Genomic DNA, 114,618 nt, shown 5'->3' with positions numbered 1-114,618 from the left:
GCAGGCTCGCCGACTCGGCCCTGCCCACCCCGGCACCCCGCCAGCCGACGACACCGGCCCCCTCCCCGGGATGACCCCGGAGCGGCTTGCCCCGCCCCGGTCCGGCCCGGAAGGCCTCGCCCCGGTCCGGCCCTGAGCGGTCCGGGCCCGGCCTCGGCGCGCCGGCTCAGCCCTTCCCGTCGCCGTTCGAGGAAGAGCCGTCCCCGTTCCCGTTCCCGGCCCGGCCGCCACCGCCGCCGCCGCCACCGAACTTGTCGCGGAGCTTGCCCCCGAGGTCGCCCGCGCCGCCCGCTATGTCGCCGACCAGCTTCATCAGCGGGTCCTTGCTGGTCCGTACCGTGTCCGCGTAGTGCGAAGCGGACTCCCGGATGGAGTCGGACACCGAGGCGTCCTTGTCCTCGTCCCGCCGGGGGTAGTGGCCGTCCATCAGCCGCTGGTAGTCCCGGCTCTCCGCCCACTTCTTCAGCTCGGCCGCCCGGACCGTGGTGAACGGGTGGGAACGGGGCAGCACATTCATGATCTTCAGGACGGAGTCCCGCAGATCGCCGCCCGCCTCGTACTCCTCGGCCTGGCGGAGGAACGCGTCCACGTTCATCTGGTGCAGATGGTTACCACCGGCGATCTTCATCAGACCCCGCATGGACGCCTGGAGGTCCTGCCCCACCAGCAGCCCCGCCCGGTCGGCCGACAGCTCCGACTTGCGGAACCACTCCCGCAGCGCCGTCACGATCGCCATGATCGCCACATTGCCCAGCGGCACCCAGGCGATCTTCAGCGCCAGATTCGTCAGGAAGAGCAGGATCGTGCGGTAGACGCTGTGCCCCGAGAGGGCGTGACCCACCTCGTGGCCCACGACCGCCCGCATCTCCTCCTCGTCCAGCAGCTCGACCAGGCCCGTGGTGACCACGATGATCGGCTCGTCGAGGCCGATGCACATCGCGTTCGGCCGCGGGTCCTGGGTGACGTACATCGCCGGGACCTTCTCCAGGTCCAGGATGTAACAGGCGTCCCGCAGCATCGAGTGCAGATGCGCGAACTGCTCGTCGCCGACCCGTACGGAGTCGGAGAGGAAGAGCAGCCGCAGACTCCGCTCGGGCAGCAGTCCGCTCAGCGCCTTGAAGACGGTGTCGAAGCCGCTGAGCTTGCGCAGGGCGACCAGCGCCGAGCGGTCCGCGGGATGTTCGTACGCCCGGGACGAGATACCGGGGAAACGCTTGCGCTGCCTGCTCGGCACGTTCTCATGACTGCTTTCGGTCATTCCAGCCCCCTGTGTAGCCCATTGGTGCCATAGGTGCGATCGGACGGCTCGTCCCCCCGACAGGCCCCAGCGTAGGTGCTGCCCCCGAGGGGCACCGGAGCCTGTGGACAACTCCCGGGCCCGCCGTCCGCCCGTCCGGCGGCCGCCGTTCCCGCCGTCCCGGCACCGGCCTTCCCGGCGCCGTGACCACCTCAACGACCGAGTCGGCGTGAGCGTGCCCGACCCACCCGCATACGATGTGTGCCCGAAGTCCCTCCGCCCCGTCCCCGATCGAATGGGTCCGCAGAAGATGAGCATCGCCAGCACCTCCGCCAGCCTCGTCCCGCTCGCCGAGGGCGGTGGCCACGAAAGCCTCAGCCCGCTCCTCGTCGGCGCCGGAGCCCTGATCGCCCTGCTTCTGCTGCTCTGGATCACCACGAGCTTCAACCGCGACCGCTGAGCCGGTCCGTACGTCCCGTACGGACGTGCCAGTAGGCTCTGCACGCATGGGAGAGCAGGAACAGCAGGCGGGTACCGCGTCCGGTGAGCCGGGCGCCGGTCCCGTCAGACGACGACTCGGTGTGATGGGCGGGACGTTCGACCCCGTCCACCACGGACATCTGGTGGCGGCGAGCGAGGTGGCCGCCCTGTTCCATCTCGACGAGGTCGTCTTCGTGCCCACCGGGCAGCCGTGGCAGAAGACCCACAAGGTGGTCTCGCCGGCCGAGGACCGCTATCTGATGACCGTGATCGCCACGGCCTCCAACCCCCAGTTCTCGGTGAGCCGGATCGACATCGACCGCCCGGGGCCGACGTACACCATCGACACCCTGCGGGATCTCCGGTCGCTCAACGAGGACGCCGACCTCTTCTTCATCACCGGCGCGGACGCGCTCTCCCAGATCCTCGGCTGGCGGGACGCGACCGAACTCTTCTCCCTCGCCCACTTCATCGGCGTCACCCGGCCGGGTCACGACCTGACCGACGACGGTCTGCCCGAGGGCAAGGTCTCCCTGGTGGAGGTCCCGGCGCTGGCGATCTCCTCGACCGACTGCCGGTCGAGGGTCGCCAAGGGCGATCCCGTCTGGTATCTCGTACCCGACGGTGTCGTGCGGTACATCGACAAGCGCCAGTTGTACCGCGGTCACTGAACCCGGAGAGGGGGCACCGGTGAACGACCAGCAGCAGCCGTACGACCCGTACCAGCCGCGGATCATCGGTTACGACGCCTACGGACAGCCGGTCTACCAGCAGCCCCAGCATCCCCAGCCGCCCCACGAGGAGCCGTACGACGGCTCCTACGGGCCGGATGGCGGCCAGGAGTACCGCCATGAACACGGCGGCGGCACGTACGCACCCGGATACACCCCGGGCCACGGGCAGCCCGCCGAGTACGGAGGACTGCCGTACGACACCCCGGTGCCGTCCCGGCCGGACGGTACGGACGGCGGCGCGTACGGCTACTCCGGCTACGAGCCCGCCCCGTACGCCGGATACGACACCGGTACCGGGCAGCAGCCGGCCCAGGGGCAGACGTACGGCTACGACCCCGAGGGCCGCCCCTACGAGGACTACGGCTACGACCCCGGGCCCGGCACCGGGCCCCTCGCGGTCGACACCACCCAGCAGTGGGCCGTTCCCGCACAGCACCCCGCCCCCGGGGACGGGCCGGGCCCGACCGGACCCGAGACGGCGTCCCTGCCCGGTCAGCGCCGCCCCGAGGCGGCCGGACACCCCGACGCCCCCGATGACTTCGGCGACCCCGACCGGCGCGACTACCGCACCGAGCAGTTCGCGTTCATCGAGGAGCCGGACGAGGAGTCCGAAGACGTCATCGACTGGCTGAAGTTCACCGAGAGCCGGTCCGAGCGGCGCGAGGAGGCCAGACGCCGGGGCCGCAACCGGGTCGTCGCCCTCGCCGTCGTCCTGGCCCTGACCCTGATCGGCGGCGTCGGCTGGCTCTGGGCCGAGGGCGCGCTGCCGGGTATGTCGGACGGCGGGAAGAAGGAAAGCGTCTCCGCCGGGGCGCAGAAGCGCGAGGTGATCGTCGTCCATCTGCGCGACACCAAGAAGAAGGGCACCTCGACGGCGCTGCTGGTGGACAACGTCACCACCGGACGCGGTACCACCGTCCTGCTGCCCGACGCGCTCTCCGTCACCGACGAGCAGGGCGCCACGACGACGCTGGCCAAGTCCCTGGAGTCCGACGGAGCCATCGGGACCCGCGACGCCATCGGCACGGCACTCGGCGCCCGGATCGGCGGCACCTGGCGGCTCGACACCCCCTTCCTGGAGAACCTCGTCGAACTGGTCGGCGGTATCGACCTGACGACCGATACCGATGTCCCCGGCGAGTCGAAGAACGCCGCCCCGCTGGTGAAGAAGGGCGAGAACCAGACACTGAACGGCCGGGCCGCCGTCGCCTACGCCACCAGGCTCGGTCCCGGGGAGCCGGAGACCAAGCAGCTCCAGCGGTTCGGCCAGGTGATGCAGGGCGTACTGAAGAAGTTCCCCAGCGACGCCGAGTCCGCGATCGTCACCGTGGAGACCCTGGGCCAGCTCCTCGACCCGTCGTTCACCGAGAAAGACCTCGGCGCGTCCCTCGCCGAACTCGCCAACCACGCCAAGGGCGGCGACTACGCGACCCTCGTCCTTCCCGTCCGCCCCGACGGGCGGCTCACGGAGCAGGCCGCGGCCGGGATCGTCCGGGACGTCCTCGGCGGCTCCGTCACCGTGCCCGAGCAGGGCGCGGCGGTGCGGGTGGGGATGCGTGACGCGACCGGGAAGGCGAAGACGGCCGAGGCCGCGCGGATCGCCCTGGGCAACGCCGGTTACACGGTCGTCGACGGGGGCTCCGCGGAGACCGCCGGCACCTCAACCGTCACCTACGGTGACGACACGCGGAAGGCGGAGGCCACCGAGGTCGCCAAGACGCTGGGGCTCCCGGCGAGCGCGGTGAAGAAGGGCACGGCCCCGTCGAACGCGGAGATCGGCATCGTGCTCGGCGGCGACTACGAGACGGACTGACGACCGGCACCGTACGGTCACGGCCCGGCCGGACCGGCACCGTACGGTCTCGGGGCAGGCCCGGGCCGCCGGGAAAGGCCATCGGCATGCGGTCGCAGCCGGTCGCGTCGGGTCGCATCGGGTCGCATCGGGTCGCGGGGAGAGGGGCGGGCGAGCGGCCGGAGAACGGCCCGAGCCCCCTCCCGGCGCCCGCCCCCGGGAAACCCGGCCGGGTGTGTCGGCGGTCCGTGAGACCCTTGTCTGGTACACGACCGCCGACGAAAGCCAGCCAGTGACCGCTACGGACCGCTCCCTCGAGCTCGTCAACGCCGCCGCCCAGGCGGCCGCCGACCGGCTCGCGCACGACATCATCGCCTACGACGTCAGCGATGTGCTGTCGATCACCGACGCCTTCCTGATCGCGTCCGCCCCCAATGACCGCCAGGTCAAGTCGATCGTCGACGAGATCGAGGAGCGGCTGCTCAAGGAGCTGGGCGCCAAGCCCGTGCGCCGCGAGGGCGACCGCGACGCCCGCTGGATCCTGCTCGACTACGTCGACATCGTCGTCCACGTCCAGCACAGCGAGGAGCGCGTCTTCTACGCCCTGGAGCGGCTCTGGAAGGACTGCCCCGAGCTTTCCCTGCCCGAGGACGCCGTGAAGACCCGCGGCAAGGGCAAGGAGCACGCCGAGCTGACCGGCGGCGCGGACGCGGACGGTGAGCTGAACTGAACGAGGACGCCTACAAGCGCACCGGCCGCCGCCTCGTCCTGTGGCGGCACGGCCAGACCGCGTGGAATCTGGAGCGCCGCTTCCAGGGCACCACGGACATCGCCCTCACCGAGACGGGGATCTCCCAGGCCCGCCGCGCGGCCCGGCTGCTGGCGTCCCTCGAACCGGACGCGATCATCGCCTCCGACCTGAAGCGCGCCGCCGGGACCGCCCGCGAGCTGGCCGGGCTCACCGGGCTCGACGTCGCTTACGACGAGGGCCTGCGGGAGACCTGGGCCGGGGTCTGGCAGGGCCTGACCCACGAGGAGATCAAGGAGCGGTACGGCGAGCAGTACGCGGCCTGGAAGCGCGGCGAGTCCGTGCGCCGGGGCGGCGGCGAGCTGGAGACCGAGGTCGCCGACCGGGCCGCCCCCGTGGTGCTGCGCCATGCCGAGAAGCTGCCCGAGAACGGCACCCTGGTCGTCGTCAGTCACGGTGGCACCATCCGCACCACGATCGGTCGGCTGCTCGGGCTGGACTCGCACCACTGGGAGAGCCTCGGCGGCCTCTCCAACTGCTGCTGGTCGGTGCTCGGCGAGGGCGCCCGAGGCTGGCGGCTGCTGGAGCACAACGCGGGTACGCTCCCCGAGCCCGTGCTGGGCGACGACACCTGAGCCGTCCCGTCGGCCGGGGAGATCGGATTTCCCTTTCCGGCAGGTCGCAGGCTAAAGTTCTTCTTGTTCGCAGCGCCGAGCGCGAAGAACACCAGGGGCTATAGCTCAGTTGGTAGAGCGCCTGCATGGCATGCAGGAGGTCAGGAGTTCAATTCTCCTTAGCTCCACAGCCCCGAACCCCGTCCTCTTCCCGAGGGCGGGGTTCCGTCGTTCCCGGGCTGTTCCAGCCGGTACAGGACCTCCATCCGGCGGCCGCTCTCCTCGTCACCGGGGGAGTGGATCACCATCCGGCACTCCGGCAGTCCGTTGATCTCCATCGATACCGAGGTCATCCGCAGTTCGCCCACGGCCGGATGCCGGAAGACCTTCAGCCGGGTCCCGGGCGGCACCACGTTCCCGCTCCGCCACAATTCGGTGAAGTGCGGGCTGACCGCCGAGAGCCGATCGATCAGCGACTCCCACGCCGGTTCCCCGACATGCCGCCCGTACGCCCCGCGGAACTGGGCCACCAGCAGCGGAAGCTCGACCTCCGGATGGCGTACCGGGCACTCGTCCGCCTCCGCCGACGCGAAGAGCGTCCACAGCAGATTCCCCCGGCCCGGCCCCCGTACCAGCTCGGACCGGAAGAGCCGGTCGTACGAACGGTTGGCGGCCAGCAGGTCGTACCGCGCGTTGTAGACCACGGAGGGACGCGGATCGAGGGCGTCGAGCACCGACCGGATCTCGGGGCCCACCCCCTCGGCGTCCCCGTCCCCGGCCCGGGACACCGGCTCGTACGGCACCCGCGCCAGGTGGTAGAGATGCTCCCGCTCCGGGGCGTCCAGCCGAAGGGTCCGCGCCACCGCGTCCAGCACCTGCGGCGACGCGTTGATCGGCCGCCCCTGTTCGAGCCAGGTGTACCAGGTCACCCCCACTCCGGAGAGCTGGGCCACCTCCTCGCGGCGCAGCCCCGGGGTCCGTCGGCGCATGCCCGGCGGCATTCCGAAGTCGGCCGGGGTCACCCGGGCCCGGCGGCTCCGCAGAAAGGCCGCCAGCTCGGGTCTGCGGCGGCCCCCCGCTCCGGGTCCGCTGTCGGTCGTCATCGCCGTCACACCCCCATCGTCGGCGCCCGTGCCCGGCCCTGCCAGGTACTGCCGGTACCAGCATCGGCGGGCTCTCACCACCCGTATCGGCCGGGGGTCAGCCTCGGTCCATGCCAACGACCTCCCACCGGCCCCCGGACGCCGCCGACTCCCGTACTCCCGGTTCCAGTAAAACCCCCGGCACCGACAACCGGCCCCGCGTCGTGCTGGCGCTGGTGCTCGCCGCCCAGTTCATGGCGCTGCTCGACACCTCCGCCGTCCATGTGGCGGCCCCCACGATCCGGACCGAACTCGGATCGTCGGGAGCCGAGTTGCAGCTGGTCGTGGCCGGATACACGATCGCCTACGCGACCCTGTTGATCACCGGCGCCCGGCTGGGCGCCCGGCTGGGGCACCGCCGGGTCTGGCTCGGCGGCCTCGCCCTCTTCACGGTCGCGTCGCTGGCCTGCGGACTCGCCGACGGCACCGGTTGGCTGATCGCCTTCCGGCTGCTCCAGGGAGTGGGCGCGGGCCTGCTGATCCCCCAGGTGCTCAGCCTGATCCAGCTGCACTTCACCGGTGAGGCCCGGGTCAGGGCCGTCGGCGCGTACTCGGCGGTGCTCGCCGTCGGCATCGTCGCGGGCCTGGTGGTCGGCGGCGTCCTCGCCGGAACCGACGTCCCCGGCGCCGGATGGCGCCCGGTGTTCCTGGTCAATGTGCCGATCGGCGCCGCCCTGCTGGTCCTCGGCGCCCGGCTGCTGCCCCGCGACCGTCCCGCCGGGGCCGCCCGCGGCCTCGATCTGCCCGGTCTCGCCCTGCTCACGGCCGCCGTCGGACTGCTCGCCGTACCCCTGGTCCTCGGCCGGGAGCAGGGCTGGCCGCTGTGGACGCTGCTGTGCGCGGCCGGGGCGCTGGTGTCGCTGGCGGCGTTCCTGGCGTACGAGTCCCGGCTCGCCCGGCGCGGCGGCGCCCCGCTGATCGCGCCCCGGCTGCTCCGGACGCCGGGCACGGGGACGGCCGTCACCCGGATCGTGCTGGCCATGGTGGTCAACGCGGGCTGCTTCTTCGCCTTCACCCTGCACATCCAGGAGAGCCTCGGATACGGCCCGTTGCGCGCCGGGCTGACGTCCCTGCCGACCGGGCTGGCGTACGGCGCCGTCGCGCTCGGCTGGCGGCGGCTGGCGGTACGGCTCCGCCCGGCCCTGATCACGGGCGGGTTCCTGGTCACCGCCGGGGCGCTGATCGCCGCCGGTGCCCTGCTGCGGAACGGCGACGGGGCCGGGCTCCCGCTGTACGCGGCGCTGGCCGCCCTCGGCGCCGGACTCGCGGCGGCCCACGGCCCCACCCTGGCGGGGGCGCTGGCCGGGGTACGGCCCGAGGACGCGGCCGACGCCGGCGGTGTCCTGGTGACGGTCACCCAGCTCGGTCAGGTCGCCGGGGTGGCGGTCTTCGGGGCGCTCTTCCTGGACCGGCTGGCGGCGGCGGGCTCCGGTGAGGCGTGGTGGTCGGTCGCCGTCGCCCTGGCCGCCGTGTCCGTTCTCGGCGCTCTCGCAGGTCTCCTGCGTGAACGCCGCTGACCCGGGCCGATGTGTCGTGGCAGAATCGGACGGCCGGAGGGGACACCGGCCAGTACGGGTAAGGAGAGCGCGATGTCCGCCAGCACGAGCCAGGACGGCGACGCCCTGCTCGTGGCCGGGGACGCCCGCGCGACCCTCAGTTGCCCGTCCTGCGGATCGGCGCATGTCGCCCAGGTCCTCGGCGACAATGGTGGAGTCTCTTACGTGTGCACGTCCTGCGGCCACAGCTGGACTGACTGATGGGGGCGCACAGGCGTAAATGCGACTGGTGCGGCAGCGGAACGCCCATCGTCCGCGACATGGACCCGATCAATCCCGAGTACCAGTACTGGTGCGAGGAGTGTGCGAGAGCGCTGATCATAAAGGGCGATCCCATCGAGACCTACCGGGAACTGGAAGGCGAGCCGATCTACGGCCGCCTGCTGGACGAGCACTGCACGCTGAAGCGCTTCTACTCCTTCGCGACGGCCTGACGGCCGCTTCGGCACGGCCGTCCGGAACCGGCCGTGACCAGGTGGCGGGGGGCCGGCCCGGCCCGGTTCCCCCGGCTCCGCCCCGCCTCCGTCCGGCTCCCGGCCGGGGCCGGGAACGGATTTGGTGAAGCGGGCGGGAGGGCGTTAATGTTGTCGACGTCGCCGGGACACGGAGGAAACACCGAACCGGGCGACATCGCACAAGGGGCTATAGCTCAGTTGGTAGAGCGCCTGCATGGCATGCAGGAGGTCAGGAGTTCAATTCTCCTTAGCTCCACAGTCGGGAAAATCCCGCCGGACCAGGTCCGGCGGGATTTCTCGTTTATGCGCGTACGCGTGACCTATGGTGCCGCCCGTTCCGTGCGGGACATCTCTTGTGCCGGTCTTCCCGTACGACACTCGGCGGGGCCTTCCCCGCGGTGGGCGTCCGGGCTCCGCGCCGCCCGTCCGCGGAGGTACGCCCACGCGCGGCGGCGATGCCCCCTGCGGTACCCTGACGCCATGCGTGCCGTACGCCTTCTGCTTAGCGGGCCGCGCTGATCAGTCCCGGCGGACGAGAGTCCGGTCGGAATCGGCGCGGCTGCCCCTCCTGTGCGAGGGGTCCTTTTGTTTACGGGCCCCGCGCCCCGGGCCGGGCGCCCCTACCGAACGCCGGGCAGAGACGATCGATGGAGCTTTGAAGACCATGAGCGAGACCAATCCCGCAGTTCCTGGCGCTTCCGCCGCCCCCGGAGACATCGGCGCGCCGTTCCGGTACACCGCCGGCCTGGCGGCGGAGATCGAGGCGCGCTGGCAGGACGCCTGGGAGGCCGACGGCACGTACGAGGCGCCCAATCCGGTGGGCGAGCTGGCCGGGGACCCCGCCGTGGTGGCCCGGCCCAAGAAGTTCGTCATGGACATGTTCCCGTACCCGTCCGGTTCGGGTCTGCACGTGGGCCACCCGCTCGGCTATATCGCGACCGATGTCTACGCCCGCCATCTGCGGATGACCGGCCACAACGTGCTGCACACCCTGGGTTTCGACGCCTTCGGGCTCCCCGCCGAGCAGCACGCCGTCGCCACCGGCACCCACCCCCGGGTGTCCACCGAGGCGGCCATGGACAACATGAAGCGCCAGCTGCGCAGGCTCGGCCTGGGGCACGACAAGCGCCGTACGATCGCCACGATCGACCCCGCGTACTACCGCTGGACGCAGTGGATCTTCCTGCAGATCTTCAACTCCTGGTACGACGACGCGGCCGGCCGGGCCCGCCCGATCGCCGAGCTGGTCGCCGAGTTCGAGGCCGGCCGCGAGGTCCCCGGCACCACCCGCGCCTGGGCCGGGCTGACCGCCGCCGAACGCGCCGAGGTCCTGGGCGGATTCCGGCTGGCCTACGCCTCCGAGTCCCCGGTCAACTGGTGCCCCGGCCTGGGCACCGTCCTGGCCAACGAAGAGGTCACCACCGACGGCCGCTCCGAGCGCGGCAACTTCCCCGTCTTCAAGGCGAAGCTGCGCCAGTGGAACATGCGGATCACCGCCTACGCCGACCGGCTGCTGGACGATCTGGACGGGCTGGACTGGCCCGAGGCCATCAAGCTCCAGCAGCGGAACTGGATCGGCCGCTCCGAGGGCGCCCGGGTCGACTTCGCCGTCGAGGGCCACCAGGGGGAGCCGGTCACCGTCTTCACCACCCGCCCCGACACCCTGTTCGGCGCCACCTATATGGTGCTGGCGCCCGAGCACGGCCTGATCGACTCGATCCTGCCCGCCGAATGGCCCCAGGGGGTCAAGGAGGCGTGGACCGGCGGCGCCACGACGCCCGCCGAGGCCGTCGCCGCCTACCGCAAGCAGGCCCAGACCAAGAGCGACGTCGAGCGGCAGACCGAGCACAAGGACAAGACGGGCGTCTTCACCGGCGCGTACGCGGTGAACCCGGTCACGGGCACCCGGATCCCGGTCTTCGTCGCCGACTACGTCCTGATGGGCTACGGCACCGGCGCGATCATGGCCGTACCCGGCCAGGACGAACGCGACTGGGAGTTCGCCGAGGCGTTCGAGCTGCCGATCATCCGCACCGTACGGCCCCCGGACGGCTGGGAGGGCGAGGCGTACACCGGCGCCGGACCGGCGATCAACTCAGCCAACGACCGGCTGTCGCTGGACGGGCTGGACGTCGCCGAGGCCAAGTCGCGGATGATCGCCTGGCTGATCGAGCAGGGCGCGGGCGAGGGCACCATCAACTACCGGCTGCGCGACTGGCTCTTCAGCCGCCAGCGGTACTGGGGCGAGCCCTTCCCGATCGTCTACGACGAGGACGGCGTCGCCCACCCGCTGCCCGAGTCGATGCTGCCGCTGGAGCTGCCGGAGGTCGACGACTACTCGCCGCGCACCTTCGACCCGGACGACGCGGACACCGAACCCGAGACGCCCCTCTCCCGCAACGAGGAGTGGGTGAACGTCACCCTGGACCTGGGCGACGGGCCCCGCCGCTACCGGCGCGAGACCAACACCATGCCCAACTGGGCCGGTTCCTGCTGGTACGAGCTGCGCTATCTGGACCCGCACAACGAGGAGCGGCTGGTCGACCCGGCCGTCGAGCAGTACTGGATGGGCCCGCGAGACGGGATGCCGCACGGCGGCGTCGACCTGTACGTGGGCGGCCAGGAGCACGCCGTACTGCATCTGCTGTACGCGCGGTTCTGGTCCAAGGTCCTCTTCGACCTGGGCCATGTCTCCTCCGTCGAGCCGTTCCACCGGCTCTTCAACCAGGGCATGATCCAGGCGTACGTCTACCGGGACGCCCGGGGCTTCCCGGTGCCCGCGGCCGAGGTCGAGGAGCGCGACGGCGGCTTCTGGTACGACGGCGAGCCCGTCAAGCGCGAGCTGGGCAAGATGGGCAAGTCCCTGAAGAACGCCATCACGCCGGACGAGATCTGCGACGAGTACGGTGCCGACACGCTGCGTCTGTACGAGATGGCGATGGGCCCCCTGGACGTCTCCCGGCCCTGGGACACCCGTGCCGTCATCGGCCAGTACCGGCTGCTGCAGCGGATCTGGCGCAATGTCGTCGACGAGGCGACCGGGGCGACCACGGTCGTCGACGGCGAGGCGGACGAGGCCACTCTGCGGGCCCTGCACAAGGCCGTCGACGGTGTCACCCAGGACATGGCGGGGCTGCGATTCAACACCGCCATCGCCAAGGTCACCGAGCTGAACAACCATCTGACCAAGGCGGGCGGGCCGCTGCCGCGCTCCGTCGCCGAATCGCTGGTCCTGCTGGTCGCCCCGCTGGCGCCGCATATCGCTGAGGAGCTGTGGCACCGGCTGGGACACGAGGACTCGGTGACGCGCCGGGCGTTCCCGGTCGCCGACCCCGCGTATGTCGTGGACGAGACCGTGACCTGCGTCGTCCAGATCAAGGGCAAGGTCAAGGCGCGGCTGGAGGTGCCGCCGTCGATCGCGGACACCGAGCTGGAGGCGCTGGCCCTGGCCGACCCGGGCGTCGTGGCGGCGCTGGGCGGGGCGGGCATCCGCAAGGTGATCGTCCGGGCGCCGAAGCTGGTGAACATCGTCCCGGCGTGACGGTACGACCCGGGCCGGGCGCCGAGGCGCCCGCCGGATCGGACGACCGCTGAACCGGGGCTCCTGTCAACAGGAGCCCCGGTTCGCCGGAGAGCCCCGGCCGGAGGAGCACGGCCCGAAGGGGCGCCGGGGCTCGGGGACTTCTCCTTCGGGCAGGCCGGGGGGATCCGCCGGAACCCTGGGGCCGCCTGCTCCGTTTACCGTGGAGACAAGGCGTTTTACCTGCCGTGGACGCGTAACACGTACGGTGGAGACGACGACATCTCCCAGGCCGAGGCGAAGGGCTGCCCATGGAAGCCGCGATTCTGATTCTGGCGCTGCTTTTCGTCGCCTTTGTCGCTTTGGGCGCTTATGTAGGGGTCAAGGCGGTCAAGGCGGCGAAGCGGGGCGTCGAGCGTACGGTCACCCAGGCGCGCCGTACCGTCGAGGACACCACCTTGCGGGCCAAGAGCATGGGGCAGGTCGGGGTCGCCGGGGAGCTGGCCCAGCTCCGGCTGGACCTGCGGACCTCAATGCGGGCCACGGAGGACGCGCTGCGTGCCGGGGTCGCCGAGGACGCCTCGTTGCAGGAGTCCCTCGCCCTCTTCGAGCGGCTGAGCGCCCACGGCCGCGAACTGGACGACGAACTCCGGCGGCTGGAGCGGGAGCCGGACCGCGCGACGGTCTCGGCGAAGCTGCCGGAGCTGAAGGAGCGGGTCGAGAAGGTCGTCCACTCCGCCGAGTCGCTGCGCTGGGCCGCCCGTGACCGGGCCCAGAAGTTCGCGGACGACGACCTGGACACGCTCAGCGCGCAGATCGACATGGAGGCGGGGGCGCTGCGGCACTGGTCGCAGAGCGCCGACTCCGGGGCCTCCGACGCCCCCGGCGGGTTCACCGACACCGCTCCATCCGCTCCCAAGAACCCCTACGACGAGCGGCGCGAGCCCGCGGAGACCAAGGCGGCGGCGGAGAGCGCCGCGCCCCCGGCGTCTTCGGAGTCGTCGTCGTCCCCGGCCGAGGAGTCGGGGCCCCGGGCGATCACGGCCCGCGATCCGCGGCAGGAGCAGTACCCCTGGCAGAAGGCCGCCCGGCCGGAGACCTCGAACTGACGGGAGAAGGCCCGGGCGGGCCGCCTTCCGGTCCGGGGACGGGTCCTCCCGCAGGGGCGGTCCGCTCCTCGGCGGGGGCGGGCTCCCCGCTCGCGGCGCCGGGCGGTAACCTCCCCGTCATGTCCCGTCATGTCGCGATCATCACCGATTCCACGGCCTATCTGCCGCAGACGGCGGTGGAGCACCACGGCATCGTGACGGTTCCGCTGACGGTGGTCGTGGACGGGCAGGCGCTGGAGGAGGGGACGGAGATCTCCGCCAGATCGCTGGCGCAGGCCCTCCAGAAGCGGCGCCCGGTCACCACGTCCCGGCCCGGCCCGGAGACCTTCGCCGCCACCTACCGTGCCGCCGCCGACGCCGGGGCTTCGGGAATCGTCTCGCTCCATCTCTCGGCCGAGCTGTCCGGTACGTATGACGCGGCGGTACTGGCCGCCAAGGACGCACCCGTACCGGTGCGGGTGGTGGACACCGGTGTCATCGCCATGGCGCTCGGCTTCTGCGCGCTGGCCGCGGCCGAGACCGCCGAGGCCGGGGGCTCACTGGACGAGACCGTCGCCGCGGTGGAGAAGCGGGCCGCCGGTACCGCCGCGTACTTCTATGTCGACACCCTCGACTATCTGCGGCGCGGCGGCCGGATCGGGACCGCCCGGGCCCTGCTGGGTTCGGCACTGGCGGTGAAGCCGCTGCTCAAGCTCGACGGCGGCCGGATCGAGATGCTGGAGAAGGTGCGTACGGCGTCCAAGGCGATCGCCCGGCTCGAAGAGCTGGCCGTCGAATGCGCCGGGGCCGGACCGGTCGATGTCGCGGTCCACCATCTCGCCGCCCCGGAGCGGGCCGCGGCCCTGGCCGAGCGGTTGCGTGAACGGGTGCCGGGGCTGAGGGAGTTGCATGTGAGCGAAGTGGGCGCGGTGATCGGAGCGCATACCGGCCCGGGGCTGCTGGGAGCCGTGGTCTCGCCGCGTTGATCCGGGGCGGTGTCCGGCGTACTCGGCGGCCGGCTCTTCGATCCGGGATCGCGGCGCCGTGCGGTGGCCGTGTGCACACGGAGCGATGCCTCGCGGATCGTTACCTCACGGACCGTTACCTCGTTCGGGTGACGAGGTTATCCACAACAATCGGGTTTTCCCCGGGAATTGACCGGGCCGAGCGGAGTCCGCCGGGTGTGCTTACCGTCGGGCCATGGCATCTCGATCACACACGGCGACCAGCGGGCCGGGCCGAGCCCCGGCGTCCGACGGCAGGGTCAGGTCCCGGCTCCGACAGCGGTCCACGACGGAAATCGGGCCGCGCGGTGGCGCCCACCGGGGCGCGGGACCCGGGCCGGGCCGGGGCGATCCGGTCCGGCGGGCCGCCCGGCGCGGGGCGGTACGGAACGCTTCGGCATGGAGCACGGCGGCGCGGGACGGCGCGGCCCCGGTCGCGGGAGCGGCGGAACCGGCGGCCGGGACGATGCCCGCCGAACCGCCGGCCGTTGAGCCGGACGGCGCGAGCGCCGTAGACGGTACGTACTCCGGTTCCCGGGGCGCGGTCTCGTTCGCGGGGGCGCGTGAGCGGGAGGGCGGGGCAGGGGCGGCCGGCGGGGAGGCCGGGCCCGACGGCGGTGGCCGGGATCCCGCGGGGCCGGGGGCCGGGCGGGAAGCAGGTTCCGGGGCGCCGGTCGCCCCGCTGCGGCGGGCCGGGCTCGCCGTGCTGGAACGGCTGCCGCTCTGGGTGCGGCTTCGATGCGGGCTCGAACCGCGCACCCTGGCGGCGCTCGCCGTCGTCCTGGTCGCCGCGGTGGTTCTCGCGGGTGTGCATTTCTGGTCGGGCCGTCCACAGACCGTCCGGCCGCCCGAACCGGTCCGGGGGGACGTGCCGTTACGGGAGGATCCCGGACGGGCGGCCTCGCCGCCGACGCCGGTACCGCCCGGGCCCGGGCCGGTGGCCGGGGCGCCGGGGGAGACTGCGCCCGACGGCCGGGTCGTCGTCGACGTGGGCGGGAAGGTCCGGCGTCCCGGTGTCCTCCGGCTGCCCGCGGGCTCCCGGGTCGCCGACGCCCTCGCCGCGGCGGGCGGCCCGAAGGAGGGCACCGATCTGACCGGACTGAACCGGGCCCGGGTCCTGGTGGACGGGGAGCAGGTACTGGTCGGGGTGGCGCTGCCGGTGAACCAGGCGACGGCGACCGGTATCGGCGCCGCCGCGCCCCCGGTCCGTACCGGCCCGATCAGTCTCAACACGGCCACGGCCGAGGAGCTGGACACCCTCCCCGGGGTCGGCCCCGTGCTGGCCCGGCACATCGTGGAGTACCGGGGCCGGGGCGGCGGCTTCCGTTCCGTCGACGAGCTGCGCGAGGTCGACGGGATCGGCGAGCGCCGGTTCGCCGACCTCCGCCCTCTGGTGCGGCCATGACGCGCCACGCCGTCCACACCACCTCGGGGCACCGCCTGGGAGCCGCCGACCCGTACCAGGAGGGACCGGCTGATCTGCGTCTGGTGCCCCAGGCCCTGGCCGCGTGGGCCGCCGCGGCGATCGCCGTCGGAGCCCCGGGCCGGTGGACGGCGCTCGCGGTGGCCCTCTGCCTCCTCGGCGCCCTGCTCCTCTCGGCCCGGACAGCCCTCCGGAGACTCCGCCGCCCCGCCGAAGGTTCCACCCGGCCGCCCGGTCCCGGTGCCACGGGCGGCGCCGCCCGGCCGCCGGAGAACCAGGCGCGCCCGGCGGCCGGGGCCCGGTCCTCCGGCCTCCGGCGGAGCGGGCTCAACGCGACCGCCTGCGCGGGGGTACTCCTCTGCGCGGCGGCCGGGGCGGCCGCCGCCGCTCTGCACACCGCCGACCTGCGCCGCGGGCCACTGCCCGCGCTGGCCGACCGGTCCGCTTCCGTGACCCTGGAGGCCACCGTGGCCTCGGACCCGAGGACCGCCGTCCCCCGGGGGCGCGGGGACGGGAGCGGGGGAGGGCCGGTCGTGATCGGCGCGGAGGCCACCGGGGTGATCGCCCCCGGCGGGCGGAGCACCAGGACCAGGACACCCGTACTACTGGTGGTACGACCGGGGGATACGCCCGCCGATCAGGCCCGCTGGCAGCGGCTGCTGCCCTCGACCCGGCTCCGGGTGACCGGGCGGCTGGCGCCGCCCGTCAACCGGGACGACCCGTTCGCGGCGGTCCTGCGGACCGGGGACGGCCCGCCGGAGATCATCGGCGGGCCGAGCCTCGCCCAGCGGACCGCGGGGCGGCTGCGGGCCGGGCTGCGCGAGGCCACCGACGGTCTGCCCGCCGACGCCAGGGCCCTGGTCCCCGGGATCACCGTGGGCGACACCTCACGGCTCACCCCCGAACTGCGGGACGCCTTCGACGCCACCGACCTGTCACACGTCCTGGCCGTCTCCGGGAGCAACCTCACCATTGTGCTCGTCCTGCTGATCGGGCCGCCCGGCCGGGCGGGACGGGCCGAACGGGGCGGTCTGGCACCCCGGCTGGGGCTGTCGCTCCGGGGCACGGCACTCGCCGGAGGCGCCCTCACCCTCGCCTTCGTCGTGGTCTGCCGCCCCGAGCCGAGCGTGCTGCGGGCCGCGGCCTGCGGGGCCGTCGCCCTGCTCGCCATCGGCACCGGCCGCCGCAGGTCGCTGGTGCCCGCCCTGGCCGCCGCCGTACTGCTGCTGGTGCTCTACGACCCCCTCCTGGCCCGGAACTACGGCTTTCTGCTCTCCGTCCTGGCGACGGGCGCGCTGCTGACCATCGCCCCGGGCTGGAGTGCGGCGCTGCGCGGTCGCGGTGTGCCGCCCCGGATCGCCGAGGCGCTCGCGGTGGCGCTCGCCGCCCAGGCCGTGGCGGCGCCCGTGGTCGCCGTGTTCGCGGCGAAGGTCAGCCTGGTGGCCGTCCCCTGCAATCTGGCCGCCGAGCTGGCGACCGCGCCCGTGACGCTGCTCGGATTCGCCGCGCTCGCGGTGGCGACGGTCTCGGCACCGCTCGCCGTCGTGCCCGCGACCGTCGCCGGATGGTTCGCCTGGTGGATCGCGGCCGTCGCCCGGACGGGAGCCGCCCTGCCCGGGGCCGGATCGGACTGGCCCGGCGGCTGGTGGGGAGGGCTGCTGCTGGCCGCGGTGACCGTCGTCGTGGTCTTCCTCGTCCGCCGGTCGGCCCGGCATCCGCTGGCCGCCGCCGTCTGCGTGGTGGCGCTGCTGTGCGCGGTGGTCAGGCCCGCCCCGCTGACCCGGGTCCTGTCGGGCTGGCCACCGCCCGGCTGGACCGCGGTGATGTGCGATGTGGGCCAGGGGGACGCGCTGGTCCTGGCGGCCGGGGAACGGACGGCGGTCGTCGTGGACACCGGCCCCGACCCGGAACCGGTCGACCGCTGTCTCCGTGAACTGGGGGTCACCGCCGTTCCGTTGATCGTGCTGACGCACTTTCACGCGGACCATGTCCGGGGCCTGCCCGGGGTCCTCGACGGCAGGCGGGTCGGTGCCGTGCAGACCACGACGCTCGACGAGCCGCGGGCCCAGGCCGAGTTCGTCCGCCGTACGGCGACCGCGTCGGGCCTCCCCGTCCTGCGGGCGGGCGCGGGAGAGCGGCGCAGGGCCGGGCGGCTGACCTGGGAGGTGCTGTGGCCGGACAGCGGCCCCCGGGCGGGTCCCGCGCCCGTAGAGGCGAACGACGCCAGTGTGACGCTCCTCGTCCGGGTCGACGACGGCCCCACCCTGCTGCTCCTCGGCGATCTGGAGCCATCGGCCCAGCGGGCCCTGCTGCGGGCCCGCCCCGGACTGGGGCCCGTGGACGTCGTCAAGGTCGCCCATCACGGTTCCGCGCACCAGGACCCGGGCCTGCTGGGAGCGGTACGTCCCGCGTTCGCCCTGATCTCCGCGGGCCGCGACAACACCTACGGGCATCCGGCGCCCCGTACGGTCGCGGCGTTGCGGTCCCTGGGCGCCACCGTTCTGCGTACCGACGAAGACGGTCCCGTCGCCCTCTCGGGGGCCGGATCCACCCTCCGTGCCACGATCCGCCCCCACCGCCGCCCGCCCCCTGGATCCGGCCGTCGCCGAAGGCGCGGGAGGCGGAACCGCGCGCCCGGCCGTCCATGGTTCGCACCCGGACGACGACGGAACGGGCCTCCGCGGGCGCCGCGCCGGGACGCCCGCCCCGGGGGACCGGCTCGGGCCGTGGACCGAGAGGCTCGTAGGGCTCCCGGACCACCCGGGTCGGTACTTGGGACCAAGCCGCGGCCGTGGCCCTGCCGGACGGCGGGACGGAGCGACAGACTGGACCCATGGATGCCTATCTCCGCCGTATCGGCGCCCCCGGGCGGCCCGAGCACCCGAACGCCGAGGCCCTGCGGGACCTCCAGCTACGCCATCTGCGGAGCGTGCCGTTCGAGAATCTCTCCATCCATCTCCGCGAGGAGATCGTGCTGGCGGAGAAGCATCTGCTGGACAAGATCGTCTCCGCGGGCCGGGGCGGCTTCTGCTACGAACTCAACGGAGCCTTCGCCGTTCTCCTGCGCGGGCTCGGTTTCCGGGTCGGGCATCTCCAGGCCCGGGTCTACGGCGACGACGGGCGGCTCGGGATCCCGTACGACCATATGGCCCTGCTCGTGGAGACCGAGGACGGCGCGGGGCGGTGGCTGGCGGACGTCGGCTTCGGGGACCACGCACATCACCCCCTCGCCTTCGACCTGCGGGAGGACCAGCCCGATCCGGCGGGTACGTTCCGGATCGTCCCGGCCCGCGAGCACAGGCGCGGTCACGGCCAGGACGGTGATCTGGTGGTGCTGCGCGACGGCAGGCCGCGGTACCTGCTGGAGCCCCGGCCGCGTGAGCCGGCCGACTTCCGGGCCGGCGCCTGGTGGCACAGCACCTCACCCGAGTCCCACTTCACCCGGTCGCTCATCTGCTCCCGGCTCGGCGAAGACGGCCGGATCACCCTCAGCGGGCGCAGGCTGGCCACGACCCGGGGCGGTGAGCGGTACGAGGAGACCCTTCCCGACGACGAGGCGGTGCTCCGGGCCTACCGGGACCACTTCGGTATCCGGCTGGACCGGCTGCCGCCCGATCCGCGGGAGGAGGGCGACGGCCCCGGCCGGACGGCGGGGCCCTCCGCCGGAGGGTGAGGCCCGGGTGCCCCGGCGAGTGCTCCCGCCGATGCCCCGTCCGGCACCCCGGCCGACGATCCGGTCAGCGCGGGGTCTCCAGCCAGCCCTCGTACTCGGCGGCGAAGTCGTCCAGGGCGCCCGGGTCGAGCCGGCCCGCCGGGTCCTCGACCACGACCAGCCACTGGGCGTCCTCCGCGTCGTCCTCGCCCGCCAACGCGTCCCGTACCAGCTGTGGTTCGTCGGTCACCCCGAAGCGGTCGGCGAGTTCCCGGGCGACCTCCTCGGCGGCGTCGCGGTCCGGCAGCACCAGTACATGTCGTCCATCGCTCACCCGGTCATTCTCCGGCACGGGAGCGCCGGTCCCGACGGCGGTGTCGGTGGGCCGTGGGATGCTGGACCACGATGGCCACCAGGAAGAACACGACAGACGACCCGCTCGCCCCGATCACCCTCGCCGTGGGGCAGGAGGACCTCCTGCTCGACCGCGCCGTGGCGGGGGTGGTGCGGGCGGCCCGGGCGGCCGACGCCGAGACGGACGTCCGTGACCTCACCGCCGACCAGCTCCAGCCCGGCACGCTGGCCGAGCTGACGAGCCCCTCGCTCTTCTCCGAGCGGAAGGTGGTGATCGTCCGGAACGCCCAGGACCTGTCCGCCGACACGGTCAAGGACGTCAAGGCGTATCTGACGGCCCCGGCCGAGGAGATCACCCTGGTCCTGGTCCACCCCGGCGGTGCCAAGGGCAAGGCGCTGCTGGACGCGGCCCGCAAGGCGGGCGCGCGGGAGGTCGCCTGCCCGAAGACCACCAAGCCCGCGGAGCGGCTGACGTTCGTCCGCTCGGAGTTCCGGGCGCTCGGCAGATCGGCGACGCCCGAGGCGTGCCAGGCGCTGGTGGACTCCATCGGCAGTGATCTGCGGGAGCTGGCGAGCGCCGTCTCCCAGCTGACCGCCGATGTCGAGGGCACCATCGACGAGGCCGTGGTCGGGCGCTACTACACGGGCCGGGCCGAGGCGTCCAGCTTCACCGTCGCCGACCGCGCGGTCGAGGGCCGGGCCGCGGAGGCGCTGGAGGCGCTGCGCTGGTCGCTCTCCACCGGGGTCGCCCCGGTGCTGATCACCAGCGCGCTGGCCCAGGGCGTCCGGGCGATCGGCAAGCTGTCGTCGGCCCGCGGCGGTCGTCCCGCCGATCTCGCCCGTGAGCTGGGCATGCCGCCGTGGAAGATCGACCGGGTCCGCCAGCAGATGCGCGGCTGGACCCCCGACGCGGTGGCGATCGCGCTGTGTGCCGTCGCGGAGGCGGACGCGGGGGTGAAGGGCGGCGGGGACGATCCGGAGTACGCCCTGGAGAAGGCCGTCGTCACCATCGCCCGCGAGGCCCGGTCGGGCCGCGGCGGCCCCCACTGATCCCGGCCTCCACCGGCACCGCCGCGAGCTGATCACCATGCGGGGCGCCGGGCCGCCGCCCCATGGCCCCGAACCGTCCGGCTCCCGAAACCTCCGGCACCGTGGACCGGCCCCGGGCTCCCGGGGCCGTCGCCCCGTGCCCGGACCTCGGGCCCCGGCCTCGGGCAACCCCGTCGCCGCGAACCTCTGCCCCGGATGAATCCCCCACCCTCGGACCCCTCGGACCCCTCGGACCCTCCGGTTCGCCCGGGAGCTCCGGAGACAGCCGGCCGTCGTCCCGAAGCCCGGCCGTGGTCCCAAGCCCGGGCCGAGCCCGCCCCGGAACCCTTCAGACCTTTCGCCGGGCATGCCGAAGGCCCCGGCCGGGAGGGCCGGGGCCTTCGGGAGGTTCTGCCGGTGGACGCACACCCGCGTGGCGAACGCAGGACCAAGTGCGCGTCCGGAGCTGCCGGGAAGGAGCGGATGAGAGAGGGCCCGCTCATTACTCCCGGCGGTCACCTCGCCCGGTTCCCCGCCTCGTCGCCGTGGTGGGGGTCACCGGATCGCGGTACCGGGTGGATCAGCCCTGGAGGGCGTTGGCCTTGGACGCGAGCGCCGACTTCTTGTTGGCGGCGGCGTTCTTGTGGATAACGCCCTTCGAGACGGCCTTGTCGAGCTTGCGGGACGCCTCGCGGGTCGCCTCGGCGGCCTTCTCGGCGTCACCGGCGGCGACGGCCTCGCGGGCCTTGCGGATCGCGGTCTTCAGCGACGACTTGACGGCCTTGTTGCGCAGGCGCGCCTTCTCGTTCGTCTTGTTCCGCTTGATCTGGGACTTGATGTTCGCCACGAAAGAGCCTTCTCAGGTTCGATTGATCTGTGATGGGTGCGTTCCCCCCGCCTGATCCTCACCGGGAGACACCCGGGGGAGAGCGAGAGACACACAGCCAGCCACGGTACCAGCCGGGCTCCGGACGGCCCAAACCGGTCGCAGTCCCGTACCCGTGGGACGATAGAGGCTACGTATCGATCCGCCATCGCCTTCAGACGCGACGCCCGGCGTCCTGGGCGTCCCAAGAATCAGGACCCTGCGTGCCCGCGACTCCTCCCAATGTGCCAGAGCCGAGCCGTACCGACCCGGCGCTGATCCGCAACTTCTGCATCATCGCCCACATCGACCACGGCAAGTCGACCCTTGCCGACCGGATGCTCCAGCTCACCGGGGTGGTCGATCAGCGCCAGATGCGCGCCCAGTACCTCGACCGGATGGACATCGAGCGCGAGCGCGGCATCACGATCAAGTCTCAGGCGGTCCGGCTGCCCTGGGCCCCGACCGACGGGCCCGGCCAGGGCCGGGCCCATATCCTGAACATGATCGACACGCCGGGTCACGTGGACTTCACCTACGAGGTCTCCCGCTCCCTCGCGGCCTGCGAGGGCACGGTTCTGCTGGTCGACGCGGCCCAGGGGATCGAGGCGCAGACCCTCGCCAACCTCTATCTGGCGATGGAGAACGATCTCACCATCGTGCCCGTCCTCAACAAGATCGACCTTCCGGCGGCCCAGCCCGAGAAGTTCGCCGAGGAGCTGGCGAACCTCGTCGGCTGCGACCCCGACGACGTTCTGAAGGTCTCCGCCAAGACCGGTCTCGGTGTCGAGGCGCTGCTGGACCGCGTGGTCCGCGAGGTGCCCGCCCCGGTCGGCGTCGCCGACGCCCCCGCCCGCGCGATGATCTTCGACTCGGTCTACGACTCGTACCGGGGCGTCGTGACCTACGTCCGGGTCGTCGACGGCAAGCTCGGCAAGCGCGAGCGGATCCGGATGATGTCCACCGGCGCCACCCACGAACTGCTGGAGATCGGCACCAACTCGCCGGAGATGCTCTCGGCCGACGGCCTGGGCGTCGGCGAGGTGGGCTATCTGATCACCGGTGTGAAGGACGTCCGCCAGTCCAAGGTCGGCGACACCATCACCCAGCAGATCAAGGGCGCCACCGAGGCCCTCGGCGGGTACAAGGACCCCAAGCCGATGGTGTTCTCCGGCCTCTATCCGCTGGACGGCTCCGACTACCCGGAGCTGCGGGAGTCCCTCGACAAGCTCCAGCTCAACGACGCCGCCCTGGTGTACGAGCCGGAGACCTCCGCCGCCCTCGGCTTCGGCTTCCGGGTGGGCTTCCTCGGACTGCTCCACCTCGACGTCATCCGTGAGCGGCTGGAGCGCGAGTTCGGCCTCGATCTGATCGCCACCGCCCCGAACGTGGTCTACCGCGTCCTCATGGAGGACGGCACCGAGCACACGGTGACCAACCCGAGCGAATTCCCCGAAGGCAAGATCGACGAGGTCTACGAGCCGGTCGTGCGCGCCACGATCCTGGCGCCGACCGAGTTCATCGGCTCGATCATGGAGCTGTGCCAGACCCGGCGCGGCACGCTGCTCGGTATGGACTATCTCTCCGAGGACCGGGTGGAGATCCGCTACACCCTGCCCCTCGCGGAGATCGTCTTCGACTTCTTCGACCAGCTGAAGTCCAAGACGCGCGGTTACGCGTCCCTGGACTACGAGCCCACCGGCGAGCAGTCGGCCCAGCTGGTCAAGGTGGACATCCTCCTCCACGGCGACAAGGTGGACGCCTTCTCCGCGGTCACCCACCGCGACCAGGCGTACGCCTACGGGGTCCGGCTCGTCGCCAAGCTGAAGGAACTCATCCCCCGGCAGGCGTTCGAGGTCCCGGTCCAGGCCGCCATCGGCTCCCGGGTCATCGCCCGGGAGACCATTCGCGCCATCCGCAAGGACGTCCTCGCCAAGTGCTACGGCGGTGACATCTCCCGTAAGCGGAAGCTGCTGGAGAAGCAGAAGGAAGGCAAGAAGCGGATGAAGATGGTCGGCAGTGTGGAGGTGCCGCAGGAAGCCTTCATCGCCGTCCTCTCCAGCGACGACAGCGGTGGCGGCAAGAGCAAGAAGTAGCCGCGGGCTCGCCCGCGCGGGGCGCCCGGCCGGTGATCCGGCCGGGCGCCGTCCGTGCCCGTACCCCTACGCGGCGAAGCGGGGGACGGAAGCCCCTTACATACCGGCGGTACGCGATCTACGCTGATCGCGCCCGGCCGGGGGTCACCCGGCAGATGAGAAGTGCCTGCTCAGCGGCGTCAGTGCGGCCGCCGTGGGCCCGGAGGACGTCTTGAGCGACACACAGACCACGATCGACAACCGCCCGGCTTCGGTGGCGATGCTCTTCACCGAGCGGGTGGCCGCGACGCCGGACGGCGAGGCGTTCCGCTATCCGGTGCTCACCCCGGCCGGGGCGGACGACGTGCCGTCGCGGACCGCCCCCGGCACACCGGGCCCCGCAGCGGACGCGGGTGAGGGCGCGGAAGCGGAGGGCTCGGCGGACGGGTCGGCGGATGGTCTGCCGGAAGGATCGCCGGGGTCGCCGGAAGGCCCGTCGAACGGTCTGCCCGACGACCTCGCGCCCGGCTGGAATTCGCTCACCTGGGCCGAGACCGCCGAGCGGGTCTACGCCGTCGCCGCCGGACTGATCGACCTCGGAATCGACCCCGAGGACCGGGTCGCCCTGATGGCCACGACCCGGATCGAGTGGATCCTGGCCGATCTGGGCGTGATGTGCGCGGGCGGCGCCACGACCACGATCTACCCCACGACCAATGCCGAGGAGTCGGCGTTCATCCTCACCGACTCCGGCAGCCGGATCCTGATAGCCGAGGACGCCGAACAGCTCGCCAAGGCCGTGGAGCGCCGGGCCGAGCTGCCCGAGCTGCGCCATGTCGTGGTGATCGACCCCGCCGGTGCCGAGACCGGGACCGACGGATTCGTCGTCACCCTGGCCGAGCTGGAGACCCGGGGCCGGGCCCTGCTGGCCGAGCGTCCCACGGCCGTCGAGGAGCGGATCGCCGCGATCACCGCCGGTCAGCTGGCGACCCTGATCTACACCTCCGGGACCACCGGCCGCCCCAAGGGCGTCCGGCTGCCGCACGACAACTGGTCGTACATGGCGAAGGCGATCGCCGGGACCGGCCAGATCAACAAGGACGACATCCAGTACCTGTGGCTGCCGCTGGCCCATGTCTTCGGCAAGGCGCTGATCTCCGGGCAGATCGAGGTCGGCCATGTCACCGCCGTCGACGGCCGCCACGACAAGATCGTGGAGAATCTCCCGATCATCCGGCCGACCTATATGGCGGCCGTGCCCCGGATCTTCGAGAAGGTCTACAACGGGGTGGCCGCCAAGGCCCGCGCGGGCGGCGCCGCCAAGTACAAGGTCTTCCGCTGGGCCGCCGAGGTCGCCCGCGACCACGCCCGGATCACCCAGGACAACTTCCGCCGCACCGGTTCGGCCACCGCGCCCTTCGGGCTCCGCTCCCAGCACCGGCTGGCCGACAAGCTGGTCTACGCCAAGCTGCGGGAGGCGTTCGGCGGACGGCTGAGGGTCGCCGTCTCCGGCTCGGCCGCGCTCTCCCCGGAGATCGGCTACTTCTTCGCGGGCGCGGGCATCCACATCCTGGAGGGGTACGGCCTCACCGAGTCCAGCGCCGTCAACTTCGTCAACCGGTACGGCTCCTACCGCACCGGTACCGTCGGCAAGCCGCTGCCCGGCCTGGAGGTACGGATCGCCGACGACGGCGAGATCCTGCTGCGCGGCCCCGCCGTCATGGAGGGCTACCACGGTCAGCCCGAGCAGACCGCCGAGGTGCTGGAGGAGGACGGCTGGCTTCGCACCGGTGACCTGGGCGAACTCTCCGCCGACGGCTATCTCACCATCACCGACCGCAAGAAGGACCTGATCAAGACCTCCGGCGGCAAGTACATCGCGCCGACCGAGGTGGAGATCCAGTTCAAGGCGATCTGCCCGTACGTCTCGAACATCGTGGTGATCGGCGCCGACCGCAACTACTGCACGGCCCTGATCGCCCTCGACGAGCCCGCGATCCTCGGCTGGGCCGGGGAGAACGGGCTCGCGGGCCGGAGCTACCAGCAGCTGATCGGCGCCGCCGAGACCCGGGAGCTGATCGCCGGATACGTGGAGCGGCTCAACGAGGGCCTCCAGCGCTGGCAGACCGTGAAGAAGTTCCGGCTGCTGCCCCGCGACCTCGATGTCGAGCACGGCGATCTGACCCCGAGCATGAAGCTGAAGCGCCCCGCCGTCGAGCGGGAGTTCCAGCACTTGGTCGAGGAGATGTACACGGGCCAGCGCGAGGCGTGACGACACCGGGCCCGGGGCTTCCCCGGGGCCCCGGGCCGTATTTCGTCATCTCGTCCGTAGGGTCCTTCGCCGCAGGTCAAAGCCGGTCCGGCCGGGCCCGGGGCCCGGGCGCCGGGAGGTTGTCCACAGGGTGCGACGGCCACCGCGGAAGTACCGGACAATAAACGTATGCCTTCCGTACTGCCCGACGGCGTGCCCGTGCCCGACGACGGGTCGCTGCCCGCCTCCGCGCTCGACGGGGCCGCCGAGCGGCCCCTCGCCTTCTATCTGCACGTGCCGTACTGCGCGACCCGCTGCGGCTACTGCGACTTCAACACCTACACGGCGACCGAGCTGCGCGGCTCGGGCGGGGTGCTGGCGTCCCGGGACAACTACGCGGCGATGGTGGCCGAGGAGATACGGCTGGCCCGCAAGGTCCTCGGCGACGACCCGCGCCCGGTGCGGACCGTGTTCGTCGGCGGCGGTACGCCCACCCTGCTCGCCGCCGCCGATCTGGTCGCGATGCTCGACACGGTGCGGAGCGAGTTCGGCTTCGCGGACGGCGCCGAGATCACCACGGAGGCCAACCCGGACTCCGTCGACCCTGCCTACCTGGCCGAGCTGCGGGCCGGCGGCTTCAACCGGATCTCCTTCGGCATGCAGAGCGCCCGGCAGCACGTCCTTCGGGTCCTGGACCGCAGCCACACCCCCGGCCGCCCCGAGGCATGCGTGGCCGAGGCCCGCGCCGCCGGATTCGACCATGTGAACCTCGACCTGATCTACGGCACCCCCGGCGAGTCCGACGACGACTGGCGGGCGTCCCTGGAGGCGGCCCTCGGCGCCGGACCCGACCATGTGTCGGCGTATGCCCTGATCGTGGAGGAGGGGACCCGGCTGGCGAGCCGGATCCGGCGCGGCGAGGTGCCGATGACGGACGACGACGTCCACGCCGACCGCTATCTGATCGCCGACGAGATGTTCGCCTCCGCGGGCTTCGACTGGTACGAGGTGTCGAACTGGGCCACCTCCGACGCGGCCCGCTGCCTCCACAACGAGCTGTACTGGCGGGGCGCCGACTGGTGGGGCGCGGGCCCCGGGGCGCACAGCCACGTCGGCGGGGTCCGCTGGTGGAACGTGAAGCATCCGGGGGCGTACGCGGCGGCGCTCGCCGAGGGCCGCTCACCGGGCGCGGGCCGGGAACTGCTCACCCCGGAGGACCGCCGGGTCGAGCGGATCCTGCTCGAACTCCGGCTCCGCGACGGCGTCCCGCTCGACCTGCTGCGCCCGGCGGGCCTGCGCGCCGCCGGACAGGCTCTGACGGACGGCCTGCTGGAGCCCGCGCCGTACGAGGAGGGCCGGGCGGCGCTGACCCTGCGGGGCCGACTGCTGGCGGACGGGGTGGTCCGCGACCTGGTCGACTGATCCCGGGGACCGTGCCCCGCCCGGACCGGGCCTCTGGGAACTCGTCCCGGACCGGGCCGTTCCGGCCGGGCCGCCGAGTGCGTTCGCGCCCGCGACGCGGGGCGCGTTCCCCTGGAGCGGAAACGGTCGGCACGGCAGCCGATCTGTTCGCCGGGGGGCCCGTCTGGGATGCTGAGGGCCGGGCTCGACAGGGGGCGGACAGTGCTTACTGAACCTATGGCGCGAGCCGTGGTGGAACCGGCGGTACTGGAGCTGATACGGCGGTACCCCCGTGGCGCGCCGTTCTCCACCACGGTCACCTTCGGCGGGGACGACTTCAGCATGTGCGCCCATATCCGGGCGCAGCGGGCGGCGCCCGGGCAGGTGAAGATCGCACTGGCCTGTTGGGTCGTCAACATGGACGCCGCGCGCTATATCGGTGGCAACCCGCCCGCCGGGGAGGAGATGCGCCTGCCGCCGGAAGGCACAGCGGTGTGGGACGAGGAACTGACCAGCCGGGTGATCGGCCACCTCGCGGCTCGGATGAACGCTCTCGCCGCCGCCCTGCCGACCACCGACGAGCACCTCACCATCACCGTGCCTCTCGTCCTGACGTAGTCCGGCACAACACCCCGGGTGCCCGGCCCGGAGCACGCGCACAGGTGCCCGGAGCCGGCCCTGCCGGGCCCGGGCCCGTACGTCACTCCGGGGGTGCCGTGACGAAGTCGATCAGTTCCTCGACCCGGCCCAGCAGCTCCGGCTCCAGATCCTTGTAGGAGCGGACCCGGGAGAGGATGCGGCGCCAGGCCGCGCCCGTGTCCGGCGGCCAGCCGAGGGCCCGGCACACACCCGTCTTCCAGTCCTGGCCGCGCGGGACCTCGGGCCAGGCCCGGATCCCCACCGACGACGGCTTCACCGCGCCCCAGACGTCGATATACGGATGCCCCGCCACCAGCACATGCGGATCCGTCACGGACGCCGCGATCCGGGATTCCTTCGAACCCGGCACCAGATGGTCGACCAACACCCCCAGCCGGGCGTCCGGCCCGGGGGCGAACTCCGCGACGATCGCGGGCAGATCGTCGATACCCGCCAGATACTCCACTACCACCCCCTCGATCCGCAGATCGTCCCCCCACACCCGCTCCACCAGCTCGGCGTCGTGCCGGCCCTCCACATAGATCCGGCCCGCCCGCGCCACCCGGGCCCGCGCCCCGGGCACGGCCACCGAACCCGACGCCGTACGCGCCGGGCGCGCCGCGCCCCCCGCCGCCGGGCGCACCAGCGTCACCACCCGCCCGTCCAGCAGAAACCCCCGGGGCGCCAGCGGGAACACCCGGTGCTTGCCGAACCGGTCCTCCAGCGTCACCGTCCCCGCCTCGCACGCCACCACCGCCCCGCAGAAACCCGTGGCGACCTCCTCCACCACCAGATCGGGGTCCGAGGGGTCGGCGGGCACCTCGGGAACCGGGGCCTGCTTCTTCCACGGCGGGGTCAGATCAGGGCTGTAGCTGCGCATTCGCCGACGCTACGACACCCCGAACCGGTCCGCCAGCACAGCGCGCTGGGCCCGGACGAACCCGGCGTCCACCACGGCCCCGTGCCCCGGTACGTAGACCGCGTCCGCCCCGCCCAGAGCCAGCAGCCGGTCCAGCGCGGCGGGCCAGCGGGCCCCCACCGCGTCCGGGCCCGCCTGCGGCTCGCCGGACTCCTCCACCAGGTCCCCGCAGAACACCACAGCGGGCTCGCCGGGGCCGCCCGGGACCAGGGCCGCCAGATCGTGCCCCGTATGCGCCGGGCCCAGTTCCACCAGCACCACCCGGCGCCCGCCGAGCTCCACCGACAGCTCACCCGCGACGGCGTGCCCCGGCGCCACCAGCGCCCGCGCCGACCGGGCGGCCTCCTCCTCGGGCACCCCGAACCGCACCGCGTCCGCCCGCAGCACCTCCCGCCCCTCCCCGCTCAGCAGCGCCGCCACCCCGGCCGCCCCGAAGACCTCGGCCCCCGGGAAGGCCGCCGTCCCCAGCACATGGTCGAAGTGCGGATGGCCGAGGGCGATATGCGTCACCGGGCGCCCGCCCAGCAGCGCCTCGGCCTGCGCCCGCACCTCCTCGCCCTCGGCCAGCGTCGACCCCGTGTCGTACAGCAGGGCGCCGTCCCGCCCGGCGACCAGCCCGCAGGTCGCGTCCCACCCCGGCAGTCTGCGCCGACCGACCCCGTGGGCCAGCCGCTCCCACCCCTGCTCCGCCCAGTCGATGTCCCGCCCGATATCCCCGCCGAAGCCGCTGTCGATGTTCCTGCCGGTGCCGCCGCCGAAGTTCATACCGGGACGCTATCGCCACGATCGCGGGCGAAGCGGGCGGCGGGGACGCGGTAGCGTGGTCGGTCACCTTGCTCCGGCCGTACCGGGCAGCCGTACACTGGCACGAAGGAAACTTGGCACTCGGGCACGTGGAGTGCCAGGCGAGTCACCGGGGAACATTCCACGGAAGGCAAGACGGACAGGCAGGACGGACAGCGGCCCGGGCCGCTGTCCCGGGCAGCGGACGAAGCAGTTGGAGGTGGGCGCGATGCTCAGCGAACGCAGACTGGAAGTGTTGCGTGCCATCGTCCAGGACTATGTCGGCACCGAGGAGCCGGTCGGCTCCAAGGCGCTCACCGAGCGTCATCAGCTCGGGGTGTCTCCGGCCACCGTCCGCAACGACATGGCGGTGCTGGAGGAGGAGGGCTTCATCGCCCAGCCCCACACCAGCGCCGGCCGGATCCCCACCGACAAGGGGTACCGCCTCTTCGTCGACCGGCTCGCCGGGGTGAAGCCGCTCTCCGCGGCCGAGCGGCGGGCCATCCAGAGCTTCCTCGACGGCGCGGTCGACCTCGACGACGTCGTCGGCCGTACGGTACGGCTGCTGGCGCAGCTGACCCGCCAGGTCGCGATCGTCCAGTACCCGTCGCTGACCCGGTCCACCGTCCGCCATGTCGAGCTGCTGTCGCTGGCCCCGGCCCGGCTGATGCTGGTACTGATCACCGACACCGGCCGGGTCGAGCAGCGCATGATCGACTGCCCGGCGCCGTTCGGCGAGACGTCCCTGGCCGATCTGCGGGCCCGGCTCAACAGCCGGGTCGTGGGCCGCCGGTTCACCGATGTGCCCCGGCTCGTCCAGGACCTTCCGGACTCGTTCGACGAGCCGGAGGACCGCGGCACGGTCACCACCGTGCTCTCCACCCTCCTCGAAACCCTCGTCGAGGAGACCGAGGAGCGGCTGATGATCGGCGGCACCGCCAATCTCACCCGCTTCGGACACGATTTCCCGCTGACCATCCGGCCCGTGCTGGAGGCCCTGGAGGAGCATGTGGTGCTCCTCAAGCTGATGGGCGAGGTCAAGGAGTCCGGCGGGATGGGCGTGACCGTCCGAATCGGTCACGAGAACGCCCATGAGGGACTCAACGCGACGTCCGTCGTCACCGTCGGCTACGGTTCCGGCGACGAGGCGGTTGCGAAACTCGGCGTGGTCGGACCGACCCGCATGGACTACCCCGGAACGATGGGAGCGGTACGCGCAGTGGCACGTTACGTCGGACAGATCCTGGCGGAGTCGTAAGTGGCCACGGACTACTACGCCGTACTCGGCGTACGCCGCGACGCGTCCCAGGACGAGATCAAGAAGGCGTTCCGCAGGCTCGCCCGGGAACTCCATCCGGACGTGAATCCGGACCCGAAGACGCAGGAGCGGTTCAAGGAGATCAACGCCGCCTACGAGGTGTTGTCGGACCCGCAGAAGAAGCAGGTCTACGACCTCGGCGGCGACCCGCTGTCCCAGTCGGGCGGCGGCGGGGCCGGTGGCTTCGGCGCGGGCGGCTTCGGCAACTTCTCGGACATCATGGACGCCTTCTTCGGTACGGCGTCCCAGCGCGGCCCGCGTTCGCGCACCCGGCGCGGCCAGGACGCGATGATCCGGCTGGAGATCGATCTGAACGAGGCGGCGTTCGGTACGACCAAGGAGATCCAGGTCGACACCGCCGTCGTCTGCACCACCTGCTCCGGTGAGGGCGCCGCGCCCGGCACCTCGGCGCAGACCTGCGACATGTGCCGCGGCCGCGGTGAGGTCTCCCAGGTCACCCGCTCCTTCCTGGGCCAGGTCATGACCTCCCGCCCCTGCCCCCAGTGCCAGGGCTTCGGCACGGTCGTGCCCACGCCCTGCCCGGAGTGCGCGGGCGACGGCCGGGTCCGCTCCCGGCGCACCCTGACGGTGAAGATCCCCGCCGGTGTCGACAACGGCACCCGGATCCAGCTCGCGGGCGAGGGCGAGGTCGGCCCCGGTGGCGGCCCCGCCGGGGATCTGTACGTCGAGATCCACGAGCTGCCGCACGCGGTGTTCCAGCGCCGGGGCGACGATCTGCACTGCACGGTCACCATCCCGATGACCGCGGGCTCCCTGGGCACCAAGGTGCCGCTGGAGACGCTCGACGGCATGGAGGAGGTCGACATCCGGCCCGGTACCCAGTCCGGCCAGTCGATCCCGCTGCACGGGCGCGGAGTGACCCATCTGCGCGGCGGCGGCCGGGGCGATCTGATCGTCCATGTCGAGGTGACCACCCCGACCAAGCTCGACCCCGAGCAGGAGCGGCTGCTGCGCGAACTGGCCAAGCTGCGCGGCGAGGAGCGGCCCCTGGGCCAGTTCCAGCCCGGCCAGCAGGGCCTGTTCTCCCGGCTGAAGGACGCCTTCAACGGCCGCTGAGGCCCCGTCGTCCGGACCGTCGTCCGGACCGCCTGACGGACGCGAGCCCCCGGCCCCAGGGCCGGGGGCCCGTTTCGTCACGGACGTGCACAGGTGGCACGATGCCTCCATGTCCTCCCCGCCCCCCGCGCCCTCCTTCCTGTCCGAACTGTCCCGGTTCCCCGTGCTGGCGGCTCCCATGGCCGGCGGGGCGTCCAACCCCCGGCTGGCCGCCGCCGTCTCCGAAGCGGGCGGCCTCGGCTTCCTCGCCGCCGGATACAAGACGGCCGACGGGATGTACCAGGAGATCAAGCAGATCAGGGGAGCGACCGGGCGGCCGTTCGGGGTGAATCTCTTCATGCCGCAGCCCCGGACCTCCGACCCGAGCGCCGTCGAGGTCTACCGGCAGCAACTCGCGGGCGAGGCGGGCTGGTACGAGACCCCGCTCGGCGATCCCGAGTCCGGCCGGGACGACGGCTACGAGGCCAAGCTGGCCATCCTGCGGGACGACCCGGTCCCCGTCGTCTCCTTCACCTTCGGCTGCCCCGCCCCCGAAGTGCTGGAGTCCTTCGCCCGGGCCGGGACGTACACCGTCGTCACCGTCACCACCCCCGAGGAGGCACAGGCCGCGCGGTGGGCGGGCGCCGACGCGCTCTGCGTCCAGGGCGTCGAGGCCGGCGGCCACCAGGGCACCCACCGCGACGACCCCGCCAACGACGGCACCGGCATCGGACTGCTGGCCCTGCTCGGACTGGTCCGGGCCGCCGTCGACCTGCCCCTGATCGCCACCGGCGGACTGATGCGGGGCGATCAGATCGCGGCGGTACTGGCGGCCGGGGCGAGCGCCGCGCAACTCGGCACGGCCTTCCTGGTCTGTCCCGAGTCCGGCGCCAACCCGCTCCACAAGCAGGCCATGACCAGCCCCCTCTTCACCCGGACGGAGCTCACCCGCGCCTTCACCGGCCGGCCCGCCCGCGGCCTCGCCAACCGCTTTCTGCGCGAACACGGGCCGTACGCCCCCGCCGCCTACCCCGAGGTGCACCACCTCACCTCCGGGCTCCGCAAGGCCGCCGCCGCCTCCGGCGACCCCCAGGGCATGGCCCTGTGGGCCGGACAGGGCCACCGGCTCGCCCGCGAACTGCCCGCCGCCGACCTGGTGGCCACCCTCGTCGCCGAATGGCGGGAGGCCGCCGCCGCGGCCGGTGCCGACACCGCCGGAGCCGTAGCGGACCAGGAGGGCACCCGATGACCGCGCCCGTCTTCGTCGTCGACACCCTCGACGGCACCGCCCACGGCTCCGTCCTCACCCTCGACGGACCCGAGGGCCGCCACGCCGTCTCCGTCAAACGGCTCCGCGCCGGTGAGGACGTCGTCCTCACCGACGGCCGCGGCCGGGGCGCCGCCGGCCGCGTCCTGCGGACCGAGGGCAAGGACGTGCTCGTGGTGGAGACCGTCGACTGCCCCGAGGAGCCGGAGCCCTCGCCCCGGATCACCGTCGTCCAGGCCCTGCCCAAGGGCGACCGGGGCGAACTCGCCGTGGAGACCATGACGGAGACCGGCGTCGACGCGATCGTCCCCTGGTCCGCGGCCCGCTGCGTCACCCAGTGGCGCGGCGACCGGGGCGCCAAGTCCCTGGCGAAATGGCGCGCCACGGCCCGGGAGGCGGGCAAGCAGTCCCGCCGGCTGCGCTTCCCCGAGGTCGCCGAGGCGGCCACCACCCGGCAGGTCGCCGAACTGCTGGCCGCCGCCGACTTCGCCGCCGTCCTCCACGAGGAGGGCTCCGTTCCGCTCGCCACGGCCGCCCTCCCCGCCCACGGCTCCGTCGTGGTCGTCGTCGGCCCGGAGGGCGGGGTGTCCCCGGAGGAGATCGCCGCCTTCGAGGCCGCCGGAGCCCATCCGTACCGGCTGGGGAACACCGTGCTGCGCACCTCCACTGCGGGCACGGCGGCGACCGCGCTCCTCCTGACCCGTACGGGCCGCTGGTCCTGACCGCCGGACTGTCCGACCGCCGTACCGGACGGCCGCCCCGGTATCCCTTTTGCTGAGCCGAACGGGTGACGTATGGCCGTATGCGGACTGTTGCTGCGGCCCCGGCGGTGCCACCCTTCCGTCCATGCGCGACAGCACGGGCGACGGCGGTACGGGGACGGCCGCGCGGCGGCGGACAGCGGTGGCCGGGCTGGTGGTGGCCGTCGTCGTGATCGGGGCCACGGCCTGCGAACCCGGCGGGGAACGGACCCTCTCGGCCGCCTCCGTGGCCAGGACCACCGAGCACACGGCCCAGAACACCCTGGAACGGATCGGCTTCGACGTCCGGCGTATCGGCTGTACGGCCACCGTGCCCGGTGAGGGCGGCCGGGCGAAGCCGGCCGACGGCGACGGCACGGCGACGGTCGCCTGCGAGGGGCGGACCCGCGACGAACGCCCGATCGCCGTCAAGGGGAAGGTGACGGACGAGACGCCCGGTCTCTGCGTACGGGGCGACCTCGACGCCCATGTCGACGGCGAACTGGTCTTCGAGGCCCGGTATCTGGGCCGGTGCGACAAGGGCCGCACCCGGGCCCCCGCGGTCCGGGAGACCGACCAGCGGAACCGGCCCGCACCCACCCGGACCAGGCCCCGTACGGAGGAACGGACCGAGACCCGGACCCGGACCCGGACCGTGACCGAGACGAAGACGGCGACCGTGACGGCGACGGTCACGGTCACGGCCACCCGGACCGCCGTCCCCAGGGACTGAGCCCCGCACCCCGGCACCGGAACCCCGCCCCCCGATCACGGTCGATACCATGCAGACGCCGACGACCGGTACGTCGGTAGGTCGGTAGGTCGGTAGGCCGAGATGTCGAGATGTCGAGATACGGAGAAGGAGCCCGGGTATGGCGGGAGAACCGCAGGCCGATTGCCTGTTCTGCAAGATCGTGGCGGGGGAGGTGCCCGCGACCGTCGTCCGGGAGACCGAACACGTCGTCGCCTTCCGCGACATCAACCCGCAGGCGCCCACCCATGTCCTGGTGATCCCCAAGGCGCACTACCCCGACGCCGCCTCCCTCGCCGCCGCCGCGCCCGAACTGGCCGCCGCGGTACTCGCCGAGGCCGGACAGGTCGCCGCCGCCGAGAGCGCCGAGGCGTACCGGATCGTCTTCAACACCGGGTCCGGCGCCGGACAGACCGTCTTCCACGCCCATGCCCATCTGCTCGCCGGACGCGGCCTCGCCTGGCCCCCCGGATAGCGGCCGGGGCACCCCCGGGCAACCCCCGGCGGACGACGCCGGCGAACAGCGGCAGAACAGCGGCAGAGCAGCAGAACGGGACAGGCAGGTCAGACATCGTGTCCGTACGCGAACTCGTGGTCCTCGGCACGGCGAGCCAGGTCCCCACCCGGCACCGCAACCACAACGGCTATCTGCTCCGGTGGGACGCCGAAGGCCTGCTGTTCGACCCGGGTGAGGGGACCCAGCGGCAGATGCTGCGCGCCGGGGTCGCCGCCCACGACCTCAACCGGATCTGCGTCACCCACTTCCACGGCGACCACTCGCTCGGCCTCGCCGGGGTGATCCAGCGGATCAACCTCGACCGGGTCCCGCACGAGATCACCGCCCACTACCCGGCGAGCGGACAGCGCTTCTTCGAACGCCTGCGGTACGCCACCGCCTACCGCGAGACCGTCTCCCTCACCGAGGGGCCCGTCGCCGCCGACGGCGTCATCGCCCGTACGCCCGCGTACACCCTCGAAGCCCGGCGGCTCTCCCACCCGGTCGAATCCTTCGGCTACCGGCTGACCGAACCCGACGGACGCCGGATGCTGCCCGAGCGGCTCGCCGCGCACGGCATCGCCGGACCCGACGTCGGACGCCTCCAGAGGGAGGGCGCCGTCGGCGGCGTCACCCTCGCCGACGTCAGCGAGGAACGCCGGGGCCAGCGCTTCGCGTTCATCATGGACACCCGGCTCTGCGACGGCGTCCACGCCCTCGCCGAGGGCTGCGATCTGCTCGTCGTCGAGTCCACCTTCCTCGACCAGGACGAACGGCTCGCCGTCGACCACGGCCATCTCACCGCCGGACAGGCCGCCCGGGTCGCCCGGGACGCGGGCGTACGCCATCTCGTCCTCACCCACTTCTCCCAGCGGTACGCCGACGCCGACGAGTTCGAACGCCAGGCCAGGGCCGCCGGATACGAAGGCGAACTCACCGTCGCCAAGGACCTCATGAGGATCCCCGTACCCAAACGCGCCTCCTGAACCGCGGCACTCGTAGCACCCGCCCTGCCCGCATCACCCGCCCCACCTGTACGACCCGCACCGCCCGTACGCACCAGCTCGGAAAGACCTCACCGTGCCGCTCCCCAAAGCCGAACTCCACCTCCACATCGAAGGCACCCTCGAACCCGAACTCGCCTTCGCCCTCGCCGCCCGCAACGGCGTCACCCTGCCCTACGAGGACACCGCGGAACTGCGCCGCGCCTACCTCTTCCAGGACCTCCAGTCCTTCCTCGACCTGTACTACGGACTGATGGCGGTACTGCGTACCGAGGACGACTTCGCCGAGCTCGCCGACGCCTACCTCGCCCGGGCCGCCGCCCAGGGCGTCCGGCACGCCGAGATCTTCTTCGACCCCCAGGCGCACACCGCCCGCGGCGTACCCCTGGCCACCGTCGTCGCCGGGCTGACCCGCGCGCTGGACGCCGCGCCCGAGCGCCACGGCGTCTCCACCCGGCTGATCATGTGCTTTCTGCGGGACCTCTCCGCCGAGTCCGCGATGGAGACGCTCCGGGCCGCCCGCCCCCACCTGGACCGGATCACCGCCGTCGGCCTCGACTCGGCGGAAGCGGGCCATCCGCCCGCCAAGTTCAAGGAGGTCTACGAGGCCGCGGCGGCGCTCGGACTCCGCCGGGTCGCGCACGCGGGCGAGGAGGGCCCGCCGTCGTACATCCGCGAGGCCCTGGACGTCCTCGGCGTCGAGCGGATCGACCACGGGCTCCGCTGTCTGGAGGACACCGAACTCGTCGACCGGCTGGTCCGGGACCGGACCCCCCTGACGCTCTGCCCCCTCTCCAACGTCCGGCTCCGGGCCGTCGACACCCTGGCGGACCACCCGCTGCCCCGGATGATGGACGCCGGACTGCTGTGCACCGTCAACTCCGACGACCCCGCCTACTTCGGCGGCTATGCCGGCGACACCTTCCACGCCGTGCGCGAGGCGCTGGACCTCGGCCCCGAGCGGCTGCGCGAACTGGCCCGGAACTCCTTCCTGGCCGCCTTCCTCGACGACGACGAGGAGCGCAGGGCCCGCCTGATCGCCGAGGTGGACGCGTACGACTTCGCCACCGAGGACACCGCGACGGGCTGACCGCCGGACCCCCGGCCCCGGGCCGGTGATCACCCCACGTCCCGGGCCGTGATTTGGCAGACTGGCCGAATCTGCACCACGCACAGGAGCGGCAGGCACGGTGATCATCCGACACGGCGCACAGCACCCCGAACTCCCGCACTCCCCGCAGCACCGGGAAGGCGGCCCCTCCGCGCGGAACGAGAAGCTGCTCGATCCGCTGGCCACCCTCAGGACCGCCGCCGACCCGGAGTGCGACGTCCATCTGACGGGAACCGTCTTCCTCGACATCATCCTCACCGGGCTCGACTCGGCCCCGGTCCGCGGTACCGAGTCCTGGGCCCGGGGCATGGGCTCCAGCCCCGGCGGCGTGGCCAATATGGCCACCGCCCTGGCCCGGCTCGGCCTGCGGACGTCCCTGGCCGCCGCCTTCGGCGACGACCACTACGGCGACTACTGCTGGGACGCCCTGGAACAGGGCGAGGGCATCGACCTCTCCCGGTCGCGGACCGTACCCGGCTGGCACTCCCCGGTGACCGTCTCCATGGCCTACGAGGGCGAACGGACCATGGTCTCGCACGGCCACGAGGCCCCGCCGCCCGGCGTCCCGCCCCACTGCCCGCCCGCCCGGGCCGCCGTGGCGTCCCTGGAGCCCGATCCGGCCGCCTGGATCGCCGAGGCCGCCGCGAGCGGCACCCGGATCTTCGCCGACGTCGGCTGGGACGAGACGGGCCGGTGGGACCCCTCCCGGCTGGCCGACCTGGCGCACTGCGAGGCATTCCTCCCCAACGCCGAGGAAGCCATGCGCTACACCCGCACCGACTGCCCGCGCCGGGCCGCCCACGCGCTCACCGCCTACGTACCGACGGCGGTCGTCACCCTCGGTGCCGAAGGCGCCTACGCGGTCGACGGCGCGACCGGCGCGTGCGCCGAGGTTCCCGCGATCGCGGTCGAGGCGCTCGACCCGACCGGCGCGGGCGACGTGTTCGTCGCCGGATTCGTCACCGGCACCCTCGCCGAGTGGCCGCTCGCCGACCGGCTCGCCTTCGCCGGACTCACCGCCGCCCTCTCGGTCCAGGAGTTCGGCGGCTCGCTCTCCGCACCCGGCTGGTGGGAGATCGCCGCCTGGTGGCGCCATGTCCGGGACGCCCCGGCCCAGGACCCGGCGGCCCTGCGGCGGTACGCCTTCCTCGACGAACTGCTGCCCGCCCCGGCCCGCCCCCTGCCGCTGCGCCGGGCCGTCCCCACGATCGGCTTCCGCAGCCCGGCCTGACCGGCGGTTTCCCCGGCCGCGGCGGACCGGCCGCGGCCCCCGGGACTGCCCCCGCCGAAAATGCCTTCGGCCGTTGTCGGCGCCGCGTCGTAGGCTGGTGTTCCAGAGGTTGTCGAGCGGCGAGAACCCTGCATCAGGAGGTAGGCGCAGGCCCCAGAGCCGGCCCATGACTCAGACACCCACAGCAAAGAACTCGAAGTCCGCGCGGCGTTCCGAGAGCGGCGAGGCCCGAGCCTTCTTCACCGTCCCCGCCAAGCACCCCATGGTGACGGTCCTCGGCTCCGGTGACTCCCTGCTGCGCGTGATCGAGGCGGCCTTCCCGGCGGCCGATATCCATGTCCGGGGCAATGAGATCAGCGCCGTCGGGGACGCGTCGGAAGTCGCCCTGATCCAGCGTCTGTTCGACGAGATGATGCTCGTGCTCCGCACGGGACAGCCGATGACGGAGGACGCGGTGGAACGCTCGATCGCCATGCTCAGGGCGGAGGCGAACGGCAACGGCGACGGGACGGAGACCCCGGCCGAGGTGCTCACCCAGAACATCCTCTCCAGCCGTGGCCGCACCATCCGCCCCAAGACGCTCAACCAGAAGCGGTACGTCGACGCCATCGACAAGCACACCATCGTCTTCGGCATCGGCCCCGCCGGTACCGGCAAGACGTATCTCGCCATGGCCAAGGCGGTCCAGGCCCTCCAGTCCAAGCAGGTCACCCGGATCATCCTGACCCGCCCCGCGGTCGAGGCCGGCGAACGACTGGGCTTCCTCCCGGGCACGCTCTACGAGAAGATCGACCCCTATCTCCGCCCGCTCTACGACGCGCTCCACGACATGCTCGACCCGGACTCCATCCCCCGCCTGATGGCAGCCGGGACGATCGAGGTCGCGCCACTGGCATATATGCGTGGTCGTACGTTGAATGACGCCTTCATCATTCTCGACGAGGCCCAGAACACCAACCCCGAGCAGATGAAGATGTTCCTCACCCGGCTCGGCTTCGACTCGAAGATCGTCATCACCGGTGACGTCACCCAGGTCGACCTGCCGAACGGCACCAAGAGCGGTCTGCGGCAGGTGCAGGAGATCCTCGACGGGGTGGACGACGTCCACTTCTCGCGGCTCACGTCCCAGGACGTCGTCCGGCACCGGCTCGTCGGCCGTATCGTCGACGCGTACGAGAAGTACGACGGCCGTGTCGGGGAGCAGCGGTCCGGCGGTGCCCAGCAGCACGGCCGGCCCCCTGCGCACGACGGCCGAGGCTCCCACGGGAAGTAGTACGAACCAGACCATGTCGATCGACGTCAACAACGAGTCCGGAATCGAGATCGACGAGCGGGCGGTGCTCGACATCGCCCGCTACGCCCTCGCCCGGATGCGCATCCACCCGCTCTCCGAACTCTCGGTGATCGTCGTGGACGCCGAGGCCATGGAGCAGTTGCACATCCAGTGGATGGACCTGCCCGGCCCCACCGATGTCATGTCCTTCCCGATGGACGAGCTGCGGCCGCCCGCCAAGGACGACGAGGAGCCGCCGCAGGGCCTCCTCGGGGACATCGTGCTCTGCCCCGAGGTCGCCCGGCGGCAGGGCGAGGAGGCCCCGACGAAGCACTCCATGGACGAGGAGCTGCAACTGCTCACCGTCCACGGCGTGCTCCATCTGCTGGGGTACGACCACGAGGAGCCCGACGAGAAGGCGGAGATGTTCGGGCTCCAGGGCGCGATCGTCGACGGCTGGCGGACCGAGCGGGGGATCACCGGTCCCTCCCCGGCCCCGACCGTGTCATGACCGGCCCGCTGATCGCCGGGGCGGTCCTGCTGGTCGTCGTCGCCTGGCTGGCGGCCTGCGCGGAGGCCGGAATCGCCCGGGTCTCCAGCTTCCGGGCCGCCGAGGCGCTGCGCTCGGGCCGTCGCGGCGCCGCCAAGCTGACCCAGGTCGCCGCCGACCCGACCCGCTATCTCAATGTCGCCCTGCTGGTGCGGGTCGCCTGCGAGATGGCGGCCGGGGTGCTGGTCACCTATGTCTGCCTCCAGGGATTCCCGGAGACCTGGGAGGCCCTGGCCGTCGCCATCGCCGTGATGGTCCTGGTGTCGTACGTCGCCGTCGGCGTCTCCCCGCGCACCATCGGCCGGCAGCATCCGCTCAGCACGGCCACAGCCGCCGCCTACGTCCTGCTGCCGCTGGCCCGGATCATGGGCCCGATCCCGCAGCTGCTGATCCTGCTGGGCAACGCCCTCACCCCCGGCAAGGGCTTCCGCAAGGGCCCGTTCGCCTCCGAGGCGGAGCTGCGCGCCCTGGTCGACCTGGCCGAGCAGGAGTCCCTGATCGAGGACGACGAGCGCCGGATGGTGCACTCCGTCTTCGAACTGGGCGACACCCTCGTCCGCGAGGTGATGGTGCCCCGGACCGACCTGGTCTGCATCGAGCGGTACAAGACCGTCCGCCAGGCGCTCACCCTGGCCCTGCGCTCCGGCTTCTCCCGGATCCCGGTGACCGGTGAGAACGAGGACGACATCGTCGGCGTGGTCTACCTCAAGGACCTGGTCCGCAAGACCCATGTCAACCGGGACTCGGAGAGCGATGTGGTCTCCACCGCCATGCGGCCCGCGGTCTTCGTGCCCGACACCAAGAACGCGGGCGATCTGCTCCGCGAGATGCAGCAGAAGCGGAACCATGTCGCCGTCGTCATCGACGAGTACGGCGGTACGGCCGGGATCGTGACCATCGAGGACATCCTGGAGGAGATCGTCGGGGAGATCACCGACGAGTACGACCGGGAGCTGCCGCCCGTGGAGGATCTGGGCGCGGGCCGGTTCCGGGTCACGGCCCGGCTCGACATCGGCGACCTCGGCGAGCTGTACGGGGTCGGCGCGCTCGACGACGAGGACGTGGAGACCGTGGGCGGGCTGCTGGCCAAGTCCCTGGGCCGGGTGCCGATCGCGGGCGCCGCGGGCCGGTTCGACCTCCCCGACGGCCGGTCGCTGCGGCTGACGGCGGAGTCCCCGGCCGGACGGCGCAACCGGATCGTCACGGTCCTGGTCGAGCCGGTGGCCGCCGGCGCCGAGGCCGACGAGGCGGACGGGATCGGCGAGGAGTCCGCGGCGTGAGCGGCCGGGGGATGAGAGCGGCCGAGGTGCGGGCGTTCTGCCTGGGCTTCAACGACGCCGTGGAGGACTTCCCCTTCGGGGACGAGGTCTCCGTCTTCAAGGTGGCCGGGAAGGTCTTCGCCCTGGGGCGGCTGGACCGGGCTCCGCTCTGGATCAACCTCAAGTGCGAGCCGGAGAACGCGCTCCGGCTGCGCGCCGAGCATCCGGAGATCGTCCCCGGCTATCACATGAACAAGCGCCACTGGAACACCGTGACGGTCGGCGCGCTGCCGCCCCGGCTGGTCCGGGAGCTGATCGAGGACTCGTACGACCTGGTGGTCGCCGGGCTGCCCCGGGCCGTACGGCTCCGGCTGGACCGCCCGTGACACGGCCTATGCTCGGGGCATGACGCAGAGCAGCGAATCGCCCGAGGCCGTGATCGACCCCGAGGACCGGAAGATCATCACGTTGGCGCGGAGCGCGCGGGCCCGGAACGGCGCGGCTGAGGGCGCGGCCGTACGGGACGAGACCGGCCGGACGTACGTCGCGTCCACGGTCGCCCTGCCGTCCCTGCGCCTGAGCGCGCTGCGGACGGCCGTCGCGATGGCCGTGGCGAGCGGCGCGCGGTCCCTGGAGGCGGCGGCGCTGGTGGCGTCCCCCGACGCCGAGGTCTCGGACGACGACCGCGCGGCGGTCCACGACCTGGGCGGCCCCGACACCCCGGTCCTCCTCGCGGCCCCCGACGGCACCCTGCGCGCCACGACCTGAGCCCCTCCCGGGCGGGGACAGCGCCTCTTCGACGGGGCCTCGCCCGTGCGCCGTCGGTGGCGGCTCTTCGCGCAGTTCCCCGCGCCCCTGGTTGCCCTCCTGACCGCTCTCGGAATGAGACGGGACCCTCTTCCTGGGGGCGGGCCCCCTTTCAGGGGCGTGCAGGGGGAGAGCGTTTAGGGGCGCGGGGAACTGCGCGACCAGCCCACCGCGGTCCGCGGACCGCGAACAAGACCAGGCTGCCGGGCGCGGCCCGGGTAGTGGGGCGGCGCCCGGACGGCCGACGTGCGCATCGGCCGGGGCGCGGAGGGACCTCCAGGGGCGCGAGGAGCCCCGTGAAGAGGGCCCGGTGAGGGTGGGGGCACGGGAACCGCGCGGATCGGGGAGAATGAACGGCATGAGCGCGCGTACCCAGTCCACCGAGTCCGCCCCCCACCGGTCGGGCTTCGCCTGTTTCGTCGGCCGTCCCAACGCGGGCAAGTCCACCCTCACGAACGCTCTGGTCGGCCAGAAGGTGGCGATCACCTCCAACCGGCCGCAGACCACCCGGCACACCGTGCGCGGGATCGTGCACCGCCCGGACGCCCAGCTGATCCTGGTCGACACCCCCGGCCTGCACAAGCCGCGGACCCTGCTCGGCGAGCGGCTCAACGACGTCGTGCGCACCACCTGGGCCGAGGTCGACGTGATCGGTTTCTGCCTGCCCGCCGACCAGAAGCTGGGCCCCGGTGACCGCTTCATCGCCAAGGAGCTGGCCGGGATCAAGAAGACCCCGAAGGTCGCCGTCGTCACCAAGACGGATCTGGTGGACTCGAAGACCCTGGCCGAGCAGCTGATCGCCGTGGACCAGCTCGCGCGGGAGCTGGGCTTCGAATGGGCCGAGATCGTCCCGGTCTCGGCGGTCGGCGGCGATCAGGTGCAGCTCGTCGCCGATCTGCTGGTGCCGCTGCTGCCCGAGGGCCCGCCGCTCTACCCCGAGGGCGATCTCACCGACGAGCCCGAGCAGGTCATGGTCGCGGAGCTGATCCGGGAGGCGGCGCTGGAGGGTGTCCGGGACGAGCTGCCGCACTCGATCGCGGTGGTCGTCGAGGAGATGATCCCCCGGGAGGACCGGCCGAAGGACCGCCCGCTGCTGGACATCCACGCCAATCTGTATATCGAGCGGCCCAGCCAGAAGGGCATCATCATCGGCCCGAAGGGCGCCCGGCTGAAGGAGGTCGGCAGCAAGTCGCGCAAGCACATCGAGGCGCTGCTCGGCACCCCGGTCTTCCTCGATCTGCATGTCAAGGTCGCGAAGGACTGGCAGCGCGACCCCAAGCAGCTCCGCAAGCTCGGCTTCTGACCCTCCGAGGGCGGCCGTCGCCCGGGGGAGGGTGTCAGGCGCCCTCGCGCAGTACCCGGGAGACCAGCCGCCGCTGGGCCGTGGTCAGCCGTGGTTCGGCGGTGTGCACGGTCCGCCCGTCGACGGTGATCTCGTAGGCGAAACCGTCCGGGACGCCCGCCCGGGCCGGGCCCGTCGGCGCCGACTCCTCCACCGCCGCGCTGGCGAGCGCCCGCCACTCGGCCGCGTCGGGGCGCCCGGCGGTGTCGACGGTGGCGAACCGCTCGATCCCGGCGAAGCCGCCGGTGCGCCGAATCTGGATACGCATGACATCCGTTCTAGTACGGATCCGGGGCGGGCGGTAGCGGGGATCCGGGCGCTGCGGCCGACCGGGGGGCGATACGGGCGGTACGGGCGACGCGGCCCCGTACCGCACCCCGGCCGGGCGGGGTCACGAGGTGGGGACGCCCACCGTCGACCATGCCTTCAGTACGCCCTCGACCTCGGGCGAGCCGTCGCCGTAGCGGGCCCGGGCCGAGGCCGCCGTCAGCCGGGCGAACTCGCCGAACCGGGCGTCCTGCGTCAGCTCGCCGCCGGTGAGGGTGTCGTACCAGATCTGCCCGGCCCGCTCCCACGCCTTGCCGCCCAGTTCGGTGGCGAGCAGATAGAAGGCGTGGTTGGGGATGCCGGAGTTGATGTGGACACCGCCGTTGTCCCGGCCGGTGCGGACGTAGTCGTCCATCGTCGCGGGCTGCGGGTCCTTCCCGAGGACGTCGTCGTCGTACGCGGTCCCCGGCGCCTTCATGCTGCGCAGCGCCACGCCCGTCACGTCGGGCGCCAGCAGGCCCTCGCCGATCAGCCAGTCCGCCTGGTCGGCGGTCTGGCCGAGGACGTACTGCTTCACCAGGGCGCCGAAGACGTCCGACACGGACTCGTTGAGCGCCCCGGACTGGCTGAAGTACTCCAGGTTGGCGGTGTGCTGGGTCAGTCCGTGGGCCAGCTCGTGCGCGATCACGTCCACCGGGATGGAGAAGTCGAGGAAGATCTCGCCGTCGCCGTCGCCGAAGACCATCTGGGAGCCGTCCCAGAAGGCGTTGCCGTACTCGCGGTCGAAGTGGACGCTGGCGTCCAGCTTCAGCCCGGCGTCGTCGAGCGAGTTGCGGCCGTACGCCTTCAGCAGCAGCTCGAAGGTGGCGCCGAGGCCCGCGTAGACCCGGTTGACGGTGGCGTCCCGGCCCGGCTCGTCGCCCTCGCCGCGGACCTTGCGGCCGGGCAGGTCGGTTCCGTTCTCGCAGTCGTAGATCGTCCGCCGGGGCTTGGCGTCGGCGTCCGCGACGGGCGGGACCGCCGCGACCCCGCGGACCGTGGTGATCCGGCGGCGGGTGCGCTGGAAGGCGTCGCGCTCCAGGGTGCGGGTGGCGCGGTCGGCGATCCGCTGGTTCTCGGCCCTGGCCAGCTTGTCCAGCAGATGCGGCGGAACGACGGTGCAGAAGACGCTGTGGAATGCCATGCATGGCAATGTGACACCGAGGCACGGCAGTGTCACTAGCCGCGACCGCTATTAGTGAAATGGAGTGAAGGATGCCGTTTCGCACTGACGGAACGGGCGTGCGGCGCTCATCGGAGCGCCCCCGGCGGCGCCCCCCGGGGCGGGGTCCGCCGGGGGATCCGTACGCATCCGGTGTCCCGCATACTGATACGAGGGCGGCGGTCGTCCGGTCCGTCGGATATGCTCCCCGGCATCATGCGTTTCGGGCTGCTTCTTCTTAGCTGCCGCGGCGAGGGCCTGTAGTCGTAGGCCGACCCCCTCCCCGCGGGACAAGCTGCTGCTTCGAACCGTCGGCCGGTCGATTTTTCCAACCGGAATCCGAGGAGCCCGCGCACACCATGACCGACGCCGCCATCGGCCGTCCCACGCCGATCACCAACGCCAGTCACTCCCAGCAGCCGTCCGGGATGCCGATCCACAAGTACGGGCCCTACGAGGCCGTGGACCTGCCGGACCGCACCTGGCCGAACCGCCGGATCACCAAGGCGCCCCGCTGGCTCTCCACCGATCTGCGCGACGGCAACCAGGCCCTGATCGACCCGATGTCCCCGGCCCGCAAGCGCGCCATGTTCGATCTGCTGGTACGGATGGGCTACAAGGAGATCGAGGTCGGCTTCCCGTCCTCCGGGGAGACCGACTTCGCCTTCGTCCGCTCCATCATCGAGGAGGGCGCGATCCCCGAGGACGTGACGATCTCCGTCCTCACCCAGGCGCGCGAAGAGCTGATCGAGCGGACCGTCGAGTCCCTGAAGGGCGCCCGCCGGGCCACCGTCCATCTGTACAACGCCACCGCCCCCACCTTCCGCCGGGTCGTCTTCCGCGGCTCCCGCGACCAGGTCAAGCAGATCGCGGTGGACGGCACCCGGCTGGTCCTGGAGTACGCCGACAAGCTGCTGGGACCCGAGACGGTCTTCGGCTACCAGTACAGCCCGGAGATCTTCACCGACACCGAGCTGGACTTCGCCCTGGAGGTCTGCGAGGGCGTCATGGACGTCTGGCAGCCCGAGGACGGCCGGGAGATCATCCTCAATCTGCCCGCCACCGTCGAGCGGTCCACGCCCTCCACCCACGCCGACCGGTTCGAGTGGATGTCGCGGAATCTGTCCCGGCGCGAGTACGTCTGTCTCTCCGTACACCCCCACAACGACCGGGGTACCGCCGTCGCCGCCGCCGAGCTGGCCGTCATGGCGGGCGCCGACCGGATCGAGGGCTGCCTCTTCGGCCAGGGCGAGCGGACCGGCAACGTCGACCTGGTGACCCTGGGCATGAACCTGTTCTCCCAGGGCGTCGACCCGCAGATCGACTTCTCGCAGATCGACGAGATCCGCCGGACCAGCGAGTACTGCAACCAGATGGAAGTCCACCCGCGCCACCCCTACGCGGGCGACCTCGTCTACACCGCCTTCTCCGGCTCCCACCAGGACGCCATCAAGAAGGGCTTCGACGCGCTGGAGGCGGACGCGGCGGCGGCCGGGAAGACCGTCGACGAGATCGAGTGGAACGTCCCGTATCTGCCGATCGACCCCAAGGACGTCGGCCGCTCCTACGAGGCCGTGATCCGGGTCAACTCGCAGTCCGGCAAGGGCGGCATCGCGTACGTCCTGAAGAACGACCACAAGCTGGACCTGCCGCGCCGGATGCAGATCGAGTTCTCGAAGATCATCCAGGCGAAGACGGACGCGGAGGGCGGCGAGGTCACCCCCGGCGACATCTGGACCGTCTTCCAGGACGAGTACCTGCCCAACCCGGAGAACCCGTGGGGCCGGATCCGGCTGCGCTCCGGCCAGTCCACCACCGACACCGACGGGGTCGACACCCTGACCGTGGACGCCGTCGTGGACGGCGCCGACACCGTGCTCAACGGCTCCGGCAACGGCCCGATCTCGGCCTTCTTCGACGCCCTGCAGGCCGTCGGGATCGACGCCCGGCTGCTCGACTACACCGAGCACACCATGAGCGAGGGCGCCTCCGCGCAGGCCGCTTCGTACATCGAGTGCGCCATCGACGGCAAGGTCCTGTGGGGTATCGGCATCGACGCCAACACCACCAGGGCATCGCTGAAGGCGGTCGTGTCGGCGGTGAACCGGGCGGCCCGCTAGCCGCAGCCGGGCAACGGCCCCAGGGCCCCGAGACGGCGCTCTACGGGCTCCGTCGCCCACCACCGGCCCCTGTGGGCGGGCACACGGCGCGCACCCGCCGTAGGCCCGCTCACCCCCGGCCGTTGTCACCGCTCGTACGTCCGTCCGATCTCCGCTGAGTCCGGCCGACGGGCCCCGGACCGGTTTCCCGTACGTCTCCGCAGCTCGGGACGGGAACCGGTACGGGGCCTCCGTCGTCGGTAATCGGCCATGTGCGGACCGGGGCGCTCCGGGGTACTGACGGGCCCCCGTCCATGTGGCTAACATCACGCCAACACGGCTGTGCCGTGGCACAGTAACGCCCGTGGGCGCAGGCCGGCGGGGGAGGCCGGCGGAGGTGCGAGTTGCGGACGGACCGGGGTGTATTCGGTCGAAGGCTGTGGGTCTGCGGCGTATCCACCGCGTGGAACACCGTCGGCGACGGCGAGTTCTTCTGCGCGGCCTGCGGCGGCGACCGCAACTACCGCCGCCGGACCGGGCGCCGCCGGTTCACCCTGCTCGGGATCCCGGTACTGCCGCGCGGCTCGACCGGGCCCGTCGTCGAATGCACGGCCTGCCACGGGCACTTCGGCATGGACGTCCTCGACCACCCCACGACGGCGCGGTTCTCCGCGATGCTGCGGGACGCGGTGCACACCGTCGCCCTCGCGGTCCTGGCGTCCGGCGGAACCGAGTCCCGGCCGGTCCGCGAGACCGCCGTCGCCACGGTACGCGCGGCGGGGCTCCACGACTGTACGGAAGACCAGCTCACCGGGCTGATCGAGGCGCTCGCCGCGGACACGGGACGCTTCGTCAGCGACACCGGGCCGTGCGGGGCGGCCCTTGCCATCGAACTCCACGAGGCGCTGGAGCCGCTCGCACCGCATCTCGCCCCGGCCGGGCGGGAGTCGATCCTGCTCCAGGGCGCGCGGATCGCCCTCGCCGACGGGCCGTACACCCCGGCGGAGCGGGAGGTCCTGACGACGGTCGGCGCGGCGCTCCAGCTGCCCCCCGCGGACACGGTCCGCCTCCTGAGCACGGCGAGGACGCTGTCCCCTTGACGCTCCCCTGACTGTCCGGGTGCCGCCCGTGTGGTGACCGCCGCTCCCGGCCCGCGCCCTGGCCCTCCGGGCGCGCTCCACGACCCGGGTCGCGCCCGGCGACCGGCCCTTGTCGGCGGTCCGCGGCCCGCCTGTGGCCGTTCGCGCGGTTCCGCCCCCTATGCCTTCGGCGCTGGGGGGACCCCCAGCGCCTTGGCCCTCCGGGTGAGGCCCGCGCCATCCGCCCAGCCGGGCGGACGTTGTCGGGCGACCGCGCGCCGCCCGTGGCTGGTCGCGCGGTTCCCCGCGCCCCTAAAAGCCTCCGCCTGCCCCTCCTTGAGAAGCCTGAATCCCACAGGCCGGCGAGAGGGAGCAACCGAGGGGCGCGGGGAACTGCGCGACCAGCCACAGGCGGGCCGCAGACCGCGAACAACAGCAGGTCGCCGGGTGCGGCCCGGGTAGTGAGGCGGTGATCCGGAGAGCCGAGGCGCTGGGGGTCCCCCATTGCTGAACGCATAGGGGGCGGAACTGCGCGAGCAACCGGCCACCGGGGCGCGGGCCGGCAACTACGACCGCCGCCCGGGTGGAACCCGGGGACTTACGGGGAGGAGCAGCGCGACGAGGAGCGCTCCCGCGAGGAGCAGCGCCGCCGCCGCGTGGAGCGCGAACGCGAAGCCCTCCGCCGCCGCGATCCCGACCAGCGCCGCGATTCCCACCGCGCCGCCCACCTGCTGGACCGAGCCGAGCAGCGCCGACGCCAGGCCCGCGTCGCGTTCCGTGGTGTCGGCGACCGCCGCGATCGCCAGGGCCGGGAAGCCGAGGCCCGAACCGAGGGCCGCCACGAGCAGTCCGGGCGCGACGCCCGCCGGATACGCGGTCCCGGCCGTGATGCCGGAGAGCATCAGCAGGCCCACGGCGCTCACCAGGAACGAGACGACCAGCGGTGGGCGGACGCCGTAGCGGGCCACCGTCCACGAGGAGAGCCGTACTCCCGCCAACACGCCCGCCGCATACGGCAGATACGCGAGCCCCGCCGCCAGCGGCCCGTACCCCAGCTCGTTCTGGAGCCGCAGCATCACCAGGAACGACAGCGCGAAGAACGCGGCCGTGAAGAGCAGCGACGCCACCAGGGCCACCGCCCGTGACCGCCGGGCCGGGAAGGCGAGCGGCACCAGGGGGTCGGCCGTCCGGGCCTCGACCGCGAGGAACCCGCCGCCGAGGACCGCCGCGAGCAGCAGCGGTACGGCCGCGGCCGGGTCCCAGCCGTGTTCGGCGCCCCGCAGCAGCCCGTGGACCAGGGCCAGCAGCGCGCCCGTACCCAGCAGCGCCCCGGGGACGTCGATCCGCGTCCCGGGCCGCCGCTCGTCCGCGGGCAGCAGCCTCGGCGCCATCAGGAGCGCCGCCGCCGCGATCGGCAGATTGATCAGGAACACCCAGCGCCACGAGAGCAGATCCGTCACCACACCGGAGATCACCAGACCGGTCGTGCCGCCGAGCACGGCCACCCCGCCCCAGACGCCCATCGCCTTCGCCCGCTCGCCGTCGCCGGGATACATCAGGGTGATCAGTGACATCGCCGCCGGGCTCGCCAGGGCCGCGCCCGTGCCCTGGAGGAACCGGCCGGCCACCAACTGCCAGGGCTCCTGGGCCAGTCCGCAGAGCAGGCTCGCCGCCCCGAAGAGCGCGACGCCGGTGAGGAAGACCGTCCGGCGGCCCAGCAGGTCGGCCGCCCGCCCGCCGACCAGCAGCAGGGCGCCGAAGGCCAGGAAGTAGGCGTTGACCACCCAGGCCAGACCCGCCGGGCCGAAGCCGAGGTCGTCCCGGACGGTGGCGAGCGCGACATTCACCACCGAGTCGTCGAGGACCAGCATGAAATGGATGAAGGAGAGCACCACGAGTGCCCGGGCGCGCTGCCGTACACCCGTGTTGACCTGGGATGTTGTCGTCATACCGCGACGCTACGCAGCCTCCTCGGCAGCCGCGATACGCTACCGGGACAAGTGATAGCGCATAGAGGACAGCGCGTCCGCGGGCCTTCCCGCGAGCCGTGCGCCGGTCCGTGCGCGAGCCGTGTACGAACCATGTGCGAGCCCGGGTGCGAGGCGCGGCCCGGCCCCGGAAGGAGCCCCCGTGACCCGGTGGCCCGAGCCCTGCCCCGCCCCCGACGGAGCCGGTGCGATCGTCGTCGGCAGCTTCCCCATCACCTCCGGCGAGTGGTTCCCCGCCCACAGCCACACCCATCACCAACTCGCCTGGAGCCGCCGGGGCGTCATCGGCGTCGCCATCGACGACACCTACTGGGTGCTGCCGCCGACCCGTGCCCTGTGGATCCCCGCCGGAATCGTCCACCGGACCGGTGCCACCCGGGGCGCCCTGCTCAGCTCCCTCTACTTCGTTCCCGACCGCTGCTCCGTCGAGTGGACCGAGCCCACGGCCGTCGCCGTCGACGGGCTGCTCGCCCGGCTGATCGTCCACCTCGGCCGGGACGACCTCACCGCCGGAGCCAGACTCCGGGCGGAAGCCGTCGTACCGGATCTGCTGCGCCCGCTGCCCGCCGCGCCCATCGACGTACCCGAGCCCGCCGATCCCCGGGTACGGGCGGTGGCCGACGCGCTCACCGCCGACCCGGCCGATCCGCGCGGACTCGACGCCCACGCACGGGCCGTCGGCGTCAGCCGCCGTACCCTCACCCGGCTCTTCGCCGCCGACACCGGGATGAACTTCGACCGCTGGCGTACCCATACCCGGCTGCGGGCGGCCCTGCCGCTGCTCGCCGAGGGGCAGCCGGTCTCACGGGTCGCGCATGCCGTCGGCTACGCGACGGCCAGCGCCTTTCTGGCGGCGTTCAGACGGACGGTCGGTACGTCCCCGAGCCGCTACCTCCACGGCGCGCCCCCGGAGGAACCGGCGCCGTAGGCCCGGACCGCCGCGCACCCGCCGGCTGCCCGGTGCCACCCGGCGGGTGCGCGTCGTTCCCGGTCCGCGCCCGGTGGGCGGCTTGTCGCGCGGTTCCGCCCCCTATGCCTCCGGCAATGGGGGCCCCGGCGCCCGCTGCCCCGCGGATCCCGTCGGCCGCCGGGTCCGACCGGTCCTGACCGGTCCCGACCGGGGCGCCCCGATCCCGCCCGATCCGGCGGAGACGCCATGGCGCCCCGCCGCGTACGCGAGAATGGACTCCATGAGCCTGTTCCGCGACGAAGGCGTCGTCCTGCGCACTCAGAAGCTGGGCGAGGCCGACCGCATCATCAGCCTGCTGACCCGGGGCCACGGCCGGGTGCGGGCCGTAGCGCGCGGAGTGCGGCGCACCAAGTCGAAGTTCGGGGCCCGGCTGGAGCCGTTCTCCCATGTCGACATCCAGTTCTTCGCCCGGGGCAGTGAGCTGGTCGGCCGCGGCCTGCCGCTCTGTACCCAGAGCGAGACCATCGCCCCCTACGGCGGGGCCATCGTCGGCGACTACGCCCGCTACACCGCCGGTACCGCCATGCTGGAGACCGCCGAGCGGTTCACCGACCACGAGGGCGAGCCCGCCGTCCAGCAGTATCTGCTGCTCGTGGGCGGGCTGCGGGCGCTGGCCCGGGGCGAGCACGCCCCCCGGCTCATCCTCGACGCCTTTCTGCTCCGCTCCCTCGCGGTCAACGGCTACGCGCCCAGCTTCGTGGACTGCGCCCGGTGCGGCCTCGACGGGCCCAACCGGTTCTTCTCGGTCGCGGCGGGCGGTGTGATCTGCGCCGACTGCCGGGTACCGGGGAGCGTCGTCCCCTCGACCGAGGCCATCGGACTGCTCAGCGCGCTGCTGACCGGCGACTGGCCCACCGCCGACGCCTGTGAGCAGCGGCACGTCCGGGAGGGCAGCGGACTGGTCTCCGCCTATCTGCACTGGCATCTGGAGCGGGGGCTGCGGTCCCTGCGCTATGTCGACAAGGACGGCACCGTACGGAGCCCCGCGCCCGGCGACACCGCTCATGACGCCCGCTCGGCCCCCGTATGACGTCCGTATGACGCCCTTCCGGCATCCCCTCGATGCCTTCGACGACGCCCGACGACCGACCAGTAATCACTCGCATCGCACACAGGAGAAGTGAGAGCCGCAATGGCACGACGCGGAATCCTCGGCCGTAACCGCCGTGAGTACCAGGTCCCCGAGCCGCATCCGTCCGGCGAGCGGCCGCCGAAGATCCCCGGCGAGCTGGTCCCCAACCATGTCGCGGTCGTGATGGACGGCAACGGGCGGTGGGCCAAGGAACGCGGTCTGCCCCGCACCGAGGGCCACAAGGTCGGCGAGGGCGTCGTCCTCGACGTCCTCAAGGGCTGTCTGGAGATGGGCGTCGGCAATCTGTCGCTGTACGCCTTCTCGACCGAGAACTGGAAGCGCTCGCCCGACGAGGTCCGCTTCCTGATGAACTTCAACCGGGACGTCATCCGCCGCCGCCGGGACGAGATGGACGCCCTGGGCATCCGGATCCGCTGGGTCGGCCGGATGCCGAAGATGTGGAAGTCGGTCGTCCAGGAGCTCCAGATCGCCCAGGAGCAGACCAAGGACAACGACGCGATGACGCTCTACTTCTGCGTCAACTACGGCGGCCGGGCCGAGATCGCCGACGCCGCGCAGCGGGTCGCCCAGGAGGTCGCGGCGGGCCGTCTCGACCCGTCCAAGGTCAATGAGAAGACGCTGCGGAAGTACCTCTACTACCCGGACATGCCGGATGTGGACCTCTTCCTGCGGCCCAGCGGCGAACAGCGCACCTCGAACTATCTGCTCTGGCAGAGCGCGTACGCCGAGATGGTCTTCCAGGACGTGCTCTGGCCCGACTTCGACCGGCGCGACCTGTGGCGGGCCTGTCTGGAGTACGCCCAGCGCGACCGGCGCTTCGGCGGCGCCAAGCCGAACGAGGTCCCCGCACAGGGCCGCTGACCCCGGCCCCGTACTCTCCCGGTACTCGGTACTCGGTACTCGGTACTCCCGGATCCGGATGTACGACGGCGGGGGCGGGCATCGCCCTCCCCCGCCGGTCCGTCTGTTGCCTACGGCTCGGATCCCGGCCGTACGTCTCAGCCCTGGGCCGCCGCCGCGGCGGCGCACTCCGCGCACGTACCGAAGATCTCCACGGTGTGCGCCACATTCACATAGCCGTGCTGGGCGGCCACCGACTCGGCCCACGACTCCACGGCCGGGCCCTCGACCTCGACCGCCTTGCCGCAGACCCGGCAGACCAGATGGTGGTGGTGGTCGTCGGTGGAGCAGCGCCGGTAGACGGACTCGCCTTCGCTGGTGCGCAGTACATCGACCTCGCCCGCGTCCGCCAGCGACTGAAGGGTGCGGTAGACCGTCGTCAGGCCCACCGAGTCGCCCCGGTGTTTGAGCATGTCGTGGAGCTCCTGGGCGCTGCGGAACTCGTCCACCTCGTTGAGCGCGGCCGCCACCGCGGCGCGCTGCCGGGTCGACCGGCCTCGCACGGGGGTGGTGTTTCCGCCGGATGGCGCCGTCGCCACAGGTGCCTCCTCCATCGACCGCACAACGTGTCACGGCCAATTCTGCCAGGCCCCGCGCCGCGTACGGCACCGGTCGGCGCGACCCGCCGGTCGAGCGGCGCCCGTACCGGCTTCCCGCCGGGCCCGTACCGCCTTCGCGTCCCCGCCCGGTAAGGCTGCCGCAAGGCTTCGGTACGTTTCCCCGGCGGCCGTCAGACCGTGACGTCGTCGCGCGGGACGCGGACCCCCGGCACCCCGCACTCCCCGGTCACCGTCGCCTCGGCGGCCTTCGCCCGGCGCCTGGCCAGCGGCGCCGCCAGCACGGCCAGCAGGCCGAACACCCCGATCGCCAGCAGGACGATCGTCGCCCCGGGCGGTACGTCCTGGTAGTACGAGGTCGTGGTGCCCGCCAGGGTGACCGCGACCCCGATGCCCACGGCCAGCGCGAAGGTCGCCCGGAAGGACCGGGTGAGCTGCTGCGCGGCCACCACCGGGACCACCATCAGGGCGCTGACCAGCAGCAGCCCGACCACCCGCATGGCGACCGAGACCGTGACCGCCGCGGTCACCGCGATCAGCAGATTGAGCGCCCGGACCGGCAGTCCGGTGACCCGGGCGAACTCCTCGTCCTGGCTGACGGCGAAGAGCTGCCGCCGCAGCCCGACGGTGACCAGCACCACGAACCCGGCCAGCAGGGCGATCGCGGTCAGATCGGCGTCGGAGACGGTGGAGAGCGAGCCGAAGAGGAAGGAGCTGAGATCGGCCGTCGACCCGGTGTCCGAGACGTTGACCAGCATGACGCCGCCCGCCATGCCGCCGTAGAAGAGCAGGGCGAGCGCGATGTCGCCGCGGGTGCGGCCGTACGCCCGGATCAGCTCCATCGCGACCGCGCCCGCGACCGAGACCAGGGTGGCCATCCAGATCGGGTTGGTGGAGAGCAGGAAGCCGAGGCCGACACCGGTCATCGCGACATGGCCGACGCCGTCGCCGAGCAGCGCCTGACGGCGCTGGACCAGATAGACGCCGATGGCGGGCGCCGTGATCCCGACCAGGACGGCCGCGATCAGCGCCCGCTGCATGAACGCCGTTTCGAGGATTTCCATGGTCAGCTCAGCAGTCCCGTGCGGAGCGGCTCGTCGGCCGCGTGCGGATGTACGTGGTCGTGGCCGGGGAGCGCGTGCTGTCCCACGGCCTTCGGCGGCGGCCCGTCATGGACGACGCAGCCGTCGCGCAGTACGACGGCCCGGTCGATCAGCGGCTCCACGGCGCCCAGCTCGTGCAGGACCAGCAGTACGGTCGTCCCGGCCGACACCTGGTCGCGGAGGGTGTCGGCGAGCACCTGCTGGCTGGCCAGGTCGACCCCGGCCATCGGCTCGTCCATGATCAGCAGCTCGGGTTCGGCGGCCAGCGCCCGGGCGATCAGCACCCGCTGGTGCTGTCCGCCGGAGAGCGCCTCCACCGGGTCCTTCGCCCGGTCGGCGAGCCCGACCAGACCGATGGCCCGGTCCACGGCCGCCCGGTCGGACCGGGAGAGCAGGCCCAGCCGGGCGCGGGAGAGCCGGCCGGAGGTGACGACCTCGCGGACGGTCGCGGGCACCCCGCTCGCGGCGGTGGTCCGCTGCGGTACGTAGCCGACCCTGGCCCACTCGCGGAACCGCCGCAGCTCGGTGCCGAACAGCTCGACCCGGCCGGCGGTGAGCGGCACCCGGCCGATCACCGAGCGGACGGCCGTCGACTTGCCGGAGCCGTTGGCGCCGAGCAGGGCGACGACCTCGCCGCGGGCCACGGTCAGATCGATACCGCGCAGTACGGGCCGGGAGCCGAGGGCGGCCCGGGCTCCGCCGAGGAATATGACGGGCGGCTCGGAGGCCGACCTCGACGCGATACTCATTTCGCCCCCAGTGCGGTCTTCAGCGCCGTGAGATTGGCGTTCATCACCGCGAAGTAGTCGCGGCCCTTCGACTTGTCCGTGATGCCTTCCAGCGGGTCGAGGACATCGGTTCGCAGCCCGGCGTCACCGGCGAGGGTCTTCGCGGTCCGGTCGCTGGCGAGGGTCTCGAAGAAGACGGTGGTGACCTTGTCGGCGGTCGCCACCTTCCGCAGTTCCTTGATCCGGGCGGGGCTGGGCTCGGCCTCGGGGTCGATTCCGGCGATGCCCTCCTGGATCAGCCCGTACCGCCCGGCGAGATGGCCGAAGGCGCTGTGGGTGGTGATGAAGGTGCGGGTGGTGGTGTTCTTCAGACCCTGCTCGAAGGAGGCGTCGAGCGCCTTCAGCTCGGCGACCAGGGTGTCGGCGTTCTTCTGGTAGACGGCGGCGTTGTCGGGGTCGGCCTTGCCGAGGGCGGTGCCGACCCCGGCCGCGATCTCCGCGTACTTCACCGGGTCCAGCCAGACGTGCGGGTCGCCGCCGCCCTTCCCGTGGTCGTGGCCGTGGTCGTCCCCGGCCGGGGCGCCGCCCTCGGCCGAGTGGTCATGGCCGTCGCCTTCGGCGTGCCCGTGGCCGTCTTCTTCCTGGTGGGGCTCGGTGGCGGGCAGCTCGGTCCCGGTCAGCTCCGCCGCGTCCGTCTTGTGCTTGACCGGCGTCTTCTCGATGGCGCTGTCGACGGCGGGCTGGACGCCCTTGAGGTAGAGGATGTAGCCCGCCTTCTCCAGCTGGGCGGCCTGGCGGGGCTTGAGCTCCAGATCGTGCGGCTCGACCCCGGGCTTGGTGAGGGTGGAGACGGTGACGCGGTCGCCGCCGATCCGCTCGGCGAGGAACTGCATCGGGTAGAACGACGCGACCACCTTCAGCTTGCCGTCCTCCCGGCCGTCCGACGCGTCGGCGGAGGAAGAGCAGGCCGTCAGCGCGAGCAGCCCGAGGGCGGCCGTTCCCGCGGTGACGGCCGGAGGTATCAGATGGCGTACGTTCATGACTGTCATTTTCAACAAAACTGGAAACCATTGTCAACAAGCCAGGGTGAAAACGGGATGGAATCGGCACCTCCGCTACCTGTCGAGGACCGTGGAAATCCGGTTCCGGTCCAGGGGCCCCTCGATTTGATCCCGGGGGCGCCCGCGCCGGTAATCTGAGGCATTCGCCCAGCCGTCGTCCCTATGAAGAGAGCACCGTGGCCGCCGACAAGATCGACACGATCGTCAACCTGAGCAAGCGCCGTGGCTTTGTCTACCCCTGCAGCGAGATCTACGGTGGTCAGCGCGCTGCCTGGGACTACGGGCCGCTCGGAGTCGAGCTGAAGGAGAACATCAAGCGCCAGTGGTGGCGCTACATGGTCACCTCGCGCGAGGACGTCGTCGGTCTCGACTCGTCGGTCATCCTGGCCACCGAGGTCTGGGAGGCGTCGGGCCATGTCGCGACCTTCTCCGACCCGCTCACGGAGTGCACCTCCTGCCACAAGCGGTACCGGGCCGACCATCTGATCGAGTCGTACGAGGAGAAGCACGGCGGCAAGTCGCCCGAGAACGGCCTCGCCGACATCAACTGCCCCCACTGCGGCACCAAGGGCGCCTTCACCGACCCCAAGCAGTTCTCCGGACTGCTCGCCACCCACCTCGGCCCCACCCAGGACTCCGGCTCCATCGCCTATCTGCGCCCCGAGACCGCGCAGGGCATCTTCACCAACTTCGCCCAGGTCCAGCAGACCTCGCGGAAGAAGCCCCCGTTCGGTATCGCCCAGATGGGCAAGTCCTTCCGGAACGAGATCACGCCCGGCAACTTCATCTTCCGGACCCGTGAGTTCGAGCAGATGGAGATGGAGTTCTTCGTCAAGCCGGGCGAGGACGAGCAGTGGCAGCAGTACTGGATGGACCAGCGCTGGAACTGGTACACCGGCCTCGGCCTGCGCGAGGAGAACATGCGCTGGTACGAGCACCCGCAGGAGAAGCTCTCGCACTACTCCAAGCGCACCGCCGACATCGAGTACCGCTTCCAGTTCGGCGGCAACGAGTGGGGTGAGCTGGAGGGCGTCGCCAACCGTACCGACTACGACCTCTCCGCCCACTCCAAGGCGTCCGGCACCGACCTGTCGTACTTCGACCAGGAGGCCGGGGAGCGCTGGACCCCGTACGTCATCGAGCCCGCCGCCGGTGTCGGCCGGACCATGCTCGCCTTCCTCCTCGACGCCTACAACGAGGACGAGGCGCCCAACGCCAAGGGCGTCATGGAGAAGCGCACGGTCCTCCGGCTCGACCCGCGGCTGGCCCCGGTGAAGGTCGCGGTGCTGCCGCTCTCCCGCAACCCGCAGCTCTCCCCGAAGGCCAAGGGCCTGGCGGCCGACCTGCGGCAGAACTGGAACATCGAGTTCGACGACGCGGGCGCCATCGGCCGCCGCTACCGCCGCCAGGACGAGATCGGTACGCCGTTCTGCGTCACCGTCGACTTCGACACCCTCGACGACAACGCGGTGACCGTGCGCGAGCGCGACACCATGAAGCAGGAGCGGGTCTCCCTCGACCAGATCCAGGCGTACCTGGGCGCCCGTCTGCTGGGCTGCTGACCCACGTACGACCGGCCCCGAAGGCCGGCCGGGCACCGGGCCCGGCCGGCCTTCGGCGCGCCGGGCGGTGCCGACGGCGGGCGGCGGGGGGCGGGCGGCGGAGAAACTCTGATGCCCCGGGCGCCATCGGCCGGGTAACGTCACCCCCATGTATTCGTTCTTCCAGATCTACGAGTGAGAGCGCGGCGGCGGCCCCGGCGCGGCCCCGCCCCCTTCTGACCCCTCCAGTCATTTCTCACCCCGAACGGGAGAACCTCATGGCCAAGAGCCGAAACAACCTCCTCGGCGTCGGCGGACAGCGCCGCAAGCTGTCCCGCTCCGGACAGCAGTCCGGCGGTCCGGCGAGCGTCGCCGACCGCAGGGCCGCCGCCGACCAGAAGGCCGACCTGGTGGCCCGGATGCGCCAGCGCTCCGCGGACACCGACGCGACGCCGGACTCCGCCCCGGAGACCTCCGAGGCGTCGACCCCCTCGGACCCCTCGGAGTCGGAGACCCAGTCCGACCGGTCGGCCTGACGCCGCCCTCCCGGGAGCGGCGCTCCGGAGAGTGCTGGGGAACCCCCGGCGCCTTGGCTCTCCGGTGCGCCGCCCCCGAACTGCCCGGGCCGCGCCCGGCGACCTGATGTCGTCGGCGGTCTGCGGACCGCCTGTGGCCGTTCTCGCAGTTCCCCGAGCCCCTAAATGCTCTCCCCGGCGCCGCCCTTGAAAGAGGGACCCGTCCTCGGGATGAGGGGCCGTCTCTTTTCGAGGGCGGCCAGGAGGGCAACCTAGGGGCGCGGGGAACTGCGCGACCAGCCCACCACCGGCGCGCGGTCGCCCGACAGCATTCGCCCGGCTGGGCGCTCCGCGCGGCCCGCGTCCGGGACGGACCCGGTTACCCTGCGACTCGGGACGCGGCGGGGTCCGCGGCCGCGAGGTGGTCCGCGCAGCCGAGTGCCGTGGCCCGCGCCCAGCGGCCCGTCGTCGCCGCGCCGACCAGCAGGACCAGCAGGCCGCAGCCCGCGATGATCCACCATGCCGGACGGCTCGCCGAGGCGAACCGGGCCGCGTAGTCGGCGCTCCGCGCGGCCGTCCCGAGGCTGATGGTGACGCCCGCCGCCAGTACCGTACCGATCACCGCGACCCCGAGGGTCTGGCCGATCTGGCGGCTGGTGGAGGCGACGGCCGCCGCCACCCCGGCCTGGGAGCGCGGCATCCCGGAGACCGCCGTATCGGTGATCGGCGCGTTCACCATGCCGAAGCCGACGCCGAACAGTACGTACCCGGTGAACAGCAGCGCGTTCGAGGACTCCGCGTCGAAGGCCGCGAAGAGCACCCCGCTCGCCGCCATCGTCACCCCGGCGATCAGCAGCGGCGTCCGGGGCCCGACCGCCCCCACCAGACGGCCCGACAGCGGCGCGGCGACCAGGGTCACCGCCGCCATCGGCAGCGTGTAGAGCCCGGCGTGCAGGGCGTCGTAGCCGCGGACGTCCTGGAGGTAGAGGGTGTTGAGGAAGAGGAAGCCGCCCAGTGCGGCGAAGGCCGCGATCGCGATCACCGTGGCGCCGCTGAACGGCGCGCTGCGGAAGAACCGCAGATCGATCAGGGGTTCGCGGCGCCGGGGCTCGTACCGGAGCACCCCCACGAGCGCGCCGGCCGCGATCACCGCCGCGACCGCGTCCTTCTCGATGATCGCGTAGGTGGTGGCCCCCAGCAGGGCGATGACCAGCAGCTGGCCGACCGGGTCGAAGCGCCGGGGGTGGGGCGCCCGGGACTCGGGGACGTAGCGGAAGGTCAGCAGCAGGGCGAGCACCCCGACCGGGATATTGACCCAGGAGACCGAGCGCCAGCCGACCGATTCCACCAGCACTCCGCCGACCAGCGGTCCCGCGGCCATCGAGATCCCGACCACACCGCCCCAGATCCCGATCGCGCGGGCTCGTTCCACCGGGTCGGTGAAGGTATTGGTGATGATCGACATGGCGACCGGATTGAGCATCGAGCCGCCGACCGCCTGCACCATCCGGAAGACCACCAGCAGTTCCAGGCTCGGGGCGATCGAGCAGAGGGCCGAGCCGGCGGTGAAGAGCGCGAGGCCCGCGAGGAAGACCCGGCGGCGGCCGATCCGGTCGGCCGTCGATCCGGCGAGCATCAGCAGGGACGCCAGGACCAGGGTGTACGCGTCGATGGTCCACTGGAGTCCGGAGACGGAGGCGTCCATCTCCCGCCCGATCGACGGCAGCGCCACATTGAGGATCGTGTTGTCGAGGCTGACGATCAGCAGGCTCATACAGCAGATGCCCAGGACGAGCAGGCGCCGCCGGGATGTGAGCCGGGACACAGGCATAGCCCGATCGTACGGTTGACGGATCAACCGCGCCGCGCCGTGTGCGCCATACGCGACAATGGACCGATGACCACCCTCGCCACGCCCCCCGCGCCCCCGGCGGCGGCCGTCCCCGCCCCCGGGGCCGGGTCCGCGCCCGCCGAGGCGCTCGCCATCGGTCCGCACACCGTCCGCCCGCCGGTCGTGCTGGCGCCGATGGCCGGGATCACCAACGCGCCCTTCCGCACCCTGTGCCGGGAGTTCAGCGGCGGCAAGGGCCTCTTCGTGAGCGAGATGATCACTACCAGGGCGCTGGTCGAGCGGAACGACAAGACCATGCAGCTGATCCACTTCGACGCGACGGAGACGCCGCGCTCGATCCAGCTGTACGGGGTCGACCCGGTCACCGTCGGCAAGGCCGTACGGATGATCGTCGACGAGGACCTCGCGGACCACATCGATCTCAACTTCGGCTGCCCGGTCCCCAAGGTCACCCGTAAGGGCGGCGGCTCGGCCCTGCCGTACAAACGGCCCCTGCTGCGGGCGATCCTGCGCGAGGCGGTCGGCAACGCGGGCGCGCTGCCGGTGACGATGAAGATGCGCAAGGGCATCGACGACGACCATCTGACGTTCCTGGACGCGGGCCGGATCGCGGTCGACGAGGGCGTCACGGCGATCGCCCTGCACGGCAGGACCGCCGCCCAGCACTACGGCGGCACCGCCGACTGGTCGGCGATCGCCCGGCTGAAGGAGCACGTCCCGGAGATCCCGGTCCTGGGCAACGGCGACATCTGGTCCGCCGACGACGCGCTGCGGATGGTCCGCGAGACCGGCTGCGACGGGGTCGTCGTGGGCCGTGGCTGTCTGGGGCGGCCCTGGCTGTTCCGCGATCTCGTCACCGCCTTCGAGGGCGGTACGGAGCGGGTCGCGCTGACCCTGCGCGAGGTGGCCGCCGTGATGCGCCGCCATGCCGAGCTGCTGGGGGAGTGGATCGGGGACGAGTCCCGGGGCGTGATCGACTTCCGTAAGCATGTCGCCTGGTATCTGAAGGGGTTCTCCGTCGGCTCCGAGATGCGCAAGCGGCTGGCGATCACCTCGTCGCTGGCCGAGCTGGACGAGGGTCTCGGGCTGCTCGATCTCGACCAGCCGTGGCCCGAGGGCGCCGACGGGCCGCGCGGGCGGACCTCCGGCAACAACCGGGTGGTGCTGCCGGACGGCTGGCTGAAGGATCCGTACGACTGTGCCGGAGTCGGCGCCGAGGCCGAACTGGACACCTCGGGCGGCTGAGGCGGTCCGCTGTCTCCTCGTACCCTTCTCCGTTCCGAGCGTCGGGCGGCTCTCTCCGGGGCCGCCCGACGCTCGTTTCCGGGCCGGGCCCGGGCTGCTCCGGGCCGGGCCGGACGCGTACGGCGCGTGGTCCGGATGACGGAACGGCACCCCTCCCCGGTGCGTGATTCTCGCCACCCTTGATAAGCCCCTCGCTCAGATGAGCGTTTTAGGGGCGGTTGCAGAACTCGCAAGGGTGGCACTCCGTGCCACCCCGGCTGGGTTCGGAGTGTCACCGAACCGCTCACCCTCCGTGCCGACGGACGGCCGTTCCGTGGCATCCCGTGGTGATGCGTTCAAGGGGTGAAGGGGACGGGTAAAGACGCCTGCCCGTCAGTTGACTTTCGATCCGGTGGCGGACGAGTGGTTACGGCCGTATGACGGCCAAGTGGACGTACCCAGACGCCTTCGATCTGGGTATGTTCCTCGCCGTCAGGGCAGCCACCGAGCCTCGAAGGGTCGAGAGCCGTGTCGGAAAATCAGGATCTCCGCGATCAGAAGTTCGTCTACGACTTCACCGAGGGGAACAAGGACCTCAGGGACCTGCTCGGTGGCAAGGGCGCCAACCTCGCCGAGATGACCAACCTCGGGCTGCCCGTCCCTCCGGGCTTCACCATCACCACCGAGGCGTGCAAGGTCTACCTCGACGGCGGGGAGGAGCCCCCGGCGCTCCGGGCCGAGGTGAGTGCGCACCTCGACGCCCTGGAGAGCCGGATGGGCAAGCGGCTCGGCGACCCCGGTGACCCGCTGCTGGTCTCGGTCCGCTCCGGCGCCAAGTTCTCCATGCCCGGGATGATGGACACCGTCCTGAACATCGGCCTCTCGGACGCCTCGGTCACCGGTCTCGCCGGGCAGGCGGGCGACGAGCGGTTCGCCTGGGACTCGTACCGCCGGCTGGTCCAGATGTTCGGCAAGACCGTGCTCGGGGTGGACGGCGACCTCTTCGAGGAGGCGCTGGAGGAGGCCAAGGCCGCCAAGGGCGTCGGCGTCGACACCGATCTCGACGCGGCCGATCTGAAGAAGCTGGTCAAGCACTTCAAGAAGATCGTCAAGGCCGAGGCGGGCCGGGACTTCCCGCAGGACCCCCGGGAGCAGATGGATCTCGCGATCACCGCGGTCTTCGACTCCTGGAACGGCGACCGGGCCCGGCTCTACCGCCGCCAGGAGCGGATCCCCAACGACCTGGGGACCGCCGTCAACGTCTGCTCCATGGTCTTCGGCAACCTCGGCCCCGACTCCGGTACGGGCGTCGCCTTCACCCGCGACCCGGCCAGCGGCCAGCAGGGCGTCTACGGCGACTACCTCCAGAACGCCCAGGGCGAGGACGTGGTCGCGGGCATCCGCAACACGGTCCCGCTGGCCGAACTGGAGGCCATCGACAAGGCGTCGTACGACCTGTTGATGAAGATCATGGAGACGCTGGAGAACCACTACCTCGACCTCTGCGACATCGAGTTCACCATCGAGCGTGGCCGGCTCTGGATGCTCCAGACCCGGGTCGGCAAGCGGACCGCGGGCGCCGCCTTCCGGATCGCCACCCAGCTGGTGGACCAGGGGCTGATCGACGAGGCCGAGGCCCTGAAGCGGGTCAACGGCGCCCAGCTCGCCCAGCTGATGTTCCCCCGCTTCGACGACCAGGCCGAGGCGGAGCTGCTCGGCCGGGGCATCGCCGCCTCGCCCGGCGCCGCCGTCGGCAAGGCCGTCTTCGACTCGTACACCGCCGTCAAGTGGTCCCGCTCCGGCGAGCGGGTCATCCTGATCCGCCGGGAGACCAACCCCGACGACCTCGACGGGATGATCGCCGCCGAGGGCATCCTGACCTCGCGCGGCGGCAAGACCTCGCACGCGGCCGTGGTCGCCCGCGGGATGGGCAAGACCTGTGTCTGCGGCGCCGAGGACCTGGAGGTCGACACCAAGCGGCGGCGGATGACCGTCGGCGGGACCGTGGTGGAGGAGGGCGACCTGGTCTCCGTCGACGGCTCCACCGGCAAGGTGTACCTGGGCGAGGTGCCCGTGGTGCCGTCCCCGGTGGTGGAGTACTTCGAGGGCCGGATGCACGCGGGCGCCGACGACGCCGACGAACTCGTCGTCGCCGTCCACCGGGTGATGGCCTACGCGGACCGGGTCCGCAGGCTGCGGGTACGGGCCAACGCCGACAACGCCGAGGACGCCCTGCGCGCCCGCCGGTTCGGCGCCCAGGGCATCGGGCTCTGCCGGACCGAGCACATGTTCCTCGGCGAGCGGCGCGAGATGGTGGAGCGGCTGATCCTGGCCGACCACGACGACGAGCGGGCCGAGGCGCTGGAGAAGCTGCTGCCGCTCCAGCGGAAGGACTTCGTCGAGCTGTTCGAGGCGATGGACGGACTGCCGGTGACGGTCCGGCTGCTGGACCCGCCGCTCCACGAGTTCCTGCCCGACATCACCGAACTGTCGGTCCGGGTCGCCCTCGCCGAGGCCCGCAAGGACCACAACGAGAACGATCTGCGGCTGCTCCAGGCCGTCCACCGGCTGCACGAGCAGAACCCGATGCTGGGGCTGCGCGGCGTCCGGCTCGGACTGGTCATCCCCGGTCTCTTCGCCATGCAGGTACGGGCGATCGCCGAGGCCGCCGCCGCCCGCAAGGACGCCAAGGGCGACCCGCGCGCCGAGATCATGATCCCGCTGGTCGGTACGGTGCAGGAGCTGGAGATCGTCCGGGACGAGGCCCAGGCGGTGATCGCCGAGGTCGAGGCGGCCACCGGCGTCGCCCTCAAGCTCGCCCTGGGCACGATGATCGAACTGCCGCGGGCCGCCCTGACGGCCGCCCAGATCGCCGAGGCCGCCGAGTTCTTCAGCTTCGGTACCAACGACCTCACCCAGACCGTGTGGGGATTCTCCCGCGACGACGTGGAGGCCAGCTTCTTCACCGCCTACCTGGAGAAGGGGATCTTCGGGGTCTCCCCGTTCGAGACGATCGACCGGGACGGCGTCGGGTCGCTGGTTCGCAGCGCGGCGGCGGCCGGCCGGGCCACCCGCCCGGGGCTGAAACTCGGCGTCTGCGGCGAGCACGGCGGCGACCCCGAATCGGTGCACTTCTTCCACGAGGTGGGTCTGGACTACGTCTCCTGCTCGCCGTTCCGGATCCCGGTGGCCCGGCTGGAGGCCGGGCGGGCGGCGATCCAGTCGCAGGGCAGCGATTCGCGCTGACCTTCGAACCCCGGGGCCGCCGCCGTCCGCAACCCATCCCTCGACGGGCGGCGGCGGTCCCGGAACCCAGAACGGAAGGAGCGGGCGCCATGTGCGGGGCGCCCGCTCCTTCGTCTCTTCTGATTGCGTTCGTACGTGCCGCGGTTAGCGCGACTTCTGAAATGTCGTTGCCGAATTCGGCTTTGCGGGCCGGGCCGGAAATGAACGGACGATGAGATTCCGCCCGGACGCACGGGCGGGGCGCGGCCCGTGGATCCCCATCCTCGGGCCGCGCCCCATTACCCCGGCCGGACAGGGAGCCGCACCTTCTGTCACCCGCCGCCGGACGATGCAAAGCCCCCCACGGTCTTCGCGCCGTCCATCGGAGACAGAAGGAACCTGCCCGACGCGGTACAGCCTTTCGGTTCGCACCGGTCCCGGGCGAGGCTTTTCAACTCTGGCTGAAACTCCGTGGTAACCGGTTGTGATGGGGTGCATACTCAGTGGTAGGGGGCGATTGCTCGTGCAACAGTGGGGGTTCAGTGCTCCGTATCCATTTCACCGGCGACGATCTGGCCAGAGTGAGAATGGCGGCAAAGCCGGATGTCCTGTGGGAGACCATTCTCAGTTTTCATCGTTTGCGGGAGCGCCGACGTGCGGTGATGTTCGGGGAATGGCGGTCGGAAACACGGGCGCGGTTGAATGGTGAAACAAGCCTGCTGGCGGCACTGGTACCACCACGGGGTTATTTTCCGGACTTCCTGACCCCGTCCGAAGCGGGCGGCGGCCTGGAATCGGGGCTCGCGGCGATACGGGCGACCCCGCCGGTGCGGCTGCATTCCGAACTGACTCTCGCGTCAGCATCCCGTGCGTCCGCCCGTGCCGCCGCACGTGCGCCGGGGGCTCCGTCCGGGTCCGCGGGACCTGCGGCGCAGCCCGTACAGATGCCCGAGTCCGCTCCGCCCGCCGGCGCGCCGGGAGCCGCGACCCCGCCCGTGGTCGCCGGGCTCGCCGAAGGGCTCTCCTCGCCGATGTCCCGGCTGCTGACCACCCTCCGCGGCTACCACCGGGCCGCGGTGGAACCGTACTGGGCACATATTCAAGCCAGAGTCGAAGCCGACCGCGCGGTCCGCGGCCGGGCGCTGCTCGACGGGGGAGCCGCCGAACTCCTCTGCTCGCTGCCGCCCGTGCTGCGCTGGCGCGCCCCCGTACTGGAAGCGGACTATCCCGTGGACCGGGAGATCCGGCTCGACGGCCGGGGGCTGCTGCTCCAGCCGTCCTTCTTCTGCCGGGACACCCCCGTCGTCCTGCGGGACGCCGGTCTGCCGCCGGTCCTGGTCTATCCCGTCGCCCATTCGCCCGATCCCGTCTTCGGCGAGACCGCCGGGGCCCTCGCGCCCTCCCTCGGGCGGCTCGTCGGCCATACCCGCTCCGCGATACTCCAGGCGATCCGGTACGGCTGCACCACGAGCGAGCTGGCCCGCAGGGCGGGCGTCTCCCTCGCCTCCGCGAGCCAGCACGCGGCGGTCCTGCGGGAGGCCGGCCTGGTCCTCACACTGCGCCACGGCAACGCGGTCCTGCACACCCTGACCCCCCTGGGCGCGGCGCTCTTACGCGGCGGCGCCCCGGCGGAGGCGACGCCCTGACGAAACGTTCCCCTCCGGGAGCCCAAGGCCGCGCGGAGCGCCCGGCCGGGTGCTGTCGTGTGCCGACTGCGGCACCGTCGTGGCTGGTCGCGCAGTTCCTCCCCCTGTGCCTTCGGCGACGGGGGGACCCCCCAACCTATGCCTTCGGCGATGGGGGGACCCCGGGCGCCTCGGCTCTCCGGGTGAGGCCCACGCCGTTCGCCCAGCGGGGCGGGTGTTGTCGGGCGACCGCGCGCCGGTGGTGGGCTTGTCGCGCAGTTCCCCGCGCCCCTGGTTGCTCCTCCCCTCGGCCTTCGAAAAGCCCGGCGCCCCTTTCAAGGGCGGTGCCGGGAAGAGCATTTAGGGGCGCGGGGAACTGCGCGACCAGCCCACTACCGGGCCGCAGGCGCGAGGGATGCCCCGGCCCGGCAGGACAGACGGCGCGGGCGGTGCTCGGGAGGGCCGAGGCGCTGAGGGTCCCCCCGTCGCCCACGACGGCGCGGTCGGCAATGAAAGGGTGAGGGCCGCTCACATGCTCCGGGTCAGCGGGGCCAACAGGCGCGTGCCCCTCAGCGGGAGGCGCCCACGCGGAAGCGGAGGCGGCAGATCACCGCCTCCGTGTCCCGCCGCACCGCGTGCGCCAGTACCGCCCCCCGCTGGTTCTGGAGCAGCCGCTGCCACAGCCGTTCCGGCTCCAGCTCCGGGATGAGTACCGTCACCCGGGTCTGCGGGTGGTACTTGTAGACCCGCCGTACGTACTCCGCCACCGGCCGCCCGATCGTCCGGTGTTCGGAGTGCAGCTCCACCAAGTCCACCCCGGGATCCCACCGTTCCCAGTCCCGCCGCAGTGCCCGCGCCGCCTCCCGGTCCTCCGTACCGGGGTGGGTGACGGTCACCGCCCGTACCTCGTCGCCCAGGGAGACCGCCGCGTTGAGCGCCTCGCGGGTGAGCCGGGAGAGGTGGGAGACGGGGACGATGACGAGGGACCGGTCGCGGTGGGGCGCCGCCGGGACCCGGCCGAGGCCGAGCCGGTCGTCGAGCCGTCGGTAGGCCCGGTGCACCTGTTCGAAGAGCAGGACGAGTGCGGGCAGCGCCAGCACGATCAGCCAGGCTCCCTCGGTGAACTTCGTCGCCGTCACGACCACCGTGCTCACCCCGGTCAGCGCCGCCCCGATCCCGTTGAGTACCGCTTTGCGCGCCCAGCCCGGTGACCGCAGGGCCCGCCAGTGGACCACCATCCCGGTCTGGCAGATGGTGAAACCGACGAAGACGCCGATGGCGAAGAGCGGCACGAGGGTGTTGGTGTCCCCGCCGGAGAAGACCAGCAGCAGCGCGGCGACGGCGGCCAGCGCCACCACCCCGTACCGGTGTACCTCGCGGTCCGCCTTCAGCCGGAAGACATGCGGCAGATAGTTGTCGCGGGCCAGCAGCGACATCAGTACGGGCAGCCCGCCGAAGGACGTGTTCGCGGCCAGCGCCAGCAGGACGACGGTGGCGAACTGGACGACGTAGAAGCCCCAGCCGTGGCCGAGTGACGCGTCCGCGAGCTGGGCGAGGACCGTCACGCCTTCCACCGGCTGGAGGTGGAACCGGCCGATGAGGACCGAGAGCCCGATCAGCATCACCCCGAGGAGTGCGCCGAGCGCGATCTCCGTCCGCTGGGCGTTGCGGGCGGCGGGCGCCCGGAACGACGGTACGGCGTTGGCCACCGCCTCCACCCCGGTCAGTGCGGAGCACCCGGAGGCGAATGCCTTGAGCAGCAGCAGCGCGCCGACGGTGGTGGCGTTCTCGCCGAGGACGGAGGCGTGTCCGGCCGCCGCTTCCGTGGAGACCGGCCCGTCGCGGAAGAGGCCCACCGCGATCAGGGTCAGGACGGAGCCGATGAAGACGGCCGTGGGTACGACGAACGCCTTCGCCGAGTCGACGATGCCCCGCAGATTGACCGCTGTGACCAGGACCAGGACGCCGAGGCAGAGCCCGAGCCGGTGCTCGTAGAGGCCGGGGAAGGCGGAGGTGAGAGCCGCGACCCCGGCCGTCACGGAGACGGCGACGTTCAGGACGTAGTCGAGTACGAGGGACGCCGCCGCCGTCAGGGACGTACGTCTGCCGAGGTGGCGCCGGGCCACCGCATACGATCCGCCGCCGTCCGGGAACGCGGCGATGACCTGCCGGTACGACGCCACCAGGACCGCCAGCAGGGCGGCGATGGCCAGCGTCACGGGCAGGGTGTAGCCGAGCCCGGTGGCCCCGGCCGCCGCGAGGACCAGCACGATCGCCTCCGGCCCGTACGCCACCGACGCCATGGCGTCGAGGGAGAGCGCGGCCAGCCCCTGGACGGCGGTCAACCGGTGCCGCTCGCTCCGGTCGCCGTCCGGGTCGCCGCCTCGTTCACCGTCCCGGCCGCCGTTCCGTTCAGCCCCGGCGCCCGGCGGGGAGTCCGGCGCTCCGTCCGGTTCCGGCCGCGTTCCCGGGCCCGGCGGCGGCGCCGCGACGGCCGCCGGAGCCACCGGATCCGGCGGCCGTACCGGCCGTGGATCCGCCGAACCGGTCCGGCCGCCGATCGCCGGGCAGGGCTCCCCGGCCTCCTTTCCGGCGCCGCCGTACGCCGTGGAACTACTGGTCATCGAGGTGATCCCCCTCCGGAAGCGACCCCGGTGACCCGGGCCGCCCCCAGCGTGGGGGCGTGAATTTCCCGGCGCGCGCCCTCTTGTCACGTCCCTGGCGTCCAACGCACCCGTCTTCACGCGATATTGACGCGGACATACGGAAATCGTCAGCGACCCGGTGGAACGGCGGACGGACGCCCCCACCGGCCCTACGCTCCCGGCCATGGAATCTCAGCGCCGCGCCGGTGGGCCGGGAGAGCACGGGAACCACAAAGAACACGGGAACCACGGCGATCACGGGCCGCACGGAGAGCGCCGCGAGGGTGCGGCGGCCGGGCCCGGCACGGGCGACGACGGCGGGGAGGTGCTCGCCGAGGACCGGAGATGGACCCACGATCTCTGGGCCGCCGCCTTCTGCGCCCTCGCCCTGCTGATCCTGCTGCATATCGTCGATCTCGGCGGCGGCACCCTCGACGCGCCCCGCTCCGCCCTGTGGTGCGGGCTCGCGGCCCTCCTCTTCGCCGTGCTCTACCCGCCCCGGGTCACCGTCGGCCACGACTGGATCCGCGTCCGGGGGCTCGTCCGCGAGCACCGCGTCCGTACGGATCTCCTCACCCAGATCGCCCGGCGCGGCGGCATGGCCCAGCGGGTCGTCCTGCGGGACGCCGAGGGCCACCGGGCCGAGGTCGATCCCGTCACGCTCTATGTGAACCCGCTGATCCGGCACGAACTGGACCGGGGCGCCCGCCGCTCCCGGGAGAGCGGACTGCTCCGTACCGGGACCCTGGAACTCGACGGACTGTGCGCCGGGATGGCGGACGCCGACACCGAGGCGGCCCGGGCCGTGTTCGACGCCTCCGGCCTGCGCTGACGCCGAAACGGCCGATGACCGCCCGGGAGCGGCCGGGGTAGAGTGACCGCGCCGCGCCGGACCAGGCGCGCGGCACGCGGCCCGTGGCACACGGCGACCGCGGGCCGAGGCGACGACCCGGGGAGGTGGGACCCATCACCGCTGTGACGGAGCGGGTGCTCCCCTCGAACGGCCCGGTCACCGGGACGGCTCACCGCTGACGTGACCGCCGTGGAGCGCCCTTCGGACCCCCGGAAGGCCCCCATGTCGTACTCCTCTTCTTCCTTTTCCTCCGCCTCTTCTTCCCCTGGCACCGGCACTGGCACTGGCACTGGCACTGGCACCGGCACCGACACCGCCGTCGACCCGGGCGTGGTCGCGGCCCGGCTGCGCGCCGCGGGCTGTGTCTTCGCCGAGGACGAGGCCCGGCTGCTGATCGCCGCCGCCGGCGGACCCGCCCGCCTCGCCGAACTGGTCGAACGGCGGGCCGCCGGTGTACCGCTGGAACACGTCGTCGGCTGGGCCGGGTTCGCCGGGCTGCGGATCGCCGTCGATCCGGGTGTCTTCGTCCCCCGCCGCCGTACCGAGTTCCTGGCCCGGCTGGCCGCCGGACTCGCCCCGCCCCGGCCGGTCGTGGTCGATCTGTGCTGCGGCTCCGGCGCGCTCGGCGCCGCCCTGGCCACCGGCCTCCCGGACACCGAACTCCACGCCGCCGACATCGACCCGGCCGCCGTCCGCTGCGCCCGCCGCAATGTGCGCCCCTTCGGCGGGCGGGTGTACGAGGGCGACCTCTACGAGCCGCTGCCCGGGGAGCTGCGGGGCCGGGTGGACGTGCTGCTGGCCAATGTGCCGTATGTCCCCACCGGGGAGATCGGGCTGCTGCCCGCCGAGGCGAGGGAGCACGAGGCCCGGGTCGCCCTCGACGGCGGCGCCGACGGGCTCGATGTGCTGCGCCGGGTCGCGGCCCGGGCGGGGGAGTGGCTGGCGCTCGGAGGGTCCCTGCTGTTCGAGACGGGGGAGCGGCAGGCGGCGCGGGCTCTGGGGATCGTCGCGGCGGCCGGGCTGGCGGCCCGGGTCGAGACCTCGGACGACGACTGGGCGACCGTGGTCGTCGGCGGGCGTACGCCGGTATGAGTCCGCGCGCCGGCTCGCCGCCGTTCTCCGCCGGTGCTTTCGAGCCCGCCGCCGCGGCCCGCCCGGCGGGGCGGGTCCCGGCCGTGGGAACGTGGGGGCGAGCGGACCGGGGCCGCCGGGTGCGGCGGTACCGGCGGGCATCCGCTCCATCGGTTCCACAGGTCCCAAAGGTCTCACCGGTCCCGTAGGTTCCACAGGGTCTCGGCAATCAACGGTTCTCGTCCGGCAGCGGCGGTTAGGGGGCGTCTCGTGGCGCGGCAGGAGCGGGCGATCCGCACTCGGCGGAAGATCCTCGTGGAGGCGGCCAGGGTGTTCGACGAGGTCGGATACGAGGCCACGAAGATCACCGACATTCTCGACCGGGCGGGCCTGACCAAAGGCGCCCTCTACTTCCACTTCGCGTCCAAACGCGAACTCGCCCAGGCGGTACTGGACGCCCAGGCCGAGGCGCTGCCGCTGATCCCGCCGCACGAGCTGAAGCTCCAGGAGGCCATCGACGGCGTACAGGTCCTGTCCCTGCTGCTCCAGCCGAAGACGGGCGATCCGATCTTCCAGGGGAGCGTACGGCTCACCGTCGACGCGGGCTCGGCCCGGGACGGGCTGGACCGGCGGGTCCCGATGCGGGCGTGGAACGGGATCAACGAGATCAAGTTCCGGGAGGCGCAGGCCAACGGCGAACTGCTGCCTCATCTGGACATGGAGGCCATTTCCTGGATGGTCACCGCGACCTTCACCGGCACGCAGGTGATGTCCAGCATCATGACCGCCCGTCAGGACATGCCGCGCCGGATGGCGGAGCTGTTCCGCTGTCTGATGGCGGGCATAGCGGTCCCCGGCGTACTGGCCCGGCTCGACTTCAGTCTGGAGCGGGGGCAGCGGCTCTACGAGCAGGTGACGCGGGAACTCCCGGGCGTGGAGCGGGGGAGCGCCGAAGGGACCTGACACGGGCCCTCGTACGGCACGCCGCATCTACGCCTCCACGCCTCTACGGCTCCGGACGCCCGGGGCGGTCCCGGGCGGGCCGGGCAGGCCCGGCAGGTCCGTCTCCCGGCCCGTCACGCCTTCTTGACCCCGATCAGATGGGCGTACGCGACCACGTTCCCCCGGTAGCCCGTCTTGGCGCTGAAGCCGCCGCCGCAGGTGATCACCCGCAGCTCGGCGCGTCCGCGTGAGCCGTACACCTTCTCGTCCGGGAAGCCGTCGGCCTCGTACACCTCGATCGCGTCGATGGTGAAGACGGCCACCCGGCGGTCGGATCTGACGATCTCGATCCGGTGACCCTTCTCCAGCGCGCCCAGGGCGTAGAAGACGGCGGGACCGCTCGCGTTGTCGACATGACCGGCCACGATCGCGGTGCCGTCGGCGCCCGGCGGCGTACCGTCCCTGAACCAGCCCGCCAGATTCCGGTTCTCGGCGGGCGGCACCTCCAGCGCGCCCGCACGGTCGAGACCGAGACCCGTCATCGGGGCGTCCACCCCGATATCGGGGATCCGGAACCGAAGCGGCTGGGACGGCGGCAGCGGATCGGCGGCGGCTTCCGTATGGAATCGGGGCCCCGCCGCGAACGCCTGAGCGGCGGAGGGCACGGGCGGGGTGACGACGGTCCTGGCGCCGTTCTGGACCAGCCACAGCCCGGCGACGGCGACGGCGGCCAGACACCACCCCTTGGCCTTGGCGCTCAACGAACCTCCACGGTGGATCACCCGGGGGACGGATGTGTCCCCCGGCCCCGCCGGACCGCACCGGCGGGGCCGGGGTCGGGGGGAACGGGGGACACGGCGGGACGGGGCCGCGGTGCGGCGGCCCGTCAGCTGCCCTGCGTGCCTCTCGCCCGGCGACGCAGAAGCAGGGTCCCGCCGGCGGCGGCAGCGGCCAGTACGGCCACACCCGCCGCGATCTGGGTGGTGTCCGGGCCCACACTGCCGCCGAGACCGGTCCTGACATGCCCGCTGGGCTCGTCGTGCCGCTGCTCGCCCGGCTGCTCGTTGTTCCCCCGGTGCCTTATCACCACATCGCCCGAGCTGCGCTTGCCGTTCTTGCACCGCACCTCGACGCGGTAGCTCCCGGACTCCACCCCGCTCGGCACCCGGAACTCCCCGACGACGGAGTCCCGGTGCGACCCGGGCGCCAGATGGAACTCGTCCACCCCCAGCGACCGCGCGTCCCCCGTGCCGTGCCCGTCCTTCCCGCACGCCGTGGTGTTGACGGTGATCGTGGTCCCCGGCTCGGCGGTCGACGGAAACACCTCCAGCCGATCCCGGTCCCCGGCATACGCCCCGGTGGCACCCGCTCCGAGTCCTGTGGTCGCGACGGCCAGCACGGCACTGGTCAGCAGGCGAGTGGTGGTGCGCATGGGTCCTCCGGGAACGGGAAGCACGGGTCCGTCCCGTCCGAGCCAAGTCCCCCTTCGCCTCCCACGCCTGCTGAAATGGCGTCAGATCCCGCCCCGTCGCCCGGCGTGTCACCCTGGACGCCCGGCATCGCCGCAGGTCATAGCGGTATCCCCGATTGCCGCTGAGTCCCACGCCAATCGGGTGACGCGTACCGCCGAGGAACCCCGCCGGACTGGGCGACGGACCCTGCCGCTGCCGGGTCGGGCCGTCCCGGATCCTCCGGTGCCGAGATCGAATCCGAAGCGCTCGGGGATCCACAGCGGCTTGCCGAAGGACTTCGTGGTCCGCGACCGGCAGCCCTCCGGTGAGGGGTCCCAGAACGCCGTGATCTCCTCGGTGTGCATGTCGAGAATCAGGCAGACGGGCACTGTTCGGCCGTAGACTTCCAGTTTGTCCTGCCGGTCCGCGTCCCGGGTGGACGCCGAGGTCAGTTCCGCTACCAAGGACGGCGTGTCACCGTCGGCGTGCCGCCCCTCGGCCTCAAAGGCCGACTCGTCGGCCACATGGAGATCCGGGCCGAAGGCGCGGTGGGAATGGGCGAAGGCGAAGAGGAAGGGGGAGGTATCCGCGTCGTGCCCGCTCGGCGCGTGGGCCGCCGGCCGCTGGCGCAACAGCTTCATCGGCCGCTTGTCGCGCAGCTTCGACTACGGTGACACGACGATCTTCCCCCGGGCGAGTTCGGCCTTGTAGCCGTCGGGTGTATCCAGCTCCGCCACGACCCGGAGCGGGGCGGCGAAGTCCCCCGCGTTCTCCGGGCTCCCGGAGGGGTGCGGGTTGGCGGCGGATGAGGTGCCCGCGGCTGCCTGCCGATGCGTCATGGTGGTCTCGGCAGTTCCCCGTACGGTCATTCGCGGGTATCCGGCTCAACCGTAGTCGTCGTCGCGCGGGCGGATTGACCAGGGCCTCGGGCTCCGCCCGGACGGGCGAACGAGCGGATTTGACCTCAATCATGCTTGAGGTTGAACCCTCTGCGTATGGACATCACAACGCAGCACAGCACCGAACGGCCGATGAGACTCGTCGTCGTATCGGGGAGCAATCGGCACGGGCGGTTCGGGCCCGTGGTCGTGGACTGGTTCCTGCGGCACACCGCCGGGCGGGGCGACTTCGAGACCGAGGTCGTCGATCTCGGCGAGGTCGAATTTCCCACCGATCTCGGGCCCGGACTGCCGGACGGGGCGGGGGAGGCGACGGCCAGGCTGGCGGCGGCGGACGCGTTCGTCGTCGTGACGCCCGAGTACAACCACTCCTACCCGGCGGCGCTCAAGAGCCTGATCGACTGGCACGGTGCCGAATGGCGCGCCAAACCGGTCGCGTTCGTCTCCTACGGCGGGATGTCGGGCGGACTGCGGGCCGTGGAGCATCTGCGGCCGGTCTTCGCCGAACTGCACGCCGTCACCGTCCGGGACACCGTCTCCTTCCACCACGCCCATACGCACTTCGACGAACGGGGGCGCCACCGGAACCCCGAACACTGCGACGCCGCCGCCAAGACCCTGCTCGACCAGCTCTCCTGGTGGAGCCGGGCGCTGCTGGAGGCCAGAACGGTCCGGCCGTACGCGGTCTGACCCGGGACGGCCCCGGATCGACGGCGCGGCCCGGCCGCCGTCGCGGGTGCGGCCCGTCAGGCCCGGCGGCCCAGCAGGGCCAGCAGCCGGGTCTGATGGCCGTCGCCCGGCGGGGGCTCGATCGGCGGGGCGAACAGGCCCGTAGCCGCCAGCCGGGCCGCGTACGGCGTCACCTCGTCCAGGGCGAAGGCGACCAGGTCGTCGGGGAGCCGTTCGGGCGCGCCGATCGCCCGGGCGAGGTCCCAGGAGTGGACCACCGCGTCGGTGGTCATCTGCGCGCAGTACGCCACCGCCGGGGTCTCCCCGTACGACAGCTGTACCGTCCGTCTCAGCGCACCCGGCGCGCCGAACGCCCGCCGGGCCGCCCGCGCCGCCGCGTCCCACGCGGCGCGCGGGTCCCGGCCCAGTACATCGCCGTCGTAGGCGTCCCCGACGTCCTCGATCGTGGCGCCGTCCGTCACCAGATCGGGCACCCAGAGCTGTTCGGCGGTCAGATGGTTCACCAGCTCGCGGACGGACCACTCGCTGCACGGCGTCGGATCGTCCCACTGGTCGGGCCGTACGGCGTGGACCCGCTCCGTGAACAGCCCGAGCGCCGCGGAGTGCCGGGCCGGCAGGGTGGCCACGTCCTGTCGCATATGTGCCATGGGCCCACTGTCGCGCGGCGCCGGGTGCGCCGCGAGCCCCGGCCCCGCGTGTCGGCCTCCGGAAGCCCACCCGGCCCGGCCCGGCGCGACCGGACCCGACCGGCCGTGGTCCCGCCCGCGGCTCAGTTCCGGGCGGCCGCCAGCGCCTTCTCGATGCCCTTCTCCTCCGTACCGAGGAATCGCGGGTCCGGTTTGAACACGCTGTCCAGCGCCGCCTTGCCCGCCGCCGCCAGCTCGCGCGCCCCGCCGTAGTACCAGGTGCCGTCGTGGGGTTCCTCGACCCCCACCCCGTACGCGTCGATCCCGGCCGAACCGCAGAGCGCGAGGGCCCGGCGGATGTGGAAGCCCTGGGTGATCAGCACCGCGTCGTCCACCCCGAAGATCTTCTTGGCCCGGACACAGGAGTCCCAGGTGTCGAACCCGGCGTAGTCGCTGACGATCCGGTCGTCCGGGACGCCCTTCCCGGTCAGATAGGCCCGCATCGCGTCCGGCTCGTCGTACTCCTCCCGGCTGTTGTCGCCCGTGACCAGGACGACCCGGACCTTCCCCGCGCCGTACAGCTCGGCGGCCGTGTCGAGCCGGTGGGCGAGATACGGCGTCGGCCTGCCGTTCCACAGGCCCGCGCCGAAGACCACCGCCACATCGCGGGCCGGAACGTCCGCGACCGTACGGATCCGGTCGTCCGTGGAGAGATGGAGCCAGGTCGCCGGGGTCAGCGCCAGCACCGTACCGAGCATGGCCGTCTGGATCAGCCCGCGCTGCGCGCGCCGGGAGCGGGGGAGCCGGGGCCGCAGCGCCCGCAGCCCCGGGCGGACTGCCTCGGGCAGCCGTCCCGCCAGCCGCTCCGCCAGCCGTTTTCGTGGTCGGTCCATGCCCGGTCAGACGCGTCAGCGGCGCCTGCGGTTCTGTCGGGTCGGTCACGCCGCCGCCGTCACCCCGCGACACCGCCGCACCGGCCGGGCCCCGTACCCGGAACATCGCCATCGTCCGCCCCCTCCGTCGTCCTCCGTCGTCGAAACCCCCGGCCTCCACGCCCGGGACCCCAGGATGCGCCGGTCCGCCGGATCCCGTACGACCCTGTGGACAACCCGCCGCCCCGCCCCCCGGCCCGCACTCCGGCCCCGGCCCCGGCACCCGGCTGTCACCGCCGCCGGTTACCGTCGGGGCATGGAAGGCACGACCGGCACCACACCGAACGGGCCCGGACCCCAGGGCCCGCACCCCCACGCGTACGGGCATCCCGCCGCCCCCGGGCCCGGCGGCGCGCAGGAACACCCCGGTCACCCCAGGGACGGCCGCCCCGGCTCCTCGGGCGACGACGCCTACGGCTACGACGAGGCGGCGACCGCCCGCTGGGCGCCGGAACCGGACAAACGCCCAGGCCGGACCGCCTTCCAGCGCGACCGCGCCCGGGTGCTGCACTCCGCCGCCCTCCGCAGACTCGCCGGGAAGACCCAGGTCGTCACGCCCGGCACCCGCAACCAGGCATGGGACGCCAGCCCCCGGACCCGGCTCACCCACTCCCTCGAATGCGCCCAGGTCGGCCGGGAGCTGGGCGCCGCCCTCGGCTGCGACCCCGATCTCGTCGAGGCCGCCTGCCTCGCCCATGACCTCGGCCATCCGCCGTTCGGCCACAACGGCGAGGTCGCGCTCAACGAGGTCGCCGAGGGATGCGGCGGCTTCGAGGGCAACGCCCAGTCCCTGCGCCTGCTGACCCGGATCGAGCCCAAGCGATTCCTGGCCGCCGACGCAGTCCCCTCCGGAGCCCCGGCACCCGGCGGGGCCGGGCCCGACGGCGCCCCCGTCAGCGTCGGACTCAACCTCACCCGCGCCGCCCTCGACGCCGCCACCAAATACCCCTGGCCCCGCGGCGGCCATCCCACCGACCCCGATTCGGTCAAGTTCGGGGTCTACGAGGACGACCTGCCCGTCTTCGGCTGGATCCGCGACGGCGCGCCCCGCCACCGCCGCTGCTTCGAGGCCCAGGTCATGGACTGGTCCGACGACGTCGCCTACTCGGTCCACGACTTCGAGGACGGGCTGCACGCCGGACACATCGACCCCAATCTGCTGCTCGCCGAGCCCGAGCGGGCCGATATCCAGCGGGTCGCCCTCGGCCGCTACGTCCCCGCCGACACCGACCCCGAGGAACTGTCCGAGGCCATCGACCGGCTGCTCGACCAGGACTGGTGGCCCCATCACTACGACGGCTCCGCCCACGCCCAGGCCCGGCTCAAGGACGCCACCAGCCAGCTCATCGGCCGGTTCTGTCTCGCCGCCGAGGGCGCCACCCGCCAGCGGTACGGCACCGGGCGCCTCACCCGGTACGCCGCCGAACTGGTCGTCCCCCGAGCCACCCGCAACGAGTGCGCCGTGCTCAAGGCCGTCGCCGACCGCTATGTGATGCAGCGCGCCGAGCAGGCCGCGCTCCGCGCCGACCAGCGGATCGTCGTCGCCGAGCTGGCGGAGGCGCTGGCCCGGCGCGCGCCCGACGCACTCGACCCCCAGTTCCGGGCCCTCTTCGACGCCGCCCCCGACGACCGGGCGCGCGGTCGGGTGATTGTGGACCAGGTCGCCTCCCTCACCGACGCCTCGGCGCTGACGCTGCACGCCCAGCTCACAGCCCGGCGCTGATCCCCGACCGGCCCGGCGAGGGGGGCGGCGGCGAGACACGCCCGGGGGACTCCCTCTTCCGCCATCACGCTCCGTGCGGGACGCTCGCAGCAGACCGCGGCGCGGAGCAAGGACGGCGGCCGGTGGGACAGCAGCACAGAGGAGGCATCAAGTGGTCGACGGACAGCGGACATTCGTCATCGTCGGCGGTGGTCTCGCCGGGGCCAAGGCCGCCGAGACCCTGCGCTCGGAGGGGTTCACCGGACGGGTGATCCTCATCGGCGACGAACGCGACCACCCCTATGAACGCCCCCCGCTGTCCAAGGGCTACCTCCAGGGCAAGGACAGCCGCGACAGCGTCTTCGTCCATGAACCCGGCTGGTACGCCCAGGCCGATGTGGAGCTGCATCTCGGCCAGACCGTGGTCGCCGTCGACCGGGCGGCCAGGTCCGTACGGCTCGGCGACGGCACGGTCCTCCACTACGACAAGCTGCTGCTGGCCACCGGCGCCGAACCCCGGCGGCTCGACATCCCCGGCACCGGGCTCGCCGGGGTCCACCATCTGCGGCGCCTCGCCCACGCCGAACGGCTCCGCCAGGTACTGGCCTCCCTGGGCCGGGAGAACGGCCGGCTGGTGATCGCCGGGGCCGGCTGGATCGGCCTGGAGGTCGCCGCCGCGGCCCGCGGCTACGGCGCCGAGGTCACCGTCGTCGAGCCCGAGCCCACCGCCCTGCACCAGGTCCTCGGCCCCGAGCTGGGCCAGCTCTTCACCGACCTCCACCGCGAGCGGGGCGTCACCTTCCACTTCGGGGCCCGGCTGACCGAGATCACCGGCCAGGACGGGATGGTGCTCGCGGTCCGGACCGACGACGGCGAGGAGCACCCCGCCCACGCGGTACTCGCCGCGATCGGCGCCGCCCCGCGGACCGCGCTCGCCGAGGCCGCGGGCCTGGCCCTGGCCGACCGCGCCCACGGCGGCGGGGTCGCCGTGGACGCCGCCCTGCGCACCTCCGACCCCGATGTCTACGCGGCGGGCGATGTGGCCGCCGCCGAGCATCCGCTGCTGGACACCCGGATCCGGGTCGAGCACTGGGCCAACGCCCTCAACGGCGGCCCGGCCGCCGCCCGCTCCATGCTCGGCCGCGAGGTCGTCTACGACCGGGTGCCGTACTTCTTCTCCGACCAGTACGACCTCGGGATGGAGTACTCGGGCTGGGCGCCGCCCAGCACCTACGACCAGCTGGTGCTCCGCGGCGACGTCGGCAAACGGGAGTTCATCGCCTTCTGGCTGCGCGAGGGCCGGGTCCTCGCGGGGATGAACGTCAATGTGTGGGACGTCACCACCCCGATCCAGGCCCTGATCCGCTCGGGGGATCCGGTCGACCCCGACGCCCTCGCCGACCCGTCCGTCCCGCTGTCCGAGCTGACCGGCGAGCTGACCGGCTGACCGGAGGCACCGGCCCGGGGCCGGGCCCTCGGGCCCCCGGCCGTCGTCCGGGACCGTCCGGAACCGCCCCTTCCGGCGGTGGTCGTCCACAGGGCCCCGGGAGTGCCCCCGGGGGCCCGTAGACTTCACGCGTGGCAGGCAGGATCAACGATGACGACGTCAAGGCGGTACGGGACGCGGTCCCGATCGATTCCGTCGTGTCCGAGTACCTCCAGCTGCGGAACGCGGGCGGCGGCAATCTGAAGGGGCTCTGCCCCTTCCACGACGAGAAGTCGCCGTCGTTCCAGGTCAGCCCGAGCAAGGGACTCTTCCACTGCTTCGGCTGCCAGGAAGGCGGCGACACGATCGCCTTCGTGATGAAGATCGACCATCTGACCTTCTCCGAGACGGTCGAGCGGCTGGCCGCCAAGGCCGGGATCACCCTGCGGTACGAGGAGGGCGGCTACAACCCCTCCCACCAGCGGGGCGAGCGGATCCGGCTGATCGAGGCCCACAAGATCGCCGCGGAGTTCTACCGGGACCAGCTGGAGAACGGCGCGGAGGCCGACACCGGCCGTGCCTTCCTCGCCGAACGGGGCTTCGACCGCGAGGCCGCCGAACACTTCGCCGTCGGCTACAGCCCCCAGGGCTGGGACCATCTGACCCGCTTTCTGCGCGGCAAGGGCTTCAGCGACAAGGAGCTGATCCTCTCCGGGCTCTCCCAGGACGGCCGCCGAGGCCCCATCGACCGCTTCCGGGGCCGGCTGATGTGGCCCATCCGCGATATCGCGGGCGATGTCGTCGGCTTCGGCGCCCGCAAGCTCTACGAGACCGACAACGGCCCCAAATACCTCAACACCCCCGAGACCGGGATCTACAAGAAGTCCCAGGTGCTCTACGGCATCGACCTGGCCAAGAAGGAGATCGCCAAGACCAGCAGCGCCGTGGTCGTCGAGGGGTACACCGATGTGATGGCCTGCCATCTCGCCGGGGTCACCACCGCCATCGCCACCTGCGGTACGGCCTTCGGCGGCGACCACATCAAGATCCTCCGACGGCTGCTGATGGACAATGCCACCGCCGAAGTGATCTTCACCTTCGACGGTGACGCGGCCGGACAGAAGGCCGCCCTGCGGGCCTTCGAGGACGATCAGAAGTTCGCCGCCGAGACCTCCATCGCGATCACCCCCGGCGGGATGGACCCCTGCGAGCTGCGGCTCGCCGACGGCGACGAGGCCGTACGCAAACTGGTCGGCAGTCGGACCCCCCTGTTCGAGTTCGCCCTCCGCCATGTGGTGGAGCGCCACAATCTGGAGTCCCCGGCGGGCCGGGCCGCCGCGCTCGACGAGGCCGCGCCCATCGTCGCCGGGATCAAGAACGTCGCGATCCAGCACGAGTCCGCCGTCCAGCTCGCGGGCATGGTCGGCATCCTCGACACCCAGTTCGTGGTCAAGCGCGTCGCCCAGCTCGCCCGCTGGGCCCGGGACCGCGGCGGCCGGGGCCCGGCCGGGCCCGCCCGCCCCGGCGCCGACCGGCACGGCCCGGGGGCCGCCGCGGGAGCCTCGGGCCCTGTTTCCGGCGGACCAGCCGGACCCGCCCTCAATCTCCGCAGCCCCGCCCACCGCACCGAACGGGAGCTGCTGAAGCTCGCCCTCCAGCGCCCCGAGCTGGTCTCGCCCGCCTTCGACGCCTACGGCGCCGACGAGTTCACCGCCCCGCCGTACACGGCCGTCCGGCAGACCATCGCCGAGGCGGGCGGCGCCGAGCAGGGCACGGCCGACCCGGCCGGATATCTCGCCCTGGTCCGGGACGCCGCCGCCGACGACACTGTCCGCGCCCTGGTGACCGAGCTGGCCGTGGAGGCCATCCACTGCCGGACCATCGACGAGACCTATGCCGGGGTCCAGCTCGTGCAGGTCAGGCTGCGCGCCGTCGACCGCCGGATCGCCGAGGTCCAGGGCGGCCTCGCCCGGCTCGGCCAGGGCGCCGAGCCCGAGCGTTACGCGGCCGTACAGAACGAGCTGTGGGTGCTCCAGCAGTACGCCCAGTCCCTCCGCAACCAAGGCGCCGCCGCCCTCTGACCCGGGGCGCGGGGCCCGGCGGGGCTCCCCCTCCGGCCACTTCCCGGGCGCCGTCGAGCACCGGCCCGCCGGGTACCCGTACCCCCTCGTCCGGGGAGCCGTGAGCGCCGCGATATCGCGTGCCGGTAATCAGCCGGTCACGGAACGGACTCAGAAAATCGCCGCACGCCCCTCGTGGTGAGGATGTGCCGTACCCCACACTGGGGGCGGTGCCTGAGTCCTCGGAGCGCGGCCGGTCCACCGCCGGTGGGCCTCTCACTCCCGCGGATCCGCTCATCGTGTACGGGACGGACAGCGGCCCGGCCGCAGCCGTCCCGCTGCCGCACGCCCTCGAACCGGCAGCGATCACCCTGGAGGTCGCCCCCGTGCAGACCCAGACCCGGACCCTCACCCCCCTCACCCCCGACACCCCCGGCGGCCCGCTCGGGGACCCGGGCGAACCGCTCGCCGGCGTACCGGCGCAGCATCCGCCGTCCGGACATCCGGAGACCGTGCCCGCGAACGAGGCCGAACCGGAGGGCCCCGAAGTGCCCGACGCCGCCCGGTCCCTGGCCCGGTCCGACAACGGCGGCCCCTCGTCGGATCTCTTCCGGCAATATCTGCGGGAGATCGGCCGGATACCCCTGCTGACCGCGGCCGGGGAGGTCGAACTCGCCCGCTGTGTCGAGGCCGGACTGTTCGCCGAGGAGAAACTGGCGGGCACCCCCGATCTCAACGACTCCCCGCTCGCCGCCGACCTCGACCGGCTGGTCGTCCTCGGCCGGATGGCCAAACGGCGGCTCATCGAGGCCAATCTGCGGCTCGTGGTCTCCGTCGCCAAACGCTATGTCGGCCGCGGCCTGACCATGCTCGACCTGGTCCAGGAGGGCAATCTCGGTCTCATCCGGGCGGTCGAGAAGTTCGACTACGCCCGCGGCTACAAGTTCTCCACCTACGCCACCTGGTGGATCCGCCAGGCGATGTCCCGGGCACTCGCCGACCAGGCCCGGACCATCCGGGTCCCCGTCCATGTCGTCGAACTCATCAACCGGGTCGTCCGGGTCCAGCGCCGGATGCTCCAGGAACGCGGCTACGAACCCACCGCCGAGGAGGTCGCCGCCCATCTCGATCTGGCGCCCGAGCGGGTCGGTGAGGTGCTGCGGCTCGCCCAGGAGCCGGTCTCCCTGCACGCCCCGGTGGGGGAGGAGGACGATGTGGCGCTCGGCGACCTCATCGAGGACGGCGACGCCGCGTCCCCGGTGGAGTCCGCCGCCTTCCTGCTGCTGCGGGAGCATCTGGAGGCCGTGCTCTCCACCCTCGGCGAGCGGGAACGCAAGGTGGTCCAGCTGCGGTACGGCCTGGTCGACGGCAGGCCCCGCACCCTGGAGGAGATCGGCCGGATCTTCGGGGTGACCCGGGAGCGGATCCGCCAGATCGAGTCCAAGACCCTCAACAAGCTCCGCGACCACGCCTTCGCCGACCAGCTCAGGGGCTATCTCGACTGAGCCGCCGACCGGGACCGGCGGGCCCGCGACGACGGACGGCCCGCCCACCGGCGGGCCGCCGCGCCCCGTACCGCCGGAGCCGACGGTCGAAGCCGGCCGCCGAAGTTCGCCGCCCGCCGCGCCCCGCTCCGCCGACCCGCTCAGTCGACCTCCGCCACCGCCTGCGCGAACTGCGCCGAGTACAGCCGGGCGTACGCCCCGTCCGCCGCCAGCAGCCCGGCATGCGTCCCCTGCTCCACGATCGACCCGTTCTCCATCACCAGGATCACATCGGCGTCCCGGATCGTGGAGAGCCGGTGCGCGATCACAAAGCTCGTCCGTCCCTTCGACAGCCGGGCCATCGCCTTCTGGATCAGGACCTCGGTCCGGGTGTCCACCGAACTCGTCGCCTCGTCCAGGACCAGGATCACCGGATCCGACAGAAACGCCCGCGCGATGGTGATCAGCTGCTTCTCCCCGGCGCTGACCCCGGCCCCGTCGTCGTCGATCACGGTGTCGTACCCGTCGGGCAGGGTCCGTACGAAACGGTCGGCATGGGCCGCCCGCGCCGCCTCCTCGATCTCCGCCCGGGTCACGTCGCGCGCGGCACCGTAGGCGATGTTCTCCGCGATCGTGCCGCCGAACAGCCAGGTGTCCTGGAGGACCATCCCGATCCCGGACCGCAGTTCGTCCCGGGGCAGGGTCGCGATATCGACCCCGTCGACGGAGATCCGCCCGCCCGTGACCTCGTAGAACCGCATCAGCAGATTGACCAGGGTGGTCTTGCCCGCGCCCGTCGGGCCGACGATGGCGACCGTCTGGCCCGGCTCGACGCCCAGCGACAACTCCTCGATCAGCGGCTTGTCCTGCTCGTACCGGAACGACACCCGCTCCAGTTCGACCCGCCCGGCCGCGCGTCGTACCGCCGCCCCGACCGTCCCGACCAGCCCGTCCTTCCCGCCCCCGGGACCCGGCTCGGCCCCGGCCCCGGCCCCGTACCCGTTTCCGGACCCGGGCTTCGCCGACGGCGCCGCCGCCACGTCCGGGGTCTGCTCCTCCGCGTCCAGCAGCTCGAAGACCCGCTCCGCCGACGCCACCCCCGACTGCACCAGATTCGCCATCGACGCCACCTGCGTCAGCGGCATCGAGAACTGCCGCGAGTACTGGACGAACGCCTGGACGTCCCCGATCGACAGCGACCCGGACGCCACCCGCAGTCCGCCGACCACGGCCACCAGCACATAGTTCAGATTGGAGATGAAGAACATCAGCGGCTGCATCACCCCGCTGTGGAACTGCGCCTTGAACGCCGCCTCGTACAGCGCGTCGTTCTGCTCGGCGAACTCCCGGGCCGACTCCTCCTGCCGCCCGAAGACCTTCACCAGCGCATGACCCGTGTACATCTCCTCGACATGGGCGTTCAGCTTCCCCGTCGTCCGCCACTGCTGGACGAAGTGCGGCTGGGACCGCTTGCCCACCCGGGTCGCCACCACCACCGACACCGGCACCGTCACCAGCGCGACCAGCGCCAGCAGCGGGGAGATCCAGAACATCATCACCAGCACCCCGACGATGGTCAGCAGCGAGTTGATCAGCTGCCCCATCGTCTGCTGGAGGGTCTGGGCCACATTGTCGATGTCATTGGTGACCCGGCTGAGCACCTCGCCCCGCTTGGCCCGGTCGAAGTACGACAGCGGCAGCCGCTCCAGCTTCGTCTGGACGTCCTCCCGCATCCGGTAGACGGCCCGGTTGATCACCTTGATCGAACAACGGGTCGCCACCAGCGCCAGCAGCCCCGAGAGCAGGAACAGCACCAGCGCCACCAGCAGCACCTGACCCACCGCGGTGAAGTCGATGCCCTGCCCCGGGGTGAAGTCCACCCCCGACAGCATGTCCGCGAGCCCGTCGTCGCCCTTCGCCCGCAGCTCGGCGATCACCCCGGCCTTGTCGTCGCCCGACACGCTCCGGCCGACGACCCCGGCGAAGACCAGGTCGGTGGCCCGCCCCAGCACCCACGGCCCGACCACCGACAGCGCCACGCTCAGTACCGCGGCGCCCAGCATCGTCCACAGCAGGGCCCGGTCCGGCGCGAGCTGCCGCAGCAGCCGCCGTCCCGACCCCTTGAAGTCCATCGACCGCTCCGCCGAGCCGGCCGTCATCATGCGTGGCCCGCTCATACCGCCTCGGCCTCCGTCAGCTGGGAGAGGACGATCTCCCGGTAGGTGTCGTCGTGCGCCATCAGTTCCTCATGGGTGCCGGTCCCCACCACCCGGCCCTCGTCGAGGACGACGATCCGGTCGGCGTCCCGGATCGTCGCCACCCGCTGGGCCACGATCACCACCGTCGCGTCCGAGGTCTCCGCCGAGAGCGCCGCGCGCAGCGCCGCGTCCGTCGCGTAGTCCAGAGCCGAGAACGAGTCGTCGAAGAGATAGATCTCCGGCCGCTGGACCAGGGTCCTGGCGATCGCCAGCCGCTGCCGCTGCCCGCCGGAGACATTGGTGCCGCCCTGGGCGATCGGCGCGTCGAGTCCGGCGTCCAGTTCCCGGACGAAATCGGCGGCCTGCGCCACCTCCAGGGCCCGCCACAGCTCCTCGTCGGTGGCGTCGGGGCGGCCGTACCGCAGATTGGTCGCGATCGTGCCGGAGAAGAGGTACGGCTTCTGCGGCACCAGGCCCACCGTTCTGGCGGTCAGCGCCGGATCGAGCGACCGGACGTCCGCCCCGTCCACCAGGACGGTGCCGCCGGTGGCGTCGAAGAGCCGGGGGACCAGCCCCAGCAGGGTCGACTTGCCGCTGCCGGTGGAGCCGATGACGGCCGTGGTCTCCCCGGGCCGGGCGGTGAGGGAGACGCCCCGCAGCACCGGCTCCTCGGCGCCCGGATAACGGAACTCGACGTCCCGCAGCTCCAATTGCCCGTGCCGGTCCAGTTCACGGACCGGCTCCACGGGCGGCGCCACGCTCGACGAGGTGCCCAGCACCTCCTCGATCCGCTCGGCGCAGACCTCGGCCCTGGGCACCATCATGAACATGAAGGTGGCCATCATCACGGCCATCACGATCTGCATCAGATAGGCCAGGAAGGCGGTCAGCGCCCCGATCTCCAGCTCCCCGCTGTCGATCCGGTGGGCGCCGAACCAGACCACGGCGACCGACGACACATTGACCACGGTCAGCACGGTCGGGAACATCAGCGCCATCAGCCGCCCGGTGGCCAGCGACACATCGGTCAGCCCGGTATTGGCCGCCCGGAACCGCTCCCGCTCGTAGGCGTCCTTCACGAAGGCCCGGATCACCCGGTTGCCGGTGATCTGCTCGCGCAGTACCCGGTTCACCGTGTCCAGCCGCTCCTGCATCGTCCGGAACAGCGGGCGCATCAGGATCACGATCACCGTGACGGAGATCCCGAGCACCGGGACGACCGCCAGCAGTACCGAGGAGAGCGTGACATCCAGCCAGAGCGCCATCACGATGCCGCCGACGCACATGATCGGCGCCGAGACCATCAGGGTGAACGCCATCAGAACCAGCGTCTGCACCTGCTGGACGTCATTGGTGGTCCGGGTGATCAGCGACGGGGCGCCGAACCGGCCGACCTCCCGGGCGGAGAAGCTCTGCACCCGGTCGAAGACGGCCGCCCGTACGTCCCGGCCGAGGGCGGCGGCCGTCCGGGCGCCGTAGAACACGGCGCCGATGCTGCAGACCACCTGCGCCAGGCTGATGGCGAGCATCACCGCGCCGAGCCGGAGCACCGTACCGGTGTCCCCCTCGACCACACCGTCGTCGATGATGTCGGCGTTCAGGGTGGGCAGATAGAGCGTGGCGCTGGTCTGCAGCAGTTGCAGCAGGACCAGCAGGGCGATCGTTCGTTTGTACGGACGCAGATGGGTCCGCAGCAGTCGTATCAGCACGCGCGGTCTCTCGGGTCGGCAAGGGGACTGTCCCGGGGGCTGCGAGCAGCATGGAACCTCGACCCGACTCGAGGTCAAGACGGTCAAGACGGTTCGGTACCGGCGACGCCCCGGTCCATCTTGCGCCACCGCGCCGCCGAACCCCAGGCGATTTTCCTCAAGGCCAGGTCAAGGCCGTCCCCGCGCCCGGCCCGGCTCGGGACGGCCACTCCTGGACCGGTGTCCGACCGTGTCCGGCCCGGCCGCGCACCCGGCACGGCACGCGCCGTCCGTACGGCCCCGGACCGGTTCCGGGGCCGTCGCGGCGCTACGGCACCAGCCCGCCGAGCCCCAGATTGGCCGGACCCTGACTGTCGACGGCGTACGTCACCGCCGCACCGTTCCCGCCCAGGCCGGTCCCGCCCCCGGTGGGCGCAGCCGGGAACGCCCCCGGGTGGAGCTGGTCGCGGGTCGCCCCGTACTGCTGGCGCACCGCCTGCCCCACCGCCGCGTCCTCGCCCGGCTCCAGTACCTCCAGCGCCGCGGGCCGCCAGGCGGGCGGAGCGGCGGGTGAGAGGGTCCCCCGGGACACCCCGAGCGCCCACGCCGCCTGCCGGGCGGCGCCGATCGCCGCGTAGTCGGCGGGCTGCGGCACGACGACCTGCGCGCCCAGGATCGCGGGCGCGGCGGCCCGTACCGCGGGCAGGTCGGCGCTGGCGCCCAGCAGGAAGACCCGGCGTACCTGCACACCCCGGGCCCGCAGCACGTCCATCGCGTCGGCGAGGGAGCAGAGCATGCCCTCGAAGGCGGCGCGCGCCAGGTGCTCGGGCCGCATCGACTCCCGGCGCAGCCCGCTGAGGGTGCCCGCGGCATGCGGCAGCTCCGGGGTCCGCTCGCCCTCCAGATACGGCAGCAGCACCAGGCCGGAGGCGCCCGGCGTGGACTTCATCGCGAGATCGGAGAGGGTGCCCAGATCCTCGACGCCGAGCATTTCGGCGGTGCCGCGCAGGGCCCGTACCGCGTTGAGGGTGTGGATCACGGGGAGGTGCATCCCGGTGGCGTCGGCGTACGAGGTGATCATCCCGGCCGGATCGGCCAGGGCCTCGTGGTGTACGGCCATCACCGACCCCGAGGCGCCGAGGGAGACCACGGCGTCGCCCACGCCCACACCGAGACCGAAGGCGGCGGCCATCGTCTCGCCGGTTCCGGCGGAGATCAGCAGCCCCTCGGGGGTGGTGCCCGCGGTGTCGGCGGGGCCGAGTACCTCGGGGAGTCCGCAGGGATGGCCCAGCGCCAGCTCGACCAGATCGGAGCGGTATGTTCCGGTCGCCGCCGACCACCAGCCGGTGGCGGAGGCCCCGCCCCGGTCCGTGGTCCGCCGCTCGGGCCGCCCCAGCAGCTGCCACACCAGCCAGTCGTGCGGCTGGAGCAGGCCCGCGATCCGCCGCGCGGCCTCCGGCTCGTGCTGCGCCAGCCAGCGCAGCCGGGACACCGGCGAGGCCGCCTGCGGTACGGAGCCCACGGCCTCGGTCCACGCGTGGCGGCCCCCGAGCGCGTCGATCAGCTCGGCCGCGGCGACCTGGGCCCGCCGGTCGTTCCCCACCAGCGCCGGACGCACCGGGGCGCCCTGCTGGTCGAGCGGGACCAGGCCCTGCTGTTGTGCCGAGACCCCGATGGCCTGGACGCCTTCCAGCAGTCCGCCGGCCGCGGCCTCGCCGAGCGAGAGCAGCCACGCCTGTGGATCGACGTCGGTGGCCTTGGGATCGGCGGGGTGCTGGGCGTACCCCTGACGCACCACGGTGCCCGTGTCCGCGTCACAGACGACGACACGGCTGAAGGCGGACGAGCTGTCCAATCCGGCGACTATCCCCATGGGGGAGGATTCTGCCGCACCGGCCGGCCCGTACCACCACCCGCCACCGGATCCCGGCCGCGCGGGCCCCCTTAGGTGTTGCTGGTGCCCCAGTCGTCCTCGGCGCCCTGGCCGCGCTCCCGCAGGGACCGCACCCGCTCGGCCACCGACTCCGGCAGCCGGTCCCCGACCTTGTCGCTCACCACATGCAGGGTCTTGCCCGCCAGCCGCCGGCCGTTCTGGGCGGCGGACTCGGCGGCATTGCGCACGGCCGGGTTCTGCGACACCTCCCGGACCGACTTCCGCAGCTGCTCGTAGCGCTCGCGGCCGGCCCGCGCGCCGAGCACGTAGCCGACGCCCAGCCCGACGGCGAACGTGAGCTTGTACCGCATCGCTCTGCTCCCTTCCCTGATGTACGCCCGGTCCCCGCCCGCCTACCCGGACCGGGCCGTGATCACCCGGGACCATACCGATTGGCGGAGCACCCCCCTGCTTGCGCTAATGTATGTGTCGCAGCGAGCACACGCCCTCCGGGAAGCCTCCGGTAGGTACGTTCGGTGCACACGCAGCAATCCCCTGTAGCTCAATTGGCAGAGCAGCCGGCTGTTAACCGGCAGGTTACTGGTTCGAGTCCAGTCGGGGGAGCGCAATCCCCTGTAGCTCAATTGGCAGAGCATTCGGCTGTTAACCGGAGGGTTGCTGGTTCGAGTCCAGCCGGGGGAGCGTCAAGCGCAGAGGACCCGTCATGGGTCCTTTTCGCGTTTCCGGACCGGTCCGCCGGATCCTTCTTCCTTGTCCCGGCGAGGTGTTGGAGGAGAGTGCTCCCGAGAACCCCGTGATTTCCACTACCGCGGGGAACCGCGCAGGCCGCGGCGTAGTCTTCACCTGCGGGCAGAGCCGACCATCCGAGGCAGCAGATCGTATGACCGGCTATGCTGCGGCAGACGGCGCGCACATTTGTGCGCGACGCGCCGTTAGGGGCGGTAGCTCAGCCGGTTAGAGCAGCGGACTCATAATCCGTCGGCCGTGGGTTCGAGTCCCACCCGCCCCACCTTCGGGACGGTTACAGAACCGTTCCGACCTGGAGGGACACCACAACAGGGGACCGCCGTGCGGCGGGCCCCTGTTTGCGTTCCCCGGGTTATCTCAGATCGATCATGCGGGTCGGCTGGCCTGTCGTCCGGGCGATGGTTTCGAAGTCCCGGTCGTAGTGGAGCAGCGTCAGGCCCGACTGCTCGGCAACAGCCGCGATGAGCAGATCCACGGGCCCGGCACTTCGGTGCTCGCCCTTGGCGGTCAGTTCTTCCTGGACGACCCGGGCCCGGCGGTAGATGCCGTCCGGGACCGGGCACCAGGCGAGTTGATCCAGTTGTCGCCTGATCCTGATCCTGTCCTCGGCGGACCGGGCGGAGTACATCACTTCCAGTTCGGTCAGATCGCAGAGGGCGACCAGCCCTGCGGCGATCCGGCGATCCCAGGTTTCGGTGCACCTGCGCAGCAGGACCCTGGCGAGCGCCGAGGTGTCGATCAGATAGTCGGTGACGCTCATGAACCGTACTGTCCTCGATAGCGGCGCTTGTCGAGGAGGAGCTCCGCGTCCAGGGCGCCGTCCTCCACGAGGTCCTGGAGTTCGTGCAGCGCGCGGAGTCGCCGGTTGCGTTCGACGATCTCGCGCAGGGCTGTGTTGACTGTGTCGCGCTTGGTCGTCGTGCCGAGCTCCTCGGCTGCTGCCGCGAGGGCTTCGTCATCAAGGTCGATAACGGTTCTGCTCATGGCGACCCACCTCCGTATACATAGCGTCGTATATCAAGATACCAAGTTTTATGTATATCAGGTGGGCTGGTACGCGACGCCCGGGAGTGGCCGGGCGTCGCGGGTGCCGTGTCCGGGGCGGTCAGGGCGTGACGGTGAAGCCCCGCTTGGTGCCGAGGGCGCGCAGTGACCGCTGGCCGGGGATGCCGTCCGCGTCGGTGCCGGAGTAGCCGAGGCCGCGCTGCCAGGCGGCGTACGCCTTCTTGGTGGCGGTGCCGTAGTGGCCGTCGGCGAGGGAGGCGGTGAGCAGGCCCTCCTTGACCAGGGCCTGCTCCACGATCTTCACCCCGGGATACGAGACGGGGGCGCCCGGCCTGGAGGGGTCCCGGCGGGCGGCGGCGACGATCTTCGAGAGGTCGACCACGGGTGCGGTGGGCGGGGTCGGCGGCTTGGGCTTGGGCTTCGGGTCGGGGTTGGGCGCGGGGCGTTCGGCGAGCCGGGCCGCGACCCGCTCGCGCAGATCGGGCATGGTGAAGCCGCGGGGGTCGGACTTGTCGTCGGACCATTCGAGATGGCCGATCACCGACTTCGCCGACCAGCCGTGGATCCGGCAGAGTGCGGTCGCGGCCCGTTCGATCGCGTCGAGCTGGGCGGCGGGCCAGGGGTCCTTGCCGTCGCCGAGGTTCTCGCACTCGAATCCGTAGAAGTGGCGGTTGCCGTCGATGCCGTCGGCGTTGCCCTTGGTGGGGGCGGGGGGCCTGCTGCCGTACGACTCGGCCGTGACGGCCGCCAGGACGGCGGGGTCGCCGCCGCCCGCGTGGTTGGTCCGGCCCCAGCCGATCAGATGGACCGTGCCGTCCTTGGTGATCACGGCATGGCACAGCGGGCCCGGCAGTCCGCTGTAGCCGTCGCGGCAGATACGGACGGGGTCGGCGGGTCGTTTGGTGACGGTGTGGTGGATCACGACACCGTTCACCGGCCCCCAGGGGCGGCCGGCTCCGGTCCTGGTGTGGTTCTGCCAATCGCCGACCTCGGCGACCTCCACCCCCTCTGCGCGGAGGGCGGCCTCGAACTGAGCGGCGGTCATCGGTGTTGCCATCGGCGTATCTCCAGTGGTGCGGGGGCGCTGATTTATGCGGCTGAACCGCAGAGTCGTTCATGTCAGCAGTAGAAATAGGAAACTTGAGGGCTGAAATCCCCTGAAGAGATGAATTGCGGGCTAAATGCTGGTGTGCACGCCCCCGGTTGGCGCCCCTTATGCGCCGATCACCGTGATCGCCGGGTTGGGCGGGGCGGCCGGGGCGGTCGAGTCGGGTGGGGGCGGGTGAGGCCGAGGGCGCGGCCGTGGTGGCGTCCGCCGCAGGCAGAGAGCCCCCGCCCCGACGGCGAGACCTAAGATTTCGGCCATGGCTGAAATTGAACTTCCGGATGAGCTGGTGGAACTGGAGACCCGGGCATGGGCGGAGATCCGCGAGGGGCGGCTGACCCTGGAGACCGCCGGGGCCGTACAGGCGGCGATCACCGCATACGCGGGGGAGACCGGCGAGAGCCGGTACGAGGTGGAGAAGCAGCTCAAGGCGCGGGTTCGCGGAGGCGGCGAGTCGGCTTGAGGGGGCGGGCGGCGGGCCGTACTGCCGGGTGTCGGTGCGTCGACGGCCGGGCGCGCGGTTCGTGAACGGGTGAAGGCCCCGACCGGAGGGGATGGGTCGGGGCCTTCATGGCGGAATCCACGCGCGCCCGCGAGGTGCGCGCAGTTCGAGTCTCTGCCCGGTCGCGGGGTTGGTCAAGCGCCTATCGGGCCACAGTGGACACACCATTTGCATATGCGGTCCGAGCGGTCTTATCGCCTTGCTTATGCAAGCTGGAGGCGCATATCTTGACGCATATGCACTCCTATACGATCGGCCGGGCCGCGCGGCTGCTGGGGGTCAGCCCCGACACCGTCCGCCGCTGGGCCGACGCGGGCCGGGTCGCCACCCACCGCGACGACGCCGGGCGGCGCCTGATCGACGGCCGCGATCTGGCCGCGTTCTCCGTCGAGCTGGCCCAGGGCGGCGACGGCGGCGACGAGGAGCCCTCGTACACCTCCGCCCGTAACGCCTTCCCCGGCATCGTCACCGCCGTGAAGCTCGGCGATATCGCCGCGCAGGTCGAGATCCAGGCCGGACCGCACCGGCTGGTCTCCCTGCTCACCAGGGAGGCGGTGGAGGAACTGGGTCTTGAGGTCGGGATGGAGGCGACCGCCCGGGTGAAGTCGACCAGTGTCCATATCGACCGGCCCTGACGCGGCCGGTCGTCGCCCTCGCCCTCGCGTGTGCGCCGCTTCGTGCGGCCTGCTCCGCGCCCGCCCGTCCCCGTGAAGGAGCCGTACCCGATGGCATCCGTACCGACCTCCGTGCCGCCCTCCGCCCGGCGGCGTCCGGCCCGGCGCGCCGTACTCGCCCTGGCCGCCGTCGCCCTGCTCGTTCCCCTCGCCGCCTGCGGCGACGACCAGGAGAAGTCCGGGGCCGGATCCGGAGCCGGTAAGCCGCCGAAGGCCGAGCTGACCGTACTGGCCGCCGCTTCGCTCACGGACGTCTTCAAGACGGCGGGCGCCGCGTACGAGAAGGCCCACCCCGGGACACGGATCACCTTCTCCTTCGCCGGATCCCAGGAACTCGCCGCCCAGGTCCGCCAGGGCGCCCCCGCCGACGCCCTGGTCACCGCCGACACCAAGACCATGGACGGGTTGAAGGGCGAGACCGGTACACCCGTCGTGATCGCCAAGAACCGGCTGGTGATCGCCGTCGAGGAGGGCAACCCCCGGCGCGTCGACACCTTGGAGGATCTCGCCGACCCCGGGCTGAAGGTGGTGCTCGCCGCGCCCGAGGTCCCCGTAGGCCGCTACAGCCGGAAGATCCTCGACGCCCAGGACATCACCGTGAAGCCGGTCTCCCTGGAGCCCAACGTCCGGGCCGTACTGACCAAGGTCGAACTCGGCGAGGCCGACGCGGGCCTCGTCTACCGTACGGACGCCGCCACCGCGCCCGACGAGGTCGACGCGGTCGAGATCCCCGACGACCGGAACGCCGTCGCCCAGTACCCGGCCGCCACCCTGAAGACCACGGACAACGAGGCGGCGGCGAAGGCGTTCGTCGACTGGCTCGCCGGCCCCGAGGCACGGAAGATCCTGCTCGACGCGGGCTTCCAGCGGCCGTGAGCGGCAAGCCGTAAGCCATGGGCATCGAGTCATGAGCCGTAAGCCCCGCAACGCTCCGGCGGAGACCGTTCCGGCGGAGACGGGGCCGTCGGTCCGGAGGCCGTACGGCAGACCACCGCGCGGCCCCCGGACCGGCGTCCCGGTCGCCCTCGCCGTACCCGCCCTGATCGCCGTCGCGTTTCTGCTGCTGCCGCTCCTCGGCATCCTCGCCCGTACCGAATGGTCCGACCTCGGCACCCACCTCACCAGCCCCGGCGTCACCGAAGCCCTCGGCCTCTCCCTCCTCGTCTCCTTCTGGGCGCTCGGCCTCTCCCTGCTGCTGGGCGTACCGCTGGCCTGGCTGCTGGCCCGTACCGACTTCCCCGGCAAGGCGCTGGTCCGCACCCTCGTACTGCTGCCGATGGTGCTGCCGCCGACCGTGGGCGGCGTCGCCCTCCTCCTCGGCTTCGGCCGGCGCGGACTGCTCGGCCCCTGGCTGGAGGAGACCTTCGGCGTCACCCTGCCCTTCCACACCTCCGGGGCGGTCGTCGCGGCGACGTTCGTGGCGATGCCGTTCCTCGTCATCAGCCTCGAAGGCGCGCTCAACGGGCTGCGCCCCGAGTACGAGGAGACCGCGGCGTCCCTCGGGGCCTCCCCGCTCCGGGTGTTCCGAACCGTCACCCTCCCGATGGTCGCCCCCGGGCTGCTCGCGGGCGCGGCGCTGACCTGGGCGCGGGCGCTCGGCGAATTCGGCGCGACGATCACCTTCGCGGGAAATCTGCCCGGCGTCACCCAGACCCTGCCGCTCCACGTCTATCTGCTGCTCCAGAACGAACCGGCCGCCGCGACCTCGGTCTCCCTGCTGCTGCTCGCGATCGCCATGGCCGTACTGATCGCCCTGCGGGGGCGGTGGACCGGGGGCGGGAGTACGGGCGCGACCCGGGACGCGGGCGCGGAGCGCACGGCACCAGCGGTGGACGCCGACGACTCCGGGAGCACCGGGGCCCCGGTCGGCGACGGGGGAGGCGCCGGGGGTGGCCGATGGGCCCTGAACGCCGAGGTCACCGGCTTCACCCAGGTCACCCTCGACGCGGCCCCCGGCACCACGATCGCCGTCGTCGGCCCCAACGGCGCCGGGAAGACCACCCTGCTCCGGGCCCTCCTCGGCCTCACCCCGCGCGCCCATGCCGCACTCCGCCTCGGCGACGACGATGTCACCGACCGGCCGCCGCACCGGCGCGAAGTCGCCTGGGTCCCCCAGAACGGTGCGCTCTTCCCGCACCTCAGCGCCCTCGCGAACACGGCCTACGGGCTCCGCGCCCGAGGCGTCCCCCGAGCCGAGGCCCGCCGTACCGCCCGCGCCTGGCTCGACCGCCTCGGCGTGGGCCGGCTCGCGCACCGCAGACCCGCCCAGCTCTCCGGCGGTCAGGCCCAGCGCGTCGCCCTCGCCCGCGCGCTGGCCCCCGGCCCCCGGCTCCTCCTCCTCGACGAACCCCTGGCGGCGCTCGACCAGTCCACCCGCGCCCGGGTACGCCACACCCTCCGCCGCCACCTCGACGGCTTCGGCGGCGTCTGCCTGATCGTCACCCACGACCCGGTCGAGGCGGTCTCCCTCGCGGACCGGGTCCTCGTCCTGGAAGCGGGCGAACCCCGTCAGTACGCCCCGCCCGCCGAGGTCACCCGCCACCCGCGTTCCCCGTGGATCGCCCGCATGCTGGGCCGCAACGCCTGGCCGGGCACGACGACTCCGATGGGCACGATCGCCCTCCACGACGGCGGCCACCTCGTAGTCCCCGACCCGCCGCCCCCCGGCACGGAGGTCCTCGCGGTGATCGCCCCGGAGGCGGTCGCCCTCCACCGCGACGAACCCACGGGCAGCCCGCGCAACGTCCGCCCCGGCACGATCCGCGAGATCACCGCGTCGGGTGGCCGCCTCCGAGTCCTGGTGACCACCCCAGGCGCCCCGGACCTGATCGCCGAGATCACCCCGGAGGCGGCGACGGAACTGTCCCTGACGGACGGGGCCGAGGTCTGGACGAGCGTGAAGGCGACGGAGGTTCTGACGGTGGTCCTCTGAGGGACGCCTGGTGTGGGGTTGCCTGTGCCCAGGCGGGGTCTTCGCGCCTCAGGCGCCGGCGGGGCTGTTGAAGTTGTGACCGTTGCTCCAGCGGTATGCGGGCGGTCTTGTGCAGTGTCGGGAGGGTCGGTGGCCTCCGGGCTCACCTCCTCACGGACGGCGGAAGTGGGGCACCTGTTTAGGAGACCCGTCTCTTATCCGCCGTCCTCCCCCAAAGCTGCCTTTGGGGGGACCCCCAGGGGGCGACCCCGCCCCCCCGACCACGCCGACTGCACTTGTCCCCTGGGGCTGGAGCCCGTCCCGGGGAGGGGATACTGCCGCCTGATGTCGCTGGTCCGCCCGCTGCCCGGTGACGGGTTGCCCTCCTGAACGCCTTCGTAGCGAGACGGCCCCCATTTTCAGGGGTGGTGTTCTTTTCAGGGGCGGTGCTGGGGGAGAGCATTTAGGGGCGCGAGGAACTGCGCGACAAGCCACCCACGGTCCGCAGACCGCGAACAAGAATCAGTCGCCGGGCGCGGCCCGGGTTTTCAGGAGCAGAGTTGTCCACGGGGGGATGGCCCCTCCGGCCGCGGAGGAGATCGGGCCCGGAACTGCTGCTCCCCGCGCATGGCGGGGATGTCACCAGGGGTATGTCACCCCCGACGAGCCGCCCCCTCGGGCCACAGCACGTCCACTGGAGTTCCAGCCGAGCGCGCCGCCACCACGGTGTCGGCGGTGCCGCCACCCTTGCCGGAAGGCGGGGTGCCGTCCCAGACGGCGACGAGTCGGTCCGCTCGGGCAAGCAGTTCGTGGTTGGCCGCTTCGTAGGCCGCACGGTTCGCGGTGTCGTACGGCATCACCACCACCTCGGCTGCCGCTGAGTGCAGCCGGTCGAAGTGATCGGCGCGCTCGGGCTTCACCTTCGCTTGCCGATAGTCCCCGGACGGGACGACGACCACGAGCCGTCCGCCCGCGTCCAGTACGGCCTCGGCGAAAATGGCGTCGGCTCCGGCGGCGATGCACGACACCCCGGTGACATCGGACCCGTATCCGGCGAGCAGATCGTCCAGGGCGGCGCGGACGAGCGGGATCGTCCCGTCGCTCAGGTCCATGTGGCCGGTCACTGCGATGGTCACCATGGCGGTTCGCCCCTCTCAGGTTGCTGGCAGTCGTACCGTGTCGGGCCTACTTCAGTGGCAGGTCGGCGAGCATCACGGCGTACAGCGGAGAGTCCGGGAAGGGCTGGCGCTCGCCGATCTTTCGGAAGCCCCAGGACTCGTACAGTGCCTGGACCCGGGGGTGCTCGACATCGACGAGCAAGACGGCCAGATGCTCCGGCCGGTCCTCCAGCAAGGCGAGGGAGAGGGCTTTCGCCACACCCTGCCTCCGCTTCGCCGGGTGGACGGCCAACTCGGAGTACGCGAAGGTCAGGGACTTCTCCGGGGCCTCTTCGAGGTACTCGCGCCACCGCTCCCGGCCGTCGGGCGCCGGTGCTCCATAGGCGAAGCCGACGGGTTGATCGCCGTCGTACGCGATGACACAGGCGAAGTCGGGATGGCGACCCCAGTGGTCGATGAACCAGGGGAACTTCTTCTTGAAGTCGTCGTCCCGGTCGGGGCCTGCCGCTGCGGCGTGCAGATCGATGATCGTCCGGCGGATGTCGGCCAAGTCGTCGGTCCCGAAGTGGCGGAAGTCCAGCCCGGCAGTCACAATCTGCTCCATTCGGATCGGTAGCGGTCGCCCCACTCACGGCTGATCGAGGCGTCCGGCCCAAGGGTGATCAGGTCCCGGTAGAAGTCGCCCAGGAGGAGACGCATCCGTCCGGGGATCGGGTGCCCGGACATGAGGGAGAACACGGCGGTTGCTGTCGCGCACGCCTGATCGACGTCGCCTTGGTGGAGCTGGGCCAGCGCGAGGCGCGTCGTCGCGAGGGCCCGGTTTCTGCGGAACTCGTTCGGGATCATGGCCATGGCTTGGTGCGAGGCGGCTTCTGCTTGGGGAAAGTCCCCGATGCGATCCCGGACGATGGATGTGAGGCCCATCAGCTCCCCCGGCCCGTAGAAGGCGATCCACGAGGGAATGGGTTCGGTGGTGTCCGCCTTGCTCAGGGCCTCCTGAGCGTGGCCCAGGGACCGCAAGGCGGCCTGCCGGTCGCCGAGGGTGGCGTGGCCGACGGCGGTCCGGGCATGGGCCAGTGACCCGAAGAACGGGGATCGCCGGGCGATGGTGGTCCCCTGCGCGGCGTAGGCGGCGTCGACGGCTTCGGCGTACTGCTCCTGGTGGTTGGCGAGTATCGCGTACAGGTTCCACACCTGGAGTTCGGCGACGGAGTCCTGGGCCATCCCGGCCATACGCAGGGCGTGACCCAGGAGGTCGGAGGCACGGTCCAACTGCCGGGCGTCGATGGCGCTCCACGCGGCGGTGGCTGTGTAGTCGGCCGCCACGGAGAAGAGTCGGAGCCGGATGCGCTGGGTGGCGCCCTGCTTCTGTTTGGCCAGGGCCTCGGCTGCCCCGGCGAGGGCGGCGCGCTCCAGACCTTCGTGGCCGCCTCGGGAGCGGTCGACTGCCATGAGGGTGTCCAGGCCGGAGCGGAGGCGGATGACGTCGGAGGTGCCGACCTGCGGCGGGGCGCCGACGAAGGGGGTGGTTACCGAGGCTGTTGTTCCAGTGGCGGCGGCGAGGAAGGTCCTGCGGTCCACAGGGTCCTCCGGGGGAGTAGAGGAGTGCCTTCGTCCCGCCGGTGGGCTGAATCCCAGATCCTCGGCGGTACATCTGAATGCTGCCTCAAGAGCCTGACGCTGTCTCTGATGAGGCCATCTCGATTTCCCGGTAAGCCAGTTGCGGACCGTGCGGTCTCCCACGGTGCCGTCATGGCCCCGTGCTCGCAGGTACTCGTTTACCGCGTCGGCTAACTCACCTTGAGTGAAGCCGAACTCATGCATCGCGTCGGCGAGCATCCGGTTGCCATTCACCTACTCACCGTAGCGGGCAAGTTGGTGGCGAGCGGCGGCCCGCCGAGTTTTCCGGTTCCCCGGGAGCGCGCCCATCGCGAATTTCCTCCAGTTCGCAGACGGCCGGTCGTTGACTGAAGCGTCGCCACACCACAGCTTCGGACGACTGGAGACAGAGTGACCGCCGATCGCCTACCGCCCCTGCCTACAGTCGCGCTTGGGGTGGTGTCGCATCAACAGATGGTGCTTCTGGTTCGTCGCCGGGTTGTCGAGGGCCGGTTGGCGTGGCAGTTCCCTGGCGGGGTGCTGTTGGACGGTGAGCTGCCGGAGGCCGGTGCTGTGCGGGAGACGCTGGAGGAGACGGGTGTCTCCGTCGCCCCGGCGATCGGCCGGGTTCCGGTGATCGGTAGGCGTACTCATCCCGACACCGGATGCCCGCTCGTCTACGTCGCCTGCGACTACCTGTCCGGTGAGCCGTATGTCGCAGCTCCGCGCGAGGTGACGCACAGTGCCTGGGTTCCGCATGACGCGATCCAACAGTTCATCCCACAGGGCGTCTTCGCCCCGGTTTTGGCGTATCTCCACGGCCGGGAGGTGCTGCCGGTCCGGCTGGCCGAGGTGACGGCGGATGTCGGTCTCGCGCGGAAGATCGCGCGCGGCGGGCGTCTGCACGGGCCGTTCGTCGCGGCGCTTCGGGGGCGGCTGCGCGGGTACGTCGAAGTGCTGGCGGACCCGGCGGAGCGGTACGGCCGCGGCCTGCCGGAGGGGCAGCACCGGGAGGTGGTGCTGGGGACGGTCCGGTACGCGCGGCAGGTCGCGGGGGCCGGGGATGGTGAGGGCGATCCGGAGGCGACGCTGATCCTGCTGGCCAGGAGCGCGGACGATCTGGCCCGGTACGCGGCGACGGCCCGGGGGACGCGGTGACCGGTGACGGCGCGGCGGTGGGTGTCGCGTTGTGGTCGGTGGTCCTGGCGGGGCTCGCGGCGGTGACCGTCGTGGCCCGGGTGGATCTTGGCGAGGACCGGCCCGACGCCGGGTCGTACAGCACGGCGGATACCGACCCGAGCCCGGGATATACGAGTAGCCCGGCTGAAGAGGAGTCGACGTAATGCGTGGCAATGATGAGAACCTCCCCGCAGGCCCGGCATCGGCCGGGCTGGATCCGTCGCCGCCCTCAGCGGACGAGCGGGCATGGCGACCGTGCCGGTGCGGGCAGCCGGTCTGCCCCGACCGGCCCCGTACCCGGGCCGAGCAGTGCCAGCGGTGCACGGCCCCGGTCGAGGGGACGGACGAGCGCCGGATCGACGTGGACTCGATGTCCGGCGCACACGCACCGATGTACCTGTGCACGAGCTGCATGCCACCTCGATAGGCCACCGCATCGGCCGCCGCCCCGGCCCGTACGCGGGAAGGTATGTCCACCCAGCCCCCGGTATCGTCATTGCTCCGCGTTGGGAGAGGGGGCAGGGTGGGTGATGTGAGGTACGACAGGGGCGAGTTGATGAGTTTTTGGCGCGCTTCGCCGGATATGCCGGACTCGGTGAAAGTTACTCAGAACCGCTTCCCGCGCAGATAAAGCAGCAGGTCAGGAAGTCTGCTCCCCGCGCACGCGGGGATGGTCCCCGGCGGCGCATCCCCGCGAAGACCTCCTCGCGCTGCTCCCCGCGCACGCGGGGATGGTCCCCGGGCCCGGCTGGGGGTCTTTGTACTGGTGGGCTGCTCCCCGCGCACGCGGGGATGGTCCCCTGCGGAGATCGAGAGCATCGCAACACAGAGTCTGCTCCCCGCGCACGCGGGGATGGTCCCGTCCCCGACGGCTCCGGCCGGGGCCGCGTCACCTGCTCCCCGCGCACGCGGGGATGGTCCCAGCATCGAGCGGCGGGTGACCGGGGTCGCCTCCTGCTCCCCGCGCACGTGGGGATGGTCCCAGCTTGTGGATGGGGGCGGAGGCGGAGCTGTTCTGCTCCCCGCGCGCGGGGATGTCCGCCACCACCGCGCCGAGCCCAGGCCCTCCCGCCCCGCAGCCCACCCCAACGCCAGCAAATCGGCTGGTCATCATCAACCGTTCCGGAACATGATCACCGCATGGACACTCGATTTCTCGGGATCGCCGAGTTGGACCGGACCCCGGACGTGGCCGTTGTCGTCGATGTGATGCGGGCCTTCACCGTGGCCGCCTGGGCCTTTGGGCAGGGGGCCGAGAAGGTCGTGCTCGCCGAGTCCCTTGGCGACGTTCTCGCGCTCAAGGCGCGGCATCCCGACTGGGTGGCGATCAAGGACGGTCCGGCCGCCGACGGGTTCGATGCCGTGAATTCGCCTGCCCTGCTGCGGTCGGTCCGGCTCGACGGGCGGACCGTCGTGCAGAAGACCACGGCCGGGACCGTCGGGGCGCTCGCGGTCAGGGACGCGTCGTTGGTGCTCTGTGCGAGTTTTGTGGTGGCGGGGGCGACCGCCCGGCTGTTGCGGGCACAGACACAAGGTGAGGTCACCTTTGTCGTGACCGGTGAGGGCGGGCGGGCCGAGGAGGATGTGGCTTGTGCCGAGTACATCGCTCGCCGGGTCGTCGAGCCGTCCGTGGACGCCGCCGGGTTTCTTCGGCGGGCCGAGGCTTCGCGGGCCGCAGGGGAGTTGGCGGCGGGGATACGGGAGGGCTCGCACCCCGATGACGTAGGGCTCTGTCTCGAACTCGACCGGTTTCCGTTCGCCATGGTGGCCGCGCCGGAGGGGCCGCTCATGGTGCTGCGGCCGTACGCCGTGGCCGAAGAGCAGGGGCCGGGGCGCGGGAAAAGGCCGTGAAGGGCGGCGCGGGCGGCTGTTACGGTGCGGCGGTGACAGTGATCAGAGAATTCCAGGTCACCTTCGACTGCGCGGAGCCCGAGCGGCTCGGTCTCTTCTGGTGCGATGTGCTGGGGTATACCGCGCCGCCCCCGAAGGGGTTCGACAGCTGGGACGACTTCAACGCCTCCCGCGCCCCCGAGGACCGTGGCGGGGCGTTTGCCTGTGAGGATCCGTCGGGGGTCGGGCCGCGGCTCTTCTTCCAGCGCGTGCCCGAGGGGAAGGTCGTCAAGAACCGGGTGCACCTCGACGTCCGGGTCGGTACGGGGCTCGTAGGGAAGGAGCGGCTGGCCGCTCTCGAAGCCGAGTGCGCGCGGCTGGTGCCGCTCGGCGCCGTACGCGAGCGGCTGCTCTACGACGGTGGCGACGACGCGTGCATCGTGATGCGGGACATCGAGGGCAACGAGTTCTGCCTCGACTGAGCGGGGTGAAGGGTCCACCCCCACCCCGCCCGGGTCGCGTCAGACTTCCAGCGCCCGCTTCATCACCTTGCCCATGTCGTTGCGCGGCAGCGCGTCCAGATAGCGGATCACTCGCGGGCGCTTGTGCGGTGCGAGTTCCGCCGCCACATGGGCCGTCAGTTCGTCGGGGGTGGGGCGGGTGTCGGGGTTCGCCGGGACGATCCAGGCGACCACCCGTTCCCCGAGGTCCGGGTCCGGTTCGCCGGTCACCGCCGCCTCGCGGACTCCGGGATGGTCCAGGAGTACGTTCTCGATCTCCCCGGCGCCGATCTTGTAGCCGCCGCTCTTGATCAGATCGGTGGCGCGGCGCCCCACGATCCGTACCGAGCCGTCCGCGTCCCGGACCGCCATGTCCCCGGTACGGAACCACTCGCCGTCGAACGCCTCCGCCGTCGCGTCCGGCCGGTTCAGATAGCCCGTGAACAGGTTCGCGCCCCGGACCTGGATCTCCCCGATGGTCTCGCCGTCGTACGCCGTCACCGGCTCGCCGCCCTCGTCGACCAGCCGCAGCCCGACCCCGGGCAGCGGTACGCCGACCGAACCCGGCCGGGCCTTCGGGTCGTCGGCCCGGACGCTGGTGTTCATCAGGGTCTCCGTCATGCCGTAACGCTCGACGACCCGGCGGCCGGTGGCGGCGGTGATCCGGGTGTGGTCGGGCAGCGGCAGCGCCGCCGAACCCGAGACCAGCAGCCGGGCCCCGGTCAGCGCCCGGACCAGCTCGGGGTCCTCGCCGACGGCCTCCGCCAGCCGGTGGTACATCGTCGGTACCCCGAACAGCACCGTGCCGCCGGACGCCAGTTCGCGCCGTACGCCGTCGGCCGAGAACCGGCCCAGATGGCGCAGCTCGCCGCCGCGCCGCAGCGGGCCGAGTACGCCCAGGATCAGTCCGTGGACATGGAACAGCGGCAGTCCGTGTACGAGGACGTCGTCCCCGGTCCACGCCCAGGCGTCGGCGACCGCGTCCAGGGTCGCCGCGATCGCCCGGCGGGGGAGTACGGCGCCCTTCGGCGGGCCCGTCGTCCCCGAGGTGTAGACGATCATCGCCGGGGCGGCCGGGTCCACCGGGCCTGGCGGCGGCCCGCCGAGACCGCTCACCGGGATGTCGACGCGCTCCACGCCCGCCAGCGCCGCCGGGAGTTCGTCACCGGGCCCGGCCAGGACCAGCCGGGGCTCGCTGTCCTTCAGGATGTGCCCCAGTTCCCGCTCGCCGGTCTTCGGATTGAGCGGTACGACCGGTACCCCGGCGAGCAGTGCGGCCACCACTCCGACGGCGGTCTCCAGGGTGGGTGTCGCCCAGAGCGCGACCCGGGACGCGCCGCCGATCCGTACGGCGAGCCCTCCGGCGGCGCTCGCCAATGTGCCGTACGTGACCGAACGTTCGCCGAACCGCAGGGCCGTACGGTCCGAGTCCGGCCGCAGCGCCGGGAAGAGATCCCCTGTCCCGGACTTCTCGTCGTACGTCATATCGGGTCATCCTCCGTCGGTGGCCGGTCTGCCGGGCGGGTCCCCATTCTTCCGTCCGGTCGCCGCTCCGGCGGAGCGCATCCTCCCGTACGCGTAGACGCATCCGGCCAGCGCCAGATCCGACAGCAGCATGAAGCCGATCGCATAGGACCCCTTGGCGCTGTAGATCGCCCCCATCACCATCGGCGGTACGAAGCCGCCGAGGCCGCCGATCGCGCCCACGATCCCGGTGACACTGCCCACCTGCGGCTGTGGGGTCACCCGGGCCACCAGGGCGAAGACACCGCCCGACGCGGCGCCCAGACCGGCCGCCATCAGCAGCAGGAAGAGCGTTCCGGCCGGATCCAGCGGGGGATCGAACGCCTGGGCGATCGCGGTGACCGCCACCAGGCCGAGGGCGGCGGCGGTGACGTACGCCGGGTGCAACCGGTCCGACAGCCAGCCGCCCAGCGGCCGGAAGACCACCGTGACCAGGGCGAACCCGGCCGCTTTGGTACCGGCGTCGGTGGTGTCCAGTTCGTACCAGGTCCGCAGATACGTCGGCAGATAGACCCCGAACGCCACGATCCCGCCGAACCCGATCGCGTAGAGCGCCGACAGTTCCCAGGTCACCCGGAGCCGTCCGGCCCGGGTCAGCCGGGTGGCGAGGGAATCGGTGGGGACCGGCCGGTCCGGCCGGTCCGTGATCAGGAGGACGGAGAGTACGGCGAAGACCGCGAGGGCGCCCGCCACCACCAGGAAGGGCAGGTCCTGGCCGTGCCGGGCGATCCTCGGGGTGAAGTAGCCGGAGAGCGCGACACCGCCCATGCCCATACCGAAGATCCCGATCGCCAGACCCCGCCGCGCGGGCGGGAACCAGGAGTTCACCAGCGGCACGCCGATCGCGAACGTCGTACCGCCGAGCCCCAGCAGGAAACCGGTGGCCAGCATCGCCGGATAGGAGTCCTTCGCCGGGATCAGCAGCAGGACCGGCACGATGGTCGCGGCGCTGACCAGGGGAAACATCACCCGGGCGCCATAGCGGTCGGTGAGCGCGCCGACCGGGACCCGGCCCAGGGAGCCGACCAGGACGGGCACGGCCACGAGTACCGACTGCTGGAACGAGTCGAGGTGCAGCCGGTCCTGGTAGTAGCCGCCCAGCGGTGAGATCAGGTTCCACGCCCAGAAGGTGAGGGTGAAGCCGATGGTGGCCGCGGCGAGATTGCGGTACGCGGCGAAGGGGCCGCTGGCGACGGGATCCACACCTTCCAGTCAAGGCCGGGGGCCGGGGCGCGGCGCGCTGGGGTACTCCGTTCGAACGGTGCCGGGTGGCGGGCCAGGCGTACGGGTCCGGCGGCTATCGGGGGGCCTCCCAGACGACCGTACGGCCCCGGGCGCTCCCGGCCCCCGAACCGGCCCCGGCCCCCGAACCGGCCCCGGCCCCGGCCCCCGAACCTGCCCCGGTCTCCGGCGGCCCGCCCGGCTCCGGTCCTGTGCCCGGCTCCCGTGGTCCGCCCGGCTCCGGGGGGCCGTCGTCCGTGACCGTGAGGCGGATCCCGGGGCGGCCGTCGCCGAGCCGGACCGTCGCGTCCACGACCACCTCGATCGCCCCCACCCCGGGGCGGCGGTGCGCGGCGGCCAGCGCCGTACGCAGGGTCGCGATCAGCCGCTCGTCGGCGGGCGGCCGGATCAGCGCGTCGACCGGGCCGCGGAAGTGCACCGACGGCGGGAAGCCGAGCAGCGCGGCGGCGCCCGCGGTCTCCCGCAGGACCCTGCCCCGGAACCCGGTCGGCGCGTCGGCCGGTGGCTGCTGGAGCGCGAAGATGGTGGTCCGTACCTCCTGGATGGTGGAGTCGAGTTCGTCCACCGCCCGGCCGATCAGCTCCGCCGCCTCGGTCTCGCGGTCCGGCGGTCCCGGCGGACCGGCCGGGTCGGGCGGGCCGGGCACCGCGCGGCGGCGGGTGGACTCCAGCATCATCTCCGTCGCGAAGAGCCGCTGGACGACGAGGTCGTGGAGGTCCCGGGCGATCCGGTCGCGGTCCTCGTACACGGCGAGCCGCTCGCGGTCGTGCCGGGCGTCGGCATGGACCAGGGCGATGGCGGCCTGGGAGGCGAACTGCGAGGCCATCAGCCGTTCCAGCGCGCTGTACGGGCGGCCGTCGCGGCCCCTGGGCAGGGCGAGGGTGCCGATGAGCCGGCCGCCGGACTGGAGCGGCAGCATCATCGAGGGGCCGAACCGGCTTCTGACCCGGGTGGTCATCCGGGGGTCGGTGGCGGAATCCTCGACGAACACCGGTTCGCCGCCGAGCAACTGGACGAGGACGGGGGAGCCGGGGGCGATCGTCGTCCCCACGATGTCGTCGGTACCGCCCGCGTACGGATCGGGTGCGTTCGTGTCCGTGTCCTGGTCCGAGTCAAGGGCCGCCGTCTTGTCGTCGCCGGTCGACGCCACGACGATCTCCATACCCCCGTCGGCCGTCGGCTGGAGGATCACCCCGGCCGCCGCTCCCGCCAGGATCCTGGCCCGCTCGGCGACGGTCATCAGCGCGTCCTCGGCGCTGCTGCCGGTCAGCAGGGCCGTCGTCACGGCCGCCGCGCCCTCGATCCAGCGCTCCCGCTGGCGCGCGGTCTCGTACAGCCTGGCGTTGCCGATCGCCGTGCCCGCCTGGGACGCGAGCACCCGCAGCAGCGCCAGATCCCCCTCGGTGAAGGGGCCGCCGCGCTTCTCGGTCAGATAGAGATTGCCGAAGACCTCGGTACGGACCCGGATCGGGACGCCGACGAAGGACCGCATCACCGGATGGCCGTCGGGGACGCCCGAGGAGCGGGGATCGAGGGTGAGATCGTCGATCAGCAGCGGCCGGGGATCGCGGATGAGCAGTCCGACGATGCCCTCGTCCCCGGCCGGGAGACGGCCGATCCGCTCTCTCTCCTCGTCGCTCATTCCGAAGGTGAAGAGTTCGGAGAGGGGGCTGGGTCTGCCGGGGCGGCCGGGCTCCGGGTCGATGACGCCGAGCGCGCCGTACCGGGCGCCGGTGAGCCCGGCGGCCGTGTCCACGATGTGCTGGAGGGTGGCGGGGAGTTCGAGATCGCTGCCCAGGCCGATGACGGCCTCCAGCAGGACGTGCAGCGGGGGCGCGCCGTCGGGGATCCGGCCCCGTCCGGCCCCCCGTACGGCTTCGGAGCCGGGGCCCGTATCCGTGTTCGTACCGCCGGATTCCGCACCGCCCGGTTCCGTACCACCGGGTTCCGTACCGTCGGAGCCCGTACCGCCCGGTCCCTTACCGTCGCCGGGCCCGTTCGCCGCGCCCTTCGCCGGGCCGTCGTCCACGGCCGCTCCGCCTCCCCTCGCGCCGATCACGCCTACCGCGCGACCTCCGCCAGTGGATTGAGGACCAGTGGCTGGATTCTGCCCTCCAGCATCGCGCCGAGGCCGAGGATCGCACAGATGTCCGGCCGTTCGGCGATTTCCACCGGCATGCCCGTGGTATCCCTCAGCATCTGGTCGAGTCCGGGCAGCAGCGCGCTGCCGCCGACCATGGTGATGCCGCGGTCCGCGAGGTCGGCGACCAAGTCGGGCGGGCAGTCCCGCAGCACCCTCCCGATCCCGTCGAGTACCGAGGTCAGCGGGGTGTGGATGGCGTTCCGTACCGCCGCGGTGTCGACCTGGACCGTACGGGCCAGGCCGGTGGCGACGTCCCGGCCGTGGATCTCGGTGACCTCCGGCCCCTGCGAGGTCAGCCCGTTGCCGCGGAGCGCGAGCTGGAGCGGGCGTACGGACTGGCTGGGCAGCATCAGCTCGTGCTGGGTCCGCAGATGCTGGATCACCGCCGCGTCGATCGCGTTGCCGCCGACCGGCACCCGCTCGGCCCGGACGATCGAGCCCAGGGACAACACGGCGAGCTGGGTGGTCGCCGCCCCGCACACCATGATCATGGTGGCGGTCGGCTGTTCCACCGGCAGTCCGCAGCCCACGGCCGCCGCGATCAGGGTGTCCACCAGCTCGACCCGGCGGGCCCCCAGACCGATCATGGTCTCCACGGCGGCGCGCTGGGCCAGCGGGTCGGCGTCGTGCGGCGTACAGGCCGCCGCCCGCAGCCGGGGCTTGCGGCGCAGTTGGCGGCGGAGCTTCTCGCCGAGCAGATGGCGGAGCATCCGCTGGGCCATCTCGATGTCGACGACCGTGCCGCCGGAGACCGGCCGGGCCACCCGGATGTAGTGCGGCGTACGGCCCGTCATCTGCTCGGCGAGGGCGCCGACGGCGATGAGGGAGCCGGTCCGGGTGTTCACCGCGGCGACGCTCGGCTCGTCGACCACGAGTCCGGCGCCCTTGACGAAGACCCGGGTACGGGCGGCGCCGAGGTCGACGGCGACATGGCAACGGCGCAACTGCTCCAGACTGACGCTCACGACGATCCTCCCGAGGCGGTACGGCTGCGGTTCGGCCGTACGGCCCTACGGGGCGGCACGGCTGCACGGCGGCGATCCGGCGGTACGGCCGTACGACGGGCCCGGGCCGGGCGCGCGGCCGGTACGTGGTCGCACTCGCATCGTCCGTCCGGGGCGGGGGCGGCGCGCGCCGGGTGGTCCGCCCGGGTTACCGCGACGGCTGACCGGGTGTCATCGCAGGTGGGCCGGAGGTGGTCCGGGGGAGGTTCGGAGGCGGGTCAGAGCAGACGTTGCAGCAGGCCCCAGCTGAATTCGGCCACCGCGCGCCGCTCCCCGGGCAGCGTCAAGGACAGCCGCAGGCGTGTCGGGGCGGATCCCTCCATCGGAGTCGCCGGGGCGAAGGCGCGGGCCGCCTCGTCCGCCGTACAGGACCAGGGCGTCAGATCGTCCGCCGTACGGAGGACGGGGGCGGGTTCCCCCTCCGCCCTGACCAGCCACTCGTTCCAGACCGCGCCGCCCGGCACGGTCGCGGTCACCTCGAACCGCAGCCCCGGCCAGAGCGGCACGGGCCAGCGGTGGGCCTCGGATTCCAGATCGCCGACCCGGCGGCGTACGGAGGACTCGGGCGGGCCGAGCACCGAGCGGTAGCGGGCGAGCCCGCCGCGCGGTGAACGGGACCGGCACATCGCCTGCCAGCGGCGGTTGGCCTCACGCATCTCGGCGGCCGAGGCGCCCAGCTCCCGGCGGGCGTCCTCGACCAGGCCGGGCTGGTGGTCGGCCATTCTGCGGAGCAGGACGAGCTGGAAGTCGCGGGGTCCGAAGGGCGCGGGCGTGGTCATGGCGGCCATCCTCCCCGACCGGGCCGGGAGGCGCGGTGGACAGCCGACGGGGGATGTCAATCTCTCAAACGTCGATTCACTCCTGGGTGGAGATTCCGCACAGAATCCTCACACGGCCCGTCACTTCTGGCTCCTGGCGCCCCATAACCTGCGGGCGCCATGGATTACTGCCAACAGTGCCGACGACACCTCAACGGCGCCCTCGCCTGCGCGGGGTGCGGAACCCCCGCCCACGAGCTGCGCGGCGGGGACCCCGCCACCGGAGGGTGGGGGGACCCCGGCACCCGTACCGGCGGCGGTCACGACCCCGGAATCGGCGCCGGGGCCGGGTACGGCTCGGGTGCCGGTACGGGCTTCGAACGGCCCGCACCCGCCCACGGTCGGGCGGGCGACGACGTCATCGAACTCGGCGAGGTCTCCTGGCACACCCAGGGTGGCGGTGGCGGCAGGCGCAGGCGCGGCCGTCGCGAGGACGCCGGTGGTACGGAACCGGGCCCGCGCGCCCCGGCCGGCGACGGGCGCTCCGGGGCAGGGGCCGGGGCGGCAGCCGGCGGGGAGCGGGGCCGCGCCGGGCGGCGGGCCGCCGCCCGGGCCGGGACCAGGCCGACCGGGCGCCGCGCCCGCAGTCGGCGGGGCCGTAACGTCCTGGTGGGAGTGCTCGGACTGGTACTCGCCGGGGGCGCGCTGAGCCTGGCCGAGCTGGGTCAGGAGGGCGACGGCTCCGCCCGGGTCAAGGAGAAGGACCTCAGCCGGGGCGAACCACTGCCCGACCCCGAGGCGCCCGACGGCGGCACGGTCCCCGACGAACCGGACACCGTGACCGCGCGGCCCTCGGAACACCCGGGATCCCGGGGCTCGGGACGCCCCACCGCGACCGCGACCGGGACCGGCCCGGGTGCCGGGCAGCGGCCCGGACCGTCCCCGAGCCGTACCGCTACGCCCCCGGCCGAACCGAAGCCGTCCGACGCGCCCCGGCCGTCGACCGGGGCGCCGTCGCCCTCGGGGGTACCGGAGCCGCCCCGGCCCAGCGGCTCGGGGCCCGGGCCGACCGGGACGCCGGTGCCGACGCCGACACCCAGGCCGACACCGACCGAGACCTGTACACCGTTCCTGTGGTGGTGCGTCTGACCGGTCGGGCCGCCCCGGCTCCCCGGGCCCGCCGGAAGGGTCGGCTACGCGGCTCCTCGCGCGCCGCCGGTTCCGGACACCTCGCCGGTCACGTCGCCGATGACATCGGGATGTGAACCTGGAGCGCCCATTGCCCCCGTGACACAAGTGACGTACGGGCCGGCCGGGGCGGTGACGGTCGTGGTCGCCGTCGCCACGGCGGCGGGCGCGGTGAGGGCCGTCTCGTCGCCGGTGAGGCGCTTCAGCAGGTCCCGCAGCAGTACCCGCTCCACCGGGCTCAGCCCCGCCAGCGGCTCCCTGGCGAAATGGACCGTGTTCAACGATCTGCGCAGCCGCCGGGTGGTCTCCGCGCCGGCCGCCGTCGCCGCCGCGTGCTTGACCCGGCGGTCGTTCGGATCGGGATGCCGCTCCACCAGACCGCGCAGTTCCAGCCGGTCGATGATCCCCGTGATGTTCGACGGCTCGCAGGCCATCCGGCCGGCCAGCTGCCGCATCGGCAGCGGCCCCTCGGTCAGCAGCGCCAGCACCTTCGCCTGGGCGACGGTGAGCGAATGTTCGGCCGCGGCGTGCTCGTACGCCGTCAGATAGCGGGTCACGACGTCCCCGAGCAGGCGCAGGACCTCGCCCGATACGGCGTCCTCGGCCGCGAGGTCGTCCGGGGCGTCCGGGGCGTCCGGGGAGCCGGGGACGGTCGGGGCGTCCGGGGGGCCCGAGGAGCTCGGGGCGATCCGGGGGATCGGGCCGTTCGGGTGATCGGCCATGCGTTCAGGAGGGTTGTCGGTGGCGGTGGCGGCGCGCTCAGTGGGCATACCGGCCAGCGTACTCCGATACTTGACAACATGAAATATCTTTGGAGATGATTGCTTCACCATCTGAATCTTTTTCTTCGTGAAGCGCTACCGCGCAGGAGGCCAGCCCGGATGTCCGCACTGCCGAAGACCAGTCGTGAATGGCACCTCGTCGCCCGCCCTCACGGCTGGCCGACGAAGGACCTCGTCGAACTGCGCGAGGTCCCCGTCGCCGAACTCGCGGACGGCCGTGTCCTCGTACGCAACACCTACTTCTCCGTCGACCCGTACATGCGCGGCCGGATGAGCGATGCCAAGTCCTATGCCGCGCCGTACGAGCTGGACCGGCCGATGCACGGCGGCGCGGTCGGCGAGGTCATCGCCTCCCGCGCGGAGGGCTTCGCCGTCGGCGACACCGTGGCACACCAGCTGGGCTGGCGCGAGATCGCCGATGTGCCCGCCCGGGAGGCCCGGAAGATCGACACGTCCCTCGCACCCGCCTCCGCCTATCTGAGCGTCCTCGGGATGACCGGCCTCACCGCCTACGCGGGGCTGACGAAGATCGCCGGACTGAAGGAGGGCGACACGGTCTTCGTCTCCGGCGCCGCGGGCGCGGTCGGCGGCTTCGTCGGTCAGATCGCCCGGATCAAGGGCGCCGCGCGGGTCATCGGCTCCGCCGGATCCGACGCGAAGGTGCGGCGCCTCGTCGAGGGCTACGGCTTCGACGCCGCCTTCAACTACAAGAACGGCCCGGTCGCCGCGCAGCTCGCCGAGGCGGCGCCCGACGGTATCGACGTCTACTTCGACAATGTCGGCGGTGAACACCTGGAGGCGGCGCTCGGCGCGTTCCGCCCCAAGGGCCGGGCGGCGCTGTGCGGCGCGATCTCCGTCTACAACGCGACGGAACCCGCCCCCGGCCCCAACAACCTCTACCTGGCCGTCACCAAGCAGCTCCGCCTCGAAGGCTTCCTGGTGATAGACCACTTCGGCCTGCTGAGGCAGTTCGTGACCGAGGCGGCGGGCTGGCTCGCGTCCGGTGAACTCGTCTACGACGAGACGGTGGTGACGGGCATCGAGAACGGCTTCGACGCGTTCCTGGGCGTCCTGCGCGGCGAGAACCTGGGCAAGATGCTCGTCGCCCTCCCGTAGCCGGAGCTCCTCGGTCCGCTTCCGTGCGCGGACGACGATCCCGGAGCCGCCGAGCTGTGACAGCCGTTCGATACTGTGGTTTTCGGTCACTCGGATGTACGGCTGTCGACCGACCGGGAGAGCGCATGACGCATCAGGACGAGGGCACCGACGCGGTGGCTGAGAAGGCCAGCGAGAAGTGGATGGCGCGGTTCCAGCTGCGGCTCGCCGTGCAGCCCGGCGTGGACCGGGCCGTGGTCCTCCAAGCGGTCGAGGAGATCACGGAGCACCGCGCGAAGACGGGAGAGGACCCGCGGACCGCCTTCGGCGACCCGGACTCCTCCGCCGTGGAGGCCGCCGCGCGGCTGGTACCGGCGAACCGGGCGGCGCGCGCGAGGCGGCAGGACTCCGTGCTGGGCGCGGTGGGCTCGGCGCTGAAGAGGGTCAGGGACATCGGCGGGATGTGACAGCGGCGGGCGGTGTCCCTCGGCGCTTCGTCCGGGGACGGCGGCCGGGGCCGGACATCCGTGGGTGCCCGAACCGGCCAGTGACGGCACCGTCCGCCAGGGGGTGGGCGGTGCCGGAGCCGAGTGGGAGGTGCGACCGGCCGGTGCGGCTCAGCGAGTCCGGTAGCGCGCGTAGATCAGTCCACTGGCGAAGGCGCGCTTCTCGACCAGGTCGAGATCGAGGCGTACGCCGTCGGGGAAGAACCGCTTGCCGCCGCCGACCACGCTCGTGGTGATGAACAGGTGGTACTCGTCCACCAGGCCGGCCGCGATCGCCTGGGCCGCCAGGTTCGGGCCGTCGACGGTGAGAGCGTGGTCGGATTCGGCCTTCAGCTCGCGCACCGCCTCCGGGTCGAAGGTCCGCTCGATCCTGGTCTTCGCGCTGGACACCGAATCGAGCGTCGTGGAGTACACGATCTTCTCCGCGGCCTGCCAGTCGCGGGCGTACCGCAGGATGTGCGGCGGATGGTCGGGCTCGGTGTGCGCGGTTTCCCAGAAGACCATCGTCTCGTACATCCGCCGGCCGTAGAGGTACGTGCCGACCGGGCGGAAGAGGTCGTTGATGAAGGTATGCACCTCCGGGTCGTCGGCCCCGGTACCGAGGTCGCCCTCCGCCGCCTCGGCGTAACCGTCGAGCGATGTGATCATCGAGTAGATGAGCTTTGCCATGTGTCTCCTTCGGGTACGAACGCGTCAGTCCTTGACCGATTCCGCAGGTGGTGACTTCCGCGCGACCCGGAACTCATCGCTGGTCGGCGAGCGATGCCGACCCGGTTCGAGCGAGGGGCGCACCCCGGGGCGACTACCTGTCCCTGCGGAAAACCCCCTGCACGCGGGAGGGTTGACCGGATGGCCGACTCCGTCGGCGGATACATACGGTCACGGCATGAAGCGAACGAGCAGGGTACTGGTCACCGGCTTCTCACAGGGCGCCTCGGCGGCGCCGGGGTCGGCCCGGTCGCTCCAGGAGGGCGCCGACGCGTGGTTCCGGCTGCGTGCGGTGGCACCCGTCAGCGGCGCTTACGCGTTCCGCGACGCCGAGCTGCCCGCCCTGCTGTCCGGACGGACGGAGCCGAAGGCGAGCGTGATCTACTCGGCGCTGACCCTGGTCGCCTTCAACCGCCCGCACCACCTGTACGACTCGCCGGACCAGGTGTTCCGCGCGCCGTACGACCGGACGATCGAAGGGCTGCTGGACGGTACGCACACCGGCCGTGAGGTCGTGGCAGGCACCCCGGACTCCATCGACGCGCTCCTCACGCCCCACGGCCGGGCGATGCCGGCCCACCCCACCGGGCCGCGAAGGCCCTGCGGATCGCCGACGGCGTCTGCGCCGACTGGACACCGCGAGCCCCGATCCGGCTCTACTACGCCGACGGGGACGAGCAGGCCGTCACCGCGAACACCGACCACTGCGGGGCCGCCCCGCGCGATCGTGGCGTGGCCGCCCCGCTGACCGGACTCGGCACCCCCGACTGCGGCGGCTCGCGTCATCTGGGCTCCCAGCAGGCGGGAACCGCCGCCGTGGTGCGGTGGTTCCGCTCCCTGCGGTGAGCAGGCCGCCCACCGGGGCGCGGGCCCGTCCGCGGACGACCGGGGGGGGGGGGGGGGGGGAACGGGGGGGGCAGTCCGGGGCCGATCTCCAGGACCG

101 protein-coding genes, 5 tRNA genes, 2 pseudogenes and 1 CRISPR repeat array (1 of these 109 only partly in view) are annotated in these 114,618 nt (G+C 72.3%); of the genes and pseudogenes, 70 read left to right on the top strand and 38 right to left on the bottom strand.

Translation table 11 applies throughout. The annotated features are described in order from the left end of the window. Positions 1-74: the 3' end of a hypothetical protein gene (locus ABZ714_RS03980; RefSeq protein ID WP_358823542.1), read on the top strand. 1,204 nt of this gene lie to the left of the window's left edge; only the last 74 of its 1,278 coding nucleotides appear in the window; the start codon falls outside the window, past its left edge; it ends in the stop codon at positions 72-74. Positions 75-166: 92 nt separating this feature from the next. Here ABZ714_RS03980 and ABZ714_RS03975 read toward each other — a convergent pair whose 3' ends face one another. Then, positions 167-1,258 carry a M48 family metallopeptidase gene (locus ABZ714_RS03975; RefSeq protein WP_358823541.1) on the bottom strand — a complete coding sequence of 364 codons (1,092 nt, stop codon included), beginning with the start codon at positions 1,256-1,258 and terminating at the stop codon, positions 167-169. 289 nt (positions 1,259-1,547) lie between these two features. On the opposite strand from ABZ714_RS03975, the gene ABZ714_RS03970 reads away from it, so the two are divergent. The 6 genes from ABZ714_RS03970 to ABZ714_RS03945 all read left to right on the top strand — a co-directional run bounded on the left by ABZ714_RS03970 (position 1,548) and on the right by ABZ714_RS03945 (position 5,793). Beyond that, positions 1,548-1,697 (top strand): hypothetical protein, encoded by a 150-nt coding sequence (locus ABZ714_RS03970; protein ID WP_358823540.1) that lies wholly within the window; start codon positions 1,548-1,550, stop codon positions 1,695-1,697. A 46-nt stretch (positions 1,698-1,743) separates the two neighbouring features. Then, positions 1,744-2,388, top strand: a complete 645-nt coding sequence (gene nadD / locus ABZ714_RS03965; protein ID WP_358823539.1) for a nicotinate-nucleotide adenylyltransferase — start codon at positions 1,744-1,746, stop codon at positions 2,386-2,388. A 19-nt stretch (positions 2,389-2,407) separates the two neighbouring features. Further along, positions 2,408-4,264, top strand: a complete 1,857-nt coding sequence (locus ABZ714_RS03960) for an LCP family protein (protein ID WP_358823538.1) — start codon at positions 2,408-2,410, stop codon at positions 4,262-4,264. 271 nt (positions 4,265-4,535) lie between these two features. Continuing rightward, positions 4,536-4,973 carry a ribosome silencing factor gene (rsfS, locus tag ABZ714_RS03955; protein ID WP_358823537.1) on the top strand — a complete coding sequence of 146 codons (438 nt, stop codon included), beginning with the start codon at positions 4,536-4,538 and terminating at the stop codon, positions 4,971-4,973. After that, the gene (locus tag ABZ714_RS03950; RefSeq protein WP_358823635.1) at positions 4,970-5,626 is read left to right on the top strand and encodes a histidine phosphatase family protein; all 657 of its coding nucleotides are present in this window, start codon (positions 4,970-4,972) and stop codon (positions 5,624-5,626) included. The genes rsfS and ABZ714_RS03950 overlap by 4 nt, the downstream gene beginning before the upstream one ends. A gap of 94 nt (positions 5,627-5,720) precedes the next feature. Further along, positions 5,721-5,793 (top strand) — tRNA-Ala (locus tag ABZ714_RS03945). On the opposite strand, the gene ABZ714_RS03940 is transcribed toward ABZ714_RS03945, so the two are convergent. Continuing rightward, entirely contained in the window at positions 5,785-6,708 is a 924-nt protein-coding gene (locus ABZ714_RS03940) for a helix-turn-helix transcriptional regulator (protein ID WP_358823634.1), read from the bottom strand. The two genes, ABZ714_RS03945 and ABZ714_RS03940, sit on opposite strands and share 9 nt — an antisense overlap. 110 nt (positions 6,709-6,818) lie before the next feature. Between ABZ714_RS03940 and ABZ714_RS03935 the strand changes: the two genes are divergently transcribed. From ABZ714_RS03935 to ABZ714_RS03890, 10 genes and pseudogenes are all read left to right on the top strand, one after another. Continuing rightward, on the top strand, positions 6,819-8,264 hold the full coding sequence (locus ABZ714_RS03935) for an MFS transporter (RefSeq protein WP_358823536.1): 1,446 nt from the start codon (positions 6,819-6,821) through the stop codon (positions 8,262-8,264). A 72-nt stretch (positions 8,265-8,336) separates the two neighbouring features. Beyond that, the gene (locus tag ABZ714_RS03930) at positions 8,337-8,504 is read left to right on the top strand and encodes a hypothetical protein (RefSeq protein ID WP_358823535.1); all 168 of its coding nucleotides are present in this window, start codon (positions 8,337-8,339) and stop codon (positions 8,502-8,504) included. Beyond that, positions 8,504-8,737: a hypothetical protein gene (locus tag ABZ714_RS03925; protein WP_040916346.1), complete on the top strand. Its 234-nt coding sequence runs from the start codon at positions 8,504-8,506 to the stop codon at positions 8,735-8,737. Before ABZ714_RS03930 ends, ABZ714_RS03925 begins: the two co-directional genes overlap by 1 nt. Before the next feature lie 204 nt (positions 8,738-8,941). Next, positions 8,942-9,014 (top strand) — tRNA-Ala (locus ABZ714_RS03920). Positions 9,015-9,422: 408 nt separating this feature from the next. Further along, positions 9,423-12,299, top strand: a complete 2,877-nt coding sequence (leuS, locus tag ABZ714_RS03915; protein WP_358823534.1) for a leucine--tRNA ligase — start codon at positions 9,423-9,425, stop codon at positions 12,297-12,299. A 290-nt stretch (positions 12,300-12,589) separates the two neighbouring features. Further along, the gene (locus ABZ714_RS03910) at positions 12,590-13,387 is read left to right on the top strand and encodes a hypothetical protein (protein WP_358823533.1); all 798 of its coding nucleotides are present in this window, start codon (positions 12,590-12,592) and stop codon (positions 13,385-13,387) included. Positions 13,388-13,506: 119 nt separating this feature from the next. Further along, positions 13,507-14,352, top strand: coding sequence for a DegV family protein (locus ABZ714_RS03905; RefSeq protein ID WP_358823532.1), 846 nt, complete (start codon positions 13,507-13,509; stop codon positions 14,350-14,352). Between the two features lie 214 nt (positions 14,353-14,566). Next, a complete protein-coding gene (locus tag ABZ714_RS03900; protein ID WP_358823531.1) occupies positions 14,567-15,775 on the top strand; it encodes a ComEA family DNA-binding protein in 1,209 nt (402 codons plus the stop codon). Continuing rightward, positions 15,772-18,354, top strand: a pseudogene (locus ABZ714_RS03895) (ComEC/Rec2 family competence protein); the annotation flags it as partial. The gene ABZ714_RS03900 and the pseudogene ABZ714_RS03895, both read left to right, overlap by 4 nt. Before the next feature lie 272 nt (positions 18,355-18,626). Continuing rightward, on the top strand, positions 18,627-19,466 hold the full coding sequence (locus ABZ714_RS03890; protein WP_358823530.1) for an arylamine N-acetyltransferase: 840 nt from the start codon (positions 18,627-18,629) through the stop codon (positions 19,464-19,466). Between the two features lie 64 nt (positions 19,467-19,530). On the opposite strand, the gene ABZ714_RS03885 is transcribed toward ABZ714_RS03890, so the two are convergent. After that, on the bottom strand, positions 19,531-19,779 hold the full coding sequence (locus tag ABZ714_RS03885) for a hypothetical protein (RefSeq protein WP_358823529.1): 249 nt from the start codon (positions 19,777-19,779) through the stop codon (positions 19,531-19,533). Between the two features lie 71 nt (positions 19,780-19,850). Here ABZ714_RS03885 and holA point away from each other — a divergent pair, with 71 nt between their 5' ends. Next, positions 19,851-20,849 carry a DNA polymerase III subunit delta gene (gene holA, locus ABZ714_RS03880; protein ID WP_358823528.1) on the top strand — a complete coding sequence of 333 codons (999 nt, stop codon included), beginning with the start codon at positions 19,851-19,853 and terminating at the stop codon, positions 20,847-20,849. Between the two features lie 559 nt (positions 20,850-21,408). Here the strand turns inward: holA and rpsT are convergent. Continuing rightward, positions 21,409-21,675 carry a 30S ribosomal protein S20 gene (rpsT, locus tag ABZ714_RS03875; protein WP_358823527.1) on the bottom strand — a complete coding sequence of 89 codons (267 nt, stop codon included), beginning with the start codon at positions 21,673-21,675 and terminating at the stop codon, positions 21,409-21,411. Between the two features lie 242 nt (positions 21,676-21,917). Here rpsT and lepA point away from each other — a divergent pair, with 242 nt between their 5' ends. The 4 genes from lepA to ABZ714_RS03855 all read left to right on the top strand — a co-directional run bounded on the left by lepA (position 21,918) and on the right by ABZ714_RS03855 (position 28,038). Further along, positions 21,918-23,789, top strand: coding sequence for a translation elongation factor 4 (gene lepA, locus ABZ714_RS03870; RefSeq protein ID WP_358823526.1), 1,872 nt, complete (start codon positions 21,918-21,920; stop codon positions 23,787-23,789). Between the two features lie 211 nt (positions 23,790-24,000). Next, on the top strand, positions 24,001-26,040 hold the full coding sequence (locus tag ABZ714_RS03865) for an AMP-dependent synthetase/ligase (RefSeq protein ID WP_358823525.1): 2,040 nt from the start codon (positions 24,001-24,003) through the stop codon (positions 26,038-26,040). A 168-nt stretch (positions 26,041-26,208) separates the two neighbouring features. Next, positions 26,209-27,441 (top strand): radical SAM family heme chaperone HemW, encoded by a 1,233-nt coding sequence (hemW, locus tag ABZ714_RS03860; RefSeq protein ID WP_358823524.1) that lies wholly within the window; start codon positions 26,209-26,211, stop codon positions 27,439-27,441. 216 nt (positions 27,442-27,657) lie between these two features. Further along, positions 27,658-28,038, top strand: a complete 381-nt coding sequence (locus tag ABZ714_RS03855) for a hypothetical protein (RefSeq protein WP_358823523.1) — start codon at positions 27,658-27,660, stop codon at positions 28,036-28,038. 82 nt (positions 28,039-28,120) lie between these two features. Here ABZ714_RS03855 and ABZ714_RS03850 read toward each other — a convergent pair whose 3' ends face one another. Next, entirely contained in the window at positions 28,121-28,939 is an 819-nt protein-coding gene (locus ABZ714_RS03850) for a DUF3097 domain-containing protein (protein WP_358823522.1), read from the bottom strand. A 9-nt stretch (positions 28,940-28,948) separates the two neighbouring features. Then, positions 28,949-29,743, bottom strand: coding sequence for an MBL fold metallo-hydrolase (locus tag ABZ714_RS03845; protein WP_358823521.1), 795 nt, complete (start codon positions 29,741-29,743; stop codon positions 28,949-28,951). A 247-nt stretch (positions 29,744-29,990) separates the two neighbouring features. Between ABZ714_RS03845 and hrcA the strand changes: the two genes are divergently transcribed. The 15 genes from hrcA (at position 29,991) to era (ending at position 43,927) form a co-directional block, all read left to right on the top strand. Then, positions 29,991-31,019, top strand: a complete 1,029-nt coding sequence (gene hrcA, locus ABZ714_RS03840) for a heat-inducible transcriptional repressor HrcA (RefSeq protein ID WP_358823520.1) — start codon at positions 29,991-29,993, stop codon at positions 31,017-31,019. After that, on the top strand, positions 31,020-32,156 hold the full coding sequence (gene dnaJ, locus ABZ714_RS03835; protein WP_358823519.1) for a molecular chaperone DnaJ: 1,137 nt from the start codon (positions 31,020-31,022) through the stop codon (positions 32,154-32,156). 109 nt (positions 32,157-32,265) lie between these two features. Next, entirely contained in the window at positions 32,266-33,384 is a 1,119-nt protein-coding gene (locus ABZ714_RS03830) for a nitronate monooxygenase (protein ID WP_358823518.1), read from the top strand. Further along, entirely contained in the window at positions 33,381-34,124 is a 744-nt protein-coding gene (locus ABZ714_RS03825; protein ID WP_358823517.1) for a 16S rRNA (uracil(1498)-N(3))-methyltransferase, read from the top strand. The genes ABZ714_RS03830 and ABZ714_RS03825 overlap by 4 nt, the downstream gene beginning before the upstream one ends. 124 nt (positions 34,125-34,248) lie before the next feature. Beyond that, positions 34,249-34,875 (top strand): hypothetical protein, encoded by a 627-nt coding sequence (locus ABZ714_RS03820; protein WP_358823516.1) that lies wholly within the window; start codon positions 34,249-34,251, stop codon positions 34,873-34,875. 139 nt (positions 34,876-35,014) lie between these two features. Beyond that, on the top strand, positions 35,015-35,368 hold the full coding sequence (locus ABZ714_RS03815; protein ID WP_358823515.1) for an HIT domain-containing protein: 354 nt from the start codon (positions 35,015-35,017) through the stop codon (positions 35,366-35,368). A 98-nt stretch (positions 35,369-35,466) separates the two neighbouring features. Further along, a complete protein-coding gene (locus ABZ714_RS03810; protein ID WP_358823514.1) occupies positions 35,467-36,375 on the top strand; it encodes a ribonuclease Z in 909 nt (302 codons plus the stop codon). 94 nt (positions 36,376-36,469) lie between these two features. Beyond that, entirely contained in the window at positions 36,470-37,483 is a 1,014-nt protein-coding gene (locus tag ABZ714_RS03805) for an adenosine deaminase (RefSeq protein WP_358823513.1), read from the top strand. A gap of 187 nt (positions 37,484-37,670) precedes the next feature. Next, complete coding sequence (locus tag ABZ714_RS03800) at positions 37,671-38,735, top strand: PfkB family carbohydrate kinase (RefSeq protein WP_358823633.1); 1,065 nt, start codon at positions 37,671-37,673, stop codon at positions 38,733-38,735. 166 nt (positions 38,736-38,901) lie between these two features. Beyond that, entirely contained in the window at positions 38,902-40,008 is a 1,107-nt protein-coding gene (locus tag ABZ714_RS03795; RefSeq protein ID WP_358823512.1) for a PhoH family protein, read from the top strand. A 13-nt stretch (positions 40,009-40,021) separates the two neighbouring features. After that, the gene (ybeY, locus tag ABZ714_RS03790; RefSeq protein ID WP_358823511.1) at positions 40,022-40,519 is read left to right on the top strand and encodes an rRNA maturation RNase YbeY; all 498 of its coding nucleotides are present in this window, start codon (positions 40,022-40,024) and stop codon (positions 40,517-40,519) included. Beyond that, positions 40,516-41,838 (top strand): hemolysin family protein, encoded by a 1,323-nt coding sequence (locus ABZ714_RS03785; protein ID WP_358823510.1) that lies wholly within the window; start codon positions 40,516-40,518, stop codon positions 41,836-41,838. The genes ybeY and ABZ714_RS03785 overlap by 4 nt, the downstream gene beginning before the upstream one ends. 11 nt (positions 41,839-41,849) lie before the next feature. Then, positions 41,850-42,203 (top strand): MmcQ/YjbR family DNA-binding protein, encoded by a 354-nt coding sequence (locus ABZ714_RS03780; protein ID WP_358823632.1) that lies wholly within the window; start codon positions 41,850-41,852, stop codon positions 42,201-42,203. A gap of 19 nt (positions 42,204-42,222) precedes the next feature. Further along, positions 42,223-42,585, top strand: a complete 363-nt coding sequence (locus tag ABZ714_RS03775; protein ID WP_358823509.1) for a cytidine deaminase — start codon at positions 42,223-42,225, stop codon at positions 42,583-42,585. 397 nt (positions 42,586-42,982) lie between these two features. Continuing rightward, a complete protein-coding gene (era, locus tag ABZ714_RS03770) occupies positions 42,983-43,927 on the top strand; it encodes a GTPase Era (RefSeq protein ID WP_358823508.1) in 945 nt (314 codons plus the stop codon). Positions 43,928-43,961: 34 nt separating this feature from the next. Here the strand turns inward: era and ABZ714_RS03765 are convergent, their stop codons facing one another. Both ABZ714_RS03765 and ABZ714_RS03760 read right to left on the bottom strand, forming a co-directional pair. Next, entirely contained in the window at positions 43,962-44,234 is a 273-nt protein-coding gene (locus tag ABZ714_RS03765; RefSeq protein ID WP_358823507.1) for a protealysin inhibitor emfourin, read from the bottom strand. 123 nt (positions 44,235-44,357) lie between these two features. Further along, positions 44,358-45,416, bottom strand: coding sequence for a M4 family metallopeptidase (locus tag ABZ714_RS03760; protein ID WP_358823506.1), 1,059 nt, complete (start codon positions 45,414-45,416; stop codon positions 44,358-44,360). Positions 45,417-45,793: 377 nt separating this feature from the next. Here ABZ714_RS03760 and leuA point away from each other — a divergent pair, with 377 nt between their 5' ends. Then, the gene (leuA, locus tag ABZ714_RS03755; protein WP_358823505.1) at positions 45,794-47,554 is read left to right on the top strand and encodes a 2-isopropylmalate synthase; all 1,761 of its coding nucleotides are present in this window, start codon (positions 45,794-45,796) and stop codon (positions 47,552-47,554) included. A gap of 383 nt (positions 47,555-47,937) precedes the next feature. After that, on the top strand, positions 47,938-48,633 hold the full coding sequence (locus ABZ714_RS03750; RefSeq protein ID WP_358823504.1) for a TerB family tellurite resistance protein: 696 nt from the start codon (positions 47,938-47,940) through the stop codon (positions 48,631-48,633). Positions 48,634-49,178: 545 nt separating this feature from the next. On the opposite strand, the gene ABZ714_RS03745 is transcribed toward ABZ714_RS03750, so the two are convergent. Beyond that, a complete protein-coding gene (locus ABZ714_RS03745; RefSeq protein ID WP_358823503.1) occupies positions 49,179-50,561 on the bottom strand; it encodes an MFS transporter in 1,383 nt (460 codons plus the stop codon). A gap of 181 nt (positions 50,562-50,742) precedes the next feature. On the opposite strand from ABZ714_RS03745, the gene ABZ714_RS03740 reads away from it, so the two are divergent. From ABZ714_RS03740 to ABZ714_RS03730, 3 genes are all read left to right on the top strand, one after another. Next, entirely contained in the window at positions 50,743-51,528 is a 786-nt protein-coding gene (locus tag ABZ714_RS03740) for a helix-turn-helix transcriptional regulator (protein WP_358823502.1), read from the top strand. 262 nt (positions 51,529-51,790) lie between these two features. Beyond that, on the top strand, positions 51,791-52,600 hold the full coding sequence (recO, locus tag ABZ714_RS03735) for a DNA repair protein RecO (protein WP_358823501.1): 810 nt from the start codon (positions 51,791-51,793) through the stop codon (positions 52,598-52,600). 102 nt (positions 52,601-52,702) lie between these two features. Beyond that, on the top strand, positions 52,703-53,524 hold the full coding sequence (locus ABZ714_RS03730; RefSeq protein ID WP_358823500.1) for an isoprenyl transferase: 822 nt from the start codon (positions 52,703-52,705) through the stop codon (positions 53,522-53,524). 137 nt (positions 53,525-53,661) lie between these two features. Here the strand turns inward: ABZ714_RS03730 and ABZ714_RS03725 are convergent, their stop codons facing one another. The 4 genes from ABZ714_RS03725 to ABZ714_RS03710 form a co-directional block, all read right to left on the bottom strand. Continuing rightward, positions 53,662-54,102, bottom strand: a complete 441-nt coding sequence (locus ABZ714_RS03725) for a transcriptional repressor (protein ID WP_358823499.1) — start codon at positions 54,100-54,102, stop codon at positions 53,662-53,664. A 191-nt stretch (positions 54,103-54,293) separates the two neighbouring features. Then, the gene (locus ABZ714_RS03720) at positions 54,294-55,184 is read right to left on the bottom strand and encodes a metal ABC transporter permease (protein WP_358823498.1); all 891 of its coding nucleotides are present in this window, start codon (positions 55,182-55,184) and stop codon (positions 54,294-54,296) included. Positions 55,185-55,186: 2 nt separating this feature from the next. Then, entirely contained in the window at positions 55,187-55,972 is a 786-nt protein-coding gene (locus ABZ714_RS03715; RefSeq protein WP_358823497.1) for a metal ABC transporter ATP-binding protein, read from the bottom strand. After that, entirely contained in the window at positions 55,969-56,991 is a 1,023-nt protein-coding gene (locus ABZ714_RS03710) for a metal ABC transporter substrate-binding protein (protein ID WP_358823496.1), read from the bottom strand. Before ABZ714_RS03710 ends, ABZ714_RS03715 begins: the two co-directional genes overlap by 4 nt. Before the next feature lie 197 nt (positions 56,992-57,188). Here ABZ714_RS03710 and ABZ714_RS03705 point away from each other — a divergent pair, with 197 nt between their 5' ends. Together ABZ714_RS03705 and ABZ714_RS03700 are read left to right on the top strand one after the other, a co-directional pair. After that, complete coding sequence (locus tag ABZ714_RS03705) at positions 57,189-58,574, top strand: glycine--tRNA ligase (RefSeq protein ID WP_358823495.1); 1,386 nt, start codon at positions 57,189-57,191, stop codon at positions 58,572-58,574. Between the two features lie 257 nt (positions 58,575-58,831). Beyond that, positions 58,832-59,089, top strand: coding sequence for a DUF6243 family protein (locus ABZ714_RS03700; protein WP_358823494.1), 258 nt, complete (start codon positions 58,832-58,834; stop codon positions 59,087-59,089). A 358-nt stretch (positions 59,090-59,447) separates the two neighbouring features. Here ABZ714_RS03700 and ABZ714_RS03695 read toward each other — a convergent pair whose 3' ends face one another. Then, the gene (locus ABZ714_RS03695) at positions 59,448-60,893 is read right to left on the bottom strand and encodes an MFS transporter (RefSeq protein ID WP_358823631.1); all 1,446 of its coding nucleotides are present in this window, start codon (positions 60,891-60,893) and stop codon (positions 59,448-59,450) included. 72 nt (positions 60,894-60,965) lie between these two features. Between ABZ714_RS03695 and dusB the strand changes: the two genes are divergently transcribed. The 3 genes from dusB (at position 60,966) to ABZ714_RS03680 (ending at position 67,015) form a co-directional block, all read left to right on the top strand. Beyond that, positions 60,966-62,165, top strand: coding sequence for a tRNA dihydrouridine synthase DusB (gene dusB / locus ABZ714_RS03690; protein WP_358823493.1), 1,200 nt, complete (start codon positions 60,966-60,968; stop codon positions 62,163-62,165). 507 nt (positions 62,166-62,672) lie between these two features. After that, on the top strand, positions 62,673-65,390 hold the full coding sequence (gene ppdK / locus ABZ714_RS03685) for a pyruvate, phosphate dikinase (RefSeq protein WP_358823492.1): 2,718 nt from the start codon (positions 62,673-62,675) through the stop codon (positions 65,388-65,390). 521 nt (positions 65,391-65,911) lie between these two features. Continuing rightward, complete coding sequence (locus tag ABZ714_RS03680) at positions 65,912-67,015, top strand: helix-turn-helix domain-containing protein (RefSeq protein ID WP_358823491.1); 1,104 nt, start codon at positions 65,912-65,914, stop codon at positions 67,013-67,015. Positions 67,016-67,563: 548 nt separating this feature from the next. On the opposite strand, the gene ABZ714_RS03675 is transcribed toward ABZ714_RS03680, so the two are convergent. After that, positions 67,564-69,618 (bottom strand): APC family permease, encoded by a 2,055-nt coding sequence (locus ABZ714_RS03675; RefSeq protein WP_358823490.1) that lies wholly within the window; start codon positions 69,616-69,618, stop codon positions 67,564-67,566. Between the two features lie 205 nt (positions 69,619-69,823). Between ABZ714_RS03675 and ABZ714_RS03670 the strand changes: the two genes are divergently transcribed. From ABZ714_RS03670 to ABZ714_RS03660, 3 genes are all read left to right on the top strand, one after another. Then, a complete protein-coding gene (locus ABZ714_RS03670; protein ID WP_358823489.1) occupies positions 69,824-70,471 on the top strand; it encodes a hypothetical protein in 648 nt (215 codons plus the stop codon). 351 nt (positions 70,472-70,822) lie between these two features. Beyond that, positions 70,823-71,584 (top strand): putative protein N(5)-glutamine methyltransferase, encoded by a 762-nt coding sequence (locus tag ABZ714_RS03665; protein WP_358823488.1) that lies wholly within the window; start codon positions 70,823-70,825, stop codon positions 71,582-71,584. Between the two features lie 249 nt (positions 71,585-71,833). Continuing rightward, the gene (locus ABZ714_RS03660) at positions 71,834-72,526 is read left to right on the top strand and encodes a ScbR family autoregulator-binding transcription factor (protein WP_358823487.1); all 693 of its coding nucleotides are present in this window, start codon (positions 71,834-71,836) and stop codon (positions 72,524-72,526) included. Between the two features lie 113 nt (positions 72,527-72,639). Here ABZ714_RS03660 and ABZ714_RS03655 read toward each other — a convergent pair whose 3' ends face one another. From ABZ714_RS03655 to ABZ714_RS03640, 4 genes are all read right to left on the bottom strand, one after another. After that, complete coding sequence (locus ABZ714_RS03655) at positions 72,640-73,266, bottom strand: class F sortase (RefSeq protein ID WP_358823486.1); 627 nt, start codon at positions 73,264-73,266, stop codon at positions 72,640-72,642. A gap of 125 nt (positions 73,267-73,391) precedes the next feature. Further along, positions 73,392-73,937 carry a hypothetical protein gene (locus ABZ714_RS03650; RefSeq protein WP_358823485.1) on the bottom strand — a complete coding sequence of 182 codons (546 nt, stop codon included), beginning with the start codon at positions 73,935-73,937 and terminating at the stop codon, positions 73,392-73,394. 108 nt (positions 73,938-74,045) lie between these two features. Next, positions 74,046-74,597 (bottom strand): Uma2 family endonuclease, encoded by a 552-nt coding sequence (locus ABZ714_RS03645; protein ID WP_358823484.1) that lies wholly within the window; start codon positions 74,595-74,597, stop codon positions 74,046-74,048. A gap of 24 nt (positions 74,598-74,621) precedes the next feature. After that, a complete protein-coding gene (locus ABZ714_RS03640; protein ID WP_358823483.1) occupies positions 74,622-74,825 on the bottom strand; it encodes a hypothetical protein in 204 nt (67 codons plus the stop codon). 126 nt (positions 74,826-74,951) lie between these two features. On the opposite strand from ABZ714_RS03640, the gene ABZ714_RS03635 reads away from it, so the two are divergent. Next, positions 74,952-75,545 (top strand): NAD(P)H-dependent oxidoreductase, encoded by a 594-nt coding sequence (locus tag ABZ714_RS03635; RefSeq protein ID WP_358823482.1) that lies wholly within the window; start codon positions 74,952-74,954, stop codon positions 75,543-75,545. A gap of 56 nt (positions 75,546-75,601) precedes the next feature. On the opposite strand, the gene ABZ714_RS03630 is transcribed toward ABZ714_RS03635, so the two are convergent. Next, positions 75,602-76,183, bottom strand: coding sequence for a TIGR03086 family metal-binding protein (locus ABZ714_RS03630; protein WP_358823630.1), 582 nt, complete (start codon positions 76,181-76,183; stop codon positions 75,602-75,604). A gap of 131 nt (positions 76,184-76,314) precedes the next feature. Then, complete coding sequence (locus ABZ714_RS03625) at positions 76,315-77,064, bottom strand: ElyC/SanA/YdcF family protein (protein WP_358823481.1); 750 nt, start codon at positions 77,062-77,064, stop codon at positions 76,315-76,317. A gap of 295 nt (positions 77,065-77,359) precedes the next feature. On the opposite strand from ABZ714_RS03625, the gene ABZ714_RS03620 reads away from it, so the two are divergent. The 4 genes from ABZ714_RS03620 to ABZ714_RS03605 all read left to right on the top strand — a co-directional run bounded on the left by ABZ714_RS03620 (position 77,360) and on the right by ABZ714_RS03605 (position 83,796). Continuing rightward, positions 77,360-78,826, top strand: a complete 1,467-nt coding sequence (locus ABZ714_RS03620) for a deoxyguanosinetriphosphate triphosphohydrolase (RefSeq protein ID WP_358823480.1) — start codon at positions 77,360-77,362, stop codon at positions 78,824-78,826. A 151-nt stretch (positions 78,827-78,977) separates the two neighbouring features. Beyond that, on the top strand, positions 78,978-80,252 hold the full coding sequence (locus ABZ714_RS03615; protein WP_358823479.1) for an FAD-dependent oxidoreductase: 1,275 nt from the start codon (positions 78,978-78,980) through the stop codon (positions 80,250-80,252). 131 nt (positions 80,253-80,383) lie between these two features. After that, positions 80,384-82,312, top strand: a complete 1,929-nt coding sequence (gene dnaG / locus ABZ714_RS03610) for a DNA primase (RefSeq protein WP_358823478.1) — start codon at positions 80,384-80,386, stop codon at positions 82,310-82,312. Positions 82,313-82,521: 209 nt separating this feature from the next. After that, positions 82,522-83,796 (top strand): sigma-70 family RNA polymerase sigma factor, encoded by a 1,275-nt coding sequence (locus ABZ714_RS03605; protein WP_358823477.1) that lies wholly within the window; start codon positions 82,522-82,524, stop codon positions 83,794-83,796. A 140-nt stretch (positions 83,797-83,936) separates the two neighbouring features. Here ABZ714_RS03605 and ABZ714_RS03600 read toward each other — a convergent pair whose 3' ends face one another. From ABZ714_RS03600 to ABZ714_RS03585, 4 genes are all read right to left on the bottom strand, one after another. Next, positions 83,937-85,952 (bottom strand): ABC transporter ATP-binding protein, encoded by a 2,016-nt coding sequence (locus ABZ714_RS03600; protein WP_358823476.1) that lies wholly within the window; start codon positions 85,950-85,952, stop codon positions 83,937-83,939. Further along, positions 85,949-87,682 (bottom strand): ABC transporter ATP-binding protein, encoded by a 1,734-nt coding sequence (locus tag ABZ714_RS03595; RefSeq protein WP_358823475.1) that lies wholly within the window; start codon positions 87,680-87,682, stop codon positions 85,949-85,951. Before ABZ714_RS03595 ends, ABZ714_RS03600 begins: the two co-directional genes overlap by 4 nt. Before the next feature lie 307 nt (positions 87,683-87,989). Then, positions 87,990-89,534 (bottom strand): FGGY family carbohydrate kinase, encoded by a 1,545-nt coding sequence (locus ABZ714_RS03590; protein ID WP_358823474.1) that lies wholly within the window; start codon positions 89,532-89,534, stop codon positions 87,990-87,992. 71 nt (positions 89,535-89,605) lie between these two features. After that, complete coding sequence (locus ABZ714_RS03585) at positions 89,606-89,905, bottom strand: YtxH domain-containing protein (protein WP_358823473.1); 300 nt, start codon at positions 89,903-89,905, stop codon at positions 89,606-89,608. A 180-nt stretch (positions 89,906-90,085) separates the two neighbouring features. On the opposite strand from ABZ714_RS03585, the gene ABZ714_RS03580 reads away from it, so the two are divergent. From ABZ714_RS03580 to ABZ714_RS03570, 3 genes are all read left to right on the top strand, one after another. Beyond that, positions 90,086-90,158 (top strand) — tRNA-Asn (locus ABZ714_RS03580). A gap of 5 nt (positions 90,159-90,163) precedes the next feature. Then, positions 90,164-90,236: transfer RNA gene (locus ABZ714_RS03575), tRNA-Asn, on the top strand. Between the two features lie 254 nt (positions 90,237-90,490). After that, positions 90,491-90,564, top strand: a tRNA-Ile gene (locus ABZ714_RS03570). Between the two features lie 90 nt (positions 90,565-90,654). On the opposite strand, the gene ABZ714_RS03565 is transcribed toward ABZ714_RS03570, so the two are convergent. The 3 genes from ABZ714_RS03565 to ABZ714_RS03555 form a co-directional block, all read right to left on the bottom strand. Then, a complete protein-coding gene (locus ABZ714_RS03565) occupies positions 90,655-91,062 on the bottom strand; it encodes a PIN domain nuclease (protein WP_358823472.1) in 408 nt (135 codons plus the stop codon). Continuing rightward, positions 91,059-91,286, bottom strand: coding sequence for a type II toxin-antitoxin system VapB family antitoxin (locus tag ABZ714_RS03560; protein WP_358823471.1), 228 nt, complete (start codon positions 91,284-91,286; stop codon positions 91,059-91,061). The genes ABZ714_RS03565 and ABZ714_RS03560 overlap by 4 nt, the downstream gene beginning before the upstream one ends. A 121-nt stretch (positions 91,287-91,407) precedes the next feature. After that, positions 91,408-92,364, bottom strand: coding sequence for an N-acetylmuramoyl-L-alanine amidase (locus ABZ714_RS03555; RefSeq protein ID WP_358823470.1), 957 nt, complete (start codon positions 92,362-92,364; stop codon positions 91,408-91,410). Positions 92,365-92,671: 307 nt separating this feature from the next. On the opposite strand from ABZ714_RS03555, the gene ABZ714_RS03550 reads away from it, so the two are divergent. The 4 genes from ABZ714_RS03550 (at position 92,672) to ABZ714_RS03535 (ending at position 96,520) form a co-directional block, all read left to right on the top strand. After that, positions 92,672-92,875, top strand: a complete 204-nt coding sequence (locus ABZ714_RS03550) for a hypothetical protein (protein ID WP_358823469.1) — start codon at positions 92,672-92,674, stop codon at positions 92,873-92,875. Between the two features lie 275 nt (positions 92,876-93,150). Continuing rightward, a complete protein-coding gene (locus ABZ714_RS03545; RefSeq protein WP_358823468.1) occupies positions 93,151-93,549 on the top strand; it encodes a helix-turn-helix transcriptional regulator in 399 nt (132 codons plus the stop codon). Positions 93,550-93,639: 90 nt separating this feature from the next. Next, complete coding sequence (modA, locus tag ABZ714_RS03540; RefSeq protein ID WP_358823467.1) at positions 93,640-94,464, top strand: molybdate ABC transporter substrate-binding protein; 825 nt, start codon at positions 93,640-93,642, stop codon at positions 94,462-94,464. A gap of 31 nt (positions 94,465-94,495) precedes the next feature. Continuing rightward, positions 94,496-96,520: an ABC transporter permease gene (locus ABZ714_RS03535; protein ID WP_358823466.1), complete on the top strand. Its 2,025-nt coding sequence runs from the start codon at positions 94,496-94,498 to the stop codon at positions 96,518-96,520. A 632-nt stretch (positions 96,521-97,152) separates the two neighbouring features. Here ABZ714_RS03535 and ABZ714_RS03530 read toward each other — a convergent pair. From ABZ714_RS03530 to ABZ714_RS03520, 3 genes are read right to left on the bottom strand one after another with little or no spacing between them, the layout of a single operon-like run. Then, a complete protein-coding gene (locus ABZ714_RS03530; protein ID WP_358823465.1) occupies positions 97,153-97,638 on the bottom strand; it encodes a hypothetical protein in 486 nt (161 codons plus the stop codon). A gap of 46 nt (positions 97,639-97,684) precedes the next feature. Continuing rightward, positions 97,685-98,212 carry a GNAT family N-acetyltransferase gene (locus ABZ714_RS03525; protein ID WP_358823629.1) on the bottom strand — a complete coding sequence of 176 codons (528 nt, stop codon included), beginning with the start codon at positions 98,210-98,212 and terminating at the stop codon, positions 97,685-97,687. Next, entirely contained in the window at positions 98,206-99,198 is a 993-nt protein-coding gene (locus ABZ714_RS03520; protein WP_358823464.1) for a hypothetical protein, read from the bottom strand. The genes ABZ714_RS03525 and ABZ714_RS03520 overlap by 7 nt, the downstream gene beginning before the upstream one ends. A gap of 429 nt (positions 99,199-99,627) precedes the next feature. Here ABZ714_RS03520 and ABZ714_RS03515 point away from each other — a divergent pair, with 429 nt between their 5' ends. The 4 genes from ABZ714_RS03515 to ABZ714_RS03500 all read left to right on the top strand — a co-directional run bounded on the left by ABZ714_RS03515 (position 99,628) and on the right by ABZ714_RS03500 (position 102,707). Beyond that, positions 99,628-100,374, top strand: coding sequence for a DUF6415 family natural product biosynthesis protein (locus ABZ714_RS03515; RefSeq protein ID WP_358823463.1), 747 nt, complete (start codon positions 99,628-99,630; stop codon positions 100,372-100,374). Continuing rightward, the gene (locus tag ABZ714_RS03510; RefSeq protein WP_358823462.1) at positions 100,371-100,559 is read left to right on the top strand and encodes a hypothetical protein; all 189 of its coding nucleotides are present in this window, start codon (positions 100,371-100,373) and stop codon (positions 100,557-100,559) included. Before ABZ714_RS03515 ends, ABZ714_RS03510 begins: the two co-directional genes overlap by 4 nt. Positions 100,560-101,044: 485 nt before the next feature. Beyond that, a CRISPR array of direct repeats spans positions 101,045-101,439; the repeat unit is 29 nt; unit sequence CTGCTCCCCGCGCACGCGGGGATGGTCCC. 96 nt (positions 101,440-101,535) lie between these two features. Continuing rightward, entirely contained in the window at positions 101,536-102,246 is a 711-nt protein-coding gene (locus tag ABZ714_RS03505) for a 2-phosphosulfolactate phosphatase (protein ID WP_358823461.1), read from the top strand. A gap of 32 nt (positions 102,247-102,278) precedes the next feature. Further along, positions 102,279-102,707, top strand: coding sequence for a VOC family protein (locus ABZ714_RS03500; RefSeq protein ID WP_358823460.1), 429 nt, complete (start codon positions 102,279-102,281; stop codon positions 102,705-102,707). 39 nt (positions 102,708-102,746) lie between these two features. On the opposite strand, the gene ABZ714_RS03495 is transcribed toward ABZ714_RS03500, so the two are convergent. From ABZ714_RS03495 to ABZ714_RS03475, 5 genes are all read right to left on the bottom strand, one after another. After that, a complete protein-coding gene (locus tag ABZ714_RS03495; protein ID WP_358823459.1) occupies positions 102,747-104,210 on the bottom strand; it encodes an acyl-CoA synthetase in 1,464 nt (487 codons plus the stop codon). Between the two features lie 6 nt (positions 104,211-104,216). Next, positions 104,217-105,452 (bottom strand): MFS transporter, encoded by a 1,236-nt coding sequence (locus ABZ714_RS03490; protein ID WP_358823458.1) that lies wholly within the window; start codon positions 105,450-105,452, stop codon positions 104,217-104,219. 94 nt (positions 105,453-105,546) lie between these two features. Continuing rightward, complete coding sequence (locus ABZ714_RS03485; RefSeq protein WP_358823628.1) at positions 105,547-107,340, bottom strand: GAF domain-containing protein; 1,794 nt, start codon at positions 107,338-107,340, stop codon at positions 105,547-105,549. Positions 107,341-107,552: 212 nt separating this feature from the next. Further along, on the bottom strand, positions 107,553-108,599 hold the full coding sequence (locus tag ABZ714_RS03480) for a rod shape-determining protein (protein ID WP_358823457.1): 1,047 nt from the start codon (positions 108,597-108,599) through the stop codon (positions 107,553-107,555). A gap of 257 nt (positions 108,600-108,856) precedes the next feature. Next, positions 108,857-109,426 carry a hypothetical protein gene (locus tag ABZ714_RS03475; protein WP_358823456.1) on the bottom strand — a complete coding sequence of 190 codons (570 nt, stop codon included), beginning with the start codon at positions 109,424-109,426 and terminating at the stop codon, positions 108,857-108,859. Positions 109,427-109,576: 150 nt separating this feature from the next. Between ABZ714_RS03475 and ABZ714_RS03470 the strand changes: the two genes are divergently transcribed. After that, a complete protein-coding gene (locus tag ABZ714_RS03470) occupies positions 109,577-110,545 on the top strand; it encodes a hypothetical protein (RefSeq protein WP_358823455.1) in 969 nt (322 codons plus the stop codon). A 224-nt stretch (positions 110,546-110,769) separates the two neighbouring features. Here the strand turns inward: ABZ714_RS03470 and ABZ714_RS03465 are convergent. Continuing rightward, positions 110,770-111,162: pseudogene (locus ABZ714_RS03465) on the bottom strand (MarR family transcriptional regulator); the annotation flags it as partial. A gap of 303 nt (positions 111,163-111,465) precedes the next feature. On the opposite strand from ABZ714_RS03465, the gene ABZ714_RS03460 reads away from it, so the two are divergent. Beyond that, the gene (locus ABZ714_RS03460) at positions 111,466-112,482 is read left to right on the top strand and encodes an NADP-dependent oxidoreductase (RefSeq protein WP_358823454.1); all 1,017 of its coding nucleotides are present in this window, start codon (positions 111,466-111,468) and stop codon (positions 112,480-112,482) included. A gap of 125 nt (positions 112,483-112,607) precedes the next feature. Beyond that, the gene (locus ABZ714_RS03455; RefSeq protein ID WP_358823453.1) at positions 112,608-112,928 is read left to right on the top strand and encodes a hypothetical protein; all 321 of its coding nucleotides are present in this window, start codon (positions 112,608-112,610) and stop codon (positions 112,926-112,928) included. Between the two features lie 150 nt (positions 112,929-113,078). On the opposite strand, the gene ABZ714_RS03450 is transcribed toward ABZ714_RS03455, so the two are convergent. Next, positions 113,079-113,636 (bottom strand): dihydrofolate reductase family protein, encoded by a 558-nt coding sequence (locus tag ABZ714_RS03450; RefSeq protein WP_358823452.1) that lies wholly within the window; start codon positions 113,634-113,636, stop codon positions 113,079-113,081. Positions 113,637-113,853: 217 nt separating this feature from the next. Here ABZ714_RS03450 and ABZ714_RS03445 point away from each other — a divergent pair, with 217 nt between their 5' ends. Continuing rightward, positions 113,854-114,423 carry a hypothetical protein gene (locus tag ABZ714_RS03445; RefSeq protein WP_358823451.1) on the top strand — a complete coding sequence of 190 codons (570 nt, stop codon included), beginning with the start codon at positions 113,854-113,856 and terminating at the stop codon, positions 114,421-114,423. Positions 114,424-114,618 lie beyond the last annotated feature (195 nt).

The sequence above is a fragment of the Streptomyces sp. NPDC006798 genome (genome assembly GCF_040635975.1).
In the GTDB taxonomy this organism is placed as follows: Bacteria; Actinomycetota; Actinomycetes; order Streptomycetales; family Streptomycetaceae; genus Streptomyces.
The sequence above is the reverse complement of the archived record's forward strand: the minus strand, read 5'-3'. Positions and strand labels throughout refer to the sequence as shown.

Bases quoted from the DNA above. Each gene is read 5' to 3' on its own strand.
- ABZ714_RS03975 (WP_358823541.1), bottom strand. From the start codon at position 1,258: ATGACCGAAAGCAGTCATGAGAACGTGCCGAGCAGGCAGCGCAAGCGT.
- ABZ714_RS03970 (WP_358823540.1), top strand. From the start codon at position 1,548: ATGAGCATCGCCAGCACCTCCGCCAGCCTCGTCCCGCTCGCCGAGGGC.
- nadD (WP_358823539.1), top strand. From the start codon at position 1,744: ATGGGAGAGCAGGAACAGCAGGCGGGTACCGCGTCCGGTGAGCCGGGC.
- ABZ714_RS03940 (WP_358823634.1), bottom strand. From the start codon at position 6,708: ATGACGACCGACAGCGGACCCGGAGCGGGGGGCCGCCGCAGACCCGAG.
- ABZ714_RS03935 (WP_358823536.1), top strand. From the start codon at position 6,819: ATGCCAACGACCTCCCACCGGCCCCCGGACGCCGCCGACTCCCGTACT.
- ABZ714_RS03930 (WP_358823535.1), top strand. From the start codon at position 8,337: ATGTCCGCCAGCACGAGCCAGGACGGCGACGCCCTGCTCGTGGCCGGG.
- ABZ714_RS03925 (WP_040916346.1), top strand. From the start codon at position 8,504: ATGGGGGCGCACAGGCGTAAATGCGACTGGTGCGGCAGCGGAACGCCC.
- leuS (WP_358823534.1), top strand. From the start codon at position 9,423: ATGAGCGAGACCAATCCCGCAGTTCCTGGCGCTTCCGCCGCCCCCGGA.
- ABZ714_RS03910 (WP_358823533.1), top strand. From the start codon at position 12,590: ATGGAAGCCGCGATTCTGATTCTGGCGCTGCTTTTCGTCGCCTTTGTC.
- ABZ714_RS03905 (WP_358823532.1), top strand. From the start codon at position 13,507: ATGTCCCGTCATGTCGCGATCATCACCGATTCCACGGCCTATCTGCCG.
- ABZ714_RS03900 (WP_358823531.1), top strand. From the start codon at position 14,567: ATGGCATCTCGATCACACACGGCGACCAGCGGGCCGGGCCGAGCCCCG.
- ABZ714_RS03890 (WP_358823530.1), top strand. From the start codon at position 18,627: ATGGATGCCTATCTCCGCCGTATCGGCGCCCCCGGGCGGCCCGAGCAC.
- holA (WP_358823528.1), top strand. From the start codon at position 19,851: ATGGCCACCAGGAAGAACACGACAGACGACCCGCTCGCCCCGATCACC.
- hemW (WP_358823524.1), top strand. From the start codon at position 26,209: ATGCCTTCCGTACTGCCCGACGGCGTGCCCGTGCCCGACGACGGGTCG.
- ABZ714_RS03855 (WP_358823523.1), top strand. From the start codon at position 27,658: ATGGCGCGAGCCGTGGTGGAACCGGCGGTACTGGAGCTGATACGGCGG.
- ABZ714_RS03850 (WP_358823522.1), bottom strand. From the start codon at position 28,939: ATGCGCAGCTACAGCCCTGATCTGACCCCGCCGTGGAAGAAGCAGGCC.
- ABZ714_RS03845 (WP_358823521.1), bottom strand. From the start codon at position 29,743: ATGAACTTCGGCGGCGGCACCGGCAGGAACATCGACAGCGGCTTCGGC.
- hrcA (WP_358823520.1), top strand. From the start codon at position 29,991: ATGCTCAGCGAACGCAGACTGGAAGTGTTGCGTGCCATCGTCCAGGAC.
- ABZ714_RS03830 (WP_358823518.1), top strand. From the start codon at position 32,266: ATGTCCTCCCCGCCCCCCGCGCCCTCCTTCCTGTCCGAACTGTCCCGG.
- ABZ714_RS03825 (WP_358823517.1), top strand. From the start codon at position 33,381: ATGACCGCGCCCGTCTTCGTCGTCGACACCCTCGACGGCACCGCCCAC.
- ABZ714_RS03820 (WP_358823516.1), top strand. From the start codon at position 34,249: ATGCGCGACAGCACGGGCGACGGCGGTACGGGGACGGCCGCGCGGCGG.
- ABZ714_RS03815 (WP_358823515.1), top strand. From the start codon at position 35,015: ATGGCGGGAGAACCGCAGGCCGATTGCCTGTTCTGCAAGATCGTGGCG.
- ABZ714_RS03795 (WP_358823512.1), top strand. From the start codon at position 38,902: ATGACTCAGACACCCACAGCAAAGAACTCGAAGTCCGCGCGGCGTTCC.
- ybeY (WP_358823511.1), top strand. From the start codon at position 40,022: ATGTCGATCGACGTCAACAACGAGTCCGGAATCGAGATCGACGAGCGG.
- ABZ714_RS03785 (WP_358823510.1), top strand. From the start codon at position 40,516: ATGACCGGCCCGCTGATCGCCGGGGCGGTCCTGCTGGTCGTCGTCGCC.
- ABZ714_RS03780 (WP_358823632.1), top strand. From the start codon at position 41,850: ATGAGAGCGGCCGAGGTGCGGGCGTTCTGCCTGGGCTTCAACGACGCC.
- ABZ714_RS03775 (WP_358823509.1), top strand. From the start codon at position 42,223: ATGACGCAGAGCAGCGAATCGCCCGAGGCCGTGATCGACCCCGAGGAC.
- era (WP_358823508.1), top strand. From the start codon at position 42,983: ATGAGCGCGCGTACCCAGTCCACCGAGTCCGCCCCCCACCGGTCGGGC.
- ABZ714_RS03765 (WP_358823507.1), bottom strand. From the start codon at position 44,234: ATGCGTATCCAGATTCGGCGCACCGGCGGCTTCGCCGGGATCGAGCGG.
- ABZ714_RS03760 (WP_358823506.1), bottom strand. From the start codon at position 45,416: ATGGCATTCCACAGCGTCTTCTGCACCGTCGTTCCGCCGCATCTGCTG.
- leuA (WP_358823505.1), top strand. From the start codon at position 45,794: ATGACCGACGCCGCCATCGGCCGTCCCACGCCGATCACCAACGCCAGT.
- ABZ714_RS03745 (WP_358823503.1), bottom strand. From the start codon at position 50,561: ATGACGACAACATCCCAGGTCAACACGGGTGTACGGCAGCGCGCCCGG.
- recO (WP_358823501.1), top strand. From the start codon at position 51,791: ATGAGCCTGTTCCGCGACGAAGGCGTCGTCCTGCGCACTCAGAAGCTG.
- ABZ714_RS03730 (WP_358823500.1), top strand. From the start codon at position 52,703: ATGGCACGACGCGGAATCCTCGGCCGTAACCGCCGTGAGTACCAGGTC.
- ABZ714_RS03720 (WP_358823498.1), bottom strand. From the start codon at position 55,184: ATGGAAATCCTCGAAACGGCGTTCATGCAGCGGGCGCTGATCGCGGCC.
- ABZ714_RS03715 (WP_358823497.1), bottom strand. From the start codon at position 55,972: ATGAGTATCGCGTCGAGGTCGGCCTCCGAGCCGCCCGTCATATTCCTC.
- ABZ714_RS03710 (WP_358823496.1), bottom strand. From the start codon at position 56,991: ATGAACGTACGCCATCTGATACCTCCGGCCGTCACCGCGGGAACGGCC.
- ABZ714_RS03700 (WP_358823494.1), top strand. From the start codon at position 58,832: ATGGCCAAGAGCCGAAACAACCTCCTCGGCGTCGGCGGACAGCGCCGC.
- dusB (WP_358823493.1), top strand. From the start codon at position 60,966: ATGACCACCCTCGCCACGCCCCCCGCGCCCCCGGCGGCGGCCGTCCCC.
- ABZ714_RS03675 (WP_358823490.1), bottom strand. From the start codon at position 69,618: ATGACCAGTAGTTCCACGGCGTACGGCGGCGCCGGAAAGGAGGCCGGG.
- ABZ714_RS03670 (WP_358823489.1), top strand. From the start codon at position 69,824: ATGGAATCTCAGCGCCGCGCCGGTGGGCCGGGAGAGCACGGGAACCAC.
- ABZ714_RS03650 (WP_358823485.1), bottom strand. From the start codon at position 73,937: ATGCGCACCACCACTCGCCTGCTGACCAGTGCCGTGCTGGCCGTCGCG.
- ABZ714_RS03645 (WP_358823484.1), bottom strand. From the start codon at position 74,597: ATGAAGCTGTTGCGCCAGCGGCCGGCGGCCCACGCGCCGAGCGGGCAC.
- ABZ714_RS03640 (WP_358823483.1), bottom strand. From the start codon at position 74,825: ATGACCGTACGGGGAACTGCCGAGACCACCATGACGCATCGGCAGGCA.
- ABZ714_RS03635 (WP_358823482.1), top strand. From the start codon at position 74,952: ATGGACATCACAACGCAGCACAGCACCGAACGGCCGATGAGACTCGTC.
- ABZ714_RS03630 (WP_358823630.1), bottom strand. From the start codon at position 76,183: ATGCGACAGGACGTGGCCACCCTGCCGGCCCGGCACTCCGCGGCGCTC.
- ABZ714_RS03625 (WP_358823481.1), bottom strand. From the start codon at position 77,064: ATGGACCGACCACGAAAACGGCTGGCGGAGCGGCTGGCGGGACGGCTG.
- ABZ714_RS03620 (WP_358823480.1), top strand. From the start codon at position 77,360: ATGGAAGGCACGACCGGCACCACACCGAACGGGCCCGGACCCCAGGGC.
- ABZ714_RS03600 (WP_358823476.1), bottom strand. From the start codon at position 85,952: ATGAGCGGGCCACGCATGATGACGGCCGGCTCGGCGGAGCGGTCGATG.
- ABZ714_RS03590 (WP_358823474.1), bottom strand. From the start codon at position 89,534: ATGGGGATAGTCGCCGGATTGGACAGCTCGTCCGCCTTCAGCCGTGTC.
- ABZ714_RS03585 (WP_358823473.1), bottom strand. From the start codon at position 89,905: ATGCGGTACAAGCTCACGTTCGCCGTCGGGCTGGGCGTCGGCTACGTG.
- ABZ714_RS03565 (WP_358823472.1), bottom strand. From the start codon at position 91,062: ATGAGCGTCACCGACTATCTGATCGACACCTCGGCGCTCGCCAGGGTC.
- ABZ714_RS03560 (WP_358823471.1), bottom strand. From the start codon at position 91,286: ATGAGCAGAACCGTTATCGACCTTGATGACGAAGCCCTCGCGGCAGCA.
- ABZ714_RS03555 (WP_358823470.1), bottom strand. From the start codon at position 92,364: ATGGCAACACCGATGACCGCCGCTCAGTTCGAGGCCGCCCTCCGCGCA.
- ABZ714_RS03550 (WP_358823469.1), top strand. From the start codon at position 92,672: ATGGCTGAAATTGAACTTCCGGATGAGCTGGTGGAACTGGAGACCCGG.
- ABZ714_RS03545 (WP_358823468.1), top strand. From the start codon at position 93,151: ATGCACTCCTATACGATCGGCCGGGCCGCGCGGCTGCTGGGGGTCAGC.
- modA (WP_358823467.1), top strand. From the start codon at position 93,640: ATGGCATCCGTACCGACCTCCGTGCCGCCCTCCGCCCGGCGGCGTCCG.
- ABZ714_RS03535 (WP_358823466.1), top strand. From the start codon at position 94,496: ATGAGCCGTAAGCCCCGCAACGCTCCGGCGGAGACCGTTCCGGCGGAG.
- ABZ714_RS03530 (WP_358823465.1), bottom strand. From the start codon at position 97,638: ATGGTGACCATCGCAGTGACCGGCCACATGGACCTGAGCGACGGGACG.
- ABZ714_RS03505 (WP_358823461.1), top strand. From the start codon at position 101,536: ATGGACACTCGATTTCTCGGGATCGCCGAGTTGGACCGGACCCCGGAC.
- ABZ714_RS03495 (WP_358823459.1), bottom strand. From the start codon at position 104,210: ATGACGTACGACGAGAAGTCCGGGACAGGGGATCTCTTCCCGGCGCTG.
- ABZ714_RS03475 (WP_358823456.1), bottom strand. From the start codon at position 109,426: ATGGCCGCCATGACCACGCCCGCGCCCTTCGGACCCCGCGACTTCCAG.
- ABZ714_RS03470 (WP_358823455.1), top strand. From the start codon at position 109,577: ATGGATTACTGCCAACAGTGCCGACGACACCTCAACGGCGCCCTCGCC.
- ABZ714_RS03460 (WP_358823454.1), top strand. From the start codon at position 111,466: ATGTCCGCACTGCCGAAGACCAGTCGTGAATGGCACCTCGTCGCCCGC.
- ABZ714_RS03455 (WP_358823453.1), top strand. From the start codon at position 112,608: ATGACGCATCAGGACGAGGGCACCGACGCGGTGGCTGAGAAGGCCAGC.
- ABZ714_RS03450 (WP_358823452.1), bottom strand. From the start codon at position 113,636: ATGGCAAAGCTCATCTACTCGATGATCACATCGCTCGACGGTTACGCC.
- ABZ714_RS03445 (WP_358823451.1), top strand. From the start codon at position 113,854: ATGAAGCGAACGAGCAGGGTACTGGTCACCGGCTTCTCACAGGGCGCC.